This is a genomic window from Mesorhizobium sp. M1006 (genome assembly GCF_040318825.1).
Lineage (GTDB): Bacteria > Pseudomonadota > Alphaproteobacteria > Rhizobiales > Rhizobiaceae > Mesorhizobium.
The window spans coordinates 55,811-151,668 of record NZ_JAMYMZ010000014.1; the positions used below are offsets into that span (position 1 = coordinate 55,811).

Annotated in this window: 90 protein-coding genes (1 of these 90 cut by a window edge); 49 read left to right on the plus strand and 41 right to left on the minus strand. The window is 63.7% G+C overall.

Annotation, left to right across the window (positions count from 1 at the left end; genetic code table 11):
* Positions 1 to 949 carry the 5' portion of an acyl-CoA dehydrogenase family protein gene (locus NKH60_RS15825; protein ID WP_352612384.1) on the minus strand. 815 nt of this gene lie to the left of the window's left edge, so only the first 949 of its 1,764 coding nucleotides appear in the window; it begins with the start codon at positions 947 to 949; the stop codon falls past the left edge of the window.
* 123 nt (positions 950 to 1,072) lie between these two features.
* Between NKH60_RS15825 and NKH60_RS15830 the strand changes: the two genes are divergently transcribed.
* The 3 genes from NKH60_RS15830 (at position 1,073) to NKH60_RS15840 (ending at position 3,249) form a co-directional block, all read left to right on the plus strand.
* Positions 1,073 to 1,453, plus strand: coding sequence for a type II toxin-antitoxin system TacA family antitoxin (locus tag NKH60_RS15830; protein WP_352612382.1), 381 nt, complete (start codon positions 1,073 to 1,075; stop codon positions 1,451 to 1,453).
* Positions 1,450 to 1,953 (plus strand): GNAT family N-acetyltransferase, encoded by a 504-nt coding sequence (locus NKH60_RS15835; RefSeq protein ID WP_352612380.1) that lies wholly within the window; start codon positions 1,450 to 1,452, stop codon positions 1,951 to 1,953. The genes NKH60_RS15830 and NKH60_RS15835 overlap by 4 nt, the downstream gene beginning before the upstream one ends.
* A gap of 138 nt (positions 1,954 to 2,091) precedes the next feature.
* Positions 2,092 to 3,249 (plus strand): glycoside hydrolase family 25 protein, encoded by a 1,158-nt coding sequence (locus tag NKH60_RS15840; protein WP_502906609.1) that lies wholly within the window; start codon positions 2,092 to 2,094, stop codon positions 3,247 to 3,249.
* Positions 3,250 to 3,270: 21 nt separating this feature from the next.
* On the opposite strand, the gene purD is transcribed toward NKH60_RS15840, so the two are convergent.
* Positions 3,271 to 4,548 (minus strand): phosphoribosylamine--glycine ligase, encoded by a 1,278-nt coding sequence (purD, locus tag NKH60_RS15845; RefSeq protein ID WP_352612378.1) that lies wholly within the window; start codon positions 4,546 to 4,548, stop codon positions 3,271 to 3,273.
* A 156-nt stretch (positions 4,549 to 4,704) separates the two neighbouring features.
* Here purD and ubiA point away from each other — a divergent pair, with 156 nt between their 5' ends.
* Complete coding sequence (gene ubiA / locus NKH60_RS15850) at positions 4,705 to 5,688, plus strand: 4-hydroxybenzoate octaprenyltransferase (RefSeq protein ID WP_352872670.1); 984 nt, start codon at positions 4,705 to 4,707, stop codon at positions 5,686 to 5,688.
* Here the strand turns inward: ubiA and NKH60_RS15855 are convergent, their stop codons facing one another.
* The 3 genes from NKH60_RS15855 to NKH60_RS15865 form a co-directional block, all read right to left on the minus strand.
* Positions 5,689 to 6,255: a DUF6101 family protein gene (locus NKH60_RS15855; protein ID WP_023674094.1), complete on the minus strand. Its 567-nt coding sequence runs from the start codon at positions 6,253 to 6,255 to the stop codon at positions 5,689 to 5,691.
* A gap of 186 nt (positions 6,256 to 6,441) precedes the next feature.
* Positions 6,442 to 7,872, minus strand: coding sequence for an FAD-binding oxidoreductase (locus tag NKH60_RS15860; RefSeq protein ID WP_352612374.1), 1,431 nt, complete (start codon positions 7,870 to 7,872; stop codon positions 6,442 to 6,444).
* Between the two features lie 18 nt (positions 7,873 to 7,890).
* Positions 7,891 to 8,871, minus strand: a complete 981-nt coding sequence (locus NKH60_RS15865; protein WP_352612372.1) for an L-threonylcarbamoyladenylate synthase — start codon at positions 8,869 to 8,871, stop codon at positions 7,891 to 7,893.
* Between the two features lie 159 nt (positions 8,872 to 9,030).
* Between NKH60_RS15865 and NKH60_RS15870 the strand changes: the two genes are divergently transcribed.
* A complete protein-coding gene (locus NKH60_RS15870) occupies positions 9,031 to 9,462 on the plus strand; it encodes a hypothetical protein (RefSeq protein ID WP_352612370.1) in 432 nt (143 codons plus the stop codon).
* A 29-nt stretch (positions 9,463 to 9,491) separates the two neighbouring features.
* Here NKH60_RS15870 and glyS read toward each other — a convergent pair whose 3' ends face one another.
* The gene (gene glyS / locus NKH60_RS15875) at positions 9,492 to 12,095 is read right to left on the minus strand and encodes a glycine--tRNA ligase subunit beta (protein ID WP_352612368.1); all 2,604 of its coding nucleotides are present in this window, start codon (positions 12,093 to 12,095) and stop codon (positions 9,492 to 9,494) included.
* A 260-nt stretch (positions 12,096 to 12,355) separates the two neighbouring features.
* Here glyS and NKH60_RS15880 point away from each other — a divergent pair, with 260 nt between their 5' ends.
* Positions 12,356 to 12,529: a hypothetical protein gene (locus tag NKH60_RS15880; protein ID WP_352612366.1), complete on the plus strand. Its 174-nt coding sequence runs from the start codon at positions 12,356 to 12,358 to the stop codon at positions 12,527 to 12,529.
* Here NKH60_RS15880 and NKH60_RS15885 read toward each other — a convergent pair.
* Together NKH60_RS15885 and NKH60_RS15890 are read right to left on the minus strand one after the other, a co-directional pair.
* Positions 12,526 to 13,569, minus strand: coding sequence for a glycine--tRNA ligase subunit alpha (locus tag NKH60_RS15885; RefSeq protein ID WP_352612718.1), 1,044 nt, complete (start codon positions 13,567 to 13,569; stop codon positions 12,526 to 12,528). The two genes, NKH60_RS15880 and NKH60_RS15885, sit on opposite strands and share 4 nt — an antisense overlap.
* A gap of 267 nt (positions 13,570 to 13,836) precedes the next feature.
* Positions 13,837 to 15,612 (minus strand): tetratricopeptide repeat protein, encoded by a 1,776-nt coding sequence (locus NKH60_RS15890; RefSeq protein ID WP_352470709.1) that lies wholly within the window; start codon positions 15,610 to 15,612, stop codon positions 13,837 to 13,839.
* 333 nt (positions 15,613 to 15,945) lie between these two features.
* Here NKH60_RS15890 and NKH60_RS15895 point away from each other — a divergent pair, with 333 nt between their 5' ends.
* From NKH60_RS15895 to NKH60_RS15905, 3 genes are all read left to right on the plus strand, one after another.
* Positions 15,946 to 17,031 carry a helix-turn-helix transcriptional regulator gene (locus NKH60_RS15895; RefSeq protein ID WP_352872675.1) on the plus strand — a complete coding sequence of 362 codons (1,086 nt, stop codon included), beginning with the start codon at positions 15,946 to 15,948 and terminating at the stop codon, positions 17,029 to 17,031.
* A 405-nt stretch (positions 17,032 to 17,436) separates the two neighbouring features.
* Positions 17,437 to 18,504, plus strand: coding sequence for a YadA-like family protein (locus NKH60_RS15900; protein ID WP_352872699.1), 1,068 nt, complete (start codon positions 17,437 to 17,439; stop codon positions 18,502 to 18,504).
* Positions 18,505 to 18,514: 10 nt separating this feature from the next.
* The gene (locus NKH60_RS15905) at positions 18,515 to 19,147 is read left to right on the plus strand and encodes a hypothetical protein (RefSeq protein ID WP_352612360.1); all 633 of its coding nucleotides are present in this window, start codon (positions 18,515 to 18,517) and stop codon (positions 19,145 to 19,147) included.
* Between the two features lie 25 nt (positions 19,148 to 19,172).
* Here NKH60_RS15905 and NKH60_RS15910 read toward each other — a convergent pair whose 3' ends face one another.
* Positions 19,173 to 19,778, minus strand: coding sequence for a TetR/AcrR family transcriptional regulator (locus NKH60_RS15910; RefSeq protein WP_352612358.1), 606 nt, complete (start codon positions 19,776 to 19,778; stop codon positions 19,173 to 19,175).
* Positions 19,779 to 19,882: 104 nt separating this feature from the next.
* Between NKH60_RS15910 and NKH60_RS15915 the strand changes: the two genes are divergently transcribed.
* Positions 19,883 to 21,205: an MFS transporter gene (locus NKH60_RS15915; RefSeq protein WP_352612356.1), complete on the plus strand. Its 1,323-nt coding sequence runs from the start codon at positions 19,883 to 19,885 to the stop codon at positions 21,203 to 21,205.
* A 60-nt stretch (positions 21,206 to 21,265) separates the two neighbouring features.
* Here the strand turns inward: NKH60_RS15915 and NKH60_RS15920 are convergent, their stop codons facing one another.
* The gene (locus NKH60_RS15920) at positions 21,266 to 22,282 is read right to left on the minus strand and encodes a polyprenyl synthetase family protein (protein ID WP_352612355.1); all 1,017 of its coding nucleotides are present in this window, start codon (positions 22,280 to 22,282) and stop codon (positions 21,266 to 21,268) included.
* Between the two features lie 426 nt (positions 22,283 to 22,708).
* On the opposite strand from NKH60_RS15920, the gene NKH60_RS15925 reads away from it, so the two are divergent.
* From NKH60_RS15925 to moaB, 6 genes are all read left to right on the plus strand, one after another.
* Positions 22,709 to 22,933 (plus strand): putative signal transducing protein, encoded by a 225-nt coding sequence (locus NKH60_RS15925; protein ID WP_023674082.1) that lies wholly within the window; start codon positions 22,709 to 22,711, stop codon positions 22,931 to 22,933.
* Positions 22,933 to 23,733, plus strand: coding sequence for a tRNA1(Val) (adenine(37)-N6)-methyltransferase (locus tag NKH60_RS15930; RefSeq protein ID WP_352612351.1), 801 nt, complete (start codon positions 22,933 to 22,935; stop codon positions 23,731 to 23,733). Before NKH60_RS15925 ends, NKH60_RS15930 begins: the two co-directional genes overlap by 1 nt.
* A gap of 87 nt (positions 23,734 to 23,820) precedes the next feature.
* The gene (locus NKH60_RS15935; protein ID WP_352612350.1) at positions 23,821 to 24,678 is read left to right on the plus strand and encodes a S49 family peptidase; all 858 of its coding nucleotides are present in this window, start codon (positions 23,821 to 23,823) and stop codon (positions 24,676 to 24,678) included.
* 81 nt (positions 24,679 to 24,759) lie between these two features.
* Positions 24,760 to 24,945 carry a hypothetical protein gene (locus NKH60_RS15940; RefSeq protein WP_352612348.1) on the plus strand — a complete coding sequence of 62 codons (186 nt, stop codon included), beginning with the start codon at positions 24,760 to 24,762 and terminating at the stop codon, positions 24,943 to 24,945.
* 26 nt (positions 24,946 to 24,971) lie between these two features.
* Positions 24,972 to 25,874 carry a 4-(cytidine 5'-diphospho)-2-C-methyl-D-erythritol kinase gene (locus tag NKH60_RS15945; protein WP_352612716.1) on the plus strand — a complete coding sequence of 301 codons (903 nt, stop codon included), beginning with the start codon at positions 24,972 to 24,974 and terminating at the stop codon, positions 25,872 to 25,874.
* Positions 25,861 to 26,403 carry a molybdenum cofactor biosynthesis protein B gene (gene moaB / locus NKH60_RS15950; RefSeq protein ID WP_352612346.1) on the plus strand — a complete coding sequence of 181 codons (543 nt, stop codon included), beginning with the start codon at positions 25,861 to 25,863 and terminating at the stop codon, positions 26,401 to 26,403. Before NKH60_RS15945 ends, moaB begins: the two co-directional genes overlap by 14 nt.
* Before the next feature lie 33 nt (positions 26,404 to 26,436).
* On the opposite strand, the gene NKH60_RS15955 is transcribed toward moaB, so the two are convergent.
* Both NKH60_RS15955 and NKH60_RS15960 read right to left on the minus strand, forming a co-directional pair.
* Entirely contained in the window at positions 26,437 to 27,411 is a 975-nt protein-coding gene (locus tag NKH60_RS15955; RefSeq protein WP_352612345.1) for a phytanoyl-CoA dioxygenase family protein, read from the minus strand.
* A 188-nt stretch (positions 27,412 to 27,599) separates the two neighbouring features.
* Positions 27,600 to 28,103, minus strand: coding sequence for a glycosyltransferase (locus NKH60_RS15960; RefSeq protein WP_352612343.1), 504 nt, complete (start codon positions 28,101 to 28,103; stop codon positions 27,600 to 27,602).
* A 151-nt stretch (positions 28,104 to 28,254) separates the two neighbouring features.
* On the opposite strand from NKH60_RS15960, the gene NKH60_RS15965 reads away from it, so the two are divergent.
* Complete coding sequence (locus tag NKH60_RS15965) at positions 28,255 to 29,409, plus strand: PA0069 family radical SAM protein (RefSeq protein WP_352540123.1); 1,155 nt, start codon at positions 28,255 to 28,257, stop codon at positions 29,407 to 29,409.
* Between the two features lie 166 nt (positions 29,410 to 29,575).
* Positions 29,576 to 30,271 carry a ribonuclease HII gene (rnhB, locus tag NKH60_RS15970; protein ID WP_352501990.1) on the plus strand — a complete coding sequence of 232 codons (696 nt, stop codon included), beginning with the start codon at positions 29,576 to 29,578 and terminating at the stop codon, positions 30,269 to 30,271.
* A 256-nt stretch (positions 30,272 to 30,527) separates the two neighbouring features.
* Here rnhB and NKH60_RS15975 read toward each other — a convergent pair whose 3' ends face one another.
* From NKH60_RS15975 to NKH60_RS16005, 7 genes are all read right to left on the minus strand, one after another.
* On the minus strand, positions 30,528 to 31,019 hold the full coding sequence (locus NKH60_RS15975; RefSeq protein ID WP_023674071.1) for a F0F1 ATP synthase subunit B: 492 nt from the start codon (positions 31,017 to 31,019) through the stop codon (positions 30,528 to 30,530).
* Between the two features lie 10 nt (positions 31,020 to 31,029).
* Positions 31,030 to 31,605, minus strand: coding sequence for a F0F1 ATP synthase subunit B (locus NKH60_RS15980; RefSeq protein WP_352449932.1), 576 nt, complete (start codon positions 31,603 to 31,605; stop codon positions 31,030 to 31,032).
* A gap of 81 nt (positions 31,606 to 31,686) precedes the next feature.
* Positions 31,687 to 31,911: a F0F1 ATP synthase subunit C gene (locus tag NKH60_RS15985; protein WP_006206606.1), complete on the minus strand. Its 225-nt coding sequence runs from the start codon at positions 31,909 to 31,911 to the stop codon at positions 31,687 to 31,689.
* A 67-nt stretch (positions 31,912 to 31,978) separates the two neighbouring features.
* Positions 31,979 to 32,737, minus strand: a complete 759-nt coding sequence (locus NKH60_RS15990) for a F0F1 ATP synthase subunit A (RefSeq protein WP_352501993.1) — start codon at positions 32,735 to 32,737, stop codon at positions 31,979 to 31,981.
* Positions 32,738 to 32,807: 70 nt separating this feature from the next.
* On the minus strand, positions 32,808 to 33,206 hold the full coding sequence (locus NKH60_RS15995; protein ID WP_352473359.1) for an AtpZ/AtpI family protein: 399 nt from the start codon (positions 33,204 to 33,206) through the stop codon (positions 32,808 to 32,810).
* Between the two features lie 255 nt (positions 33,207 to 33,461).
* Positions 33,462 to 34,646 (minus strand): cell wall hydrolase, encoded by a 1,185-nt coding sequence (locus tag NKH60_RS16000; protein WP_352612340.1) that lies wholly within the window; start codon positions 34,644 to 34,646, stop codon positions 33,462 to 33,464.
* 107 nt (positions 34,647 to 34,753) lie between these two features.
* The gene (locus NKH60_RS16005) at positions 34,754 to 36,073 is read right to left on the minus strand and encodes an MFS transporter (RefSeq protein WP_352540126.1); all 1,320 of its coding nucleotides are present in this window, start codon (positions 36,071 to 36,073) and stop codon (positions 34,754 to 34,756) included.
* Between the two features lie 120 nt (positions 36,074 to 36,193).
* Between NKH60_RS16005 and NKH60_RS16010 the strand changes: the two genes are divergently transcribed.
* Positions 36,194 to 37,111 (plus strand): LysR substrate-binding domain-containing protein, encoded by a 918-nt coding sequence (locus NKH60_RS16010; protein WP_352540127.1) that lies wholly within the window; start codon positions 36,194 to 36,196, stop codon positions 37,109 to 37,111.
* 117 nt (positions 37,112 to 37,228) lie between these two features.
* Here NKH60_RS16010 and der read toward each other — a convergent pair whose 3' ends face one another.
* Together der and NKH60_RS16020 are read right to left on the minus strand one after the other, a co-directional pair.
* Positions 37,229 to 38,662, minus strand: a complete 1,434-nt coding sequence (gene der, locus NKH60_RS16015) for a ribosome biogenesis GTPase Der (protein ID WP_352540128.1) — start codon at positions 38,660 to 38,662, stop codon at positions 37,229 to 37,231.
* A gap of 6 nt (positions 38,663 to 38,668) precedes the next feature.
* Positions 38,669 to 39,334: a tetratricopeptide repeat protein gene (locus NKH60_RS16020; protein ID WP_352540159.1), complete on the minus strand. Its 666-nt coding sequence runs from the start codon at positions 39,332 to 39,334 to the stop codon at positions 38,669 to 38,671.
* A 202-nt stretch (positions 39,335 to 39,536) separates the two neighbouring features.
* On the opposite strand from NKH60_RS16020, the gene NKH60_RS16025 reads away from it, so the two are divergent.
* Complete coding sequence (locus NKH60_RS16025; protein WP_352612714.1) at positions 39,537 to 40,529, plus strand: polysaccharide deacetylase family protein; 993 nt, start codon at positions 39,537 to 39,539, stop codon at positions 40,527 to 40,529.
* Positions 40,530 to 40,554: 25 nt separating this feature from the next.
* On the opposite strand, the gene sbmA is transcribed toward NKH60_RS16025, so the two are convergent.
* The 3 genes from sbmA to NKH60_RS16040 form a co-directional block, all read right to left on the minus strand.
* Entirely contained in the window at positions 40,555 to 41,832 is a 1,278-nt protein-coding gene (gene sbmA, locus NKH60_RS16030; protein ID WP_031211034.1) for a peptide antibiotic transporter SbmA, read from the minus strand.
* Positions 41,833 to 41,947: 115 nt separating this feature from the next.
* Positions 41,948 to 43,102 carry a YbfB/YjiJ family MFS transporter gene (locus NKH60_RS16035; protein ID WP_352612339.1) on the minus strand — a complete coding sequence of 385 codons (1,155 nt, stop codon included), beginning with the start codon at positions 43,100 to 43,102 and terminating at the stop codon, positions 41,948 to 41,950.
* A gap of 103 nt (positions 43,103 to 43,205) precedes the next feature.
* Positions 43,206 to 43,424, minus strand: coding sequence for a hypothetical protein (locus NKH60_RS16040; protein ID WP_352612337.1), 219 nt, complete (start codon positions 43,422 to 43,424; stop codon positions 43,206 to 43,208).
* Between the two features lie 97 nt (positions 43,425 to 43,521).
* On the opposite strand from NKH60_RS16040, the gene NKH60_RS16045 reads away from it, so the two are divergent.
* The 3 genes from NKH60_RS16045 to NKH60_RS16055 all read left to right on the plus strand — a co-directional run bounded on the left by NKH60_RS16045 (position 43,522) and on the right by NKH60_RS16055 (position 46,188).
* On the plus strand, positions 43,522 to 44,436 hold the full coding sequence (locus NKH60_RS16045) for a LysR substrate-binding domain-containing protein (protein ID WP_502907745.1): 915 nt from the start codon (positions 43,522 to 43,524) through the stop codon (positions 44,434 to 44,436).
* A gap of 81 nt (positions 44,437 to 44,517) precedes the next feature.
* Positions 44,518 to 45,774, plus strand: coding sequence for an aminopeptidase (locus NKH60_RS16050; protein ID WP_352540132.1), 1,257 nt, complete (start codon positions 44,518 to 44,520; stop codon positions 45,772 to 45,774).
* A 57-nt stretch (positions 45,775 to 45,831) separates the two neighbouring features.
* On the plus strand, positions 45,832 to 46,188 hold the full coding sequence (locus NKH60_RS16055; protein WP_352612335.1) for a DUF488 domain-containing protein: 357 nt from the start codon (positions 45,832 to 45,834) through the stop codon (positions 46,186 to 46,188).
* Positions 46,189 to 46,379: 191 nt separating this feature from the next.
* On the opposite strand, the gene NKH60_RS16060 is transcribed toward NKH60_RS16055, so the two are convergent.
* Positions 46,380 to 46,733, minus strand: coding sequence for an ArsC family reductase (locus NKH60_RS16060; RefSeq protein WP_352612333.1), 354 nt, complete (start codon positions 46,731 to 46,733; stop codon positions 46,380 to 46,382).
* Between the two features lie 173 nt (positions 46,734 to 46,906).
* Between NKH60_RS16060 and NKH60_RS16065 the strand changes: the two genes are divergently transcribed.
* Complete coding sequence (locus NKH60_RS16065; protein WP_352612331.1) at positions 46,907 to 47,257, plus strand: ArsR/SmtB family transcription factor; 351 nt, start codon at positions 46,907 to 46,909, stop codon at positions 47,255 to 47,257.
* Positions 47,254 to 47,739, plus strand: a complete 486-nt coding sequence (locus NKH60_RS16070) for an SRPBCC family protein (protein ID WP_502907747.1) — start codon at positions 47,254 to 47,256, stop codon at positions 47,737 to 47,739. Before NKH60_RS16065 ends, NKH60_RS16070 begins: the two co-directional genes overlap by 4 nt.
* A 124-nt stretch (positions 47,740 to 47,863) precedes the next feature.
* Here the strand turns inward: NKH60_RS16070 and NKH60_RS16075 are convergent, their stop codons facing one another.
* The 7 genes from NKH60_RS16075 to NKH60_RS16105 form a co-directional block, all read right to left on the minus strand.
* Positions 47,864 to 49,291, minus strand: a complete 1,428-nt coding sequence (locus tag NKH60_RS16075; RefSeq protein WP_352612329.1) for an aldehyde dehydrogenase family protein — start codon at positions 49,289 to 49,291, stop codon at positions 47,864 to 47,866.
* A gap of 34 nt (positions 49,292 to 49,325) precedes the next feature.
* Positions 49,326 to 50,411, minus strand: coding sequence for an ABC transporter ATP-binding protein (locus tag NKH60_RS16080; protein WP_352540135.1), 1,086 nt, complete (start codon positions 50,409 to 50,411; stop codon positions 49,326 to 49,328).
* Entirely contained in the window at positions 50,401 to 51,009 is a 609-nt protein-coding gene (locus NKH60_RS16085; RefSeq protein ID WP_352540136.1) for a cupin domain-containing protein, read from the minus strand. The genes NKH60_RS16080 and NKH60_RS16085 overlap by 11 nt, the downstream gene beginning before the upstream one ends.
* A gap of 179 nt (positions 51,010 to 51,188) precedes the next feature.
* Positions 51,189 to 52,259 carry an ABC transporter substrate-binding protein gene (locus NKH60_RS16090; RefSeq protein WP_352540137.1) on the minus strand — a complete coding sequence of 357 codons (1,071 nt, stop codon included), beginning with the start codon at positions 52,257 to 52,259 and terminating at the stop codon, positions 51,189 to 51,191.
* Positions 52,244 to 53,122 (minus strand): ABC transporter permease, encoded by an 879-nt coding sequence (locus tag NKH60_RS16095; RefSeq protein ID WP_352612327.1) that lies wholly within the window; start codon positions 53,120 to 53,122, stop codon positions 52,244 to 52,246. Before NKH60_RS16095 ends, NKH60_RS16090 begins: the two co-directional genes overlap by 16 nt.
* Positions 53,119 to 54,006, minus strand: coding sequence for an ABC transporter permease (locus NKH60_RS16100; protein ID WP_352612710.1), 888 nt, complete (start codon positions 54,004 to 54,006; stop codon positions 53,119 to 53,121). Before NKH60_RS16100 ends, NKH60_RS16095 begins: the two co-directional genes overlap by 4 nt.
* Positions 54,007 to 54,090: 84 nt before the next feature.
* Positions 54,091 to 55,374, minus strand: a complete 1,284-nt coding sequence (locus NKH60_RS16105; RefSeq protein WP_352502013.1) for an NAD(P)/FAD-dependent oxidoreductase — start codon at positions 55,372 to 55,374, stop codon at positions 54,091 to 54,093.
* A 225-nt stretch (positions 55,375 to 55,599) separates the two neighbouring features.
* Here NKH60_RS16105 and NKH60_RS16110 point away from each other — a divergent pair, with 225 nt between their 5' ends.
* The 6 genes from NKH60_RS16110 to NKH60_RS16135 all read left to right on the plus strand — a co-directional run bounded on the left by NKH60_RS16110 (position 55,600) and on the right by NKH60_RS16135 (position 61,787).
* Positions 55,600 to 56,757, plus strand: a complete 1,158-nt coding sequence (locus tag NKH60_RS16110; RefSeq protein WP_352452558.1) for a fumarylacetoacetate hydrolase family protein — start codon at positions 55,600 to 55,602, stop codon at positions 56,755 to 56,757.
* 78 nt (positions 56,758 to 56,835) lie between these two features.
* Entirely contained in the window at positions 56,836 to 57,630 is a 795-nt protein-coding gene (locus NKH60_RS16115) for an SDR family oxidoreductase (protein WP_352502014.1), read from the plus strand.
* A 250-nt stretch (positions 57,631 to 57,880) separates the two neighbouring features.
* Positions 57,881 to 58,813: a substrate-binding domain-containing protein gene (locus NKH60_RS16120; RefSeq protein ID WP_352455167.1), complete on the plus strand. Its 933-nt coding sequence runs from the start codon at positions 57,881 to 57,883 to the stop codon at positions 58,811 to 58,813.
* A gap of 107 nt (positions 58,814 to 58,920) precedes the next feature.
* Positions 58,921 to 59,907 carry an ABC transporter permease gene (locus tag NKH60_RS16125; protein WP_023674041.1) on the plus strand — a complete coding sequence of 329 codons (987 nt, stop codon included), beginning with the start codon at positions 58,921 to 58,923 and terminating at the stop codon, positions 59,905 to 59,907.
* A 3-nt stretch (positions 59,908 to 59,910) separates the two neighbouring features.
* Positions 59,911 to 60,705 carry an ATP-binding cassette domain-containing protein gene (locus NKH60_RS16130; RefSeq protein ID WP_352502015.1) on the plus strand — a complete coding sequence of 265 codons (795 nt, stop codon included), beginning with the start codon at positions 59,911 to 59,913 and terminating at the stop codon, positions 60,703 to 60,705.
* A 59-nt stretch (positions 60,706 to 60,764) separates the two neighbouring features.
* Positions 60,765 to 61,787 carry a LacI family DNA-binding transcriptional regulator gene (locus NKH60_RS16135; RefSeq protein WP_352473391.1) on the plus strand — a complete coding sequence of 341 codons (1,023 nt, stop codon included), beginning with the start codon at positions 60,765 to 60,767 and terminating at the stop codon, positions 61,785 to 61,787.
* A gap of 547 nt (positions 61,788 to 62,334) precedes the next feature.
* Here the strand turns inward: NKH60_RS16135 and NKH60_RS16140 are convergent.
* On the minus strand, positions 62,335 to 62,916 hold the full coding sequence (locus NKH60_RS16140) for a TetR/AcrR family transcriptional regulator (protein ID WP_031211029.1): 582 nt from the start codon (positions 62,914 to 62,916) through the stop codon (positions 62,335 to 62,337).
* 253 nt (positions 62,917 to 63,169) lie between these two features.
* On the opposite strand from NKH60_RS16140, the gene NKH60_RS16145 reads away from it, so the two are divergent.
* From NKH60_RS16145 to NKH60_RS16175, 7 genes are all read left to right on the plus strand, one after another.
* Positions 63,170 to 63,442: a hypothetical protein gene (locus tag NKH60_RS16145; RefSeq protein WP_031211028.1), complete on the plus strand. Its 273-nt coding sequence runs from the start codon at positions 63,170 to 63,172 to the stop codon at positions 63,440 to 63,442.
* Positions 63,436 to 66,615 (plus strand): efflux RND transporter permease subunit, encoded by a 3,180-nt coding sequence (locus NKH60_RS16150; RefSeq protein ID WP_352473392.1) that lies wholly within the window; start codon positions 63,436 to 63,438, stop codon positions 66,613 to 66,615. Before NKH60_RS16145 ends, NKH60_RS16150 begins: the two co-directional genes overlap by 7 nt.
* Positions 66,616 to 66,631: 16 nt before the next feature.
* A complete protein-coding gene (locus tag NKH60_RS16155; protein WP_352466107.1) occupies positions 66,632 to 67,786 on the plus strand; it encodes an efflux RND transporter periplasmic adaptor subunit in 1,155 nt (384 codons plus the stop codon).
* A 294-nt stretch (positions 67,787 to 68,080) separates the two neighbouring features.
* Entirely contained in the window at positions 68,081 to 68,806 is a 726-nt protein-coding gene (locus NKH60_RS16160; RefSeq protein ID WP_352612325.1) for a GntR family transcriptional regulator, read from the plus strand.
* Between the two features lie 50 nt (positions 68,807 to 68,856).
* On the plus strand, positions 68,857 to 69,963 hold the full coding sequence (locus NKH60_RS16165) for a mandelate racemase/muconate lactonizing enzyme family protein (RefSeq protein ID WP_352612323.1): 1,107 nt from the start codon (positions 68,857 to 68,859) through the stop codon (positions 69,961 to 69,963).
* 203 nt (positions 69,964 to 70,166) lie between these two features.
* The gene (locus tag NKH60_RS16170; RefSeq protein WP_352612322.1) at positions 70,167 to 71,489 is read left to right on the plus strand and encodes an NAD(P)H-dependent oxidoreductase; all 1,323 of its coding nucleotides are present in this window, start codon (positions 70,167 to 70,169) and stop codon (positions 71,487 to 71,489) included.
* 20 nt (positions 71,490 to 71,509) lie between these two features.
* The gene (locus tag NKH60_RS16175; protein WP_352540143.1) at positions 71,510 to 73,003 is read left to right on the plus strand and encodes a xylulokinase; all 1,494 of its coding nucleotides are present in this window, start codon (positions 71,510 to 71,512) and stop codon (positions 73,001 to 73,003) included.
* Here the strand turns inward: NKH60_RS16175 and NKH60_RS16180 are convergent.
* Positions 73,000 to 73,962 (minus strand): sugar-binding transcriptional regulator, encoded by a 963-nt coding sequence (locus NKH60_RS16180; RefSeq protein WP_352473400.1) that lies wholly within the window; start codon positions 73,960 to 73,962, stop codon positions 73,000 to 73,002. The two genes, NKH60_RS16175 and NKH60_RS16180, sit on opposite strands and share 4 nt — an antisense overlap.
* A 308-nt stretch (positions 73,963 to 74,270) precedes the next feature.
* Between NKH60_RS16180 and NKH60_RS16185 the strand changes: the two genes are divergently transcribed.
* The 5 genes from NKH60_RS16185 to NKH60_RS16205 all read left to right on the plus strand — a co-directional run bounded on the left by NKH60_RS16185 (position 74,271) and on the right by NKH60_RS16205 (position 79,569).
* The gene (locus NKH60_RS16185) at positions 74,271 to 75,254 is read left to right on the plus strand and encodes an ABC transporter permease (RefSeq protein WP_502893735.1); all 984 of its coding nucleotides are present in this window, start codon (positions 74,271 to 74,273) and stop codon (positions 75,252 to 75,254) included.
* 150 nt (positions 75,255 to 75,404) lie between these two features.
* Positions 75,405 to 76,343, plus strand: coding sequence for a sugar ABC transporter substrate-binding protein (locus NKH60_RS16190; protein WP_023674026.1), 939 nt, complete (start codon positions 75,405 to 75,407; stop codon positions 76,341 to 76,343).
* A 33-nt stretch (positions 76,344 to 76,376) separates the two neighbouring features.
* Positions 76,377 to 77,885 carry a sugar ABC transporter ATP-binding protein gene (locus NKH60_RS16195; protein WP_352540145.1) on the plus strand — a complete coding sequence of 503 codons (1,509 nt, stop codon included), beginning with the start codon at positions 76,377 to 76,379 and terminating at the stop codon, positions 77,883 to 77,885.
* 125 nt (positions 77,886 to 78,010) lie between these two features.
* Positions 78,011 to 78,775: an SDR family oxidoreductase gene (locus tag NKH60_RS16200; protein WP_352540146.1), complete on the plus strand. Its 765-nt coding sequence runs from the start codon at positions 78,011 to 78,013 to the stop codon at positions 78,773 to 78,775.
* An 8-nt stretch (positions 78,776 to 78,783) separates the two neighbouring features.
* Entirely contained in the window at positions 78,784 to 79,569 is a 786-nt protein-coding gene (locus NKH60_RS16205) for an SDR family oxidoreductase (RefSeq protein ID WP_352473405.1), read from the plus strand.
* A gap of 56 nt (positions 79,570 to 79,625) precedes the next feature.
* On the opposite strand, the gene NKH60_RS16210 is transcribed toward NKH60_RS16205, so the two are convergent.
* A complete protein-coding gene (locus NKH60_RS16210) occupies positions 79,626 to 80,708 on the minus strand; it encodes a D-alanine--D-alanine ligase family protein (RefSeq protein WP_502904277.1) in 1,083 nt (360 codons plus the stop codon).
* A gap of 467 nt (positions 80,709 to 81,175) precedes the next feature.
* On the opposite strand from NKH60_RS16210, the gene NKH60_RS16215 reads away from it, so the two are divergent.
* From NKH60_RS16215 to NKH60_RS16230, 4 genes are all read left to right on the plus strand, one after another.
* Entirely contained in the window at positions 81,176 to 82,147 is a 972-nt protein-coding gene (locus NKH60_RS16215) for an ABC transporter substrate-binding protein (RefSeq protein ID WP_352473408.1), read from the plus strand.
* Positions 82,148 to 82,221: 74 nt separating this feature from the next.
* Positions 82,222 to 83,301, plus strand: coding sequence for a quaternary amine ABC transporter ATP-binding protein (locus tag NKH60_RS16220; protein ID WP_352473409.1), 1,080 nt, complete (start codon positions 82,222 to 82,224; stop codon positions 83,299 to 83,301).
* Entirely contained in the window at positions 83,298 to 85,280 is a 1,983-nt protein-coding gene (locus tag NKH60_RS16225) for an ABC transporter permease (protein WP_352612316.1), read from the plus strand. The genes NKH60_RS16220 and NKH60_RS16225 overlap by 4 nt, the downstream gene beginning before the upstream one ends.
* A 158-nt stretch (positions 85,281 to 85,438) precedes the next feature.
* Complete coding sequence (locus NKH60_RS16230; protein ID WP_352612314.1) at positions 85,439 to 86,986, plus strand: autotransporter outer membrane beta-barrel domain-containing protein; 1,548 nt, start codon at positions 85,439 to 85,441, stop codon at positions 86,984 to 86,986.
* A gap of 123 nt (positions 86,987 to 87,109) precedes the next feature.
* On the opposite strand, the gene NKH60_RS16235 is transcribed toward NKH60_RS16230, so the two are convergent.
* From NKH60_RS16235 to NKH60_RS16255, 5 genes are all read right to left on the minus strand, one after another.
* Positions 87,110 to 88,291: a M20 aminoacylase family protein gene (locus NKH60_RS16235; RefSeq protein ID WP_352455185.1), complete on the minus strand. Its 1,182-nt coding sequence runs from the start codon at positions 88,289 to 88,291 to the stop codon at positions 87,110 to 87,112.
* 46 nt (positions 88,292 to 88,337) lie between these two features.
* A complete protein-coding gene (locus tag NKH60_RS16240) occupies positions 88,338 to 89,111 on the minus strand; it encodes an amino acid ABC transporter ATP-binding protein (RefSeq protein WP_023674014.1) in 774 nt (257 codons plus the stop codon).
* Positions 89,098 to 90,018: an amino acid ABC transporter permease gene (locus NKH60_RS16245; RefSeq protein ID WP_352612313.1), complete on the minus strand. Its 921-nt coding sequence runs from the start codon at positions 90,016 to 90,018 to the stop codon at positions 89,098 to 89,100. Before NKH60_RS16245 ends, NKH60_RS16240 begins: the two co-directional genes overlap by 14 nt.
* An 8-nt stretch (positions 90,019 to 90,026) precedes the next feature.
* Positions 90,027 to 90,857 carry an ABC transporter substrate-binding protein gene (locus NKH60_RS16250; RefSeq protein ID WP_502898545.1) on the minus strand — a complete coding sequence of 277 codons (831 nt, stop codon included), beginning with the start codon at positions 90,855 to 90,857 and terminating at the stop codon, positions 90,027 to 90,029.
* Positions 90,858 to 90,929: 72 nt separating this feature from the next.
* Positions 90,930 to 91,904 (minus strand): substrate-binding domain-containing protein, encoded by a 975-nt coding sequence (locus tag NKH60_RS16255; protein ID WP_352612311.1) that lies wholly within the window; start codon positions 91,902 to 91,904, stop codon positions 90,930 to 90,932.
* A 109-nt stretch (positions 91,905 to 92,013) separates the two neighbouring features.
* Here NKH60_RS16255 and NKH60_RS16260 point away from each other — a divergent pair, with 109 nt between their 5' ends.
* Positions 92,014 to 93,351 (plus strand): aminotransferase-like domain-containing protein, encoded by a 1,338-nt coding sequence (locus NKH60_RS16260; RefSeq protein ID WP_352612309.1) that lies wholly within the window; start codon positions 92,014 to 92,016, stop codon positions 93,349 to 93,351.
* Positions 93,352 to 93,376: 25 nt separating this feature from the next.
* Here NKH60_RS16260 and NKH60_RS16265 read toward each other — a convergent pair whose 3' ends face one another.
* Positions 93,377 to 94,735: a trimethylamine monooxygenase gene (locus NKH60_RS16265; RefSeq protein WP_352473418.1), complete on the minus strand. Its 1,359-nt coding sequence runs from the start codon at positions 94,733 to 94,735 to the stop codon at positions 93,377 to 93,379.
* Between the two features lie 259 nt (positions 94,736 to 94,994).
* On the opposite strand from NKH60_RS16265, the gene NKH60_RS16270 reads away from it, so the two are divergent.
* On the plus strand, positions 94,995 to 95,717 hold the full coding sequence (locus NKH60_RS16270; protein WP_352502037.1) for a helix-turn-helix domain-containing protein: 723 nt from the start codon (positions 94,995 to 94,997) through the stop codon (positions 95,715 to 95,717).
* Positions 95,718 to 95,858 lie beyond the last annotated feature (141 nt).

The following is a 95,858-nucleotide window of genomic DNA, read 5'->3' on the forward strand; positions in this document are numbered from 1 at the left end:
GCGTCGCCGCCTCGGCGACTGCGACGCCCTGAATGCCGACGGCAAGGCGCGCATTGTTCATCATGGTGAACATGCAGGCGAGGCCCTTGTTCTCCCCGCCGACCAGCCAGCCGATCGCGCCGGGCGCGGTGCCTTCGAAGCCATCGCCATAAATCATCGTGCAGGTCGGCGAAGCGTGGATGCCCAGTTTGTGCTCCAGCCCGGAGCAGAAGACGTCGTTGCGTGCGCCCAGCGCGCCATCGTCTCCGACCAGGAATTTCGGCACCAGGAACAACGACAGGCCGCGCGTGCCGGCCGGCGCGTCCGGCAGCCGCGCCAGCACCATATGGATGATGTTGTCGGTGAAATCGTGCTCGCCATAGGTGATGAATATCTTTTGCCCGAAGATGCGGTAGGTGCCGTCGCCGGCCGGTTCGGCGCGGGTTCGCAAGGCATTCAGGTCCGAGCCTGCCTGCGGCTCGGTCAGGTTCATGGTGCCCATCCATTCGCCGGAGACCAGCTTTTCCAGATATTTGGCCTTGAGTGCCTGCGAGCCATGCTTGTCGAGTGCTTCGACCGCGCCCATGGTCAGCGTCGGGGCGATGCCGAACGCCATCGAGGCGGAGTTCCACATTTCGAGCGCGGCGACGCCGAGCATGGCCGGCAGCGCCTGGCCGCCATACGCTTCAGGCGCGGACAGCGCATTCCAGCCGCCGCCGATCCAGCGGCGATAAAGTTCCTTCCAGCCGGGCGGGGTGGTGACGGCAGCGCCGTCGAGCACCGCGCCTTGCTGGTCGCCGATCTTGTAGAGCGGCGCCACCTCCTCACTGGCGAAGCGGCCGGCCTCGGCCAGAATGGCGTCGACGAGGTCCTCGCCGAGTTCGCCAAAGATGCCGGCATCGAGCGCCGGCTTCAAGCCGGCGACATGCTTCAGGGTGAAGGCGATCTCCTCGACCGGTGCCCGATACATGGCGCTCGCTCCTCCTCTGTCCGGCTCTCCTCAGTCCGGCAGGTCAACTCAAGATCCGTGCCGACGCTCCCCGTCCACCTTCGTTTTACGTAAACGTCAAACTTTGTCACGCGGATTTTGCAGTTGCTGGCTCGTCTGCAAAAATATTTAGAGCCGGACGACGCACTTGATTTGTACGGCTATTTCCCGTACAAGGCAGCATCAGGGGTGACGATAATGCCAAACCAACAGACCCGCACCGCCCGTCTCGAAGCCCGTATTTCGCCGGATATGCTGGACGTTGTGAAACGTGCCGCCGAAATCCAGGGCCGCAGCGTCAGCGACTTCGTGGTCGCCGCCGCTCAAGAGGCGGCGCAGCGTACTATCGAGAACACCACCATCATGCGTATCTCCATCGAAGATCAGCGCGCCATGATGGAGGCGATTCTCAATCCGCCCGAGCCTAATGAGGCACTGCGCAAAGCTGCCGACGCCCACAAACGGCTGGTCGTCGAAACCCGGTGACTTTCGCCGTCATTATCGAACCGCTCGGCGGATCGCAGGATCGCAAGGCGTTCAGCTGCGGGGTACCGGCGCTCGACCGCTACATTCGGGAGCAAGCCAGCCAGGATGTCAAACGCCGAGTCGGCAATTGCTTCGTTGCCGTGGATCGCGATGGCGGCGCGATCGCCGGATATTACACTTTGGCGGCGTCGAGCATACCAATCGCGTCCTTGCCTGACGAACAGACAAAACATCTGCCACGCTACCCGGTTCTGCCCGCGATATTGGTCGGCAGGCTGGCCGTCGATGCCCGATACCAGCGGCGGCGGGTCGGGTCGGCGCTGATCGTGGATGCGCTACGACGTAGCGTTAGCGCTGCCCCAGCAGCCTTCGCGTTGATTGTCGATGCCAAGGATGACCAGGCGGTCGCGTATTATCGCAGGCATGGCTTCACCTCGTTTCAGAGCCGCCCGCTATCACTGTTCCTGCCCATAGCAACAGCGTTGAAGCTATTTGGCTGACAATCGCAACCATCGCTTTGCTCTTGAGGAGTACCAAGGATCGCTTCGCCAGCGCTCCAACTCGCCCACTCGGCACCCGAAGCATTTCCTTAACCATGGCGGTTCAGGATTTGGCTTTGGCCAGCAAGGATCTGCTGTTTGAAAACGCCGGCGCGCCCCCTTGTCCGCTCAGCGCTTCTCCTTGTCGCGGCCGCGATGACCCTGGCGCTGACGCCGGCAAAGGCCTCGGATTTCTCCGAACCTTGGAAGGATGCCGACCGGGCGCTGGTCGTCGACGCCTACGAATACAATTCCATCGACTGGACCCGGCTAGCCGCCGACAAGCGTCTTGTCGGCTTCATCAACAAGGCATCCGACGGAATGCCGCCACCCTATTTCTGTTTCGGCGACGAGACCGAGGTGCGGCTGTGCAAGACGCTTTGGAAGCGCCATGCGATGGCACAGGAACTGTTCCAGACGCGCAAGGTTGTGGCCAAGGCGCTTGGCTTGAAATGGGGCGCCTATCACCTCGCCCGCCCCGGCAACCCGGTCGGACAGGCCAATAATTTCATCGAGTTCGCCGAACCCGGACCGGATGACCTGCTTGCCCTCGACATCGAGGACGATGACCCCACCCAATGGATGTCGCTCGAGGATGCCGAGGAATTCGTGCGCCATGTGCATCGGCGGGTTGGCCGCTTTCCAGTGCTCTACACCAACGGCACGACAGCCAGGCATATCGCCGACAACAAGTATAAATACCCGCTCCTGTCCCGGCTGCCGCTGTGGTATGCGCGCTACAAGCCAGACATCGGCGTGCATTTTCCGATGGGCAACTGGCAGGGTTATGCGCTCTGGCAGTTTTCGGCGCGAGCAAACTGCGGCCGGTTCCGCTGCCCTTACAGGGTCGCGGGCACACCCAACGATATAGACGTCAGCGTCGCGCCGATGAACGCCACGGAATTGCGCGCGCAGTGGCCGTTCGGCGGCCTGATCGACGTGCAGCCGGATTATCTCACCTCGATACCGGTGCCGCTCTCACGCGAGGCGGGGCTCGCCGGCGGCACCATCACTTACGCCAGCGTGACGCCAGCAAGCTTCGAGGAGATGGTCGCGGTATTCAGGGCGCGCCTGGCCAGGTTCAGCAGCGGCTTTCAAATGCCTGCGGCGAAAGCGGTGCCGGGCCTTCTGCGCGGGATTGCCGAATATGTCGCCTGGACGCGAAACGAAAAGCGTGCGGCATCGGTGCCAGGATTTGTCTCCACCGCCGATGCGGTCAGCAGCGTCTCGACCGAATTCGACCACGGCTTGCGCTGAGGCCGAAGGCAGCCCGAAGCATCAGTTCGCCTGCTCGCGCGCCACCGCCAGCCAGCCAATGTCGCGGCGGCAAAAGCCTTGCGGCCAGTCGATCCGGTCGAGCGCGGCGTAAGCCTTCTTCTGCGCCTCGCCGACGGTGCGGCCGGTCGCCGTGATGTTGAGCACGCGACCGCCATTGGCGACGAGTGCGCCGCCGTTTATGGCGGTGCCGGCATGAAATATCTCGACGCCCTCACCCGCCGCCGCCTCGACGCCGCGGATGACCGAGCCCCTTTCCGGCGTGCCGGGATAGCCCCTGGCTGCCATCACCACGGTGAGCGCCGCCTCGTCGCGCCAGCGCACCGAAGTATGCGCCAGCTGGCCGTCGGCGGCTGCGTTGAGCAGGACGAGCAGATCGTCCTTCAGCCGCATCATCAGCACCTGGCATTCCGGGTCGCCGAAACGGGTATTGTATTCGATCAGCTTCGGCCCGCTGTCAGTGATCATCAGCCCGGCGAACAGCACGCCGGAAAACGGCGCGCCTGTTTCAGCCATGCCGCGCATGGTCGGCTCGACGATCTCGCGCATGGTTCGGTCGATCATTTCCGGCGTCATCACCGGGGCCGGCGAATAGGCGCCCATGCCGCCGGTGTTCGGGCCGGTGTCGCCGTCACTGAGGCGCTTGTGGTCCTGCGCGGTGCCGAAGGGCAGCGCGGTGGTGCCGTCGCACAGGCAGAAGAAACTTGCTTCTTCGCCGACGAGAAACTCCTCGACCACCACTTCCGCGCCGGCCTGGCCGAAGGAGCCGTCAAAACAGGCGTCGAGCGCGGCCAGCGCCTCGTCAAGCGTCATGGCGACGGTGACGCCCTTGCCGGCAGCGAGGCCGTCGGCCTTGATGACGATCGGCGCACCCGTCTTCTCGACATAGGCCCTGGCCGAAGCCAGATCGCCGAAGCGGCCATAGGCGGCGGTCGGGATGCCGTATCTGGCGCAGAGGTCCTTGGTGAAACCTTTCGAGCCTTCCAGCCGTGCCGCTGCCTTTGACGGTCCGAAGACGCGGATGCCCTCGGCGCGCAGGTCGTCGGCAATGCCGGCGACCAGCGGCCCTTCCGGCCCGACCACCACGAGGCCTATTTCATTCTCGCGGCAGAACCGGGCCACCGCCGTGTGATCCGCAATATCGAGCCTCACCAGCTCGGCTTCGCGGCCGATACCCGGATTGCCGGGCGCCGCGTAGAGTTTGGTCAGCAGCGGCGACGCCGCGATCTTCCAGGTAAGCGCATGCTCTCGTCCGCCGGAGCCGATCAGCAAAACACGCATGCCCAGATTCCTTGCCATTTCACGACCAGGACTGCGCTATTGCGCCGCGCGCGACGGGTCAAGACATTTGGCTGCCGAAGCGCCGATTGCGCGTGGCGAGCGTGCGGGGGCTGCTTGACGCTTGACGGCATTCGCCTCTGCTGCCACTCCAGCAAAATGGAAACCGTCCAGTCGAAAGCGGCCCAGGGCCGCGTCGCCGATGCGCCGAGCGGCCACTGGGTCTATCGCGTGCTGCCGCGGCGGTTGTGGCCCTATGCGCAGCTTGCCCGGTGGGACCGGCCGATCGGCTGGCAATTGCTGCTGTGGCCATGCTGGTGGTCGGCTGCGCTTGCCGCGAGCGCCTATCCGCGTCCGACGGACCCGCTTCTCTCTCTGCTGCCGTCGCCGTGGTATCTGCTGCTGTTTTTTGTTGGCGCGTTCGCCATGCGCGGCGCCGGCTGCACCTACAATGATTTGGTCGACGAGGACATCGACAACCAGGTGGAACGCACGCGCTCGCGGCCGCTGCCGGCCGGCAAGGTCACGCGCCGGCAGGCCTGGATGTTTGTTGTCGTGCAGGCACTGGTCGGCCTTGCCGTGCTTTTGCAGTTCAACAGCTTCGCCATCTTGCTCGGCATCGGCTCGCTGGTCATCGTCGCCGTCTACCCGTTCATGAAGCGGTACACCAATTGGCCGCAACTCGTTCTCGGCCTTGCCTTTTCCTGGGGAGCGCTGATGGGATGGGCGGTCGAGTTCGGCGATCTCGATGAGCCGGCAATCATGCTCTATATCGGCTCGATCCTGTGGGTGATCGGCTATGACACGATCTATGCGCATCAGGACAAGGAAGACGACGCTATTGTCGGCGTGCGCTCGACGGCGCGCCTGTTCGGCGACAATACCAAGGCGTGGCTGGCCGGGCTTTATGGCGGAGCGCTGGTCTGCTTCGCCATCGCCTTTGCCTCGGCACAGGCACCGGTGCCTGCACTGGCCGGGCTGATCGCCGCCGGCGCGCATCTGGCGCGGCAGATCGGCGTGCTCGACATCGACGACCCGGACCAGTGCCTGAGGCTGTTCAGATCGAACAACCAGGTCGGCTGGCTGATCTTCCTCGGCCTGATCGGCGGCGCGGCCTGGGTGGCGCTGAAGCCGCTGGTTTAGCTACTCCCGCGAAATGAGCTCCTCGCCGCCGATGACCAGCCTGAGGCCGAGGTCGCCGGCGCGGCGGCGGGCGAGGAAGCGCGGGCGGCGCATGGTCGAGACGCGACCCTTGCGGCGGTCCTGCGCCGGCAGCGCCTTGATGGCGGCGCCGAGCGATTCTTCCAGCGTGCGGGCAATGCCGTCGGCCTCGATCAGCAGCATCGGCAGGCGGTAGGCGTCGGCCCAGGCGCGCCAGTCGGCGGCGACGTCGTCGAGATCGTCGGCGACCAGCAGCGGCACCGACAGCATCGGGTCATTGTGCAGAAGCTCAAGCGTCACTGTGACATTGCCATCCGGATCCTCCATCGCGCGGGCGGCGACGCCGCGAAACGCGTTGGCGGGCAGAGCGATGATCGCCGGCACGCCGCTCATCTCCAGCGTGCGGCGGATAACCGCGCCGCGCTGGTCGATGGTGAAGGTAACGTCGCCATAGTCGTCGCGGGTGGCGTAGCTCACCACCTGCGGCAGGCGAAATGGGTCGAGGCGCATATTGCGGCCGGCCCAGACTGGCTTCAGTCCAGTGTTCATATCGTGCCTTTCCTGTTTCTCCTGAGAGCCGGTGTTTCCGGTTCTCCGGGCCGGTTTTCCCAGCCTCGTTTGTGGAGAAACATTAGCGCGGGCTTCTTATCCTCGCGCTTAAGAAAGTCGGTTAAATTTTGCTGATCCGGGGCGGATGGTTATCGGAATGCCAACCGGCGCAGGCCGGCGAAAGGATCAGATAACCTTACCCGGATTCATGATGCCGGCCGGATCGAAGGCGGCCTTCACCCTGCGCATCAGCTCGATCGCCATCGGCGGCGCCGTCGCGATCAATTCGTCCCGCTTCAACTGGCCGATGCCGTGCTCGGCCGAGATCGAGCCATGAAACGCGCGCACGACGTCGTGCACGGCCTTGTTCATGATGTGGTAAAGGCCGAGAAACGCCTCGTCATCGCCGTCGGCCGGCCGGGAGATGTTATAGTGCAGGTTCCCGTCGCCCATGTGGCCGAAGCAGACGACGCGTGCGCCGGGACTGACCGATTGCACGGCGCCGGCGGCCTTTTCAATGAAGGGCGGGATTGACGCCACCGGCACCGAGATGTCGTGCTTGATCGAGGCACCTTCCGGTTTCTGCGCCTCGGGCAGCACCTCGCGGAAATTCCAGAACGCATCGCCCTGGGCCATGCTTGCCGCGATCACCGCATCGCCGACGATGCCTTGCTCGAGGCCTGCCTGCAGCACCTCCTCGATCAGCGCCCTTGCGTCGTCGGCCGAACGGCCCGACGAGATCTGCATCAGCACATACCACGGCCAATCGCCGGCAAGCGGCCGCACCACGCCTTGTGCGTGGGCAAGCGTGAAGTCGTAGGGCCTCTGGCCGATCAGCTCGAAGGCGGTGAGCGCTGCCCCTGCACGGTCCATCGCCAGGCTGAACAGCGACAATGCCGCCTCCGGCGATGACAGGCCGGCAAACGCCACCTCGCGCCCCTTGGGCTTGGGGAACAGCTTGAGCACGGCGGCGGTAATGATGCCGAGCGTGCCCTCGGCGCCGACGAACAGGTTCTTCAGATCGTAGCCGGTATTGTCTTTTTTCAGCTTGCGCAGATCGTCGAATACTTCGCCGGTCGGCAGCACCACTTCGACGCCGAGGCAGAGCTCGCGCGCATTGCCGTAGGCAAGCACGCCGGTGCCGCCGGCGTTGGACGAGAGATTGCCGCCGATCTGGCAGGAGCCTTGCGCGGCAAGCGACAGCGGAAACAGCCGGTCGGCGGCATCGGCCGCTTCCTGCAGCGTCTGCAGGATGACGCCGGTTTCGACCGTCACCGTGTTGGACAGCGTATCGATCTCGCGGATGCGGTTCAGCCGCGACAGCGACAGCACGATCTCGCGGCCGGATGCGTCCGGCACCTGGGCGCCGACCAGCCCTGTGTTGCCGCTTTGCGGCACGATGGGCGTGCCGGTTTCGGTCGCCAGCCGCATGATGCTGCTGACCTCCTCGACGCTCCCCGGCCTCAGCACCAAAGCCGTCCTGCCGTGCCAAAGTCCGCGCCGCTCGGTGAGGAAAGGCGCGATGTCCCGCTGATCGCGCAGCGCATATTTATCGCCGACGATTGTCGCAAAGCGGGCGACGACGGCGGGGTCGAGATCGGGGGAAATGTCGTTCATGGGTGGAAACTATGGTGCTCAATCCATCTTGTCACGCGGGGCGATCTTGTCACGCGGGGCGGCGGCGCGCGAAAGCCGGTCGTTGATCGCCTCGCCCAGCCCTTCGAACGGGATCGGCTCGACGGCGATGGTTTTGGCGCCACTGTCATCGAGATCCTGCAGATGGGCGAAGAGATTGCTTGCCGCCTCGCGCAGGTCGCCGGTCTCCGACAAGTTGCGCAGGGCGGCTGCATCGCGCCAGCCTTCGGCACGGCGGCGGCCGAAGGCCAGCAAGGCTTCCCCCGGTGCGACCTCCGCAGCATTGAGCCGCACCGCCGCACCTGGCGCATAGTGCGAGGCGAGCATGCCGGGCGCCTCGACGACCGAAGCGCCGCGCAGCAACTTTGACCCGGCCACCGCTTCGATCTCTTCGGCGGCAATGCCGCCCGGCCGCAGCAGCCGCAGCTTTCCAGCTTCAACCTTGACAATGGTCGATTCCAGCCCGACCGGCGTCGCGCCGCCATCGACCACAAGCTTGATCCGGGGACCGAGATCGGCGGCCACGGCCTCGGCCGTCGTGGCGCTGATCCTGCCCGAGGAATTGGCGCTTGGCGCCGCCAGCGCGCGGCCGAACCTGGCGATCAGCTCGCCGCCAAAGCCTTTCGGCATGCGCAGCGCGATCGTTTCCAGACCGGCGGTGACCAGCGGATGAATGCCGTTGCCGGGCCGTTGCGGCAGCACCAGCGTCAGCGGCCCCGGCCAGAATGCCTGCGCCAATCTTTCCGACAGCGGATCGAACAGCGCGATGCGCTCGGCCATCGCCGGGTCGGCTATATGGGCGATCAGCGGGTTGAAGCGAGGGCGGCCCTTGGCTTCGAAGATGCGGGCCACGGCAACGCCGTTGGTCGCGTCGCCGGCCAGCCCATAGACGGTCTCGGTCGGGATGGCGACGACATCGCCGCTCTCGAGCAGCGCCAACGCCCTTTCCATCGCCTCGCCGACGGCACGAATTTCAGCCACTGTCGTCACCTCACGGATGCGGGTGCCTAATACGCTGACGCCGACGGAGCAAGTCCGGGCGTAGGCGAATCGCAAATCGCTAAAATGCTCTGTTTCTCCGCAAGCCGGCATCAACTGCCCTCGGCTACGGTGCCGTCTTGTTGGGCAAGGGGAATTATCATGTTTTCGATGCGTATCCTTGGAGCGCTTGGTCTGGCGTTTATGGCCGGCACGGCACAGGCCTCATCGCTGGTTTTTCTCGGGCAAACGACGGCGACGCCTTCGGTTGTAAGTGCCGGCGCGCTCGAACGGGCGAAAACACCGTCGATCGTCGCGCTCGGCGAGAAGTTGCCTGACGTCAATGAAAACGTCACCGATGAAAAGGTCGCGGCAATCCCGAGCCAGCCGAACCATGGCTTCACCGGAACCCCGATGATCATTCGCGGCGGTATCGTCGGCGATGCCTTTGCAACGCCCGCGCCCAAAGCCGCGCCGGCCACCGCTGCCGCGCCCGCCGCGGACAGCAAGGCCGACCCAAAGGTCGCCAGCAAAACCCCTGAACCAGCTGCGCCGCAGCCTGCGCCGCTAGCAGCTCCCGACCAGCCGAAATAGCGCCACAAGCGATGATTTTTTCCCGGACGTCAGCCGGCTATCTTGGAGAAATCCGCGACCCGGTCGGTCGCCGCGCGGATGCGGGCGAGCAACGCCAGGCGATTGGCGCGCACCGCCTGGTCCTCGTCGTTTACGAGGACTTTCTCAAAGAATGAATCAACCGGCTCGCGCAACACGCTAAGCGCCAGCATGGCGGCGGAAAAGTCTTCGTTTTGAATTGCTTCGCCGGCTTGCTTCTCGGCTTGATTGACCGCGGCGTACAAGGCTTTTTCGGCGTCCTCCCGGAACAGCGCCGGCTCAACACGGTCGGCGATCGTCGTGTTCTTCTTCTCCTCGGCAGCCACGATGTTGGCAGCGCGCTTGGTGCCGGCAAGCAGGTTCCTGCCGTCCTCGCTGTCGAGGAAGGAGCCAAGCGCTTCGACGCGGCGGACGATTTGCAGGAGGTCGTCGTTGGACGATTGGCCGATCTCCCCCCTAGAGGGGGAGATGCCCGGCAGGGCAGAGGGGGGCGCGACAGAATGAGAGGCTGGCGGGACAGCGCCCCCCTCTGTCGGCTTCGCCGACATCTCCCCCTCTAGGGGGGAGATTGGGCGCGAGCCCGCCGCCAGTACGGCGTCGATCAGATCGTGCCGCGCGCCCTGGTCGCGGAGATAGACTTTCAGGCGGTCGTGGAAGAAGGACAGGAGATCGGCAATTATGTCAGACGCGGAACGGTCCGGTAATTCGACGCCGCGTATTTCCGAGGACAGCAAACCTGCCCGTTCACTGATCAAATCGTCGGCTGATCCCACACCGGTCGTGAAATCACCCCCATCGTCCGCTCGCCAGACCACCGAAAACCGATTGCCGCGATTGAAGGTAAGCCCGAATAGCGAGTTTAAAAACTGGCGCTGGAGTGGCAGTCTTACCCCATTCTCGACCAAAATCCTCACAACGCCCAGCGCCGCTCTTCTGAGCGCATAGGGGTCCTTCGATCCGGTCGGCTTTTCATCAATAGCCCAGAACCCGACCAGCGTGTCGAGCTTGTCGGCAAGCGCCACGGCCACCGAAACCGGATCAGTTGGCACGCGATCGGACGGTCCCTGCGGCTTGTAGTGTTCCTCGATCGCCGCGGCAACGGAAGGATGCTCGCCCTGCAGCAGTGCGTATTTGCGGCCCATGGCGCCTTGCAGTTCCGGGAACTCGCCAACCACTTCGGTGGTGAGGTCGGCCTTGGCGAGCACGGCGGCGCGGCGCGCCAGCGCGGTAATCTCCCCCCTCGAGGGGGAGATGTCGCCGAAGGCGACAGAGGGGGTCATCTCGCGTGGAGCGCCAACTTCCTCTTGCTTCGAAACGTCAGGTCGCGTCGCGCCAGCCGAGGCGACCCCCTCTGGCCTGCCGGCCATCTCCCCCTCAAGGGGGGAGATCGACTGCGCCACGATCGGCGCCAGTTCTTCCGCCAAACGCGCAATCCGCTCCACCCGCTCGCCTTGCGTGCCGAGCTTGGCATGAAACGTTACATTGAGGTGGTCGAGGCGGGCCATGCGCTGGTCGAGCGGTTTTTTTAGATCAAGCCCGAACTTTTCCGCCGATGCCTGCAGCTGGTCGAGATCCGGCAGGTCGCTCTGGTCGGTTCTCCAGAAATAGAGCGCGTCGGACAGGCGCGCGCGCACCACCTTGCCATTGCCGTGGGCGATCTCCTTGCCGCCGTCCTTGGCCTCGATGTTGGCAGTCAGGATGAAGCGGTTGGAGAGCTCTTCGCCCGCGCCGTGCGGCCGTGTCACAAAACACTTCTGGTTGGCGCGGATGGTGAGCCGGATCACCTCGGCCGGAATGGCGAGAAAATCCTGTTCGAATTCGCCCATCAGCACGACAGGCCATTCGACCAGGCCCGACACTTCCTCCAGCAGCCCCTCGTCCTCGACGAGATCGAGCCCGCTGGCGAAAGCAAGATTCCTGGCATCGGCGAGAATGATCTCTTTGCGTCTGTCGGCATCGAGCACGACCTTGGCCGCCTCAAGCTTGGCGACATAATCGTCGAAGCGGCGCACCGTGATGGCGCCAGGCGCATGGAAACGGTGGCCGTAAGTGATATTGCCTGAGCGGATGCCGTCGATCTCGAAATCGACGACCACCGGCTCCTCGGTTTCGGGGCCGAAGGTGCACAGGATCGATTGCAGCGGCCGCACCCAGCGCAGCGAGCCGGGCTTGGCCGAAGCCGGCCCCCAGCGCATCGATTTCGGCCAGGGGAAGTTGCGGATGATGCCCGGCACCAGCTCGGCGATGATTTGCTCCGCCGCCCTGCCGGGCTTCGCAATATGAGCGACATAGAAGTCGCCCTTCTTCGGATCGGAATGAACATGCGCCTCGGCAATCGAGGCAAGGCCGGCCTTGCGCAGAAAACCCTGCACCGCCGGCTCGGGCGCCTTGGTCGAGGGCCCCTTGATCTCCTCGCTGATGTCCTTCGAGCGGGCGGTCAGGCCGCGAATGTCGAGCGTCAACCGGCGCGGCGTCCAATATTCGCGCGCCGCCTCATAGGTCAGCCCGGCCTCGACCAGCCCGTCGGTCAAAAGCTTCCTGAGATCGCCGGCAGCCTTGCGCTGCATGCGGGCGGGGATCTCTTCCGAGCGAAGTTCTAGAAGCAGGTCGGGCATCGAAGGAACTCATGGACAAAAATAGCCGCCGCTTCGCGGCGACCTCCCCATCAAGGGGAGGTAAGCGGGGGCATAGCAACTCGGCTGACCGCTGTCACCCTTCCCAGCACGATCAAGGCGTCCAACGGCGAATTCCGAAAAACTTCAGCCGCCTGTCGGACACGCGCCGGTCCGCCCGTCCTTGGATCAAAGATTTCCCTGAACCGAACGCAGCGCTGAAGCGACCAACGCTCAGGCAGAGAGCTATTGGCTGAACGACCATGACAACGGCATCGACATTCCTGCAGATCCTCGCGCTCAGCGCCTGCTTCACGGCGCAAGTTCATGGCACGTTCTCGATGCCCGGCGTCAGGCAGGCGCTGCGGACAATAGCCGGTGCAAGCGGCCAAGGCACGTTGCCAATCAGCGCCCCTGCCGAAATCGCCTGGAGCTAAGCCGCCAAGCCGCCCGCCTGCGTCAGCAAAAACGCCTCGCCGCAGGCCTTGGCCAGATTGCGAACGCGCAGGATGTAACTCTGGCGCTCGGTGACCGAAATGACGCCGCGTGCGTCGAGCAGATTGAAGACGTGGCTGGCCTTGATGCACTGGTCGTAGGCGGGGAATACAAGGCGGTGGTATCCCTCCCCCTTGAGCGGAAGGTGGCCAGACAAGGTCTGGCCGGGAGGGGTCGCCCGTGCAGTGCTCGACGTTTTACTTGTGGTGCCTTCTGAGGTGACCCCCTCGACCCGCTTCGCGGGCATCTCCCCCTCAAGGGGGGAGACAGGCGCGCCGGCTTCGAGCAGCGCCTTGCACTCGGCTTCGGCGTCCTCGAAATGCCTGAGCAGCATTGCGGTGTTGGCAAATTCGAAATTATGGCGCGAATATTCCTGCTCGGCCTGCAGGAAGACGTCGCCATAGGTCACCTTGTCGGCGCCTTCGCGGCCGTTGAAGTTGAGGTCGTAGACATTGTCGACGCCCTGCACATACATGGCCAGCCGTTCCAGCCCGTAAGTGAGCTCGCCCGCCACCGGGGAGCATTCGATGCCGCAGACCTGCTGGAAATAGGTGAACTGCGAGACCTCCATGCCGTCGCACCAGCACTCCCAGCCCAGCCCCCAGGCGCCCAGCGTCGGGCTTTCCCAGTCGTCCTCGACGAAGCGGATGTCATGCAGCAGCGGATCGATGCCGATCGCGGCCAGCGAGCCGAGATAAAGCTCCTGCAGATTGGGCGGATTGGGCTTCAGGATCACCTGGTATTGGTAATAGTGCTGCAGCCGGTTCGGGTTCTCGCCATAGCGGCCGTCCTTGGGGCGGCGCGAGGGCTGGACATAGGCCGCGTTCCAGCGTTTTGGGCCGAGCGCGCGCAATGTCGTTGCCGGATGGAATGTGCCGGCGCCGACTTCCATGTCGTAAGGCTGGAGGACGACGCAGCCATAGTCCGCCCAATAATTATGCAACGTCAGGATCAGCCCCTGGAACGAGCGGCTGGGGTGCATGTGGGCAGGAATGGTCACGGCGGCCTCGGCGGGAAAGGCGGGATGCCGGCACGTCCTAGATGCCTGGCCAGCAAGCGTCAAGGCAGAGGGGGTCAGGCCTTTGAAGGTGTTCCCTTCTCCCCTTGTGGGAGAAGGTGGCCGAGCGAAGCTCGGTCGGATGAGGGGTGTTCCAGCTTGGCACCGACGGCAATCCGTCCGACACCCCTCAACCGTCTCGGCGCTGCGCGCCGATCCACCTTCTCCCACAAGGGGAGAAGGAAATAAGGGTCACCCCTTAGGGGCGGGCGCCGGCAAGGGCTTTACGTTCGGGGTTTCCTGCGCCGTGTTGGATTCGATCGGCGGCAGGCCTTTCATCAGCTTTTGCTGCAAGGCGGCAAGCACATCCGGGTCCGGCTTCAGGTCGCGGGCCTGGTTCCACTGGAAGGTGGCTTCCAGCTTGCGGCCGACGCGCCAGTAAGCGTCGCCGAGGTGATCGTTGAGCACCGGATCCTCCGGCTTCAACGAAACGGCGCGTTCCATTTCGCGCACTGCATCGTCGAACTGGCCAAGGCGGTAATAGGCCCAGCCCAGCGAATCGACGATGTAGCCGTCGCTCGGCCTCAGGTCGACGGCCTTCTGGATCATCGCGAGGCCTTCCTTGAGGTTCATGTTCTTGTCGACCCAGGAATAGCCGAGATAGTTCAGAACCTGCGGCTGGTCGGGGTAGAGCTCCAGCGCCTTGCGGAAATTCGGCTCGGCCTTCGGCCATTCCTTCAGCCGCTCATAGGCGATGCCGCGCTGGTAGAAGATGTTCCAGTTGGCGGCGGTCGGCGTCTTCAGCACCTCGACCGCCTTGTCGTAAAGATTGGCGGCGGAGCGGAAATCCTCCTTCGAGGAATAGACGCCGCCGAGCGCCAGATAGGCGCGCATGTCGTCTGGATGCGCATCGACGATGGCCTTGAGGTGAGTGATCGCCTCGTCGTTGCGGTCGAGATCGGCAAGGTTGAGGCCAAGCTGCAGGTCCGAAAGCTGCTTCAGCGGCGAGCCGGCGGGAATGCGGCGATAGAGCGCGATGGCGCCCTCGCCGTCTTTCAACTGCTCGGCAACGGCGGCAAGCTGAACGAGCGCCGCGTCGTTGTCGGGCCGCAGCGCCAGGGCATATTGCAGATAAAGCCGCACGAACGGCTCGCCGCCGCCGCGGTTGAGCGCGGTGGCGAGATCGAGCAGGATTTCCGAGGCGCCGTCCGACGGACCGGCAACGAAGGGCTCGATCTTTTCGCCCTTGTTGATCTTGTCGCGAAGGGCTGCAATCTCGACCTTGCCGGGCGCAAACGCCTCGGCCTTGTCGAGCACCGACAGCGCCTTGGCCTTGTCGCCTTTGCGGGCGAGGAAAGAGGCGTAGGCCTGCGCGTTGCGCATCCATGTTTCGGGGGCCGCACCGCCGGCGGCCGTGTCCTGCACGGTGGCGGTGTAGAGCGCATCCGCCCTGTCGGGCAGGCCGGAGGCGTCGGCAATCAAGGCGCGGTGGAAGGACTTGAACAGGCTGAACCAGTCGGGGCCTTGCAGCTTGTCGATGGAAGCCATGGCCTCGCCGGCGTCACCCGCACCCTGCTTGGCCCAGCCGGTCATGACGCCGGAGATCAGCCGGTCGAGATCGGATTCGAGCGACAGCTTGAGCCAGTATTCGGCCTTGGAGAAATCCTTCTTGTGGAAGGAATCGATGGCCAGCGCCAGGCGCGAGAAGCGCTCGACATCGGGAACCGCCTTGAGCTTGTCGGCATAGACCAGGGATTCGTCGAAGCGCCCCTGCGCGATCAGCGACAGCATCAGGCTCTGCTGCAGTCCCGTATCGTTCGGATCGAACGCAAGCGCCTGCTTGTAATAGGAAATGGCGCTGTCGAGGTCGTTGTCGCCGTCGGCAATCCTGGCGGCAAGATAGGCCCCCGAGAAGGATGTGATCCTGACCGGCTCGGCGGTCTGTTTGGCATGCGCCGGCAAAGCCGAGATCGCCATGCCCGTCGCGATTGCCAGCCCCGTCAGCCAGCGCGCATATCCTTGCCGCATCATATCCCTTTCAGCCAAACGCCATCTCCGCGTCAGCGGGATCGCCGTAGACTCGATCTTTACAGGTAAAGCATGGCCTTTTTGGGGTCGTGCTTCAACCCGGCCCGAATTCACAATCGGGTCAAGCAATTAATAAACCATGCCGAAAGGGCCTGAACTGCGACTCTTGACCGCGTGGCGTCCGCTTTGGCGCTGCCTGCACGGCGCTATTTCCCGACGCCGTAAGCGATCCATAATGGCCAGCGGTTGAAAGCTTCCGCCATGCAACTTTGCGTGGCAGGATGTGCCCTCAGTTCTTGCCTCGCCAGCCGTCAGGGGGTGCCGATGCTGGAAATGCCGCGAAACGAAGAAGCCTTCGCCATCGTCGACCGTATCTATGAAGCCGCATTCGCAGCCGAGCTGTGGCCGGATGCCTTGGAAGCGACCAGTGCGATCACGCGCTCGGCAAGCGGCTCGATTTTCATGATCAGCGATCATTCCCCGCTTCGCGCCATCGGCGAGGCGCAGGCCGAGCCCTTGATCGACGCTTTCATGGCAGATTGGAAATTTTCCGAGAGCGTGCAGCGCATGTGCAGCACTCAGCCGGCAAGCTTTGTGCGGGTCGACGACATCATGACCGGCGATGAGATCGAGCGGGACCCGATCTACGCATGGGCAAGAAATTTCGGCGTCGGATCGCCCGTCTGTACGTCGATTCCCATGCCGAGCGGGGAGCTTGTGCTGTTCGTCTTCCAGCGCTGGCTGAAGGACGGCAAGTACGATCAAGCCGCGATCGACCTGCTGAACGGACTGCGTCCGCATCTGGCGCGGGCCGGCCTTGTCGCCGGGCGGCTCGGTCTGGAGCGGGCCAGGACCGCCGTGTCCATTCTGAGCGAGATCGAGCTGCCAGCGGCAGTCATGAGCAGATCGGGCCGCGTGCTGACGGTCAACCGCCTGCTGGAAGATATGAAGGACGTCTTCATCCCCCAGGCCGGCGGCGGCATGGTGCTTGCGGACCTGTCTGCAAACGCGCTTTTCCAGCAAGCCATCATGCACAACGCCGACCATCGCGTTGTGCGGTCCATCCCTGTCCCAGCCGTCGAGGGGCGGCCTGCGCTGATCGTTCACCTTTTGCCGTTGCGCCGTGCCGCACATGACATCTTTTCGGGCGCGGATATCCTTGTCGCGGCAACTGCCGTCAGCATCAGCGCGACGGTGCCGTCGCCCGATATCCTTTCGGGCCTGTTCGACTTGACGCCGGCGGAAGCCCGGCTCGCCGTCGTGCTTGCCTCAGGCCGTTCCGTACAGGAAGCCGCCCTCGAAATCGGCATCGCCGTCAAATCGGCCCGTACTTATCTCGAGCGAATTTTTCGGAAAACCGGAACCAGTCGCCAAAGCCAGCTCGTGGCGCTGCTGACGAGCGCGCGGCCGTTTTCGTGATTTCGGTCAGTCAACCGGCCCGACGTTGCAAGATTGCAACAGCCAGGACTGAAAACGCTGCAAGAACAGGGGGAATGCCGCGAAGTGTAGGCATTTGCCGACTGTCCGGCCGTTGCCGGCTTCATGCATGGTCCATCTCATCGGGAGCTTTGCGATCGGCCGGCGCCGTTCTGGAAAGAAGGGGATAATTCGATGAAGAGCCGTGTTGTAGAAGGCTTTGAGTGGTCGGCTGCATTGGGGGCTGCCGGCATCCTGATGTCGTCCCGCGTGCCGGTTCGCGGGGCCGGAGCTTTGGTGATAGCCGCGGCAGCCGGCCTGGTGGCCCTCGCGCCGACTCCGGCGGCTGCGTTTGTGTGTGAAGATATAAATTATGGCGCAGATGGCGCCGGGGCTTCGCCCACCGGTATGGCATGCGGAACTATCGCCCAAGCTGCGGGCGGATCCTCGACGGCGGTCGGCGGTAGAGCCGTTTCTGATGGAGACCTCAGTACCGCTCTTGGCGATGATGCGTGGGCCGGGGGAATCTCGGGTCCCATCAACCATAACAATGCAAGCACGACGGCTATCGGCGCCCGTGCTCAGGCTGGTGCGGGAGGCCCTAACCAGGCCAACGCTACCGCTCTTGGCGCCTCGGCCAAGGCGAATGCGGTGAATGCCACCGCCCTCGGCACCGGTGCGACGGCCAATTTTGCCGATTCAGTCGCCGTAGGCCAAGGTGTGACCACGACACGCGCCAATCAGGTGGCTATCGGCAACAGCAGCGCCACCTACACTCTGTCGGGCATCAACAGCGCAGCCAGCAGGGAGGCCCAGAGCGGACCGAAATACCTGGTGACGTCCGACGCCGCGGGCAATCTGGCGACCGCTTCCGTGAACATCGACGAACTCGAAGGACTGGCCGACGACGTTGCAGCCCATACCACCCAGATCGCCTCGCTCAACACCACGGTAAGCAGCCACACCATGCAGCTTGCCGATCACGAGACGCGCATTGTCAACAACACCAACCAGATCAACGCGCTCAACACGACGGTCGGCGATCATACGATCCAGCTTGCCGATCACGAGGCGCGTATCACCAACAATACCAACACGCTCAACCTGCACACCGCGCAGATTTTCAGCCTCGACAGTCGCACCACGATCAACGAGGCTAACATCGCCCTGCTCGACGGCCGCGTCAGCGCGCTGGAGGGCGGGTTGCAGAACCTTGGCGAGCAGGTCAGCGAAAACCGCTCGGAAGCCCGCGCCGGAACGGCGCTTGCGCTGGCGACGGCGGGATTGCGTTACGACGACAGGCCCGGCAAATTGTCGCTGGCCGGCGGCTTTGGCCATTTCAAGGGCCAGTCGGGCCTGGCGCTCGGCCTCGGCTATAGCACGAGCCTGGATTTCCGCCTCAACGCCGCCGTGTCGGCCTCCACCAACCGTGGCGATGTCGGCGTCAGCGTCGGCGCATCGTGGACACTCAACTGATGCAGCGGGCATGACCTCAATCTTGCCGGGATCGGTGCGGCCGACGGGCAGAATGTTGCTGGCCGCCTTGGTGCTGACGGCAGCCGTTCCGCAGCTTGTCCAGCCTGCCCTGGCGCAAACGTCGAAAACCCAGAAATCGGCCAAGCCGCAGGCGCCGAAGCCGGCCAACATCGACCGCAACGGCGTGCTGATCCTGGTGCGCGGCTCGCTGCTGGCGCTCGACCATGCCAACAAGACAGGGAATTACACGGTGCTGCGCGATCTCGGCGCGCCGGGCTTCCAGACCAACAATGCGGCCAAGCTTGCCGAGATCTTCGCCGGCCACCGCAATGACGGCATCGACCTCGGCGGCGTCGCGGTGCTTGAGCCGCAATTGACGCTGCTGCCGCAGATCGAGCCCAACGGCATGTTGCATATGGCCGGTTTCTTTCCCTCGGTGCCGATGCAGGTCAATTTCGAGCTGTTGTTTGCGCCGGTCGAACGGCAATGGAAGGTGTTCGGCATCTCGGTCGCGCTCAGCAAGGCCGGCCCCGAGGCGCCGGCAACCGAGCCGGAACCGCCGAAAGCTGTCGCTGCCGAACCACCCGAGCCGCCGACGGCGGCGGTCAATCCCAAGAAGGCCGCCGAGAAATCCGGCAAGTGAGGGCCAAGCGTCACGGCCCTGAAACTCAGGACGTTTGCGAAAGGCTTGCGTCGAGCGCCTGCATGGCGACGGTGACAAGATCGTGCAGCCGCTTTTTCGGCACGCCGTCGCGTGCCTGCACCGAAAGGCCGTGCATCAGCGTGGCGTAATAATCCCCCAACGTCTCGGCATCGGTGTCCGGCTTCAATTCGCCATCGCGCACCGCCTGCTTCAACCGCTCGACGATCGATGCGGTAAGCGCCAGCCGATGCTCCACCAGCCATTGCAGCACGGCGTCATTTTCGACGGCGCAATTGGTCGCGGCCGTCACCACCATGCAGCCCTGCGGCTGCCCCGGCCGCGTATAGATTTCGACGGCGTCGCGAAGCATGCGCTCGATGACGCGCCGGACATTTGGTTCTTCCTGCAGTGCGCGTGTGGCGAAGCCGCCCTCATTGGCCTCGTAAAGTGCCACCGCTTCGCGAAACAGATCCTCCTTCGAGCCGAAGGCGGCATAGATGCGCGCCGATGCGAGACCAAGCGCCGATACGAGATCGGCCATCGAGGTGCCCTCGTAGCCGCGTCTCCAGAAAGCGTCGCGGGCTTTCTCCAGCGCCTGGTCGCGGTCGAACTCCCTTGGCCTTCCCGCCATGGCGGTCTCCAATTTTTGTCGATCAACAAATAATCCGCTTGACTTCGGATTGCAAATCTCAATTCTTTGTCGATCATTAAATAATTGTCGACAAGGAGACCGGCATGAGTTCACTGGATCAAGGCGCGCCGCTCGGGGCGATAACGCAGGGAGCAAGCAGGGCGAAACATGGCGCAACGCTGGCGCTGCTCGCCTTCGCGCAGCTCATCATCTCGCTCGACCTCAACATAGTCTTCGTGGCGTTGCCGGAGATCGGCGCCGGCCTCGGATTTTCAGGCCAGACCCTGCAGTGGGTGGTCAGCGCCTACACCGTCTTCACCGGCGGCTTCCTGCTGTTCGGCGGCCGGGCCGCCGACCTGATCGGCCAGCGCCGCGTCTTCATCTTCGCGCTCTGGCTCTACGCGCTCTCATCTCTGGTCGGCGGCCTCGCCTGGTCGCCGGAAATCATCATCGCGGCCCGCGCCGTGCAAGGCATCGGCGCCGCGTTCCTGTTTCCTGCGACGTTGTCGCTGATCAACCGCCTGTTCGCCGAGGGACCGGAACGCAACCGGGCGCTCGCCGTCTGGGGAGGCGCGGGCGCCAGCGGCCTGACGCTCGGTTCGCTTGCCGGCGGGTTTCTGACCAGCGCCTTCGGCTGGCCGTCGGTCTTCTACGTCAACGTGCTGTTGGCCGGGATCGCCATCATCGCGGCTTTCGCCATCATCCCGCGCGATCGCAAGCGGCACGAGCAGTGCAGCTTCGATCTGCCGGGCGCGCTGACCGTCACCGCCGGCGCGACGCTGCTTGTCTTCACCCTGGTTCAGGGGCCCGAATATGGCTGGGGCTCTGGCGCAATCATCGTCAGCGCAGCACTGGCGGCATTTTTCCTGATCGCCTTCACCGTGATCGAGGCCAACAGCGCCGACCCGCTGATGCCGCTGCGCGTGTTCCACAACCGCAGCCTCGTCGCCGGCATGACGATAACCTTCCTCTACATGGCTACTTTCGGCGCGCTGCCCTACTTCCTCACCGTGCTGCTGCAGAACGTGCACGGCTTCACTGCCTTGCAGACGGGCCTCGCCTTTCTCGTGCCGTCGGTCGCCATCGCCACCGGCACGCAACTCGGCGAGCGTCTGGCAACGCGCTTTTCGACGCGCAGCACCCTGGTCGGCGGCATGATCGTCGGCGCGGTCGGCACAGCATTGATGGTATCAGGCGCGACTGCCGACAGCAGCTATCTGCCCCTCGTACCCGGCCTGATCGTCTCCGGCGTCGGACAAGGCATCGTCTGGACCGCAATGTGGATTGCCGCCGCTTCCGGCGTTGCCCATGACCAGCAAGGCGTCGCCTCGGGGATGGCTTCGACGACGCTCAATGTCGGCAACGCATCCAGGTTGCCTTCCGGCTCGCGGCGGCGGGCATCGTCGTCAGTTTGCTGGCAGCAATAGTGCTTCCGGCAAAGGCTCGATGAGAACAGGCGGCGTCCCGGCCTCGCGCCGCGACGCCTGTCAATTCACCCGGCTGATGCAGAAATCGATGACGTCGATCAGTGCAGACTTCTGCGGCGTCGCCTCGAGCGGCGCCAGCGCGTCGCGGGCTATCTCGCCGAAATGGCGGGCGCGCCCGATGGTGTCGGCAATCGCCCCGTGGCGGAGCATCAGGCCGATGGCCTTTTCCAGCCCGGCATCGTCGGCGGCATTGTCCTCGATGGCGCGTTTCCAGAAGCTGCGCTCGGCCTTGGTGCCGCGCCGATAGGCGAGGATCACCGGCAGCGTCACCTTGCCCTCGCGGAAATCGTCGCCGACATTCTTGCCGAGATCCTTGCTGGTGCCGCCGTAATCCAGCGCGTCATCGATCAGCTGGAAGGCAAGGCCGAGATTCATGCCGTAGGAGCGAAGTGCTGCGCGATCATTGCGCGTCGCCTGGGCGATGACCGGGCCGACCTCGGCGGCAGCGGAGAACAGCGCCGCGGTCTTGGCCTTGATCACCGCGAAATGCTCGTCCTCGGTGGTCTCGAGGTTTTTGGCGGCGGCAAGCTGCATCACCTCGCCTTCGGCGATGATCGAAGCAGCGCTCGACAGGATATCGAGCGCTTCAAGCGAGCCGACATCGACCATCATCCGGAACGCCTGGCCGAGCAGGAAATCGCCGACCAGAACACTGGCCTGGTTGCCCCAGATCATGCGCGCCGTCTTCTTGCCGCGCCGCATGCCGCTTTCGTCGACGACGTCGTCGTGGAGAAGTGTCGCGGTATGCATGAATTCGACCGATGTGGCGAGCTTGACATGGCCGTCGCCGGAATAGCCGAACATCTGGGCCGCGGCGAGCGTCAGCATCGGCCGCAGCCGTTTGCCGCCCGACGAGATCAGATGGTTGGCTATCTCCGGAATCATCTCGACATCGGAGCCGGCCTTCGACAGGATCAATTTGTTGACGCGCCCCATGTCGGCCACGGTCAGGTCGATGAGGTCCTTTATCGAGGCGGCTTCGCGCTTCCCGTTTTCAATGTTGAGAACGACACCCACGGCAAAACTCCCAACCTCGATATGCACGACGGCAACATGGTCCCTGGACAGACTCTAGGGTGTCACCCACCGGCGCGGCAAGAGGCGAATTGGCGCGCCGGCTCTGGTACATGATCACGCCTACGTTTACATCAACGCCGCAAACTGCGAGTTTAGGGCCATGATCTATCGATATGATCGAAATGGTGTGAGGCCATCTGTCCGGATACGCGGAGCGAAGGCGCAGGAAGCCATTCGGCTTTCAAGTCCTTCGCGACAAAGTAGCCGGGCAGATGGACCACATCCTCCGGACGCCGAAACGGCTGCAAGCTGCGTCGTCGAACCGCTCGGCCGGGGGAAAGACCCCGACCTTCACGCTTCTCCTCGCATCTTCTTGCCGTTTCAGGCGCCATTTCGACCATATCGATAGATCATGGCCCTAATCCGATGATAGAGCTCATCCGCACCAACGACGCCGTCATCATTTCGTTTGTCGAATCGCTCATGCGCGATGCCGGCATCGGCTGTTTCGTCGCCGACCAGAACATGAGCGTCCTCGACGGCTCGATCGGCATCCTGCCCCGCCGTGTCATGGTGGACGCCGACAAGGCCGATGCGGCGCGGCGCATCCTGACGGATGCCGGCATCGCTAACGAGATCCGCCAAAAATAATGTCCGCGTCGCCCGCTGCCCTTGTCCCGGACATGCCGGCTCATACGGTCGATGCCTTTCATCGCGGTCGCTTCTGGCTGGTGCAGCCGAGAAAGGCGGGCCACCGCGCCGGCATGGATGCGATGATGCTGGCGGCTGCCGTGCCGTCCTCCTTCGCCGAGCGGCTTGCCGATTTTGGCGCGGGCGCTGGTGCGGCCGGCCTGGCGGTCCTGTCGCGCTGCCCCGGTGCCGCGGCCGTGCTCATCGAGCGTTCCCCGGAAATGGCGGCCTTCGCCACCACCACGCTTGCCCACCCCGGCAATGCGCATCTCAGCGACCGCGCCTCGGTGCTCGTCGCCGATGTCGCGCTGTCGGGCCGGGCGCGAACGGCCGCCGGACTTGAGGACAACAGCTTCGATTTCGTCATCATGAACCCGCCGTTCAATGCCGCCGAGGATCGCGCGACGCCCGATCCGCTGAGAAAGGCCGCGCATGTCTCGGAGGATGGGCTGTTCGACAGCTGGATCCGCAGCGCGGCCGCGGTGGTCAGACCGGGCGGCGGGCTGGCCGTCATCGCCCGGCCGGAACAGCTCGGCGCCATCCTCGATGCCATCGCCGGCCGCTTCGGCGATGCCGAGATGCTGGCCGTCCATCCTCGCCCCGAAGCGGCGGCGATCCGCATCGTCGTCCGGGCAGCACTCGGCGCACGCGGCAAACTGTCGATCCAACCACCGCTGATGCTGCATGCCTATTCAGGCAATGGCCCTTCGGAGCGGGCAGAGCTGATCAATAACGGGCTGGCGTCGCTTTTCGGAGACTGATCCATTCTGATTGCCGGGGTGACGGCATTGCCGTTGGCCGGCGAATTCCTACATGCCTCAAGCAAATCGACCGGAGACCGCCCCCTCGTGAAACGCCTTTTCAACCGCCTGCTGCCGAAATCCTGGCGCTCCGCCGTCGTCACCATTCCGGTCATCCGGCTGCACGGCACGATCATGCCCGGCGGCGGCCAGTTCCGGCCGAGCCTGTCGCTCGCTTCCACCGCCGGCCTTCTCGAAAAGCTGTTTTCCTTCGACGCGCCGGCGGTCGCCATCTCGATCAACTCGCCAGGCGGCTCGCCGGTGCAGTCGCGGCTGATCTTCAGGCGCATCCGCGACCTGGCGAGCGAGAAGAACAAGAAGGTCCTGGTTTTCGTCGAGGACGTGGCGGCATCGGGCGGCTACATGATCGCGGTCGCCGGCGACGAGATCTTTGCCGACCCGTCCTCCATCGTCGGCTCGATCGGCGTGGTGTCGGCCTCGTTCGGCTTTCCGGAGCTGTTGAAGAAGATCGGCATCGAGCGCCGCGTCCACACCGCCGGCCAGAACAAGGCGGTGCTCGACCCGTTCAAGCCGGAAAGGAAGGAGGACGTGGAGCGCCTGAAGGCGCTGCAGCTGGAGGTCCACGAGACCTTCATCGACCTCGTCAAGGACAGGCGCGGCAGCAAGCTCAAGGACGATCCCGACCTGTTCACCGGCCTGTTCTGGACGGCCAAGAAGGGGCTTGAACTCGGACTGGTCGATGCGCTCGGCGACATGCGCAGCGTGCTGAAGAGCCGTTTCGGGCCGAAAACCCAGCTCAAGCTGATCACCGCGCCGCGCGGCCTGTTCGGCCGCTTCGGCCTGTTCGGCTCGAGCTTTTCGGCGCCCGATATCGCCGCCGCCGCGGCAAGCGGCGTCATCGATGCGGCGGAAGAGAGCGCGCTGTGGGCGCGCTTCGGGCTTTGAAAAGCCGGTGAAAGCGTCTAGCATAAATCATCAACCGACCCGACCGGCGGCCTTGCCGGCCTTGCGAGGGAGGAGTTTGACATGCCGCAGATCATTTTCTTCGCCGTCGTCGGCATTGCCGCCTATTTCGGCTACCGCTCCTTCGTCAGGGAAGCCGAGCGTGTGACCGCCAGGGTGCGGCGTACCGAAAAGCAGGCCGCCAACGGTACGATGGGAACATTGGTCAAGGACCCGAAGACCGGCGAATACCGTCTGGCCAAGGATTGACCGTCGTACCCCTCGCGGCCGAGCCAGTGAACGCCGAGGCCAGCATCCGGGTGTCGCATGCGCACGCCAAGATAAATCTCGCGCTGCACGTCACCGGCCAGCGTGCCGACGGCTATCACACGATCGAAAGCCTGGCTGTGTTCACGCGCTTCGGCGACCGCATCGAAACGGAACTTGCCGACAGCGATGGGTTTTCCGTGTCCGGCAAATACGCCTCCGCGGTGCCGGTCGACGACAATAATCTGGTGGTGAGAGCGCGCGATGCACTGCGGCGCGAGGCCGGTCCCAAGCACGCACCGGCTGTCGCCATCAGGCTCGAAAAGAACCTGCCGGTCGCGTCCGGTGTCGGCGGCGGGTCGAGCGATGCGGCGGCTGTGCTGCGCGCCCTGGTCCAGACCTGGAGGCTCGACATCGGCGATGCCGAACTGGCGCGGATCGGCCTGTCGCTCGGCGCCGACGTGCCGATGTGCCTCGCAGCCAGACCGCTGATAGCCCGCGGCATCGGCGACGAGCTGACGCTCGTGCCGGGTTTCCCGGCGCTGGGTCTGGTGCTCGTCAATCCCGGCACTGCCGTCTCGACGGCCGACGTGTTCGAGGCGCTTGGCCGCCGCGACAATGCGGGACTGCCGCCGCTGCCGCGCAGCCTCGACTTCCACAGTATCCGCAACTGGCTGGAGATCACCCGCAACGATCTCGAGCCTGCGGCGCGCGCAATCCAGCCCGCCATCGGCAAGGCGCTTTCCGTGCTCAACAAGGCCGGAGCCGGTTTTGCCAGGATGTCCGGCTCCGGCGCCACCTGCTTCGGGCTGTTCGAGACCGGCAATGTGGCCAAGCGCGCGGCCGTCGATATCCGCGGCCGCCATCCCGACTGGTTTGTCGCGGCGACGCGAAGCGTGACATCGGAGGCTGACGCCCATGGCCAGGATTGACGAGAGCCGCCCCTTCGTTCCCGTGCGCATCGCGGTACTGACCGTTTCCGATACGCGCAGCCTCGCCGACGACAAATCCGGGCAGACGCTGGCCGACCGCATTGCCGAGGCCGGCCATGTCCTGGCCGCCCGCGACATCGTTACCGACGACCGCGACAAGATCCGCGACAAGGTCCTGGGCTGGTCGAAGGACGATGCGATCGATGTCGTCATCACCACCGGCGGCACCGGCTTCACCGGCCGCGACGTGACGCCGGAAGCGCTGGAGCCGATCTTCGAAAAGCGCATGAACGGCTTTTCCGAAGTGTTCCACCGCATCTCCTACGACAAGATCGGCACTTCGACGATCCAGAGCCGGGCAACCGGCGGCGTCGTCAATGCCACCTTCGTCTTCGTGCTGCCGGGCTCGCCCGGCGCCTGCAAGGACGCCTGGGACGGCATCTTGAAGCCGCAGCTCGACTACCGGCACATGCCCTGCAACTTCGTCGAGATCATGCCGCGGCTGGACGAGCATTTGCGGCGCGGCTGAGACGAACCGGGGTATCAGCCAAGCGACCTTGGTTTAGCGAATGACCGGCTCGCCGTGAAAACGCCGGCGCGACGGCGGCGAGACGCCGAAGCCGACTTCCATCATCAGCCGCGGCGTGCGCGTCGGCACGGTGCCCATATGGAAGCCGAACGGATCCTCGACAAAGCCGAGGCCGGCCGGCCCGGTCAGCGTGACCGGGCTCTGCTCGCCGTAGACGCCCAGCACCTCTTCCGCCGAATGGCCTACCAGCAGCGTCAGCTGATGCTTCAGGATGCGGCGGTTGTGGGAGCCGCGGACATAGACATGCGGCCCAGTGTCGGCGTCGACCGGCACCAGGTAGAAAAAGAACTTCAGCATGCGCCAGTCGTCGAGGTCGAAATGGTATTTGCCGAGCGAGGCCATGTTCTTGTCGGCGTCCGAGACGCCACCGGTCGGAAAGCTCCACCAGACGCGGGTGGTGATCAGCTTGGCCTGGCTGCCGAGATAGTGCGCTGCGATATCGAGAAGCAGCGGATCGCGCTGCACGGCGACCGCAGCGTTGCAGTCGAGGACCCGTTCGAAATAGTGACCGCTGAGCAGCGGGCGGCCGAAATGCTTTTCGGCATCGGCGTGTTTTTCGGGCAGGAATTCCAGCCGACGGTCGAAATTGCCGAAGCATGGCGTGCGCTCGGCGAAGCGGACAATCTCCTCATGGATGGCGGCCGGCAGCATCAGGCCCGAATAGAGCCCCTCCGTCCGCAGCGCGCCGACGACGGCATCGCGATCGACGCCGGCGAACATCGTTTCACCGACATTGCGCGCCGGCGGAACGGGCTTTGCACCGCGCCAGTGCAGGCGCCGCGCCGGCATGGTGCGGGCCAGCATGAACATCGGCAGCCATGCCGGATTCTCACGAAGGTCGGAAAGATAGGTCGGGATGCGGGCGGCGATGCGGCGCAGCGTGCCGCCGTTTCGTGCGATCGCCTCGAGGCTTGCAGCGCCGGACTTGTCAGGGCTTGAAAGGGTCATCGGGGTCCTCAAAATGTCGAGGGAACAGCATCGACGTTAGTCGTCGCCGCTCCGGCACACCCCAAACCCTATTCGCCCATATCGCCGGGAATGGTAACCCCCGGCCAGATTTTGTGCAATGCACAATAAACGACGACCCGCCAGAAAATGTGCTTGGGCGGAGTTCCCATAACCGGGACGGTAAGCCGTCACTTCCGCGGCGCGACCCAGATCTCGGCGTGGAGCCTCCTGGTCGCCAGGCCGCGGGCGATCGCTTCGGCGCTGCGGGCGTTCTTCGACAGCGCCGCGGCCTGACGCTTGCTGATCACCAAGCCTTCGGCGAGAGCGCGATTTCCGGCAAAGACGCGCGACAGGAATGGCGTGCGGCTGCCGCGTGCCCGCGAGAACCGCGCCGCCATGGTTTGCCTGGCGGTATGGGCGACGACCTCGTCGATCCAGCCCTCTCCCAGCCGCGCGCCCGGTTCCAGCAAGAGCAGCCAGTCGCCCTTGGCCTGCCTGATGCCGGCGGCGATGCCGCCGCTGACATAGTGGCAGCCGGCATGTTCGGCGACGCGGTGCGTCTGATCGGTCGAGCCGGTGTCGCAGACGAGAACGTCGCGCACCACGCCTTCGACCGCGCCGCCGATCAGCGAGGCGAGCGTGCGGGCAAGGCCCTCCTCGTCATTCAGGGTTTCGATCAGGACGCTGAGCATGTTTAGCCGAATAGCGGAAAGCGGTGGGCAGCGCCAGTTTTTGCGGCGCACCGCGAGAAAGTTCTTGCTTTGTTCTCATCGATGCGATAGGAATACATTCATGAGCAGAGCGATTCGACAGCGGGCGGACAGTCCCTGGGAAAGGGCCAAGATGGAACAGATCGTGCGTGCCGATATTGCAGCCTTCGGCGCTGGCAGGGCCGAGATGGCGAATGCGATGATCGAGCAGAGCGGCATGCGCGTCCGTCCCGACCGCAATCGCGGCAGGTCGGCGGGCATCAATCCGTCCGGCCGTTTCGAGCCGGTCAGCAGGCATGTGTTCGACGATGGCTGGAATTCGCTGGAGGAGCTGCCGCCGTTCAGGACCGAGGTACAGGTCGAGAAGCCGCGCACCATCATCACGCGCAACGAATCGCCCGACATCTCCTTCGACCGCTCGATCAATCCCTATCGCGGCTGCGAACATGGCTGCGTCTATTGTTTCGCGCGGCCGACGCACAGCTTCATGGGCCTGTCGCCGGGGCTGGATTTCGAATCGAAGCTGTTTGCCAAGCCGGATGCGGCGCGGCTGCTCGACAAGGAATTGTCCAGGGATAATTACCAGCCGCGCACCATCGCCATCGGCACCAATACCGATCCTTATCAGCCGATCGAGAAGCAATACCGGATCATGCGCGAGATCCTCGAAGTGCTGGAGGCGCGCGGGCATCCGGTCGGCATCGTCACCAAATCGGCGCTGGTGACACGCGATATCGACATTCTGTCACGCATGGCCGAACGCGGGCTGGCCAAGGTGGCATTGTCGGTGACGACATTGGACAGGATGCTGGCCAGAACGATGGAGCCGCGAGCGTCGACGCCGACCAAGCGGCTGGAGGCGATCAGGCAGCTTTCGGACGCCGGCATTCCGGCCTCGGTGATGGTCGCGCCGATCATCCCCGGACTGACCGACCCGGAGATGGAGCGCATCCTCGATTCGGCGCAGGCAGCGGGCGCGCGCGAGGCCGGCTATGTGCTGCTGCGCCTGCCGCTGGAGGTCGCGCCGATCTTCAAGGACTGGCTGCTGCGCCACTATCCCGACCGCTATCGCCACGTCATGTCGCTGATCCGTTCGATGCGCGACGGCAAGGACTACGATTCGGAATGGGGCAAGCGCATGAAAGGCTCCGGTCCCTATGCCTGGCAGATCGGCCGGCGTTTCGAGATAGCTGCCAAACGGCTCGGCCTCAACGCCGAGCGGCGCTCGCTCAGGACCGACCAGTTCGTCCCCGCCGCCAAGGCTACCGAGCAGCTGATGCTGCTGTGACAAAGCGTCTCGCGCCAGCCGGTTGAAACGGCCGGCAACGGGCAAAAAATCCCGTCCGGCCTGTCCTGTCCCCGGGCTTGCAGACGGTAGCCCCTCCTGGTCCGGTGCCCCGCCCGACCCGGAGGGACTTGCGGAGAATCGGAGCCGATGCGAACCTCGCCGCACCATGGCTCGCCCACGTTCCGATTCTCCGCTTCTCTTCGAAATCGTCGAGAAACCCGACTTCTCGTTCGAGACGAGGGCGATGGCCGAAGGCCTTTGGCCGGTGGCGGGGATGGACGAGGCCGGCCGCGGCCCGCTCGCCGGGCCGGTGGTGGCGGCAGCGGTGGTGCTCGATCCCGCCAACATCCCCGACGGCCTCGACGATTCCAAGCGGCTGACGCATTTGCAGCGTGAGGCGCTGTTCCTGAAAATCCTCGGCTCCGCACTCGCCGTATCGATGGCCTCGGTCAGCGCCGAAGGCATCGATGCCTCCAACATCCTCAAGGCCAGCCTGGAGGCGATGCGCCGTGCCGTGGCCGGCCTGTCAATCCGGCCGAAGCTGGCACTGGCCGACGGCCGCGACGTGCCGCCCGGCCTGCCCTGCGAGGGCAAAGCACTGATCAAGGGCGACCAGCGCTCGCAATCGATCGCCGCAGCCTCGATCGTCGCCAAGGTGATGCGCGACCGCATGATGTGCGGCTGCGGCAGCCATCATGCGCGTTACGGCTTCGAACTGCATATGGGCTACGCCACTGTGCGCCATCGCACGGCGATCGATCTGCACGGGCCAGTGGCACGGCTGCACCGCGCCTCCTTCGCACCGTTCCGGTTCGGCGGCACCGAGGTGCTGGAGGAAGAGGGTTTTTCGGGTTTGGATTGACATTTGCGAAGGCGGCTAGGCGCGGATCTCCCCCCTCGAGGGGGAGATGGCCGGCAGGCCAGAGGGGGTCGCCTCGCGTGAAGCGCCAACGTTCTCTTTCGTTCCATAGGGCGTCGCGCCAGGACGTACCGACCCCCTCTGTCGCCTTTGGCGACATCTCCCCCTCGAGGGGGGAGATTACGCGCTCAGTCGCTTTCGCCAACAAAAAAGCCGCCAAGTTTCCCGGGCGGCTTCGATGACTTGTTCATGCAGCCGTTCAGTTCAGCTTCGACTTCAAATCCTGCAGCGAGGCGTTGAACAGGTCGGCGCCGGCCTTGGCGTCGATCTTGCCGGCCAGCAGCGCCCGCGCGGCTTCGACCGCGATGTCGACAGCGCTGGCACGCACTTCGCCGATCGCTTCGCGCTCGGCCTGGCCGATCTTCTGCTCGGCCAAGGCGGTGCGCCGAGCGACATAGTCCTCGGTTTTCTTGTGCGCCTCGGCGGCAAGCATGTCGGCTTCGCGCTTGGCGGCGGCGACGATGGCCGCGGCCTCCTGCTCGGCTTCCTTGCGCTTGCGCTGGTATTGGCCAAGCAGCTGCTGGGCTTCTTCGCGCAACCGGCGCGCTTCCTCGAGCTCGGAGCTGATCTTGTCGGCACGCGCATCGAGCGCCTTGGCGATCATGCCCGGCACCTTGATGTAGATGGCGATGCCGAGGAAGATTACGAGGGCAACAGTTGCCCAAAGCGTCGCGAGAGATGTGGCGTCCATGATGCGCTCCTCACCCGGCCACGGATTTGACCGCGGCCGCGATTTCGGCCTTGCTGGCCTTGCCGCCGACAAGCGCCTCGACGATGGCCGAAGCGGTGTCCTCGGCGATCGTGCCGACTTCCTTCATGGCATTGGCCTTGATGGAAGATATACGCGCCTCGGCCTCGCCAAGCTTCTGGTCAAGCGCTGCCTCGATCGTCTTGCGGGCAGCCTCGGCTTCCGCCTTGGCCGCATCGTTGGCCTGCTGGCCGATCGCATTGGCCTTGCCCTTGGCTTCCGCCAATTCCTGCTCATAGGCGGCAACGGCGGCATCGGCCTCGCTTTTCAGCCGGGCAGCATGGTCGAGATCCTGGGTAATGCGGTCGTTGCGCACGTCGATGATGCCGCCAACGCGCGGCATCACCACCCGTTTCAAGAAGAGATAAAACAGCCCGAAGGTGATTGCCAGCCATAGAAGCTGCGAGGGGTACGTCGCCGGATTGAATGGCGGGAACGTGCCGTGCGCCTCGGCAGGCACGCCGGTGCCAGCGCTGCCGCCTTCGACGGCGGGCGCGGACTCTTGCGCAAAGGCAGATGTCACGAACATGGACTATCCCCGAAATTCAGGCCCGCCGCAGGATCGCGGCCGGCCTGTTCAATTCTTCCCAATGTTCAGCCGAACAAGCATTCAGCCGAACAAAGCGAGAAGCGCGATGAGAAGCGAGAAAATACCCAGCGCTTCGGTCACGGCGAAGCCGAAGATCAGGCGGCCGAACTGGCCGTCGGCTGCCGACGGGTTGCGCAGCGCGCCCGCCAGATAGCTGCCGAAAATGTTGCCGAGGCCAATGCCCGCGCCGCCCATGCCGAGGCATGCGATGCCGGCACCGATGTACTTTGCTGCTTCTGCGTCCATTTGTTCAACTCCTTTGGATCTAAAATTCCGTTGCAAAATCGATCCGGCGGCAATGCCGGAAACCTTGTCAGTGCCCGGGATGCAGGGCGTCGTTGAGATACATGCAGGTCAGCACCGCAAAGACGTAGGCCTGCAGGAACGCGACCAGCAGCTCCAGCGCCGTCAGCGCCACGGCCATCGCCAGCGGCAGAACCGAACCAGCCACGCCGACCGCGCCGAGCGCGCTCAGGCTGACGACAAACCCCGAGAACACCTTCAGCGTGATGTGACCGGCGAGCATGTTGGCGAACAGACGAACCGACAGGCTGACCGGACGCGAGACGAAGGAAATCACCTCGATCAGCACCACCAGCGGCAGCAGGTAGACCGGCACGCCATGCGGGACGAACAGCTTCAGGAAGCCAAGGCCGTGCTTGGTGAAGCCGTAGACGAGGACCGTTCCGATCACCAGCGCAGCGAGGCCGAAAGTGACGATGATGTGGCTGGTGATGGTGAAGAAATACGGGAACAGGCCAAGCAGGTTGGCGACAAGCACGAACATAAACAGCGAGAACACGAAGGGGAAGAACTTCATGCCTTGCGTGCCCGCGGCGTCCCTCAGCATATTGCCGACAAATTCATAGGCCATTTCCGAGACCGACTGAAGGCGGCCCGGAACCAGGCTGCGGCTCGACGTGCTGAGGTAGAGAAACGCCGATGCGACAGCGACCGTCGCAAGCATGAACAGAGCCGAATTGGTGAAGGACAGGTCGTAGCCGCCGATGTGAATCGGAATGATCGGATGGATCTGGAACTGGTGGATCGGATCGACCTTGTCAGCAGCCACTTTAAATCCCCATCAAAGCCGCAGACGGCTTCAGCATTCTGTTCAATGCGCCGGCATGCGGCGCCTCAATTCATTCTTTCGGATCGCGCGGTTTGTCGCCCGTTCCGAATTCCGACACAAGCCCGGCTGAACGCAGGACGTTGAGCACGCCGGCGACAAAACCCAGCAGCAGCCCGACTATCAGACCCCATGGCGATGTCCCCGCCACGCGATCGATAAACCAGCCGAGAGCCGCACCGACCACTATCCCGGCGATGAACTCGCTGGACAGCTTGAGCGCCTGGCCGTACCCGGCCACACTGCCCGTTTTCCCGTCGTCTTTCCCCTCGAGCCGGTCCGGCCGCCTTGTCGCAAGCGATGCTTCAAGGTCGCGCCGGCGGCGCTCAAGATCGTCGTCGCGGATGTCGGCTTCATGCTGCTTGCCGCGGCCGGTTTTGCCGGTTCCGTCTGGCCCATTCTTGTCGGCCACGCAACCCCCCTGCCCGGTCAGACCGTCACCGTCCGTCCGCTTCTTAAAGTCGCCGGCAACATAGTTAGAGGGTCCGCGCCCGTCAAGCCACGGGCGGACGTTCAAGCTCAAGTATTTTTTCGTTATAAATCAGCCACTTGCTCGGGTGCGACATCGTGCCCGACGCGGTCTCTGGCGGGCTGCGGCCGAATCCCCGCGGCGATGCGTCTTCGATCGGCCGCTCTCGCGCGAAAGACGCAAGGGCTGCCCGAGCGCTCAGCTCCAGCCGCCACCATAGGTGCGGTAGAAGATGTGCAGGCCGATCCTGGTCATTTTCTGCATCGTCCGCGCCCAGCCCGGATGGACGTAGTTGGCGTAATAATGGGTCGACGAGCCGACTTCCGGAATGAAGATCTTGCCGGCTGTGACGGCCATGGCGACATCCTGGGCGGTCTTGTAGGCAGCGGGGTTGTCGATGCGCTTCTTCCTGCCGTCGCAGGCGAAGGAAAACTGGCAGCGGTTGAACCAGTTGTCGTTCTGATAGACGACGCCGCAGATCGAGTTCGGATAGGCGGGGTTGCGGACGCGGTTGAGGATGACCTGGGCGACGGCGGCCTGGCCGCGCACGGATTCGCCGCGCGCTTCGAAATAGATGCCGTTGGCGAGACAGGCCTGCTCCTGCTTGGAAAAAACGCTCGCCGGCAGCGGCGTCTGCATCCAGGAATGGTCGCCCTTGCTCAGCGGCGGAATGAAGCGGCCGTCGTTCGGGTCCTCGTCCTGCAGCAAGGCCTCGAAGGGCGACGCCTGTGCATAGTCGGGAGCGGACGAGGCGTAGGCGGTCGCCAGCACGTCAGGATGATCATTGTTGACCAGCGCGGCAAGCATCGCCGGTACGCCGGGATCCGGCTTCTTGTCGATGCGCGTGTGGAAGGCGGCGGCGATCTGGATTTCCTTGCCTTTGATCTCGGGCTTGGCGAAAGCCATCCTCAGGCCGCTGTCCATGCTTGGGCGGAGCAGCGAAGAGGTGCGCTCGAAGATCGAGCCGGCATTGAAGTTCTTCGGCGGCGAGACGGGCGAGACCTGGATGATGCGGCCCTTCTTGTCGGCACGCGTGATGCGGTTCTCGTCCGGCGTCGTGCCGGCGATGCTGCCCTTGCCGCGAAACGAAACGGCGCCGATGCCGGGTAGTTGGACACCGGAGCCGGAGAGCGAGCCGGTGCTGCTGGAATCGAGGAAGGGCATTTCGGCGGCGTGAACGGAGCCGGCGACGGATTTCTCGACATAGGCGTTCCAGCGGACGCTCGGCGCCTCAAGACCGGAGACCAGGCTTGTCATGTCCTGATAGGCCGCGACCGTCGGAAAGCCGATCCAGATGCCAAGGCCAATAACGAGGGGAGACAGGAAGGAACGCTTTTTCTCACCGGCGGCGGCGACAAGCCGCGTCAAAACACGTCGATGCACGGAACTCTCCAGAAACGCAACGGACCCCACTGGAGAGCTACAATGATGCATTAACCTTGATGGGGCGTTAACAGCTTAGAACGTTGTTTTCCCATCTCGTGTCGAAGTCAGGCGCTTTTGCGGCCGTCGCTTGACGGAAGAAAGATCGGCCAGGCGATCAGCGCGCAAATAGCCGCACCCAGCCAGACGCCTGCCCACGAGCAGAGCACGAGAAGCCCGGGAATGGCGATCGGCACCAGGAAGAAGGCGATGAAGACCAGACTGTTGGCGAGGCCGAGCGCCGTCCCGGCCTGGCTGGCGCCGGCCAGCGTCGCAAGCTCGGTGTAGGCAACGCCGTGCCAGGAGGAGACGCAGATACCGGCCACGACCAGCACCGCAACGATCGCCGGCGACAGCATCGGCGCTTGGCCTGACAAGAATTGGGCCGAAAACAAGACGAGCGCCGCAAGCACGGTGAAGGCGGCCACGCTCAGCATGCTGCACAGACGCAGGAACGACCGGCGGTTGCCGTGACGGTCGGTGTAGCGGCCGCTCCAGACGCGCATGACCATGGCGCCGACCTGCACGGCAGCCAGGCTGGCGCTGATCACGGCTGTTCCCATGCCGGCGAAATCATGCAGGAACACGGAAGCAAATGTAAGCACCGCCACCTGCGGAAAGCAAAGCAGGCCGATGGCTGTTGCGATGCGCCAGACGGCCGGGTTGCGCAGCGGCGCCGGGCCGGCCGACAATGCCATGCTGCCCGAATTGGCATCGTCATGCGCCGGCGGCTGATGCAGCCAGCGCCAGGCGAGCGAGGTCGAGACCGCGGATGCAGCCGCCAGAAGTCCGAAGACTGCCGTGAAGCCATGGGCTGAAGCGAGCGCTGGCAGCACGAGCGCGCCAAGCCCGCCGCCAAGCGGCACCGCCGTCTGCCTGATGCTCATGGCAAAGCCGCGCTCGCCTTCGCCGAACCAGGCCATGATGGCGCGGCCGCTGGAGCCGTTGACGCTGCCGCCGAGCAATCCGGTGACCAGCAGGGCAGCGGCGAGAAGCGCGATGCCGGGAATATGGGCCGGTGACGGCACGACCAGCGCGGCCATGACAAGCAGCCAAACCGCGGTTGCGCCGAGCCCGGTCAGCAGCACGCGGCGGTCGCCCCAGCGATCGGTCAGCAGCCCCCACGGCAATTCGCTCAGCGCCACGCCCAGGCCGAGAAGGCCAAGCGCCAGGCCGAGTTCGCCATTGGAGAGATGATAGCCCGAGCGCAGGAACACCGCCGTCGCCGGAATGCCGGAGAAGGTCGCGGAAAAGCAGGCATTGGCGGCGACGCCGATGCCCAGCACCTTCCAGCGATGATTGGCTCGAAGTGCCGCCGCTTCTGACGGGGCGGCAACGGCGGCCGGGCGAAGCGGTTTGCAATCTGCTCGTGTGGCGACAGCGGACATGGTTCAGCTCCTGCATGGGTCGGCTGCATTCGGTCTTGACGCGCTGTCTCTACCGCCATAGCTTCGTACTGAATATCAGGAAGTTTTTGACGTAATGTCCCGAATATCAGGATTATTGGCATGCGACGCGTGACGTTCGATCTCGACGTTCTGCGCAGCTTCGTTACCGGCATGGAGCTGGGCAGCTTCGCCAAGGCCGCCGACCGGCTCGGCCGCTCGACCTCGGCAATCAGTGCGCAATTGAAGAAGCTGGAGGAGCAGGCGGCGACGCCGATTTTCCGCAAATCTGGGCGTGGCCTGGCGCTGACGGACGCGGGCGAGACCATGCTCGGCTACGCGCGGCGGCTGATCGAGCTCAATGACGAGGCCGCCTCCGCCATCCACGATGTCGAGCTGGAGGGTTGGGTGCGGCTTGGACTACAGGAGGATTTCGGCGAGGCGGTGCTGCCGGAGGTGCTCGGGCGCTTCGCCCGCGCCCATCCCAAGGTCAAGATCGAGGCCAGGATCGCACGTAGCCATGAGCTTGCCGAACGGATCATTTCGGGCAGCCTCGATATCGCGCTTGCCTGGCACAATGGCGCGACGCTGCCCTACAGCCGGCATGTCGCCGACGTCCAGATGCGCTGGATCGGCCCGGCAAAACAGATCGAGACCAGCCTGCGCGATGGCGAGGCGTTGCCGCTGGTGGCGCTCGAAGCGCCGTGCCTGCTGCGCAGCGTGGCGACCGAAACGCTCGACCGCGCCGGCCTGGCATGGCGGATGGCCTTCTCCAGCCCGAGCCTTGGCGGCATCTGGGCAGCCGTCGCCGCCGGGCTCGGACTGACGATCCGCACCGATATCGGCCTGCCGGCCACCGTCAGGGCGATGACGCCGGAGATCGCCGGGCTGCCCGCCTTGCCCAAGATGGCGCTGTTCCTGCATCGCAAGGAGGCCGAGCCCGACGCGGTCGCGGCGCGGCTTGGCGACATCCTGCTGCAGGCAGCGTTGGCGGCGCTGCCCGGAACCGGCGATGCGAATGGTCTGAGGAAGGTGGCTTAAGGCCGATGAGCCGAAATGACGGCAAGCCTCGTAGCTTCGTCAGTTGAAGAATCCAGAAACGCAGAACGAGCGCCGCGATCCTTCGCCGACGTCTCGCAAGGTTCCGCCAATGATGATCTAGCGGCGCTTCTTTGCCTTGCCGGCGAAAGGATTGTCCGAGGTGCGCAAGGCGATGCGGATCGGCACGCCGGGCATGTCGAAAGCCTCGCGCAGGCTGTTCGAGAGATAGCGGACGTAGGATTGCGGCATCGCATCCGGCCGTGAGCAGGAGACGACGAAGCCCGGCGGCCGCGTCTTGGCCTGCGTGACATATTTGATCTTCAGCCGACGCCCGGCGACAGCGGGCGGCGGATGATGCGCCAGGATGCCTTCCAGCCAGCGGTTGAGCTTGCCGGTCGACACACGGCTGTTCCAAACTCGATGCGTCCGGATGACGGCATCCATCAGCTTGTCGAGGCCACGCCCGGTCTCGGCCGACACCGGCACCGCCTGCATGCCGCGCGCCTGCGGCAGCAGCCGCTCGGTTTTTTCGCGCAGCTCGGCCAGCAGCTCCTGGGGATGGTCGACAAGATCCCATTTGTTGAAGGCGATCACCGGGGCACGGCCCTCGCGGATGATCAGATCGGCGATCTGCAGATCCTGCTTCTCGAAGGGAATGGTGGCGTCGAGCACGATGATGACGATCTCGGCAAAGCGGATGGCGCGCAAGCCGTCCTGCACCGACATCACTTCGAGCTTTTCGTGGATCCTGGCCTTGCGGCGCATGCCGGCGGTGTCGAACAATTTTAAGCGGCGGCCATGCCAGTCCCAGTCGACCGAGATGGAATCGCGAGTGATGCCGGCCTCAGGGCCGGTCAACAGCCGCTCCTCGCCGATTAGTGCGTTGATCAGCGTTGACTTGCCGGCGTTGGGGCGGCCGACGACGGCGATGCGCATCGGCTTGGTGTCGTCATAGCTCGGCTCGGCGTCCGGGTCGGTGATGTCCTCGCCGATCAGCACCTCGCTGGCGGCGACCTCATCCTCGCCGGCCTCTTCGTCCTCGCCGAAGGCGCGCGCCTCGCCAAGTGCCGCGATCACCGCGTCGCGCAAATCGGGCAGGCCCTGGCCGTGTTCGGCCGAGACCGGGACCGGTTCGCCAAGGCCGAGCTCCCAGGCCTCCAGCATGCCGCCCTGGGCGCCACGCGCCTCGGCCTTGTTGGCAACGACGACAACCGGCTTGCCGGACTTGCGCACGATCTCGGCGAACGTCTTGTCGTCGGGCATCAGCCCGGACTTGGCATCGATCGTAAAAAAGATCAGGTCGGCCTCGCGGATGGCGATCTCGGTCTGGGCGCGCATGCGGCCGGGCAGCGTCGAGGCGGCCGCATCCTCGAAGCCGGCGGTGTCGATGACGTCGAAATGCAGATCGTAGAGTTTTGCGGCATGGACGCGGCGATCGCGAGTGACGCCGGGGGTATCATCGACAAGCGCCAGCTTCCTTCCCACCAGCCGATTGAAAAGGGTCGATTTGCCGACGTTAGGCCGGCCGATGATGGCGACTTTGAAGGTCATGGACTATCACGACACGCCGCCCGAGCCGCGGATCAGCTCGGACATCAATGTCGCCCGCTCGCGCGTGTTGCGCGGGGCGCCGTCGTCCGCGGCGATCTGGTCGAACAGCTTCAATGCATCCGCCGCCTTGCCTTCCTTCCAGGCGGCAAGGCCAAGCGCCTCGCGCGCCGTATGGCGCAGCGTGTTGGTGTCGGCGGTGAGCGCCTCGACGCGGCTGGAGACATCGGCGAAAGAGCCGTGATCGACCAGAAGCAGCGCTGCCCTGAGGCGCGCCATGTCGCGAATGCCGGAGGGGATCTTGGTGTCGGCGGCGACCTCGTCGAAATCCTTGATGGCGGCGTCGACGTCGCCCTTGTCCGCCTTGACGGTTGCCGCGCGCATGCGGGCGAGCAGCGGATAGGCACCGTAGCCGTCCTTCTCCAACGCCTCCAGAGCGGCAAGCGCCTCGTCGTTCTTGCCGTCATTGGCGAGCTTCAGCGCCTGCGAGAAGGCATCGCCCGAGCGGTTGGCGCGGGTTTCGTCCCAATAGCGGTAGCCGACGACAGCGGCAGTGCCGAGCACCACCAGCACGGCCAGCACGAGCAAGGCGGGACCGAAACGGTCCCACAGCGCATGCGCCTGGTCGCGACGAATCTCTTCGTTGACTTCGCGGATAAAACTGTCGTCCGACATGATCAAAACCATTCATGCCCCGGGCGGGGCGGTTGATGAGCCCGCGTTTTAGCGAAATTTTGCCGGCATGGAAGGGGTTCGGCGGGAAAATCGCCTATTCACGAGGCAGTCGCCGCCAACGGCGGCCGACAGGTCGATCGTACCCGTGCCATATTTCACCGGTAGGCGTCGCTTCTACATTCCTTGACCCGGTCAGATGCCTTTGCCCTGTTTGTCCCGCGTTGTTACGTTTTCCATTGCCGTGTTTGCTGCCGGCGCGGCTTGCGCCGACCCGCCGGCGCCGCCGGCAAAACCGAAGCAGATCGTCATCATCTCATTCGACAGCGCCCGCGACATTTCGCAGTGGCAGCGCAGCCGGGCGCTGGCCGCACGCACGGGTGCGCATTTCACCTATTTCGTCTCCTGCGTATTCCTGCTGTCGCCCGAGACGCGCAAGGAATACACCGCGCCCGGCAAGACAGAAGGCAAATCGAACATCGGCTTTGCCGCCTCCAAACAGGAAGTCGCCGACCGGCTCGAGCAGATCAATCTTGCCGCCTCGGAAGGCCACGATATCGGCAGCCATGGCTGCGGCCATTTCGACGGCAAGGACTGGAGCAAGGCCGACTGGCTGAGCGAGTTCGGCTCGTTCAAGCATATTCTCCAAAACGCCTATTCGATCAACGGCATTGCTCCTGAACCGAAGGGCTGGCGCGATTTTGCCCGCAAGTCGGTGGTCGGGTTTCGCGCGCCTTATCTGTCGGCAAACAAGGCGCTCTACGAGGCGCTGCCCGCGGCCGGTTTCCTGCTCGACGCAAGCGGCGTTTCGCGTGGGCCGGTTGAGCCACCGACCGTCAACGGCATCACGCGCTTTTCGCTGCCGCAGATCCCGGAAGGGCCGAGCTCAAGGCGGGTGATCGCCATGGATTACAATCTCTATGTCAGACATTCCGGCGGCTTCGAGCGGCCGAGCATGGCGGAAGAGTTCGCTGACCGGACCTATAACGCATTCCGCGCCGCCTTCGATGCGCAATACCAGGGCAAGCGCATTCCGCTTGAGCTCGGCTTCCACTTCACGCTGATGAATGACGGCGCCTACTGGAACGCGCTGGAACGCTTTGCCGGCGAGGTCTGTATCAAAGCGGACGTCGAGTGCATCAGTTTTCACGATTATGTTTCGCGGCGAGGCGAAAGGCAGGCGGCGGTGGGCGGCTGAGCCCAGTGCTCGCCGCTGCCCCATCTCAGCTTGCCGGCTGATCCTCCGGACGCAAGCCGGCTTGCTCACGTTCGAGATAACGCTGGTCGATTTCGGGCAATGGCTCGCCCTCGAGCGTCGCCTCGAAGGCGCGCAGGCGCTTGTAGATCGAGATCAGTTCCACGACCGTCGGCCAGGCATTGACCAGATACTGAAATGAAGATCGGACCTGCTCAAAGGAGTTGAGAATCTGGTTCAGAGCGCCGAGCTTGATCTTTCCCGCGACCATCGTAGGAACAAGAACAATATATGGAAATATATTGTCGATCTGTAGATAGAATATTCTAGCAACGTTAAAATATAAGTAGTGGAAATATTTCCGAAAATAGATGCTTCTTACGCTTCTAAAAAGGTCAGCGACAGTTGGCGGTTGGGCGCGATCTGCATCGTCCTCACCATAGACCAATTCTTTGCGGTAGGCTGCCTCGACACGTTGGGTGCGGAATTCGAGACCCGGCAGTTTGATTCCTACCGCAGCTAAGAAAGTAGTTCCGAAGGCCGACCAAAGGATTGCTACAACGACCAGGGAGTAAGGCACCGTGCCGACAATCGGCAGTTCCGTGACGTTTTCAGAGAGATGCAGCAGCACGGGAAGGAATGCTATCAGTGTCATGATGGACCCGACTAAGCTTACGCCCAGATCCTCCATCGTGCTGGAGAAGCGCATCGTGTCTTCTTGAACACGCTGGGACGCACCTTCGATGCGCCTCAATCTTTCCCAGTTGGTCATGTAGTATTCGTTCATTGCGGTGCGCCAACGAAATATCCAATGACTTACAAAAAACCGGTTGAGGGCGCCAACGGTCACAGCCAGAAGCGCAATCCACATAATTGTCAGCAGTTGGATATAGAAGTCCCACGGCGTCGTAGAGTACGGTGTGCCTAAAGCCTTCTGAATAAGATCGTAGAAAGGGCCATACCAGTCATTGAAGGCGACATTTACCTGCACCTGGTAATAGATCACAAAGAGAATCAGTGAGGTGCCAAGGATCGACCAATTCCGCCATGGATGAGGTCGGTACCAGGCCCAAAAGCCGTAGAAGATGAGGACGACAGCCGCAAAATATATATAGAACCAGAGAAATGGCTTCGACCAAAAGAGCGACACGCCAATGATCTTGTCGACGCCGGCGGCCATCGGGGGCAGTCCAAAAACTGCTCCAAGTTGCTCTCCTCCAAAAAACCAAAACAGAACGGCCGCGAGGCTCCAGACGGCTACCGAAGAGAAGAAAAGCTTCGGCTGCGGGAAGAAGGATACGAACACTGTGGGGAAATCCTCGGTCGATGCGCAAATCAGCGGGGTTCAGCGGGCATAAAGTCACACATTAGTGGGAAAGAAAATGCCCGTGCCCGATGCCCGCAACCGAGCAAGACCATAATCATGGCGATTTTGGCGCAGCCGACCAGGCGATCGCGCCGGAAGCGAGCAGGACGGCGGCGGCCACGATCGAGGCAAGGAAAAAGTTGCCCGAGGCCTGCGCAAGCAGCCCGGCGACGATCGGGCCGATGATCTGGCCGAGGCCGAAGGCGGCCGTCATCACCGCCAGCATCCGGCGTGGTGCTTGCGGAGCAAGCTGCCTGCCGGCCTGCAGGCCAAGCGCGGTGATGGCGATGAAGGTGCCGCCGACAAGAAGGCCGCCGAGCAGCGGCCCGGTGCGCCCGCCCATGGCGACGCTGGCGCTGACGCCGACCACCTCGACCAGGCACCCCAGTGCGTAGGTGGCATAGAGCCCGATCCTGGCCGTAAGCTTCTGCCACAGCCAGACCGAGGGGAAACCGGCAAGGCCGGTGACCATCCAGACCACGGCCTCGAAGACGCGGCCGCCGCCGCCCTGGCGGACGATGGCGACCAGGAACGTTGCCGTGACGATGTAGCCGAAGCCGAACAGGCCGTAGGCGACAATGACCTTCACCAGCGACCGGTCTTTCGGCAGTGCCGGCTCGCTCCCGGTGGTGCTGTTCGCGGCCGAGGTGCCGCCGGCCAGCAAGGCGACGGCGGCAAAGCCGCAGGCCGAAATCACCGCCGACCACAGCCAGCCCGCCGCCCAGCCGGCATGTTCGGTGACGAGGAGCGCCAACAGCGCCGAGGATGCCGCGATGCCGAGGCCGACACCGCCGAAATACAGCGCCTGCAGGTCGTTTCGCCCGGCCGCGGCGAGATGACCGAAAACGATGCTGGTCATGAAGACCAGCACGAAGGCACTGGCGAGGCCGGCAAGAAAGCGGATGAGGAGAAACCCGGGCATGGTGCCGCTCAGGCCCATCAGGCCGGCGAGGATCGCGGTGGCGGCAAGGCCGGCCAGCATCAGCTGGCGCTCGCGGCCTTGCGCCCAGCCGCCGGTGGCGGCAAGCGCGCCGACGAGATAGCCGAGATAATTGGCCGATGCGATCCAGCCGGCATCGGCCGGCGACAGGCCGAGCTCTTCCATCATGCCGGGCAGGATCGGCGTATAGACGAAGCGGCCGATGCCCATGGCGACGGCCAGGGCGATCATGCCGGCGATTGCCAGGCGCAAGGGCGAAGCGATGTTCATCGCGGTGCACCATAGGTGCGCCTGCCGGCGAGACAATCCGCCTTTTATTGGGCCAGAAGGGCTGCGCAGCCGCGTCGGCGGCCGGCTCGCCGGGGTGCTTCGTTCAGGAGACTCTGCCGCAGCAGGTCCCCGTCGAGGCCGTCTCGTAGCGAGTGCGACGCGCGGTCAGCCTGAATGGCATGTCGGCGAGTTCGCGCTCCGACATGTTATCGAGGAGCGGATGCGCCAGCGGATCGGTCACCCAGCTGGTGGCCTCACTGTCATGCCGGTGTGGCTGCGTTCCGATCGGGGAAAACGCGCCGAGCCATGACAAAATCTTCATCGGATTTGCCTCCTCACTCTGCGTAATCCACTTAGAATCCGCCGTTCGGCAGCGTCTGGCAATTGAGATTTCCGCCGCTCCAGTTTAGAAAAACTGTATGGCTATGCTGAACCGCGTCCATCTCAACGGCTTGCGCGCCGTCGAGGCCGTCGCCCGCCTGGGCTCGCTTGCGGCGGCGGCCGGCGAGCTCAACGTCTCGGTCAGCGCCGTCAGCCAGCAGATCAACCGGACCGAAAAGCAGCTCGGCCGGGCGCTGTTCGACCGAACGCCAGCTGGCCTGGTGGCGACGGAATTCGGCACCGTCTTTACCGCGCGGCTCAGCGCAGGCTTCCGCGAACTCGCACAGGCGATAGCGCTTGCCGACGAAAGCTCGGAGTGCACGCTGGTGGTTTCGGTGGCGCCGGCTTTCGCCTCGAAATGGCTGCTGCCGCGGCTGTCGCGGCATTTCGCCCGCCATCCGAACGTGCTCCTGCGCATCGATGCCTCGGTGCGGCTTGCCGATCTCGATCGTTCGGGCATCGACGTCGCCATTCGGCTCGGCGACGGCAAATGGCCGGGCGGGCGCGCCGAATTGCTGCTGGCGCAGGAGGTGTTTCCGGTCTGTGCACCGGTGATCGCCAGCAAGCTGAAATCGATCGGGGACCTTGCTTTGACCTGTGCGATCACGGACGAAAGATCGATGATCAGTTGGGAGAGCTGGTTCGAAGCGGCCGGGGTGAAGCCGGTCACCTTCATGAAGGGCGCGCGCTTCACCGATCCGATGCTGTGCCTGGAATCGGCGATTGCCGGTCACGGCGTCATGCTCGGCTGGCAGTTGCTGGCCGCCGACGCACTGGCCGACGGACGTCTCGTCGCGCCGTTCGGCATACGCGCCCAGAGCGGCCTCGGCTATTGGCTGGTAACTTCGGCCAGCAAGGGCGAAAGCCGCAAGGTCAGGGATTTCAAGACCTGGATCCGCGAAGAGATCGAGGCGACGATGGCGCAGTTCAGGTCGCTCGAGAGCGTCAGCTAGACCTGCCGGCGTCATCAGAGTGGAAAGGTCGGCAGCGCCGGTCTATGTAAGAAACAGTCCCCAATCACGGCAGGCAGGATCATGACCACACATTCGCGCGGCGTTTCCGCAAGCATCGACCCGGTGAAGCTCGACAGGCTGGCGGAGGTCGCCGTCAAGGTCGGGCTGCAATTGCAGCCGGGGCAGGATCTGGTGCTGACCTCGTCTATCGCCGCGCTGCCTCTGACGCGGCGGATCATCGAGCACGCCTACAAGGCAGGCGCGGGCCTGGTGACGCCGATCTTCAACGACGATGAGATCACTCTCGCGCGCTTCCGCTACGGCGCCGACGCCGGTTTCGACCGCGCCGCCGGCTGGCTCTACGAAGGCATGGCAAAAGCCTTCGCAAACAATGCGGCTAGGCTCGCCGTGCGCGGCGAGGATCCGTCGCTGCTTTCGGCGCAGGACCCGGCAAAGGTGGCGCGTGCCAACAAGGCGAATTCGATGGCCTACAAGCCGGCGCTGGAGAAGATCACCGGCTTCGACATCAACTGGAACATCGTCGCCTATCCCGATCAGGCCTGGGCCAAGCAGGTATTCCCGGACGACGCCGACGACGTCGCCGTGGCCAAGCTCGCCGACGCTATCTTTGCCGCCTCGCGGGTGGATGTCGAAGACCCGATCGGCAATTGGACGGCGCACAATGCGGCGTTGAAGAGCCGCACCGAATGGCTGAACGGCCACAATTTCCACGCGCTGCATTTCACCGGCCCCGGCACCGACCTGACCGTCGGGCTGGCCGACGGCCACGAGTGGATGGGCGGCGCCTCGACCGCCAAGAACGGCATCACCTGCAACCCCAACATCCCGACCGAAGAGGTTTTCACCACGCCGCATGCAAGGCGAGTCGAAGGCCATGTCACCAGCACCAAGCCGCTGTCCTATCAGGGTACCCTGATCGACGGCATTGCGGTGCGTTTCGAGGCGGGCCGCATTGTCGAGGCCAAGGCGACGAAGGGCGAGGATGTGCTGCAGAAGGTGCTCGACACCGACGAAGGCTCGCGCCGTCTCGGCGAGGTGGCGCTGGTGCCGCATTCCTCGCCGATCGCCAAGAGCGGGCTGCTGTTTTTCAACACGCTGTTCGACGAGAACGCCGCCTGCCACATCGCGCTCGGCCAGTGCTATTCGAAGTGCTTCGTCGACGGCGCCTCGCTCGGCCAGGACGAGATCGCGGCGCGCGGCGGCAACAAGAGTTTCATCCACATCGACTGGATGATCGGCTCGGACAAGATCGACATAGACGGCGTCCATAAGGACGGCAGCCGCGTGCCGGTGATGCGCAAGGGCGAGTGGGTTTAGGCCCGGGATCTCTAAACGAAGGGCAGCAAGCAGCGGCGCCTGCTGGCCCATGCGGAATTGGCAATGGAGCTCGCGGTAAAGCGCATCTATGAGCCGCCGGCGCCCGATGACGGGCAGCGGGTGCTCGTCGACCGCATATGGCCTCGCGGCGTCCGCAAAGAGGAAGCGGCGCTGACGCTATGGCTAAAGGACATCGCGCCAAGCGATGGGTTGCGCAAATGGTTCGGCCATGAGCCGGCGCGCTGGGCGGAGTTCCAGCGGCGATACCGCGATGAGCTCGACCGGAACGGCGAGGCGGTCGGCCAGCTGTGCGCTCTGCTCGACAAAGGCCGGGTGACGCTGCTCTACGGCGCGCATGACGAGGCGCACAACAATGCGGTGGCACTGGCGAGCTATTTGCGTGAGATCAATTAGTCACGCCGGCGGGACAGCGCCCCCCCTCTGGCCTGCCGGCCATGTCCCCCTCAAGGGGGGGATTGGCAGCTTCGCCGAAAGCGCCCTTCTTTGGAGACTAGCGAAAGCCGAAGTGACATCCAATCTCCCCCCCAGAGGGGGAGCTGTCCGGCAGGACAGAGGGGGGCGCGACGGATCGCGGCGGGTCGGTTCTACTTCCCACTCACCGCCTCTTGATAAACATCAGGCTTGAAGCCAACGAGAACCCTGTCGCCGAGTTCCAGCACCGGACGCTTGATCATTGTCGGGTTGGCCAGCATCAGCGCCTTGGCCTTGTTCTCGTCCAAGCCCAGTCTGTCCTCCTCCGACAGTTCACGGAACGTTGTGCTCGCCTTGTTGAGCAGGATTTCCCAGCCGACCTTGCCTGACCAGCCGTTCAGCCGATCCGCATCCAGCCCTTCGACCCTGTAGTCATGAAAGCGATAGGCAACATCATGGCTCGCCAGCCAGGAACGCGCCTTCTTGACCGTATCGCAATTGGTAATGCCGTACATGGTGATCGTCAAAACGGATCCTCGGACCGGTCGAATCTAGCGGCACCCTAAAACCGCGCCTCTGACTTTTCCAGCGGCCTCGCCGGGCATCCGTGATTTTCGCGCTGGCCAATAGTAAGGAATTTCCCTAATTGTTTCCCGAGGAAACTTTGGTCATGCGGAATGGCCGACGCAAGGAGATGACCATGACGGGCCTGCAGACCGAAAGCCCCCCGCCCATTGACGGCATTTTCCGGGCGCTCGCCGACCCGACCCGGCGACGCGTGGTCGAGCGACTGAACCGAAGCCCCGCCTCGGTCAGCGAGCTTGCCCAGCCGTTCGAGATGGCCCTGCCATCCTTCATCGAGCATCTCAGGGTTCTGGAAGGCTGCGGGCTGGTGCATTCGGAAAAAGCCGGCCGCGTCAGGACCTACCGGCTCGCGCCGGAGCCGTTGAAGCTCGCGGAAAACTGGCTGGCCGAGCAGCGTGCGCTGTGGGAGCGCCGTCTCGACCAGTTCGACGATTACGTGCTGAAACTCAGGGAGAAAGACAGATGAATATGGTGCCGTTGTTCCAACCCGATCCGAAGCTCGACCTCGTGCTCGAACGGACGATCGAGGCGCCGCGAAAACTGCTGTGGATGGGCTTGACGGAGCCCGAGCATGTCCGCCAATGGTTCACGCCGAAGCCGTGGATTATCACCGATTGCGAGATCGACCTGCGGCCCGGCGGTCTGTTCCGGACCCGCATGCAGTCGCCCGACGGCAAGGAGGTCAACGACAGGCGTTGCTGCTACCTCGAGATCGTCCAGGACGAGCGGCTGGTGTGGACCGATGCGCTGCTGCCAGGCTACCGGCCGTCAGGCGACCCATTCATCACAGCCGTCATAGCGCTGCAATCGCATGGTGAGACGACGCGCTACACCGCCACCGCCATCCACCGCGACGAAGCCACGCGCAACAGCCACGAGGACATGGGCTTTCACGACGGCTGGGGCACGGTGGCGGATCAGTTGGCCGGCTATCTCAAGACGATCTGAGGCGACCCTGCTTCGCACTCACATTGCGGCCACGAAGCCGTCGTGGCCGTTCAACCGAACGCCGGTGCCGAGGCACCAACGCTCGCAACAAACTTGACGTTGGCGTAATGCCAATGTTGAACGCTCAGGCGCCGTAGCCGATGATGCCCTTGATCTCGAGGAAGTCGTGGATCGCCCAGTCGGCGTATTCGCGGCCGTTGCCGGACTGCTTGTAGCCGCCGAAGGGCGCGAGCGTATCCCATTCCGGATAGTTGATCGACACCTGCCCGGCGCGCAGCCGGCTGGCAATCTTGCGGGCGTGGTCGATATCCCCGGACTGCACATAGGCAGCCAGGCCATAGACGGTGTCGTTGGCGATCTTCACCGCATCATCATCGTCATCGTAGGAGATGACCGACAGGACCGGCCCGAAAATCTCCTCCTTCTCGATGGTCATGCCAGGCCTGACGTGGCCGAAAACGGTCGGTCGCACATAATAGCCACGGTTGAGGTGTTCCGGCCGGCCGGGGCCGCCGGTGACCAGCGTCGCACCCTCGGCGATACCTGCCTCGATCAACCGCTGGATCTTGTCGAACTGGATGTTGCTGACCACCGGCCCGAGCTTGGTCTGCTCCGAGCGCGGGTCGCCGACCTTGTGCCGTTCGGCGGCCTTCCTGGCGATCGTCAGCGCCTCGTCGTGACGGGCGGCCGGTACCAGCATGCGGGTCGGCGCATCGCAAGACTGGCCGCTATTGCCGAAGCAGGCGTTGACACCCTTGCGCACCGCCGTCTCGAAGTCAGCGTCGGGCAGCACGATGTTGGCCGATTTGCCGCCGAGCTCCTGCGCCACGCGCTTGACCGTCTCGGCCGCCGTCTTGGCGACAATGATGCCGGCCCGGGTCGACCCGGTGAACGAGACCATGTCGACGTCGGGATGGCCAGCCATGACCTGGCCGACATCCGGACCAGTGCCATTCACCATATTGTAGACGCCCTTCGGCGTGCCGGCGGCGTCCATCACCTCGGAAAAGATGATGCCGCTGATCGGCGCGATTTCGGAAGGCTTTAAAATGACGGTGCAGCCGGCAGCGATGGCCGGCGCCACCTTGCAGACTATCTGGTTGAGCGGCCAGTTCCACGGTGTAATCAGCGCGCAGACGCCGATCGGCTCCTTGACCACCATGGTGGTGCCGCGCTTCTCGCTGAATTCGTAATCCTCCAGCGCCTTGATGGTAGCTTCCATGTGCGCCCTGCCCGCCCAGGCCTGCGCCTCGCGCGCCCACCTGATCGGCGCGCCCATTTCCTGGCTGACCGCCTGGGCGATGTCCTCGTAGCGCTCATTGTAGACGTCGAGGATACGCTTCAGCAGCTTCAGGCGCTCGGCCTTGGTCGTTTGCGAAAAGGCCGGGAATGCCGCCTTGGCTGCAGCCACGGCCTTGTCGACATCGGCTTTCGAGCCGACCGAGATTTTGGTGTAGGCCTCTTCAGTGGACGGATCGATCACATCCAGCGTTGCCGGAACCACGGGGCCGACCCATTTGCCGCCGATGAAAAAATTGAGATGATTGCTCATGGGTCGTGCTCCGGTTTTCTGGAAATGAGTGAGACTAGCTAGGCAGCATAGGGCAGTTGGCGCCACGGCGCAGGCTGATATGCGCCACGTCGCCGACGCTGAATTGAAAACCCTCTGTCCGGCGCGGCGCGTCGATCACCACCTGTGTCCCCTGCCCCAACTCTGCATGAAGGCGCAAGGTGCGGCCGTGAAAGACGATGCTGTTCACCCGCACCGGTACAGTGCCGGCCGTGGCCTCGGTCGTCGCCAAAAGATCCTCCGGACGCACGCCGATGGTGCGCACCGTGCCCTCGCCAGGCAGTTCGCCCGTCTCCGAAACCGCTTCCAGCGGCAGGGCGCCGGCGGCGAACCGCAAGCGCTCGCCATCGCGGCCGACAAAGCGCGACTGCAGAAGGTTCATCGTGCCGATGAAGCTGGCGACGAATTTGGTGGCGGGCCGGTCGTAAAGGGTCGCCGGCGGCGCAATCTGCTCTATGCGGCCCTTGTTCATGACGACGATGCGGTCTGAGATCGACAGCGCCTCGGTCTGGTCGTGCGTGACCATGACGAAAGTGGTGCCAAGCCGCGACTGCAGCCGCTTCAGTTCGACCTGCATCTGCTCGCGCAGATGCGCATCGAGCGCCGACAGCGGCTCGTCGAGCAGCAGCACACGCGGCTCGCAGACGATGGCGCGGGCAAGTGCGACGCGCTGGCGCTGGCCACCCGACAATTCGGACACGCGGGCGCCGGGCTTCTCGGCAAGGCCGACCATGTCGAGCGCTGCGCCGACGCGCTTTGCCTGTTCGGCACCGGAGAGCTTGCGCAGCGACAGGCCGAAGCCGACATTTTCGGCAACGTTCATGTGTGGGAACAGCGCGTAGTCCTGGAACACGGTATTGACAGGACGGGCGAAGGGCCTGAGCGCCGTGATGTCGCGGCCTTCGAGCAGGACCTTGCCGTTCGACGGGCTCTCGAAGCCGGCGATGACACGCAGGCTGGTGGTCTTGCCGCAGCCGGACGGTCCGAGCAAGGTCAGGAACTCGCCGCGGGCAATGTCAAGATCGACGGCGTCGAGCCCGACGATGCCGCCGGGGAAAATCTTGGAGACCTTGTCCAGCCGGACGAGAGGATCAGGCGCCATCGCGAACCTCGGACGGCTTGGTGGTGTTGACCCACAGGATCTGGCAGCGCTCGCTGCCCGGATTGCGGAAGGCATGTAGCAACGTGCTCCTGAAGGCGAAGCTGTCGCCGGCCTTCAGCCCGTATCTGGTCGAATCGACCACCAGCTCGACCTCGCCCGACAGGACGAAGCCGAATTCATGGCCGGCATGGGCGTAAGCTTCGGCGGTGCCGCCACCGGCGTCAACGGTCACCAGCATGCCGGTCAGCGTGGCGGCCGGCGGCGACAGCAGCGCCTTGGCGATGCCTTCCGATTTGACCGGGATCTGACGCCGGCTGTTGGCGCGCACACAATAGAGATCGTTGCCGACATCCTTGCCGTCAGCGATCAGCGCTGACGGCTCTATATCGAGGGCGGCGGCAAGCGGCCAGATCACGCGGACCCGCAATGACGACATGCCGCGCTCGATCTGGCTTAGCGCACCTATCGAGACACCTGCCTTGGCGGCAAGTTCGGCCAGCGAGAGATTGCGCTCCAGCCTGAGCGCTCGCACGCGCCGGCCGACCCTGACGTCGGCGTCGTCCTTCGGCTTCTCAGCCGCTTCGTCCAGCATGTCCATTCGTTGGTCCTTGTTTGGTTAGGTTTTCCCTTCTCCCCTTGTGGGAGAAGGTGGATCGGCGCGAAGCGCCGAGACGGATGAGGGTGTTGGCCGGAGTGCTGTCGGTGCCATCTGGAACACCCCTCATCCGTCGCCTTCGGCGACACCTCCTCCCGCAAGGGGAGAAGGAAGAACCAGGCTCAGCCGCCTGCCTTGACCTTCTCGAACATCTTGGCGAGTTCGTCATTCTGCTTCATCGGCCCGGTGAAGATCGTGGTCTTCAGCATCACCTCGGGATCGGAAGGCAGCTGCAGTTTCTCCAACTCCTCCTTTGGCACGGCGGCGAAAGCCGAGCTGGTCGAGCTGCCATAGCCGTAAGCCTGGATCAGATACTTTCCGGAATCCGTTTCCAGCCGGCTGTTGATGAAGTCATAAGCAAGATCGACGTTCTTGGCGTCCTTGAGCATGACGAAGCCGCAAGCCCAGGTCAGCATGCCTTCCTTCGGCTTCATGAACTCTACAGGCACGCCCTGCTTCTTCAGCGAGGTGGCCGAAGCGTTCCAGGTCATGGCCGCGACCAGCTGGCCGCTCGCCAGTGCCTGTTCGACCGAGGTCATGTCGGTGGTGTAGTTCGAGAGCAGCGGGCGCTGCTCGCGCAGTTTTTCCGCCACCTTGTCCATCTGTTCCGGTGTCATGTCGAATGGATTGACGCCGGCCAGAAGGGCCGCCACCACCGGTGTGTCGTGGACGGCATCGATGGTCGCCATGCGCCCGGCATATTGTTTGTCCCACAGCAGGTTCCAACTGGCTTCCGGGTTCTTCACCAGATCGGTGCGGTAGAGGATCGAGGTATTGCCCCAGTCCCACGGCACCATCCAGACCTTGCCGTCGCCGGCCTGCAGGTCGGGCAGGTTCTTGAAGACCGGGAAGATCGAATCCCAGTTTTTGATGCGCTTGGTGTCGATCGGCTGCAGCAGGCCTTCCTTGTTCCAGCGCGCCACCTTGTCATAGCAAGGGTGCGCGACATCGGGGCGGAAGCCGGCCTTGACCTTGGTGAAGGCGTCATCGTCGTCGCCGAACATCGAGGCTTCGACACCATCGGGGTGCGCGGCGAGGAAGCTCTTGTTGAAGTCGGGCAGTTCATAGCCCGACCAGGTGAAATATTGCAGCTTGTCGCCGGCAAAGGCGGCAGTCGATGCAAGCGCCAGCGCGAAGGCAGCCAGTCCGGTTTTCGCTGTCTTTGCCGTTATCGATTTCAAGTCGAATGCCATTGCAGTTCTCCTCTTTCGGTCTCTTCTGGTTTTGACAGGCTGGCGGGCGCTGGCCGCCGGGTGGCGGCAAGCCCGCGATGGCGCAGGATTTCGGCGAGTGCGGCGATGACGAACGACACGGCCAGGATCGCCGTGCCGAGCGCCATGACGGTCGGCAGCGATTTCGGGAAGCGCAGCTGGCTCCAGATATAAAGCGGCAGCGTCGGCTCGGTGCCGGCAAGGAAGAAGGCGACGATAAACTCGTCGAACGAGGTCAGGAAGGCCAGCATGAACGCCGAAATGATGGCGGGCAGGCTGAGCGGCAGCATCACCCGTCTGAAGGTCGTCCAGTCCGAGGCGCCCAGGTCGAGCGCTGCCTCGCGGATGGTCTTCGGGATGGCGGCGAAGCGGCTGCGCATGACCACCACCGTCGTCGGCAGCGCCACCAATACATGGCCGAGCACAATGGCAATGCGCGACGGCCCGAAACCGGCGAGATTGACCAGGATCAACAGCGAGATGCCGACGATGACGCCGGGGATCAGGATCGGCAGCCGCGCAATGGCACTGATCGTGGCGGCCAGCGGCGAGCGACCGTAGAGGTCCATATAGGACACGGTGATGCCGCAGAGTGTTGCGCCGCTGGCGGCAATGGCGCCGATGACGAGGCTGGTGGCAAGCGCACCGGACAGCGCCGAATTGCCGTAAAGTGTGCCGTACCACTCCAGCGTGAAGCCTTGCAGCGGAAATGCCGCCTGGATCGAATTGTTGAAGGAAAACAGCGGGATCAGCAGTATCGGCAGATACAGGAACACCAGATAGGCAAGGACGTAGGCTCCGAGCCAGCCGCCGCCCTGTTTTGCATCGACACGCGCCGTGTTCATGTGCGGCTGCCGTACCGGCGGTCGGCGAAGCGCACCACCAGCACCACGGCGAGAATGACCAGCATGACGGCGACGGCGAGTGCGGCGCCGAACGGCCAGTCATTGGCCTTGCCGAACTCGGCCTGGATCAGTGTGCCGATCATTGTACTGGCAGGGCCGCCGACCAGCGCCGGCGTCACATAATCGCCGACGGTCGGCACGAAGACGACGAGAGCGGCCGCCAGCACGCCCGGCATCGAATTGGGCAGCACGATGCGGCGGAAGCTGGTGAATGGTTTTGCGCCGAGATCGGAAGCGGCCTCGAGCAACGATTTCGGGATGGTGTCCAGCGCCACATAGATGGGCAGGATGGCGAACGGCGCATAAGCGTGGGCGAGCGTGACGACGACCGCTGCCGGCGTATTAAGGAAGGCCAATGTCGGCTCCGACCAGATGCCGCTTTCGATCAGCGCCGAGTTCAGCACGCCATTATAGGCAAGCACGATCTTCCAGGCGAAGACGCGCAGCAGATAGCTGGTCCAGAACGGCAGGGTCAGCAGGAACAACAGCAGCCCGCGCCGCCGCCCGCTGTGAAAGGCCAGATAGTAGGCAACGGGATAGGCGGTGACGACGGTTGCCAGCGCCACCAGGCCGGCGATGCCCAGCGAGCGCAGCGTCACCGTCCAGTACAGCGGATCGGTGGCCACGGTGACGAAATTCGCAAGGGTGAAACCAGCCCCCAGCAGCGAGCCGTCATTGCCGCGGAAGGCGAGGAAAAGCACGAGGCCAAGGGCGAAAAGGATCAGCAAGAAGGTGACCAACCCGCCGGGCAGCAGCATGGCGAAGCGAAAACCCGGCGAAGACCGGGTTTCCGGCAGCGGCTGCGTTGCGGCGAGGGTCGACATCGACTGCCCATCATAACTTGAAATCGACCAAGCTTTTTTCATATTCATGAAGCTGTCAAGCTGTTTCACGCTTGGGCATGAACGTCAGCGTTCGAAGGCGTCCAGCATCCGGTACCAGGCGATGGTCGCGGCAACGCCGACCTGCCGAAACGCATGAAACGGAATCGGCCGGATCGGCGAGACCGGGAACGGCAATTGCCTGGTGTCGCCGCTCGACAGGTAGGAGGCGATGCGCTCGCCAAGCGCGGTCATCAGGCCGATGCCGCGGCCCTGGCAACCGACGACCGCCAGCAGACCCTTCTCTGGCTCGTGGATATGCGGGAGATGGTCCGGCGTCATTGCCACCCGGCCGAACCACCGCTTTTCAATGGCCACATCGGACAGCGCCGGGTAGAGCCGCAGCAGCGCGCGTTCCAGATGCGCCCAGTCGGCCGGGCCGTTCGGCAAGGCCATGCGGCCGCGTCCGCCGAGCACCAGCCGACCATCGGAACTCTTGCGGTAATAGACGAGGATGCGGCGCGAATCCGACACTGCCTGCCCTTCCGGCAGGATCGCCGCCGCGAGATTGGACGATAGCGGCGCTGTCGCGATCTGGAAGGAATGCAGCGGGACGATCGTCTCGGCGAGGCCGGGAAGCAGGCCGCCGGTATAGGCGTTGGTCGCCAGGACAATCGCCTTGGCCTTGAGTTCGGCGCCGCTTTCCGTAGAAACATGCCAAATGCCGGCATTCTTGCTGATCTGCATCACGTTCTGGCGCTCGGCGATCTTTACGCCCGCCGCTGCAGCGACGCGCGCCAGTTCCGACGTGTAGGCGAGCGGATCGATGGCACCGGCGCGGCGATCGAGCCAGCCGCCGAGATAGCCTTGCGCGCCGGTCATCGTCGCGATCTCCGTCCCGCTCAGCAGCCGGACATCGGCGCCGCGCGCCCGCCACTGCCGATCCCGGTTCGCCGACGCTTTCAGCGCGGTCTCGGTATGCGCGGCCTGGATCCAGCCATTGCGGACGAACGGCACCGCCAGTCTTTCGTCGCGGATCAATTCGAAGACGGTGTCAGCGGTCGAGGCGGCAAAGTTGACGAGCGCTTCGCCGCGTTCGAGACCAAAATGCTCCAGCAGCCAGTCCGGATCGTATTTCAGGCCGGGAATGACCTGACCGCCGTTCAGGCCGGATGCGCCATTGCCAATTTCGCCGGCCTCCAGCACCTGGACGGCAAGGCCGAACCGGGCAGCGTGCAAGGCTGTCGACAGCCCCATGATACCGCCGCCGACGATAACGACATCGACGCATCGGCCGGCTGGAAAAAGCGACTGGAACGCGGTGGCCGTCCGCGGCTTCTGCCAGATTGGATCGGAAAACCGTACGGGCAAGCGTCACCTGGAGATTTCAGTAGGTGAAAACCCTAGCGACGGTTTCATTATTTTGAAAGAGCGTTTTCCGTCGCCGTTGGCGCACGTCAGGCTCGATCAAGGTCCAGCGATGCGAAGACCGCTTGAAAGAATTGACAAAGCTCGTCCTGCAGGCGGGATAGACCTTTGGCGGGAATTTGTTGAAAGTGCCGCAGCCGAAGGACAAGCCAACAGGAAATGTAAGCCATGACGAACGCCACACATTTGCCCGCCGAAGGCCTGTTCGTGGGCCGCGCCCGGGCGAGCGATGCTTCCCATCCGCTGGTGGTCACGGTGCGTGACGGCACGGTCTTCGACATCACGTCAAATGTGGCACCGACCGTGCGCGACGTTTGCGAATTGCCGGATCCGGCGGGGCACGTCCGCTCGGCCAAGGGGCGGCCGATCGGCCCGCTCGATGCCATTGCCGCCAACAGTTTCGAGACAGCGCGCGATCCGGGGAAACCGTACCTGCTGTCTCCTGTCGACCTGCAGGCGATCAAAGCGTCTGGCGTCACCTTTGTCGTCAGTCTGCTCGAACGGGTGATCGAGGAGCAGGCGCGCGGTTCGGCGGAAAAGGCCGACGCCATTCGCGCCGACATCGCCGGGCTGATCGGCCACGATCTGTCGAAGCTCAAACCCGGCTCGCCGGAAGCGATGGAGATCAAGGCCAAGCTGATAGCGCGCGGCGCCTGGTCGCAATATCTGGAAGTCGGCATCGGCCCCGACGCCGAGATCTTCACCAAGTGCCAGCCGATGGCCTCGGTCGGCTTCGGCGCCGATGTCGGCCTGCATCCGGTTTCGACATGGAACAATCCGGAGCCGGAGATCGCCATGATTGCCGCCAGCAGCGGCAGGATTGTCGGGGCGACGATCGGCAACGACGTCAATCTGCGCGACGTCGAGGGGCGCTCGGCGCTGCTGCTCGGCAAAGCCAAGGACAACAACGCTTCGGCAGCACTTGGCCCCTTTATCCGGCTGTTCGATGAGACATTTTCAATTGGCGACGTGAAGCAGGCGATCGTACGCCTGAAGGTCGAGGGCGAGGATGGGTTCTCGCTGGAGGGCGCCAGTTCGATGGCCGAGATCAGCCGCTCGCCGGAAGAGTTGGTCGCCGCCGCCATGGGGCCGCATCATCAATACCCCGACGGGCTGGCACTTTATCTCGGCACCATGTTCGTGCCGTCGAAGGATCGGGGCGAAACAGGCAAGGGCTTTACCCACAAAGTCGGCGACATCGTCACCATCTCGTCGGAGAAATTCGGCGCCTTGGTCAACCGCGTGCGGCTGTCGCCCGACTGCCCACACTGGACCTACGGCGCCAGCCACCTGATGCGCGACCTCGCCAGGGCCGACCTCATCTAGTCCCGCAGCCTAACATCCGATAGATTCTAGAATTCTCTGATTGGAAATTACCTGCTCGTCGGCATTCGGGAGAGTCCATTGATCGTCGCTCTTGAGGGCAAGACCCTTGTCGTTACCGGCGGAACGCAAGGGCTTGGCGAGACCATCGCCCGGCTGGCCTCAGCCGACGGCGGCGAAGGGATCGCCATTGTCGGCCGCAATGCCGAGCGTGGCAGACGCATCGCCGAAGAGCTTTCACGACCAAGCCGGCCCGTCGTCTTCATCCAGGCCGATCTTGGAGATCCGGCCGCGCCTGCAGCTGTCATGGCGGAAGCGATCAAAAGACTCGGCCGCATCGATTGTCTGGTGAACGCCGCGGCCCTCACCGACCGGGCCTCGCTGGAAACTGGCACAATCAACGACTGGGACAGGTTATTTTCCGTTAATGCGCGCGCGCCGTTCTTCCTCATGCAGGCGGCCGTAGCCGACATGAAGACACGGCGGGCGGCGGGGGCCATCGTCAACATACTGTCGGTGAATGCGCATTGCGGTGCGCCGGACCTTGCCATCTATTCCGCAACCAAGGGCGCGCTTTCGACGCTGACCAGAAACATTGCCAACGCGCATCTTTCCGATCGCATCCGCGTCAACGGCATCAACATGGGCTGGGTAGCGACGCCGGCCGAACAAGAGATGCAGGCGCGCACGCTGGGCAAGGGCGAAAACTGGGCAAAGATTGCCGCCGCCGGCCTGCCGCTTGGTCGATTGCTGACCATGGACGAAGTCGCCCAGCTAACGCTGTTCCTGCTCAGCGACGCCTCCGGGCTGATGACCGGGACGCTTATCGACCTAGAGCAATACGTGCTCGGCGCGCCGCCGCGCAGCATTGCATGACGGTCGCAAGGCCGATCGTCGGCCGCCTGGAAAATATCAGCCAAACTGATGCAATCTGATGGGATTGCTGATGGCGTGGTGCCTTGCGCCAACGTCCATTGGCAATCGAGGCTTGCCATCGATCGAAAAAGGGAATGCTCTAATGCGCCCAGGTCGACGCTGGCAAATGCGATCACGGCTTTGGCCGCGCACGGTTTTTGGCCGCGATCGTCGTCGGAGGAGGAGTTCGGTTCAAATGGGAGGAAATCAAATGCTGACGAGGCTAAGACTGCTTGTACTTGGCTTGATGGTGGCGCTGGCCATTCCGGCCGCGGCACAGGCCAAGACGTTCTACTGGATTTCGCATGGCGGCCCGGCCGATCCGGTCTGGACATACTTCCTTGCCGGCGCCAAGCAATGGGCGGCGGACACCGGCAACACCGTCAACACGTCGTTCCACAATGGCGACGTGGCGTCGCAGCAGGAGGCTGTTCGCGCCGCGATTTCCGCCAAGGCCGACGGCATCACCACGACCAGCCCTGATCCGGGCAGCCTTGTCGAGATCGCCAAGGAAGCGCGGGCGGCGAACATCCCGATCATCAACTTCAACACGCCCGACCCTAAGGCGGACTTCAACGCCTATGTCGGCGGCGACAACGTCACCTTCGGCAAACATTGGGCGCAGTATCTGGTCGACAAGGGCCTTGTGAAGAAGGGCGACTTCGTCTGGATGCCGGTCGAAATTCCCGGTGCCACCTATGGCGTCCAGGAAGAGGAAGGCATCAAGAGCGTGTTCGAGCCGCTCGGCATCACCTACGAAATCACCGAAGCGACGCTCGACCAGGCCGAAGTGATCAACCGCATGGTCGATTACCTCACCGCCAACAGGGCCAAGGTCAAGGCGGTTATCGGCCTCGGCGACCTTGTCACCGGTTCGATCAAGCGGGTGTTCGACCAGGTCGGCGTCAAGCCGGGCGAAATCCCGGTCGTCGGCTGGGGCAACTCGCTCGACACCACCCAGGAAGTGCTGAACGGCTACGTCAATGCCGCGCAGTGGCAGGATCCGCAGGCGACCAGCTACGTCGCGCTCTCGCTCGCCAACATGGCGGCGAGCGGTATTCCGCCCGGCTTCGACGTGATCACCGGCGCGCTCTACGAGAAGGACACCGCGGCAGTCTACGACAAGATCCTGTCCGGCAAATAAATCCGCGATCGAGTTGGTCACGGCCGCTTCGGCGGCCGTGACTGTCTCATCATTCCGCCGAAGCCGGTTGCGGTCGCGGCCAAATCCAATCCTATCGCGGGTCCAAGGTGGAAAATCGTTCTCTTATCCAACGCTCGATCGCGCGGCCCGAGTTCGGGCCGTTTGTGCTGCTCGTCGTCGAGATCGCCGTGTTCTGGGGCATCAACCACGACTTCCTGTCGCCGCAAAACATCTCGAACACGCTGGCCTTTACGGTCGAGCTCGGGCTGATCGCGCTGGCGATGACGCTGTTGATGACATCAGGCGAATTCGATCTCTCGGTCGGCTCGGTGTTCGGCTTCTCGCCGGTCCTGATGTGGACGTTGTTCAACAGCGGCGTCGCCTCGCTGGAAGCCGCCTTCGTCATTGCGCTGGTGGTCGCTGCGTTCATTGGACTGGTCAATGGCTGGTTCGTGACGCAGCTCAAGATCCCGTCCTTCCTGGTGACGCTGGGCATGCTGCTGGTGGTGCGCGGCACCGCTTTGTTCGTCACCAACGGGTTTCCGCAGCGGACCTGGAGCGCCGAGGGCAGCTGGCTGGCGGAAGCGCTGGTCGGCGATTTCTTCATCGGGCCGTTCCGTATCTACATGTCGCTGTTCTGGTTCATCGCCGCCGCAATCGCGCTCGGTTACGTGCTGACGCAGAGCCGGACAGGCAACTGGATCCAGGCAGCCGGCGGCAACCCGAGTGCTGCAAGGGCGCGCGGCGTCAATGTCAGCGGTGTCAAGATCGGCCTGTTCATCCTGTCGTCGATCCTGGCCTCGCTTGCCGGGGTCATCTCCTCGCTGCGCACCTCGGCGGCCAACCCCAACAGCGGCACCGGCTACGAGCTCGAAGTCATCGCCATGGTGGTGATCGGCGGCACGGCGCTGACAGGCGGGCGCGGCACAATCATCGGCACGGTGCTCGGTATCCTGATCCTGCGCGTGATGCGCAACGGCATCGTGCTGATCGGTGTGCCTGGCCTTGCCTATAATATTTTCATCGGCGCCATCATCCTCGGCATGATGGCGCTCCATTCATGGCTGGAACGCCGGCATCAGGCAGGGACTTGAACCATGGCCGAACCGCTTGTCCGCATGGAAAATATCCGCAAGTCCTATGGCCGCGTGCAGGCGCTGGTTGATGCCACTTTCCATGTCAACGAAAGGGAGATCGTCGGCCTGCTCGGCGACAACGGCGCCGGCAAGTCGACGCTGATCAAAGTGCTGTCGGGCGCGGTCCCGCTGACCAGCGGCGATATCTTCATCCGCGGCAAGAAGGTGAATTTGCGCACTACCAGCGACGCCATCGCGCATGGCATCGAGACGATCTACCAGGACTCGGCGCTGGTGACGCAGCTGTCGATCGCCCGCAACCTGTTTCTCGGGCGCGAGCCGATCAAGCCGCCGCGCTTCCTCAATCGGATGGACCAGGAGGCAATGAACGTGGTTGCCCGCGACCTGCTCAAGCAGGTCGGCATCTCGAAGAACATCCCGCCGACGACGCCGATCGGCTCGCTCTCCGGTGGCGAGCGGCAGGCGGTGGCGATTGCGCGCGCCATGCATTTCGACAGCGACCTCATCATCCTCGACGAGCCGACCAACAATCTCGGCGTCGCCGAAACGCAAGGCGTGCTGAGCTTCGTGCGCAGCGCCCGCGATTCCGGCCATTCCTGCATCTTCATCGCCCACAACATCCATCATGTCTTCCAGGTGGTCGACCGCATCGTCGTCATGCGCCGCGGTAAGGTGGTCGCCGACGATATTGACCCGAAGAAGACCAGCGTCGCCGAAGTCGAACGCGTCATCACCGGCATGTCGGACAAGGAGATCCATGACGCGCTGGTCGAGGGCACGCAACGGCCCGGCTGAGCAGCCGGGGGTCGGGCTGATCGTCGAGGCACTGGATCGCATCGCCACATGGTTGCGACATGAAAGCCACCGTTTCGGATATTGCCAGGAGCTGCGGCCTGTCGACGGCGACGGTCGACCGCGTGCTCAACAACCGGCCGGGGGCCAGTGCCGCCAACCGGCAGCGCGTCATGGAGGCGGCCAAGCAGCTCGGCTATCTGCCGGTTGTCGACCAGGTCGCGTTGCCCTCGCGGCCGGCGCATCTCGAATTCTTCCTGCCGATCGGCAGCAATGCCTTCATGGCCGATCTGGCCAGGCACATCGAGGATTATGCGGCGCGCCTGCCGCTGGTCGCCTCCTGCCGCATCCACAAGCTCGCCGGCATCTCGCCGAGCGCCTTGCAGGCGGCCGTCGAAAACCTCTCGCTCAAGGCGAACGGCGTCGGCGTCATCGCCATCGATCATCCGAGAACGCGCAACATCTTGCGCGAGATCGTCGAGGCCGGCATCCGCCTGGTCACGCTGGTGTCCGATGTTCCGGGTGCGCCCCGCTCGGCCTATGTCGGCATCGACAACCGGGTGGCTGGCCGCACCGCGGCGCTGCTGATGGGACGGTTCCTCGGCGGCCGCCAGGGCCATCTGGCGATGGTCGTCGGCTCACGCTCCTACCGCGGCCATGAGGAACGCGAGATGGGCTTTCGCTCCGTGCTCGGCGAGGAGTTCCCCAATCTGACGGTCACAAGCGCCGTTGAGATCAACGATGAGCCGGAGGCCAGTTATACCGCGACCATGAAGGCGCTGCACAGCGAGCCGGAGCTGCTCGGCATCTACTGTATCGGCGCCGGGCGCTCGGGCGTGGCAAAAGCATTGCTCGAAGTCAGGCCGCAGACGAAGCCGGTGTTCATCTGCCATGATCTGACGCGCGAGACGCGCGGCTATCTCGTCGACGATCTGCTCGACGTCGTCATCGACCAGAATGCGCGGCTGATTGCCGAACAGTCGGTCATTCGCCTGCTCGGCTCGATCGCCTCGTCGGCGCCCTATCTGACGCGAAAATTTATCGAGCCGCGCCTGATCTTCAAGGAAAATGTCCCGGTGCAGTGATGTCGCGCGAGGCGATGGTCGCTCGGGCCTCGATGGTTAAAATTCGGTTGATACCGCAAATCTGCACATCACCTATGCAACTTTTGTGGTTGCCGAATCATTGGGCAATCGATAATTTCGCAGGTGTCGGCCATCTACTCCTCCCAGATGCGATGCCGACGCTGAGTGCGGTACACCTCCTCCCGTGCCGTATTCGAAATCGAGCCCGCTGCCACCTCCTCCCGGCAGCGGGCTTTTTTTGTTCCAGCTCCGGGATAGCGGCCAATGCTTGCGGTCGGGACAGCACCGGACACGTTTGCTGATCCGCGGATCGATGAGCTTCGCTGCGACCGCCGCGGCTTATCGGGCGGAATCCTGTCACACTTGTCACTCTCACCGGTTCGCCGGCGGCCCTATCCTGCCTTACGACCAGCAATCAACGCCGCGCCGGCCATGGTGCGGAGGATCGGCACAGGAGACGCGAGATGGCACATCGCGATGGGACAGACATCACCCGGCGGCGCGGCCCGCAATCGAAACGCCACGGGTCGTTTCGCCGCTTACGAGATTATCTTGCCCTGAAAGACGTGATCAGGCCTTCCGCCATGCGGACGAACTGCGCGCTCGGGCCCTCGGCGCCGACGCTTTGCAGGCTGACGCGGGCGCCCTCGAGCAACAGCGACAGCGTGTCCGCAAGAAGCTCGGCCTGTCCGATGCCGGCATCGCGACACAGCGAGACCAGCCGCTCGCGCTGCGCTTCCTTGAGTTCCTTGATCACTTGCCTTGCCGGATGATCGGCCTCGCTCAGCTCGATGGCGGCGTTGGCCATGTCGCAACCGCGACGGTCCGACATCAGGCAATCGGCCGCCATCCGGACCCAGGCATGCAACTGCGCCAGTTTGTCGCCCGGATTCTCGGCCTCGAACTTTTCCCACATCGCGTTGGCGCTGCAGGCGGTCGCCCGCAGACATTCGATGATCAGGTCGTCCTTGGACTCGAAATGCCGGTAGAGCGTCATCTTGTTGGTGCCGGCGGCCTCGGTGATGGCGTCGATGCCGACGCCGCGAATGCCATGCTTGTGAAACATGTCCCGTGCCGTCTCCAGGATCCTGTCCCGGGGGCGAACACGCTCCACAACACCGTCTGTCATCAAAACCTCCGTGATTGCGTTTCCCGAAATTCCCTCGGTGCACCTCTTGACTAGGGTGTTACCGGTCTGTAACGTTAGAGATGTTACTTACCTGTAACACCCGCATTGCATCATGTCAAACTCGCAAGTGCCGGCCACCAGCCGCGCCCCGATCGGCAAGGGGACGAACCGCACCTTACGGCCTCGGCCGGCGAGCAAGAAAACACCCGATCCGCGGCTTGCCGCGGATCACCAAAAACCAGGAGCCGCTTCGATGTCGCAGCGCAATGATCTGACGATCGATGAAGTCGTGAGGGATCCGATGATCCGCATGCTGATGAAGGCCGACCGCGTCGACCCGCGGTCTTTCGAGGCGATGCTGCGTGCGCTGGCGGATGAGCAGGCCGAGCGCCGCAATGCGCCGCGCCGCCTTGAAGATTTCGGCTTTCTCGAAGATTCCGGCTCAACACGCAGCCGGCGGCTGTCCAGGGTAGCCAGGGCGTTTGGCCGGGCCAGAGCATCGGGCGAGGCTTGCATCTCATGGTAAACTTCTTCATTCATCGTCCGATCTTTGCGTCGGCGATCGCCATCATCATGGTGCTCGCCGGAGCGATCTGTTATTTCCTCCTGCCCGTCTCGCAGTTTCCCGACATCACGCCGCCCCAGGTCGTGGTCAGCGCCCATTACCCGGGCGCCAGCGCGCAGGTCGTCGCCGACACGGTGACGACGCCGCTCGAACAGCAGATCAACGGCGTCCAGGGGATGACCTATATGTCGTCGTCGAGCTCCAATGACGGCTCCTCGACGATCACCATCACCTTCGACGTCGGCTACGATCTGAGCACGGCGGCCGTCGACGTCCAGAACCGCGTTTCGCAGGCGGCTTCCTCGTTGCCGGCCATCGTCAACCAGGGCGGCGTGACGATCAAGAAGCAGAACCCGAACTTCGTCCTGATCGTCGACCTCACCTCGCCGGACGGTTCCGTCAACCCGGTCGCGCTGAGCAATCTCGCCTATCTGCAGGTGGTCGATCCGCTGAAGCGCCTGCCCGGCGTCGGCGACGTGCAGATCTTCGGCGAGCGGCGCTATTCGATGCGCATCTGGCTCGACCCCGACAAGCTCGCCAATCTCGGCATTACTGCCGTCGACGTGCAGAACGCCGTCGCCGAGCAGAACGTCCAGGTGGCGGCCGGCAAGATCGGGCAATCACCGGCTCCCGCCGGCACCGCCTTCGAGATGCAGGTCAACGCCGTCGGCAGGCTGAGCGATCCCAAGGAGTTCGGCGACATCGTCGTGCGGGCCAATACCGCCAACGGCTCGCTGGTCAGGCTGCGCGACGTTGCGCGCATCGAGCTCGGTGCGCTGCAATATTCGTCGTCGGCCTTCTTCGGCAAGGACCCGACGGTGGTGCTCGCGGTCTACCAGATGCCGGGCTCCAACGCGCTCGATCTGCAGCAGCGTGTCAAGGACAAGATGCAGGAGCTGTCGGCCCGTTTCCCGAAGGGCGTCAGCTACGCCATGCATTACGATACGACACGTTTCGTTTCGGCCTCAATGCACGACGTGCTGATCACGCTCGGCGAAGCGCTGGTCCTGGTCGTCGCCGTGGTGTTCATCTTCCTGCAAAGCTGGCGCACCACGATCATCCCGACGATCGCAATTCCGGTGTCGCTGGTGGCGACGCTGGCCGTCATGCATATGCTTGGCTTCTCACTGAACATGCTCAGCCTGCTCGGCATGGTGCTGGCGATCGGCCTCGTCGTCGACGACGCCATCGTCGTCGTCGAGAATGTCGAACGCCAACTTGAGGCCGGCCTCAAACCGCTGGCTGCCACGCGTACCGCGATGGCAGAGGTTACCGGCCCGATCATCGCCACGACCGCCGTGCTGATGGCTGTGTTCGTGCCGGTTGCCTTCATTCCCGGCGTGTCCGGCCGGCTCTACAACCAGTTCGCCCTGACTGTGGCGATCTCCTTCGGCATCTCGGCCTTCGTCTCGCTGACGCTTACCCCGTCGCTCAGCGCTGCCTTCCTGCGCCACCGGCCGGAAACACAGTTCGTGCTGTTCCGCTGGTTCAACATGGGCTTCGAACGGCTGGCGCATGCCTATGCGAATGGCGTACGCATTCTCATCCGCCTGCGCTGGATCATGCTCGGCGTATTCGCAGCCGGACTTGTCGCGACCTATTTCGTCTGGCAGCGCCTGCCCTCGACCTTCCTTCCGGTCGAGGACCAGGGCTATTTCTTCGTCGTCATCCAGCTCCCCGACGGGGCCTCGCTGGAACGCACCGACGCGGTGGCGCAAAAGGCACGCGACATCCTGCAGAACACGCCCGGCGTCGACATCGTCGGCTCGATCAGCGGCTTGAACTTCCTGACCAGCGCCGCGCAGTCGAACTCGGCGGTCGAATTCGCGATCCTGAAGCCATGGGACGAACGCGGCCCCGACCAGAGCGCCTCTAAGCTCGTCGCCGACGTGCGCAACAAGCTGCTGCAAATTCCGGAGGCTTTTGCGCTGAGTTTCGACCCGCCGTCGATCCCGGGCATCGGCACCACCGGTGGCTTCGAGTTCCAGGTCGAGGACCTGACCGGCCGCGGCAGCGTGGCGCTCAACGATGCGACGCAAGCCGTGATTGCCGAGGCGCGCAAGCAGCCCGAGCTCAACCCGCAGCAATTGTTCTCGTCGTTCTCGACCTCGACGCCGCAGTTCAACTACGATCTCGATCGCGCCAAGGCGAAGCTGCTCGGGCTCAACCTGCCGGACGTGTTCAATACGCTGCAGATCTATCTCGGCTCGCTCTATGTGAACGATTTCAACCTGTTCGGCCGCACCTTCCGGGTGACGATCCAGGCCGACAAGGATTCTCGTGCCGGTCCGGCCGACATATCGCGGCTCTATGTCCGCAATGCCTCGGGTGGGATGGTGCCGCTGAGCACGCTGGGCAAGCTTGTGCCGATCGTCGGCCCCGAGACCGTGCCGCATTACAACAACAATGCGTCGGCCCTGATCAATGGCGGCGCCGCGCCCGGCTTTTCGTCCGGCCAGGCGGTGGCGGCGATGGAACGTGCCGCTGCCACGGCGTTGCCGAGAGATTTCGGTTACGAATGGACCGGCATCACCTATCAGGAGCTCAAGGCGGGATCGATCGCATCCGTGGTCTTTGGTCTCGCGATCGTCTTCGTCTTCCTGATCCTCGCCGCGCAATATGAGAGCTGGGCGATGCCGTTCATGGTGCTGCTGGCGGTGCCGCTCGCACTTTTCGGTGCGTTCGTCGTGCTGTGGCTGCGTGGCATGCAGATCGATGTCTATTCGCAGATCGGCTTCGTCATGCTGATCGGACTGGCGGCCAAGAACGCGATTCTGATCGTCGAGTTTGCCCGGCGCCGGCGCGAAGAAGGCCTCAGCATCGTCGACGCCGCGATGGAAGCGGCGCGGCTTCGGCTGCGACCGATCCTGATGACCGCCTTCGCCTTCATCCTCGGCGTGCTGCCGCTGATGTTCGCTACAGGTGCAGGTGCCGCAAGCCGGCAGTCGATCGGCACCACCGTCTTTGGCGGCATGGTCGCGGCGACGATCCTGTCGCTGGTGTTCGTGCCGGTCTTCTATGCGGTGATCGAGCAGCTGCGCGAGCGCCGCAGCGAGAGCGAACCGGTTTCCGAAGCGACCGAACAACCAACTGCCGAACCCGCCTTCGAGCCATTGGCCGAAGCCGCCGAATAGGACTGGAGAATTGATCATGCGTAAATGGAAAATCGCGCTGGGAACGGCCGTCGCCCTTGGGGCGATTTCGGTGGCGAGCGTTCACCTGCTCGACATGGGCAGCCTCAGCCTCAACGCGGGCACAGCCGGGGCGGCGACACCCAAGCCGGAAGCCTTTGTCATGCCGGTGCCGGTGGTGAGCGTCGTCAAGAAGACGATCCCGATCTATCTCGACTACGCCGCCCGGGTGGAGCCGATCCGCAGCATCACGCTGCAGGCGCGCGTGCCGGGTTATCTGCAGGAGCAGGTCGCCACCGACGGCAGCGACGTGGCGAAGGGCGACCTTCTCTACAAGATCGCGCCGGAGGATTTTCAGGCTGCCCTCGAGCAGGCGAAGGCGCTTATCCAGCGCGACACGGCGACGCTCGACTATGCGCGCTCCAATCTCGGGCGCGGCAGCGAACTCGCCAAGAGCGGCTATCTCGCCAAGGACGTGTTCGACCAGCGCACCAGCACCTTGCGTGAGGCTCAGGCCTCGCTCGCCGTGAACCAGGCCGCCTTGCGGACCGCCGAGCTCAATTTGAGCTATACCGAAATCCGTGCCCCGTTCGCGGGACGCATCGGACGCAGCCAGGCTTCCGTTGGAACGCTGGTCAGCGTTGCCGGCACCGTGCTCAATTCGCTGGTGCAGCTCGATCCGATCTACGTCACCTTCAATCCGAGCGAAACGGACCTGACACAGATCGAGGAAGCCCGGGCCGCGGGACCGATCAGTGTCGACGTCCTGCTTCCCGGTGAAACGGAACCGCGCCAGAAGGGCGATCTTACCTTCATAGACAACACGATCGATCGCTCGACCGGCACGATCACGGCACGGGCGACGATCGGCAACGGCAAGTTCACGCTGCTGCCCGGCCAATATGTCCGCGTCCGGCTGCACGTCAAAGAGCAGCCCGATGCGCTGATGGTACCGCAGACGGCACTCGGCTCAGGCCAGCTCGGCAAATACCTCTATGTCGTCGGCAAGGACAACACGGTCGACCAGCGTATCGTTTCGCTCGGACCGACCAATGGCGATCAGGTCGCCATCTTGAGCGGTGTGGCCGAAGGCGACCGGGTGATTACCGGCAATCTGCAGAAGATCGGCCCGGGAATGCCGGTCTCGCCGCTGCCCGAGAAACCGGCCACCTGATAACCCCCATCAGGTCCGGTTCCGCGGCGCCCTCGGCTCCCACGCCAAGGGCGCCGTTTTGCTATGTTTCGTTCTACGCAATTCCTTGGGGAAAGCGCTACATACGCCGGCTTCGAGAAGCCGGTGTGATGTTCAGCGATGAAAGACGGGTCGGTTTTTGCGGCCGTGCGGCCTGACGGCCTTGCCGGCGCCGCAAGCCAGCCGGCCAAGCGGAAGTCAAGAAATCCACAACCCGCCTCTTGTTAGATTGTCGACAACCTGCTTGTCTTGCTTTCGGTTCCCTTGAGCAGCCGAATGGCAAAGCTGGATTTCAGTCCGATCGGCGATACGACACGCAGGGCCGAGATCGTGGGGCTGCTCCGGCAGGCGATCCTGACCGGCCAGCTGGAACCGGGACAGAAGCTCAACGAACTCAGGATTTCCGAGCAGATGCGGGTGAGCCGCGCGCCGCTGCGCGAGGCGATGCGCGAGCTGGTGCAGGAAGGCATCCTGACCAGCATCCCCTACGCCGGAACCTTCGTCATCAACGTCACCGCCAAGGACATCGACGATGCCTATTCGCTCAACAAGGTGCTCGACGAATTCGCCATCGCGCGGACCTGGCCGCTTCGCGACCAGCGCTTCTTCGACGAACTCGACCGGCGCCATGCGGCGGTGAAGCAGGCGACGCGCGACCTGGACACCACGCGGCAGATCGAAACAGCGCTGCAACTGCATGGCCTGATCCATGAATGGGCCGACAATTCGGTGCTCCTGGAAACCTGGCAGCGGCTGACTAGCCGGCTGCAGATGTATTTCGCCCTGCACCAGCGGGCGCGCAACGAGCCGGTGCCTGCCGAAGACGTCCACGGGACCTATGTGCGGCTGCTCAAGGGCACCGACATGCCCGCCGCCCAGCGCCACGCCAAGGACCATATCGACCTGGATTTCGAAGAACTGCTCGCCTATGCGCGCGGGCTGGAACAGCGCGGCTCAAAGGGCGCCGGCGCCGATCGTGCCGGCCGACCTGGAGGCGACTGAGCCCGACAAATTTGACGGACATCACGGAACACAGACAACGGACAGAACACGTGCAGATCAAAACCATCAAGGCCTACCGTGTCGTGCAGCCTTTTGTGGACGGGCCTTACCGGATGTCGAAGGGGCGCGTCGCCGATGCGTTCGACGCGGTGATCGTCGCCGTCACCGCCGATAGCGGGCTCACCGGCTGGGGCGAGATGGCGCCGCTTGGCAATTTCTATTCGCCTGCCTTCGCTGCGGGTACTCGCGCCGGTGTCGTCGAGATCGCGCCGCATCTCATTGGCCATGACCCACGCGGGCTTGCCAGTATCAACAGGCTGATGGACACGGTGTTCAAGGGCCATCCCTACGTCAAGTCGGCGCTCGACATGGCGTGCTCGGATCTTGCGGCGCGCGCCGCCGACGTGCCGCTGGTCACCCTGCTCGGCGGACGCGAGAGCGTGACGGCCGAACTCTACAAAGTCGTCACCCACGGCACGGTCGACGCGATGGCCGCACTCGCCAAGCGCATCGTCAAGGACGGCTTTCATCGGCTGCAGGTCAAGGTCGGCGGCAACGTCCATGACGACATCGAACGCGTCACAGCCGTTGCCGCCGCGGTGCCGAAGGGCACCGTCATCTTCTGCGACGCCAATGCCGGCTGGACCCCTTACCAGGCGCGCCAGTTCGTGGATGCGACGCGCACCATCGACTACACGTTCGAGCAGCCCTGCACGACGATCGACGAATGCCTGTCGGTGCGCCACTCGCTCGACAAGCCGATGGTGCTCGATGAATCCGTCGCCTCGCTTGATGATATGCTCGATATCCATCGCAAGGGCGCGGCCGACGGGCTGACGCTGAAGATATCACGCCTCGGCGGCGTCACCAAAACGCGCCAGATCCGCGACCTTGCCGTCGACCTCGGCTTCATGATCACGGTCGAGGACACTGGCGGCGCCGAGATCGACACATCGGCCATGGCGCATCTGTCGCTGTCGACGCCGGAGGAGCGCCGGCTGCACGCCATCGCCTTTCACGAATGGGTGACGGTGCGCACCGCATCCAACATGCCGCCGGTTTCGGGAAGCCGTATGGGCATTCCGGATGGGCCGGGCCTCGGCATCGATGTCGTTCCCGGCCTGCTTGGTGCGCCCTTCTTCGAAATCGGCAGCTGAGCTGCAACAAGGCTGCACCCAATCAAGCTGAATATGCCGCGTCCTTCTGACTGCCGTGCGGATTGACCGCTCATCCAATCGTCTTCGGCCGATTGCAGAGCGACAATGCCCAATTGCCGGTTGAAATATTTTTCATTTGCAAATAGAAATGTTCAAAACGTTGATTTGGACGCTGCGGCGCGTCAGGAACTGGAGGAAGCGACATGTCCCATCCGCAATTTGCAGCGGAACTTCTGCAGCGCGCTGAACAGCAGGGGCCGATCACCATCGGGCTTGCCGGCGCCGGACAGATGGGCACCGACATCGTCGTCCAGGTCGCGCTGATGCCGGGCATGCGGATCGGCGCCATTTCCGAAGTCAGGCCGCAGGCAGCGATCGACGCGGCGCTGCTCGCTGGCCATAACCGTTCCGACATCGTCCAGGCCGGCAATGCGGCCGCGATCGACCGCGCCATCGAGGCCGGCAAGATCGCGGTGACCGAAGATTTGCATGCGCTGGCGGCGGCCGACCGGATCGACGTCATCATCGACGCGACGGGCAATCCCAATATCGGCACGCTGTTCGCGCTGGAAGTGATGAAGAACGGCAAGCACATCGTCATGCTCAATGTCGAGGCCGATATCACCATCGGCCGCTTCCTCAAGGACGAAGCGCGTAAGGCCGGCGTCGTATATACCGGTGCGGCCGGCGACGAGCCGGCCTGCACACTGGAGATCATCGGCTTTGCCAAGAGCCTCGGCTTCAACATCATCGCCGCCGGCAAGGGCAAGAACAATCCGCTGAAGATCGACGCCATGCCGGCCGACTACGAGAAGGAGGCGGCCGAGCGCAACATGAATGCGCGCATGCTGGTCGAATTCGTCGACGGCTCGAAGACGGCGATCGAGATGGTGGCGATCGCCAATGCGACCGGGCTGGTGCCCGATGTGCCAGGAATGCACGGCCCGACCGCGACACTGGAGGAGCTCGCAAGCGTGCTTTGCCCACGCGAGGATGGCGGCGTGCTGCACCGCAAGGGCGTTGTCGATTACTCGATCGGCAAGGGTGTGGCGCCCGGCGTGTTCTGCATCATCGAGACCCGGCACCCGCGTGTGCTGGAGCGCATGATCGACCTCAAGGTCGGCAAGGGCCCCTATTTCACGATCTTCCGGCCCTATCATCTGACCAGCCTGGAAGTGCCGCTGTCGGCGGCGCGCGCCGTGGTCTACAAGCGGGCCGACATGGAGCCGCTCGACCATCCGGTCGCCGAGGCGGTGGCGGTTGCCAAGAGCGATCTTGGTGTGGGCCAATCTCTCGGCATGATCGGCGAGAACGACTATCGCGGCTTCGCCATGACCTGGGGGGATGCGCGCGCCCGCGGCGCCCTGCCGCTCGGCCTTGCCGAACGCGCCAAGGTGGTCAAGCCGCTCAAGACCGGCGACTTCCTGACCTATGAAAATTGTGTACCCGACGATTCGATGGTGATAACCCAGATCCGCCGCCGTCTCGACCAGTCGGACGGACGGTTCGTTACAAACGCAGCCTGACCCCGCCGGATCTCCGCCTGATGGACGATGTCGTAATCGGGATCGACGCCTCGACCACGGCCGTGAAGGCGATTGCCTTCACCCGCGCCGGCGAGGAGCTGTTCCAGGCGCGCGAGCCGTACCCGCTTTCAAATCCGAAGCCCGGCCATTTCGAGCAGGAGGCCGAACAGTGGTGGACGGCGCTGCTTGGCGCATTGAAGCAGGTCACCGAGGCGGTCGGCGCTGCGCGGGTGGCGGCGGTTTGCATCGCTCACCAGCGAGAGACCTTCACGCTGGTGGACAGCGCCGGCAAAGCACTCATGCCGGCAATCCTGTGGCTGGACGAACGCGCCCGGCCGCAAGTTATCAGGCTTTCGGCCGAACTCGGCCGCGAGGCGATCCGCGACTGGAGCGGCAAGCCGCCGGACCCGACGCCGGCGCTCTACGCCATTGCCTGGCTTGCCGAGCACCAGCCGCAAGTGCTTCGCCAGGCAGCGGCACTGGTCGACGTGCACGGTTTCTTCGTCCAGCGGCTGACCGGGCGATTGGTCACCAGCACCGCAAGTGCGGATCCGCTCGGGCTGCTCGACGTCGAGAAAGGTACCTGGCATCCCCGCCTCGTTGCGGCCGCCGGACTGCAGATGGAGCAATTGCCCGAGCTGGTCGCGCCAGGCGTGGTCTGCGGCAGTCTTTCCGCAAGCATAGCGCAGCTGACCGGCCTGAGGGCCGGCACGCCGGTCGTTGCCGGCGCTGGGGACGGCCAGGCGATGGGCCTCGGCATGGGCGTCTACGGCGAGGGCAAGAGCTATCTCTCGCTCGGCTCCGGCGTGGTCAGCGGCTGCTATTCCGGCAAGGTGAAAACCTCGGACGCGTTTCGCACGCTGGTTTCGCCGACCGGCTCCGGTTTCATGCTGGAGACCGTGCTGCGCTCGGGCATGCAGCTGGTCGACTGGATCGTGCGAACCACCGGTTCGCCCTCGGCGGCAGCGCTGGAGAAAGTGGCGCTGGATGTTGCCGCGGGCAGCGAGGGCCTGCTCATCATGCCCTATTGGGCCGGCGTCATGAGCCCGTATTGGGACGGTGCCGCGCGCGGCGCCATTGTCGGCCTGTCGCTCGATCACCGGCCGGAGCATCTCTTCCGCGCTGTCCTGGAAGGCATCGCCTTCGAGCAGGCCGTCGCCACCGAGGCCATGGAAGCCCAGGCCGGCGGACCGGCGGCGATGATTGCCGCCGGCGGCGGCACCAATTGCGCGCTGCTCATGCAGATCATGGCAAGCGTGCTCGAGCGGCCGCTCTCGGTTTCGCCGGTCAACGAAGCCGCCGCACTCGGCGCTGCCATGCTGGCGGCAGCGGCTGTCGGCTGGTTTGCCTCGCCGGAAGCCGCCGCGCAGGCAATGGCTGCCGCTCCCACCAGGCATGTCGATCCGGTCGACGGGCTTGTCGCCGCCTATCGCAGCCGCAAGGAAATCTACCGCGACCTTTATCAGGCGACGCGCGACATCCACACCCGCCTCAGCGCTCTCGGCGAAATCTAGCGGTTGAGCAGGCCCTTGGCCGCGTCTTCGTCGGTGATCAGAACCGATACCTTGGTGTTGGCGAGCGCAGCCCGCATTACCGCTACCTTCTCGCTGCCTCCCGACACCAGGATGATGCTCGGGATATCCGACAGATCCTGCAGCGGATAGGCGCAGACGCGGCGGTTGACCTCGTGGTCGACCGGGCGGCCCTCGGCGTCGATGAAATGACACAGAATATCGCCGACGGCACCGGCCGCCTGCAATTCCTCGAGTTCGCTTGGCTTGATGAAGCCGTAATTGGCGATCGGGCTGTCGTTGGAAAACGAGCCGACGCTGAGCACGGCGATGTTTGCCCGGCGTGCACGGAAGACGACGTCCTGAACGCTGCGCTGGCTCATGAAAGCGTCGCGCTGCTCCGGCCTGTCGGCATAGACCGGCACCGGCAGCAGGAAGCACTCCGCACCGATCTTTTCGGCGAAATCCCAGGCGCTTTCTGTCGGGTTAAGCGGCTGGGCATGGGTGAGGCCGCCAAGCATCGAAACCACCGTCGTCCTGGCGATGGGCCGCCGCGGCAATTCATTGATGGCAAATTTCAGTGTCCGCCCCCAGCCCAGTGCGATGACATCGCCGGCATTCACATGGTCGGCCAGGTAGGCGGCGGCGGCGTGGCCGATCATCAGCGGCGCGTTGCTTCGGTCTGCCGCCGACGGCACGACAACAGCCTGGCTGAGCCCGAACCGCTGCTTGAGGCTTTCCTCCAAAATCACGCATTCGACGACGCTGTCGCGGATGCGAAACTGGACGACACCCTCTTCGCGGGCGGCGGAGAGAATGCGATGCACTTTGATGCGGCCGACGCCGAGAATTTCGGAAATCCGCTCCTGTGTAAGACCCTCGACATAATAGTGCCAGGCGGCGCGGGCCTTGAGTTCGGCGTCGGGGAAGCGCGGGGCTCTTTCGTTCTCTACGATCGTCATCTGTTTGCCTTGCCGCAGCCGCCGGCTCTGCTCATGATATTCCAATCCGGCGACTTCGAAATGCCCAAGATTTCGGAGACCTTGCGTAAGGCAAACCGGCGGACAGCGCAAACCCGTCGTCGAATGAAGCGGCAGGCCTTGACAATTTTCCGACGAACAGTTTAGCTGAACAAAATTGCATGTTAAAGATAAATTGTTCACAGGGAGGGGCCTGGTGGACAAAGTGGCCCGGTGATGCAGCGCCGGATTGCTGTGGAGGAGACAAAGTGGCTGTGAGCAACGACGCAAGCAATTTAAAGGCAGGCGAGTTGAAGGCAGGCTCTGGCGCGCAGGCTACGGCGGGCGCAAGGTTTTCGGCTGTCTTTGCCGGAACCATGGGTCCGCTGATCGGGCTGGCGCTGCTGTGCCTGGCGCTCTCGCTGACCACCGACACCTTCCTGACCATCCGCAACATCCTAAACGTGCTCGACCAGGTCACCGTGCTCGGCATCATGGCGATCGGCATGACGCTGGTCATCCTGATCGGCGGCATCGACCTGTCCGTCGGCTCGGTGCTGGCGCTGGCTTCCATGGTGATGGGCTTCGTCGCCCATCCGGACTATCTCAATCTCGGCCTGCCCGCTGGCATCGCCGCGGCCCTCGTCGTCGCCGGTCTTTGCGGCCTGGTTTCGGGCCTGCTGGTGACGGTCACCAGGCTGCCGCCCTTCATCGCCACGTTGGCGATGATGTCGGTGGCGCGCGGCCTCGCCAACATGATCACCGACGGCTCGCAGATCGTCGGCTTTCCCGACTGGTTCACCAGCCTGTCGATAATCCGCCATTTCGGCTTCCTCTCGGTCACCGTCGGGCTGATGATCGTGCTTGCCGTCATTTTCGCGATCTTCCTGAATTATCGCGCTACCGGCCGTAGCCTGTACGCAATCGGCGGCAGCGCCGAAGTCGCCCGGCTGTCCGGCATACCAGTCAAGTCGCTGACAAACTGGGTCTATGCGATCTGCGCCGTGCTGGCCGGTCTCGCAGGCATCGTGCTTGCCGCCCGGCTCGACTCCGTCCAGCCGAGCTCCGGCCTTGGCTACGAACTCGACACCATCGCGGCGGTGGTGATCGGCGGCGCCAGCCTGTCGGGCGGCGTCGGTTCGATCGGCGGCACAGCCATCGGCGTCCTCATCATCGGCGTGCTGCGCAACGGGCTGAACCTGCTCGGTGTCTCGCCCTTCATCCAGCAAGTGGTTATCGGCGTGGTGATCGCACTGGCGGTGGCCACCGACACGTGGCGGCGCCGAGCACAATGAAGAATGGAGCACAATGAAGAATTGGGCTCAATGAGATTCGCCCCGATATTCGGGCGAAAACGGATCGGTGATCCGAAACTGGGAGTTGTTCGGCCAAGGGGCGCCGCGATGCGCGGGCAGGACAGATTGAACATCAACGGAGGAATAAACATGCTGACCAAACGTTCATTGCTGCTTGCCGCCGCGGCCGTCATCCCGCTGCTTGGCCTGTCCGACATGGCCTCGGCCAAGGAGGCCAAAAAGCTCGGCCTCGCCGTCGCCAATCTGCAGGCCGACTTCTTCAACCAGATCAAGCAGTCCGTCGAAGCCTACGGCAAGGAAAAGGGCATCGAGGTCGTTACCGTCGACGCCAAGGGCGATTCGGCGACCCAGGTCAGCCAGGTGCAGGACCTGATCACGCAGAACATCGATGCGCTGATCTATATTCCAGCCGGCGCCACCGCCGCCACCGTGCCGACCAAGACCGCCAAGGCTGCCGGCATCCCAGTCGTCAATGTCGACCGCAACGCCGACGGCGCGCCCGGCGATACCTTCATCGCAACCAACAGCGTGGCATCGGCCAAGGCGGTTTGCGACTACATCGCCAAGCAGGCCGGCGGCAAGGGCGAGCTGATCATCATCCACGGCCAGAAGGGCACGACGCCCGAAGTCGACCGCTCGAAGGGCTGCGGCGAAGCGCTGAAAGGCTATCCCGACATCAAGGTTGTCGGAGAATTGTGGAGCGAAGGCTGGCACCAGGACGAAGGTTTCAAGCTGACGCAGGATCTGTTGCAGTCGCACCCCGACGTGTCGATCGTCATCGGCCAGGCCGACGCGCTGGCGCTCGGTGCGGCGCAGGCCGTCAAGGTCGCCAATCCCGGCCACAAGGTCTGGGTTGCCGGCTTCGACGGCGACGTGGCGGCGCTCAAGGCACTGAAGGACGGCGTCTTCGACGTGACCGCGACGCAGCAGACCCAGGGCATGGGCCGGCTCGCCGTCGATGCAGCAATCAAGCTGGTGGCCGGCGAGACCATTCCCGCCGAACAGCTGCAGGATGCGACGCTGACCACCAAGGACAATGTCGAGCAGTTCATCGCCAAGCATCCCTGATTGAGACCAGTCCGGCAATCGACGAGCGCAACGATGTCCACCGATCCTCGCCACACGCACAGCCCCCATAACGGGCTCGTCGTCAGCGGCCTCTGCAAAAGCTACGGGCCGGTGCAGGTCCTGGCCGATGCGAGCTTCGAGGTGCAGCCGGGCGAGGTCGTGGCGCTGCTTGGCGAAAACGGCGCCGGCAAGTCGACTGTCTCGAACATCATCGCCGGGTCGACGAAACCCGATGCCGGCACCATCACCTGGCGGGGGAACGCTTATTCCCCCGCCAATCCTGCCGCGGCGATCGACGCCGGCATCGGCATGATCCACCAGGAGCTGAAGCTCTTGCCCGATCTGTCGGTCGCCGAAAACGTCTATGTCGGGCGCCTGCCGATGCGTGGCGGCCGCATCGACCGCGCGGCAATGAATGCACGGGCATCGGCCCAGTTGAAGCGCCTCGGCCTCGATGTCTCGCCGGAGCGCAAGGTGCGCACGCTGCGTATCGCCGCCCAGCAGCAGGTCGAGATCGCCAAGGCGCTGACGCTCAATGCCGAGCTGCTGATCTTCGACGAACCGACGGCAGCCCTTGGCGGCGAGGAAACGGAGCTCCTGTTCCAGCAGATCCGCAAGCTCAAGGCGGAAGGCATGTCCTTCATCTATATCAGCCACCGGCTGGACGAGATCGCCCAGATCGCCGATCGCGTGGTGGTGATGCGCGACGGGCGCATCGTCGCCCGGCACGAGCGCGCCGACATTCCGGTGCGCACTGTCGTCGAGCAAATGGTCGGCCGCAGCGTCGAGCGGATGTTCCCTACGGTATCGGCGCCGGGCAACGACACGCTGCTCGAGGTCGAGAACCTGTCCTCGCCGGAACGCAGCTTTCAAAATGTCAGCTTTTCAGTGCGGGCCGGCGAAATCCTCGGCATTGCCGGGCTGATCGGCGCCGGACGCACGGAGCTGGTGCGGGCGATCGCCGGTGCCGATCCGATCTCATCGGGATCGGTGCGCGTCGCCGGCAAGCCGGTGCATCTCCATGGCCCGGCGGCGGCGATCAAGGCCGGCGTCGTTCTGGTACCGGAAGACCGCAAGGCGCAAGGCGTGGTGCTCGACCAGACGATCGGCGAGAACCTGGCGATCGGCAATTTCGACCATGTCGCGCCGAATGGCTGGGTGTTCCCGAAGGCGGTGCAGAAATTCGCCGAGGCCGGCATTCGCCGGCTCGGCGTCAAGGGCCGGCCGAACCAGGCGGTCAGCAAGCTCTCCGGCGGCAACCAGCAGAAAGTGATCATCGCCAAATGGGTGTCGCGCCCGCCCAAGGTATTCATCCTGGACGAGCCGACGCGCGGCATCGACGTCGGTGCACGCGCCGCGATCTATGATGTCATCGCCGACCTTGCCCGCTCCGGCATGGCGGTGGTGGTGGTGAGCTCCGACCTCGAGGAAGTTCTCGGCCTGTCGCATCGCGTGCTGGTGCTGAGCCGCGGCCGGCAACGCGGCATTCTCGACCGCAGCGAAGCAAGCAATATCGCCGTGATGGAACTAGCCACGAGCTAGGACGCCCATCGAAACAAAGCGCAGCAGGTGGTATCCTCCCGGGCACCAGACCGCGCGGGGCGCCAGCAACAGAGTTGGCGCCCCTTTATTTCCGGAGGACGGCGGTTGGAGCAGAGGGACCGACGATGAAATTATTCGACCTTCATGGTGACGTGGCACTTGTGACAGGCGCCGGCAGCGGCATCGGGCAAGCAATCGCCATTGGGCTGGCCGAAGCCGGCGCCGACATAGCCTGCTTCGGCCACGCCTCGAAAGGCGGGCTGGAGGAGACCGCGCACCGGATCACGGCACTCGGCCGCAAGGCGCTGGTGCTGAACGGCACAGTAACTTCAGAGACCGATCTCGCGGCCGCGATAGAGCGTACGGAGATGGAACTCGGCGCGTTGACCATCGCCGTCAACAATGCCGGCGTCGCCGGAGCTGAGCCGGCAGAGACGCTGTCGCTGGAGGAATGGCAGAAGCTCTATGACGTCAATGTCAGCGGCGTGTTCCTGTCCTGCCAGGCCGAGGCCCGCGCCATGCTGACGCGGCGCAAGGGCTCGATCATCAACATCGCGTCGATGTCGGGCTCGATCGTCAATCGCGGCCTGACCCAGGCGCATTACAATTCGTCGAAGGCCGCGGTGATCCACATGTCGAAGAGCCTCGCCATGGAATGGGCCGATCGCGGCCTGCGCGTCAATGTCGTCAGCCCCGGCTACACGCTGACGCCGATGAACAAGCGGCCGGAGGTCGCCGACCAGGTCAGGATCTTTGAGCGCGACACGCCGATGGGCCGCATGGCGGCGCCGGAAGAGATGGTCGGCCCGACCGTGTTCCTGGCCAGCCGCGCCGCGAGTTTCGTCACCGGCATCGACCTGATCGTCGATGGCGGCTTTGTCTGCTGGTAGGAGAAAACATGCAGAAGCGATTCCTAGGAAAAACGGCGGTCATCACCGGCGCCAGCGGCGGCATTGGTGCGGCAATGGCCAGGCGCTTCGCGGCGGAAGGTGCCGCGGTCGTCGTCAGCGCCATCGACGCGCGCGTCGAAGAGGTCGCCGCCGATCTCAAGGCTATGGGCGCCAGGGTCGCATCGCTGCGCATGGACGTGACGAAGAAGGACGAAGTCATCGCCCTCTATGACCTGGCCGAGCAACAGTTCGGCCGCGTCGACATCTCCGTACAGAATGCCGGTGTCATCACAATCGCCAGGATAGAGGCTATGACCGAGGCCGAATGGGACAAGGTGATGGCGGTCAACACCAAGGGCGTGTTCCTGTGCTGCCAGGAGGCGATCGCGCGCATCCGCAAGCATGGCGATGGCGGCCGGCTGATCAACACCGCATCCGGCCAGGCGCGGCAGGGCTTTATCTACACGCCACATTATGCGGCGTCGAAATTCGGCGTCGTCGGCATCACCCAGAGCCTGGCCAAGGAAGTGGCGAAGGAGAAGATCACCGTCAACGCGATCTGCCCCGGGATCATCGACACCGATATGTGGGCCTATAACGACGCCGCATGGGGAAAGTTGATGGGCGAGTACAAGCCCGGCGAGCTGATGGCCGAATGGGTGAAGAACATCCCGATGGGCCGCGCCGGCAGCGGCGAGGACGTCTCCGGCCTGGTCAGCTTTCTCGCCAGCGACGATGCGGCCTACATCACCGGCCAGACCATCAATGTCGATGGCGGCCTGATCATGTCGTGAGAAACGACGCACGCCAACGCACCATCCGCTGGGATATGAAAGCCCCGTCGCTGCGTTCAGGCTGCTCGGGCGGCCCGAGCCAATCCATGCTCCACGAGCCGGTCGATGATTTCGGAATAGCTGACGCCGCTCGCCGCCATTGCCTTGGAATACATGCTGATATCGGTGAAGCCGGGGATGGTGTTGATTTCATTGACCAGGAATTGCATGTCCGGCGTCAGGAAAAAGTCGACGCGGGCCATCCCGTCACAGCCGACGGCTCTGAAAGCCCTTGCGGCCACGGCCCGCATGGCTGCCTCGACCTCCGGCGGCAGTTCGGCCGGCACTGTTAGCGCCGCGCCGTTCTCGTCGATGTATTTGGCATCGTAGCTATAGAAATCGTGGCTTTCAGCCGGCACGATCTCGCCCGGCCGCGAGACGAACAGGTCGCCTGCCGGATACTCCAGCACGCTACACTCGATCTCGCGCCCACGAACGAATTCCTCGGCCAACAGCTTGCAATCGTGCCGGAAGGCTTCAGCAAGCGCTCCATCGAATTCCTGGCTGGCATGGACTTTTCCGACGCCGACAGACGATCCCTGACGCGCCGGTTTGATGAAGAACGGCAGGCCGAGCTCGCCTTCCAGTGTGGCGAGGGCGGGCGCCGCACCTTCATGGATCGTCACTGAGCGCGCGATTGGCAGCCCCGCCGCTTCCAGGAGCCGTTTGGCGATGTCCTTGTCCAGCGCGGTTGCCGAACCCAGGATGCCGCAGCCGGCGAGCGGCACCCGAGCCACCTCGGCCACCCCCTGTACCGAGCCGTCTTCGCCATGAGGGCCGTGCAGTACGGGAAACAGGATGTCGATCTTCGGCAGGTCATAGGGCGTGCCGTCGGCCGGGATCGCCATCATCCGTCCGTGCCCGCCCGGAACCAGGCAAACTTCCAAACCGCCCGCAGGCTTTGCGAGCGTACCATCCTGGAAGCTGCTCAGCAGCCACTGTCCTTCGCGCGTGACGAAGATTGGGACGGCATCGTATTTGGCGGGCAGCAGCGCACGCATGACATTGGTTGCTGAAAGCGCCGAAACGTCATGCTCGGCGGAACGTCCGCCAAAGAGCACGGCGATGCGCAGTCTGTTCAAGGAAGAGGTCTGCTGCATTGTATCGGTACCCTATCTTGCGGCTCGCATACGGGATGATCGGCAACCTTGGCTTTTTTCGAACCGATCTGCGGGTCCATGTAAAAAGACGGGCCGTGAAATTGGCACCGGCGTTATTCGTTGCGCGACATGACCGTTGGTATATATAATTTCATCTCATGAAAGTGGCTCTGGGCGAGTTGCGGAGCCAACAGCCGAGATCATGGGACTTTGATGGTTTGCCCCTCAAGACCGGCGATCGATCCGTGGATGACTGCTTTGGCAGCAATCCTTCGGCAGTCATGACGCGGCCGGTCCCGCCACATCTTCACCAATTTGGGCACCACCCCGTTTGCGCCGGCATCCGCTTCGGCAGCATTGTGGCGCCTACGGCCTTGCGCAACGACCAGCTTTTCCAACACAATCAAAAAAAGACGCAAGAAGGGAACTAACGATAATTTCCACCAGAGCTTGACAGGAGAACAAGCATGTCACTTCGGAGCATGATTTCGAATTTCTCAATGGGAGCCTTAACACTTGCCGCAGCCGCACTGACATCTTCGGCCTATGCGGCGGCGCCGGAATCCAACGACCCGATCAAGATCGCGCTGTTCGATTGGACCAGCGTCAATCTGAACGCCAAGATCCTCGGCGGCATCCTCGAAAAGCTCGGCTATACCGTCGAGTATCCGACCGCCGACTATCTCTCCAGCCTGACCACCGGCCTGACCAATGGCGACATCGATGTCGGCCTGGAATTCTGGGACACGACGGCCGGCGAGGCGATGAAGGCCTCGGACGCGACGGGCCAGACCGAACGCCTCGGCAAGCTCGGACCAAAGGCCAAGGAAGAATGGTGGTTTCCCGAATATATGAAAGAGAAATGCCCCGGCCTGCCGAACTGGGAAGCGCTGAAAGACCCGAAATGCGCCGAGGCCTTCTCGACGGCCGAAACCGCGCCGAAGGGGCGTTATCTCGGCGGACCCGTGACATGGGAAGGTTTTGACGACGAACGCGTCGAGGCGCTGAAACTGCCCTTCACCGTCATCCATGCCGGCACCGACGCGGCGATGTTCGCCGAACTGGACTCGGCCTATCAGCGCAAGGCGCCGATCATGCTGTGGATCTATTCGCCGCATTGGGCGCCGGCCAAATACAAGGGCGAATGGGTCGAATTCCCCGACTATACGACCGAGTGCTACACCGACCCGAAATGGGGTGTGAACCCCGACGCGAAATATGACTGCGGCAAGCCGCACGGCGAGATCTGGAAATATTCCTGGGCCGGCATGAAGGACAAATGGCCGGTCGCCTACAAGGTCGCGAAAAACTACACGGTCGATACCGACGAGCTCAACAAGATGAGCGGCGAGATCGATCTCGAAGGCAAGACGCCGGAAGACGTCGCCGCCGCCTGGATCGCCGCCCACGAAGCCGACTGGAAAGCCTGGGCCGAGTGACCGTCTGACTGGAAACGCGACGACCCGGCCAGTCAGGGCCGGGTCTCGATCCCCTATTCCAGAAGGACGATTGCATGAGCGATACGATTGAACAGGCGGTGAAAGCAACGGGCAAGGATGCCCGCCCGATAAAGCTTGGCTGTCGCAATGTCTGGAAGCTGTTCGGGGCGGACGCGGCCAATTTCATCCGCCGGCGCGACGGCAAGGCCAGCCTGGCGGACATCGCCGCGGCCGGACTGGTTGGCGCGGTGCGCGCCGTCGATCTCGAAATCCGCCAGGGCGAGATCTTCATCATCATGGGACTTTCGGGGTCAGGCAAGTCGACGCTGGTGCGCTGCATGTCACGGCTGATCGAGCCGACCCACGGCAAGGTCGAGTTTGAAGGCAAGGACCTGCTCAAGATTTCCGATGCCGCGCTGATCGAGCTGCGACGCCATCGCATGGGCATGGTGTTCCAGAATTTTGCCTTGCTGCCGCATCTCAACGTACTGGAGAACATCGCCTTTCCCTTGGGCATCCAGGGGCAGGACCGGCCGACGCGCGAGAAGCGGGCCCGTGAAGTCATCGAGCTGGTTGGCTTGCGCGGCCGCGAGCATTTCTATCCGCGCGAGCTTTCCGGCGGACAGCAGCAGCGTGTCGGCATCGCCCGCAGCCTCGCCACGAAGCCGGAAATCTGGTTCCTCGACGAGCCGTTCTCGGCTCTCGATCCGCTGATCCGCCGTGAGATGCAGGACGAGCTGATGCGGCTGCAGACCATGCTGCACAAGACCATCGTCTTCATCACCCATGATTTCGACGAGGCCATCCGGCTGGCCGACCGGATCGCCATCATGAAGGACGGCGAGGTCATCCAGATCGGCACGCCGGAAGAGCTGGTGGTCAACCCGGCGACCGACTATGTCGCCGAATTCACCCGCGATGTCGATCGCGCCAAGGTGATCTCGGCGCGCCGCCTGATGCGCGCCTGCGACGGCGCCGAGTACGGCGGCACGGTCGCGCCGGATGCCAAGATATCAAGTTTTTCGGCAGATATCGTCTCTGCCGGCAAGCCCTTCGCGGTGGTCAACGGCACCGGCAAGCCGATCGGCGAAGTCACGCCGCAGGCGGTGATCGATCTTCTCGCCGGCATCGAGCGTCGTGGGGCCGGCGGATGACCGTCACGGCAAGCGCCAGCGCAGCGAGGCCCCGGCCGGTTCAAACCTGGCTGGCGATCTGGGCCTGTGCGCTCGCCGCCGTGCTTATTGTCTTCCTGCTGCAGGAAAGCCTGCCTTGGGCGGTCAATTACCCGGCCGGCGCGATCGTTCCTGTCGCTGACTGGGTCGGTGCGCTGATGAACTGGGTGAAGTCGAACTTCTCCTGGCTGACCCGCTCGATCACCGCGGTGCTTGGCGTGCCGCTCGATTTCGCGCTCGGTCTTCTGGCCAAGAATTTCAAGATCGGCCATGGTGCGGATATGATCGTCTTGCCGCGCCTGTCCTGGGTCGGCGTGTGCGCTGCCGCCTACCTTGCCGGACGCGCCGCCGGCGGCTGGAAGCTGGGTGCGCTGGCCGGCGGCTGTTTTCTCTACATCGCGCTGTTCGGGCAGTGGACCAGCGCCATGCTGACGCTGGGCTTGATCTCGATCGCCGTGCCGTTTTGCATTGTCACCGGGCTGTTCGCCGGCATCTGGGCATGGCGCAAGCCTTGGGCGGAGAGGTTGTTGATCTCCCCTGCCCTCGATCTGATGCAGACGATCCCGACCTTCGCCTATCTGATCCCGATGCTGCTTCTGTTCGGCAACAGCCCGGTCTCGGCAATGATCGCGACGGCAATTTTCGCGACGCCGCCAATGGTGCGGGCGACGATGCTCGGCCTGTCGCGGGTGCCGTCGGAGATCGACGATTTCAGCGAGATGGCCGGCTGCACGGCACGGCAGAAGCTGTGGCGGGTGCTGTTGCCGTCGGCGCGGCCGACATTGATGGTCGGCGTCAACCAGGTCATCATGCTGGCGCTCAATATGGTGATCATCGCCTCGATGATCGGTGCCGGTGGGCTCGGCTATGACGTGCTTTTGGCGTTGCGCGCGCTCAAGGTCGGCGAGGCGATGGAAGCTGGCCTCGCGATCGTCGCACTGGCAATTGCACTCGACCGGCTGAGCCAGGCGATCGCGCACAATCACGCCAAGGGCAATGTCCGCCACCAGGCCAGCACCAGTTTCTGGCGGCGCTATCCCAATCTGACGCTGGCCGTTGCCATCCTCGCCGTCGCCACGCTGCTCGGCCTGTTCGTGCCGGCGTTCGCCACGGTGCCGAAGGCGATCACCTTCACCACCGCGCCTTTGTGGAAGGCGGCGGTGAACTGGATCACCATCAACTTCTTCGACACGATCGAAGCGTTCCGCGTGGCGCTTATCCTCAACGTGCTGAACCCGGTGCGCGCCTTCTGCGAGGGCTTTCCGTGGCTGGGCGCGGTGTGTCTCCTCGGCCTTGCCGGCTACCAGCTCGGCGGCTTGCGCCTCGCCGCCCTGGTCGCGGCTTTGACAGCGTTCTGCGCCGTCACCGGACTTTGGGAAAAGACCATGGCGACGGTCTATTTGTGCGGCATCTCCGCCTTTATCGCCTGCCTGATCGGCATCCCGATCGGGCTGATGGCATCGCGCAGCGACCGCTTCGAAAAGACCGTCACGCCGGTCATCGACACGCTGCAGGTGCTGCCGTCGTTCTGCTTCATCATTCCGGTGGTGATGCTGTTCAGGGTCGGCGACGTCACCGCGATGATCGCCACCGTCGCGTTCGCCGTGGTGCCGGCGATCCGCTACACCAATCACGGGATCCGGCAGGTGCCGCCGGCGCTGATCGAGGCGGCGAAGGTTTCGGGCTGCACCAGGCGCCAGACCTTCTTTCGCGTGCAGCTGCCGCTGGCGTTGCCCGAGATCATGCTCGGCGTCAACCAGACCATCCTGATGGCGCTGGCGATGATCATCATCTGCGCCATGGTCGGCACGCGCGATCTCGGCCAGGAGGTGTTCATCGCCCTGTCCAAGGCCGATTCCGGTCGCGGCATCGTCGCCGGCCTAGCCATCGCCTTCATCGGCATCGTCGCAGACCGGCTGTTCAACGCCTGGACGGCGAAGGCTCGGGCAAGGCTGGGATAGTCCGGAATAGGACGGCCTCAGGAAGCTGCCGCCAAGCGCGCCGTTAACGAGGCACCGATCCCTACGTCTAAAGACATAGCCATTCGGGATTATTGCTCGTTTTTGCCTCACATCGTACGGCTGTTATGGGACGGGCAGGCTCAACAGGAGAGCGGATAATGTCTACACGCGTTCCCTTTACTACCGGTGATCTAGCAGATCATCAGTGGGGTATCGATGACGCCTTCACAGGCGATCCGAATACGAATATCTTGACCGGCGACGCTGGCGGCAGCCTGCTCGATTTCTCAAGAGGCGGCAACGACACTTTTACGGAAACCGCACCGTCGACTTACACCTTCTACGGCGACGCGGCTCGGAGCTTGTTCAATTTTGCTCGGGGCGGTGACGACACCTTCACGGTGTCGAGCTCCTCCACCACCACTGCTTACGGTGACGCGGGCGACGATATGTCGGACCACAGCAAGGGCGGCAACGACACTTTCACGGGCGCCGCGCAAGCCAGCAACATTTTCTTCGGCGACGCCGGCGGCAACATGATCGGCCATGCTCAGGGCGGCGACGACCGTTTCACGGCCTTTCCCAACTCCTTCAACACTTTCTACGGTGACGCCGGCGTCGATATGTCCGACCACAGCAAGGGTGGCAATGACACCTTCGAGGGCACCAGCGTGGCCGTCAACATTTTCTTTGGCGACGCCGGGAACAACATGTCTGGCCATGCTCAAGGTGGCGACGACCGTTTCACGGCCAGGAGCGACTCCAGCAACGCTTTCTACGGGGACACCAGCGGCGATATGTCGGACTACAGCAAGGGCGGCAACGACACTTTCAATGGCGCTAGTGACGCCAACACTATTTTCTACGGTGATGCCGGTCGCAGCATGTCTGGCCATGCTCAGGGTGGCGACGACCATTACACAGACTTTGGTGGCACGATTCAGACCAAAACCTTCTTTGGCGACGCGAGCCTACATATGTCCGACTTTGCTAAGGGCGGCGACGACACCTTCACGAGCGTGGGTGGGTTCGTGATAAGTTTCTATGGTGACGCGGCCGGCATCATGTCCGACTCTGCTAGCGGGGGCGATGACGTGGCCGTGCTGCAAGGCACCCATAATTTCGCCTATGGCGACGCTGGCGCGATGGCCGGCAATGCTGTGGGCGGCAATGATATCCTAACCGGCGGCAATAAGAGCTCTGGTCCTGATGTTCAAAGCGAGTTGTATGGCGACACATTCGCTATGTCCGGGTCCGCCGCGGGCGGCAACGATATTCTTACCGGTGGCCTCAACAGCGGAAGCGGCCAGGTCCGTAATTTCCTGTGCGGCGACGCTCTGCAGATGTCCGGTTCGGCCAGGGGCGGAAACGATACCCTGTACGCCGGGACCGCGGCACCCGGCTGCACCGTCATCAACGACATGTGGGGTGACGGGCAACTGAGCGAACTGGCTCAGGGCGGCAGAGATCAATTCATATTCAAGGACGATGGTTCAATGACGGTCGGAACCCAAAACACCATCTACGATTTCAGCCAGACCCAAGACGACACCATTGTATTTAGTGGCGTGGAGGGCGTGCAATCGTTCGATGATCTCACAATTGCGCAAAGTGGAACCGACATCATCATTACCGCAGGAGTCGATCAAGTTACTCTCGCAAACTTTACAAGCCCGCTGACGACGAGTGACTTTTTGTTTGTCTGAAAGCGAAGCTCTTATCGCATTCGAAGAGGGGGAATGCGTGAGAATTCGTTGAGCATCGTCGCGCGGCCGGTCGCCCCAATAATGCTCGACCGGCCGATCGACAATCCCAGCCGCAGTCATGGATCAGGCGGCCAGGAATCTCTCGGTCAAACGAGCCCAGAGCGCTGCGCCGACGGTCAGATTGCCGTCGTTGAAATCATATTTCGAGCTGTGCAGGATGGCTGAATCCTCGCCGTTTCCGAGGCGCAGAAAGCAACCGGGTTTGTGTTCGAGGAAATAAGAAAAGTCTTCGCTGCCGGGGATCAACGGGCAGACGGACACCTTGTCCTGACCGACGAGTTCGACAGCGATGTCTGTCGCAAAGGACGTCTCGCGCTCGGAATTGACCACCACCGGGTAGCCGCGCTCGTAATCGATCTCGACCGTTGCGCCATGCGCCTGCGCCACAAGTGCTGCGATATTGCGAATACGCTGCTCGAGCGTGTCGCGGATCTCGGCCGAGAAGGAGCGGACGCTCAACGTGATTTCGGCGTGTTCCGGAATGACGTTGGAGGCCGTGCCTCCGTGAATCGTGCCGACGGTGACGACAGCGGTCTCGATCGGGTTGACGTTGCGCGACACAACCGTCTGCAGGGTCATGACGATGTTGGCGGCAGCGACGATCGGGTCGACCGTCAGGTGCGGACGCGAAGCGTGGCCGCCACGCCCGGCGATCCTGATGGTGACGGTATCGCTCGCCGCCATCAGCGGCCCGGCGCGCATCAGGAACGAACCCGTCGGCGCGCCCGGGTGGTTGTGCAGCCCGAATATCGCATCGCAGGGAAAGCGCTCGAACAGGCCGTCGGCGATCATCGCCTGCGCCCCGCTTCCCTTGCCGGCTTCCTCGGCCGGCTGGAAGATGAGGTTCACCGTGCCGTTGAAATGCCGTGTGCGCGCCAGGTATTCGGCGGCGCCGAGCAGCATCGTAGTGTGGCCGTCATGACCGCAGGCGTGCATCTTGCCGCTGGCCTGGCTGGCATAAGGGAGATTGGTAGCTTCGGTGATCGGCAGGGCGTCCATGTCGGCACGGATGGCGATGCTGCGGCCGCTGCCCTGGCGCAGGCGACCGACGACGCCGAGCCCGCCGACATTTCGCGTCACCTCATAGCCCCAGCTTTCGAGCCGTTCGGCAACGTATGCAGCCGTTTCGTGCTCCTGGAATGAAAGCTCGGGATGCGCGTGCAGGTGCTGGCGGGCCGCTGCAAGCTCGGCGGCCTTGTCGGCGAAGTCGGAAATGTCGGCGAACTGGTTGGAGGTCTTTGGCATGGGAGGTCCTTTGCCGGCCGAGCAGGTGCCGCGCCGGCTTTGCTTTTTAGATGAAACGGCTTAAGAAAGCCCGCGTGCGCGGGTGCCTGGGTTTAGCGAGAACCTCGTCCGGAGGCCCGGCCTCGATCACATTACCGTCGTCCATGAACACCACCCGATCCGCCGCTTCGCGGGCGAAGCCGATCTCATGCGTGACCACGATCATGGTCAAGCCCTGCCTGGCGAGATCGCGCATGGTGGCGAGCACCTCGCCGACCAGCTCCGGATCGAGCGCCGAGGTCGGCTCGTCGAAGAGCATCAATTTCGGGCGGATGGCGAGCGCACGGGCGATGGCGACGCGCTGCTGCTGGCCGCCTGAAAGCTGGCGCGGATAGGCGTCGATCTTGTCGGCAAGACCGACACGGGTCAGCAGTTCGCGGGCGTAGCCGATCGCCTCCTTGCGGTTCTCTCGGTGAACGCCGACCGGAGCCTCGATGACGTTCTGCAGGGTCGTCATGTGCGGATAGAGATTGAACTGCTGGAACACCATGCCGATCTTGCGCCGCTGCGCGGCGATCGCGCGGTCGGAAAGTTTGTCGAGGCGGCCGTCGTGCAACCGGTAACCGATCTGCTCGCCGTCCACCTCGATCGACCCCTGGTCGATCGCCTCGAGATGATTGATGCATCGCAGGAAGGTCGACTTTCCGGAGCCGGACGGTCCGAGAATGACCACCACCTCGCCAGGCGCGACGTCCAGATCAATGCCCTTCAGCACCTCGAGCGGGCCGAAGGCCTTGTGAACGTTGCGCGCCCGGACCAGGGGCGTGTCATGCGCGCTCATTGGCGGCCTCCAGGGTGGCGGTCGCCGTCTTCTCGCGCGCACCGCGATCGCCGCGGCTGTAGTGGCGTTCGATCGCGCCTTGCGCGACATTGAGGACCGAGGTGATCAGCAGGTACCACAGCACTGCAACCATCAGCAGCGGAATGATTTCGAAGGTGCGGTTGTAGATCGACTGCACCGAGTAGAGCAGGTCGGCCATGGCGATGACGCTGACAAGCGACGTTGCCTTGATCATGCTGATCAGCTGATTGCCGGTCGGCGGCACGATCGACCGCATCGCCTGCGGGATGATGATGCGCCGCAAGGCCCGCGCGCGGGTCATGCCGAAGGCTTCAGCCGTTTCGGCCTGTCCCTTGTCCACCGACAGCAGCCCGCCACGGATGATCTCGGCCATGTAGGCGGCCTCGTTCAGCGCCAGACCAAGAACGGCGGCGGTCAACGGCGTGATCAGGTCGTTGGTGTTCCAACTGGCGAAGCCGATGGAAATGCGCGGAAACAGCGTCGAAAGGTTGTACCACAGGATCAATTGCACCAGCAGCGGCGTTCCCCGGAAGAACCAGATGAACAGGCCGGAGAGAAGGGATGCCAGCCTGTCGCTCGACATGCGCGCGATGGCGAGCAGCAGGCCGAGCACGATGCCCAGGATCATTGCCACGACCGTCAGGCCGAGCGTCACCGAAAGCCCCTGCATGACCGTCGGATCGAAGAAATACTGGGCGACCACCGGCCAGCCGAAATTCGGGTTGACTGCAACGATATAGGCGAAGCCGGCTGCCACGGCGACGGTGAACGCCCAGAGCGCCAGCCGGGCGAGCGGAAACGGCCGGTGGGCTCGTTTGACGTCGCGCAGCGCGTCGTCGGGACGTCGCGGCAGCCCGGCCGCGTAGGCAGCGGTGGCATCGGTCATGGCAGCCTCTACTGGCCCTGGTTGATGCCTGGCGCATCGATCATGTTCTTCTCGAGGCCCCACTTCTTCATGACCGCGGCGTAGGTGCCGTTCTTCATCAGGATCTTGAACGCGTCGAGCAGCACGCCGCCCAGCGGCGAGCCCTTCTTGACGACGGCGCCTTGATAGATGTCCTTGAAGCCGTTGGCCTGGCCGACCCCGGCGAGTTCCAGCTGGCCCTTCGCCTGCTCGACGAAATAGGTCAGCGGCGCCTGCGAGGAGAAGAATGCGTCGGAGCGTTTCGACCGGACGGCCAGTATCGAGCTCGGCTGGTCGGTGAAGGATTGCACCTCGACGGCCGGCTTGTCGCCCTCGGTGCATTTCTGCGCCTGCTGCTTGATGACCTTCTCGGCCGAGCCACCCGACATGACGGCGATGCGCTTGCCGCACGCGGTGTCGAGCGAGGTGATGCCTTGCGGGTTGCCCTTCTCGACGGCGAAGACGACGTATTCACGCACCCAATCGATGAAGTCGTTGGATTTCTGGCGATCGGGATAGTCGCCGACAGGACCCATCGCGAACTGATAACGGCCGGCATTGATGCCGCTCAGCAAAGCCGGCAGGCCGGCGACCGAGGCATGATCGATCTCGACGCCGAGCAGCTGGCCGATGGCGTCGGAAATGTCCCTGGTCGCCCCCGACAGTTCGGTGCCGGTGACGATCTCATAGGGCGGGAACGAGCCGTTGTTGACGGCTGTGATCTTTCCCGCCGTTCGGATCTCTTCCGGCAGCCGGGCCCGCAAATCCTCGTTCACCGATTGCTTCTGGATATCCTGGGCAAAGCTGGCCTGCGCCAGCATGGTGACGAGCGAGGCGAATATGAAGCTGATTGTCCGCATGGCATTCTCCTTCGTGTTCTTCGTTGTGCGTTGTCAGGCCGCGGTGGCCCGCGATCTGGCCTCGAAAGGAAACAAGGCTTCGGCGGAAATCGGTTCCGCCAGGATGCCCTGGGCATGGAGCTCGGTGACGAAATCCTCGATCATGCGCCGGTTGGCCGGCAGGCCGCTGGCGTTCCAGGAGGCAGGCAGGTCGCGCCCCGCATGAAGCAGCTCCTCGAGGATCCAGGGCGAGGTATCGGCATATTTTCGGCGCTTTGCCGTCCAGACGCGCTGGCTTTCGTTGATCAGCCTGGCGAGTTCCTGCGGCAGCCAGGGGTGCTCCCTGGCCACTGCCGCCTTGACGGCGACCAGATGCATGCCCGGGACATAACCGACGTCGGCGAAATAGGCGCGTTCGGCCGCGCGAAAATCGCGCAGCACTTGCCGGAAGCCGGAAACCGGGCCGAAAAAGCCGTCCGGCATGAAGGGCGTGAAAACGGCGTCGAGCTCGCCTTGCGACAGCAGCTCCATCATCGGGCGCTCGCCTGGTGCTGCTTCGATGCGCCCCGGCCTGCCGAATCCGTCGAGGCGGTCGGCGATCGGGTGCTCCGATGTCAGCCTGCCGGCGAACCAATAGGCATCCTCGACGCCGACGCCTTCCCGGCGAAGCGCCGCGCGCGTCCATGTGTTGCCGGAATCGCGCCAGCCGGTCACGCCGATGCGTTTGCCGGCAAGGTCGGAAAGCCGTTCCAACGGGCTGGCCTCGACCGTTATGATGCAGCGATGGCGAAAGCCGCGCATGATGAAGCACGGTATTCCAACCACCGTATCCCTGCCGGAAGCCATGGCCGACACATAACGGCTGAACGAGACCTCCGCCGCATCGTAGTTCGGATCGGTGCCGAGATCCGGAATGAGCGTGGCGACGCGGTCAACCTTCACCGACAAGCGGCTCGAAGTGACGTCACCCAGCACCAAAGGGGTGAGATAGTCCCAATCGCGGGTGGCTATAGTGATGGAGACGGGCATCGGCATGAACTTCAAAGCTATGTTTGACCGGCGATTGGTAAATGTTTATTTTTGGCCGATCAAATGTTATTATGTTATTGAACATTAGCTTTAATGGTCGCGGGTGCCGATGGATTTCGATGCAGGATGGTTCGCCGATCGCCTTGGCGACCGCACGATGCGCGGCATCGCGCGCGAGACCAGTGCGCTGATCAGAAGCGGCGCGCTGCCTGTCGGCGCAAAGCTTCCGCCGGTGCGCGATCTGGCCTATGTGCTTGGCGTCAGCCCGGCGACGGTCTCGCAGGCGTGGAGCGAGTTGCGGCGCTACAAGATCATCGGCGGCCGCGGACGCAACGGCACCTGGATCATGGGCAACCGCTTTGCCGCCCGGCCCGAGCGCCACATGAGCGGCGGCAATTACGGACAGGATGTTCTGAACCTGGCGATCGCGGAGCCCGATGTGAGGCTCTTGCCGCCGCTCGACATCGCGCTGGCGCATGGTGCGCGCGCCGAAAAGCTCAACAGCTACGAGCGGGTGCGCATCCTGCCCGAGCTGGAGGCGGCAGTGCGCCCGTCATGGCCGTACGATCCCGGCGCGTTCCTGGCCACCAATGGCGGTTACAACGCCATCTACACCTTGCTGCATGCGCTGGTCCCGCCGGGAGCGCCGGTGGCCATCGAGAACCCGACGGCGCTTCGCCTGCTCGACATCCTCGAGGATCTCGATGTGCCGATCATCCCGGTAGACTGCGACAGCGACGGTCCCTTGCCGGATGCACTTGCCAACGCTCTGCGGCAGCGGCCCGTCGCGTTCCTGTTCCAGCCGCGCGTCCATTCGGTGACCGGCGCCTGCATGTCGTCGGCGCGGCTGGAAGTCATCGGCGACCTGCTCGCCGGCACCGACGTGCTGATTGTCGAAGATGACGGCGTCGGCGATATTGCCTCGGCGCCGCGCATTTCGCTTGGCCGGCGTTTTCCCGATCGCGTCGTCCATATCCTGTCCTATTCCAAGACCCACGGCCCGGATTTGCGGCTCGCCGTGCTGTCCGGATCGGCGACGATCGTCGAGCAGATCCAGTCCTACCGCAGCTTCAGCTCGGGATGGACCAGCCGCATCCTGCAGGCGGCCACCGCCTGGCTGCTGCAAGACCCGGCCACGGCCGCCCTGGTGGAGCAGGCGAAGGAGGTATACCGCGGCCGTCGCGAACGGCTCGCCGGCGAACTGGCCAAACGCAATGTCGATATCGACGCCGGACACGGTCTCAGCGTCCTCATTCCGGTTGCTTCGGAACCTTACGCGATGGTCACGCTGGCCGCCCACGGCATCGCGGTCCATGCCGGGGCGAAGTTTTCGACCGGAAAAACGAACGCTGTCCGCGTCGCGACCAGCATTCTGGACGAGGAGCACCTCGAGCACGTCGCAAATTCCCTGGCGCTGGCGGCCGACCCGGCGCGGGAAGTTGTCTGAGGCAAGTCAATCGCCGTTCGGACTGCTACTCCGCCGCCACGCCCTTCATCTCGAGATAGCTTTCCATCGAATCGTCCATCGCCTGCAGCCAGGGCGTATGATGCAGCGGCGCCATCGTGCCGGTCATCAGCGAGCGGTAGGCATGGTCGCGGAAGCCCATAATGTCTTGCGCCTTGTGGTGCTCCCACTCCATGAAGGTCTGATTGACAGCCTCGACATCGAAGCCGGGATAGTCGGTCTGCTCCATCAGCTCCCTGGTGTAGTCGCCCTGGAACCAGATCATCTGCTCGGCGTCTTCAAGCGTTTCCTCGCGTGCCCGCCATTTCCGGCCGTGCTCGGCCATGGCTTCGGCCGAGGGCAGATTGATGCGGCCCATGATGACGTCGCGGGCGAACCAGGCCTGCGCGTCGAACATGTTGAAGGTGTAGAACTGGTCCTGCATGCCGATATAGGACAGCTTCGGGTTTTTCTCCCAGACGACGCCCTCGTAGAGCCCGTCCGGCCACATGCGGTTGGCGGTCTTCAGCTTCAAATCCTCGGTGAGGAACGGGAAGGAATGGAGGTAGCCGGTGCACAGGATGATGGCGTCGACGTCTTTGGTGCTGCCGTCCTTGAAATGCGCCGTCTTGCCGACGACCTTCTGCAGAAGCGGCACTTCCTTCCAGTTCTCCGGCCATTTGAAGCCCATCGGCTTCGAGCGGTAGCTGGAGGTGATCGATCTGGCGCCGTATTTGTAGCATTGCGAGCCGATGTCCTCGGCTGAATAGGAGCGGCCGATTATCAAAATGTCCTTGCCCTTGAATTCCATGGCGTCGCGGAAATCGTGGCTGTGCAGGATACGGCCGTTGAAGGTCGAAAAGCCCTCGAAATAGGGAACGTTGGGCACGGAGAAATGGCCCGAGGCGACGACGACATGGTCGAACTCTTCCGAGTAGGTGACGTCGCTGGTGCGGTCATGCGCGGTGACGGTGAATTTTTTTGTCGTTTCGGAGAAGGTGACCATGCGCACCGGGCTGTTGAAGCGCACCCATTGGCGCACGCCGGATTTTTCGACGCGGCCCTTGATGTAGTCCCACAGCACGGCGCGCGGCGGATAGGAGCCGATCGGCCGGCCGAAATGCTCCTCGAAGGTGTAGTCGGCGAATTCGAGGCATTCCTTCGGGCCGTTCGACCAGAGGTAACGGTACATCGAGCCGTGCACCGGGTCGCCGTGCTCGTCGAGGCCGGTGCGCCAGGTGTAGTTCCACAGGCCGCCCCAGTCGGACTGCTTTTCGAAGCAGACGATCTCGGGAATGTCGGCGCCCTTGTCGGCAGCCGACTTGAAGGCCCTGAGCTGAGCCATGCCGGACGGCCCGGCTCCGATGACGGCAACACGATCTTTCATTGCGGGCCTCCCGATCTCATTTCCCTAACGAAACAAATTTCACTGACAGGACAGTAATTGCCCCTTCGATGCTGTCAACAGGGCTTGTCGCGAAACCGCGTTTCGCCCAGCTGGATTTCCAAGCGACGCAGTAGCTCGGGCGAAATCCAGACATTGCGCAATTCGACACGGGTGGCTTGCCGTGGCAGTTGCGCTTCTGTATCGGCACCGAATATGTTCACCGTGAGTGAAATGAATCGGCAAGGTCCGGGGTGGCAACATGGCGAAAAAAGCATCCAGTCTAAAGCCCGCTGCGGCCGTCGTCGCCGCCAAGGCCAAGCCGTCGGTCGCTGCAGTCGATCCGCGCAAGATACGCGCGCCGCTCACCCAGAACCCGCACGCCATTCGCGACACCCGCGAAAAAGTCCTGGAGGTCGCGATCGGCCGCGAGGTGCGGGCCTTCCGCAAGAAGCTCGGTATCACCGTCGCCGATCTGGCTGCCGCCACCGACATTTCGCTTGGCATGCTGTCGAAGATCGAGAACGGCATCACCTCGCCATCGCTGACCACGTTGCAGGCGCTGTCGCGGGCGCTCGGCGTTCCCGTCACCGCCTTCTTCCGCCGCTTCGAGGAAGAGCGCAGTGCCGTCTTCGTCAAGGCCGGCGAAGGCCTCGACGTCGAACGCCGCGGCACGCGCGCCGGCCACCAGTACAATCTGCTCGGCCATATCGGCTCCAACACCAGCGGCGTCGTCGTCGAACCCTATCTGATCACGCTGACCGAGGATTCCGACGTGTTCCCGACCTTCCAGCATGAAGGCATGGAATTCCTCTATATGCTCGAGGGCGAGGTGGTTTACCGGCACGGCAGCAATCTCTACCCGATGAGGCCTGGCGACAGCCTGTTCTTCGACGCCGATGCGCCGCACGGACCGGAAGTGCTGAGCGTCCTGCCGATGCGGTATTTGTCGATCATCTGTTATCCGCAGAGCAGCGCGGGGTGAGCCGGAGATGAGGGCGCGCAAGCAATCCTGGATCGCTGCACTCCACGGCCACGGTAACGGCATGATGGGGTGGACGGCGCCCGACGGCATCGGATGTGCCAGAATGAGTTCGTTGAGATCTCAAACAAGGGAGCCGTCCGT

What these genes read in the sequence shown, in the direction of transcription:
- purD (WP_352612378.1), bottom strand. Translation starts at nt 4,548, where the DNA reads ATGCGTGTTTTGCTGATCGGCTCCGGCGGACGAGAGCATGCGCTTACC.
- ubiA (WP_352872670.1), top strand. Translation starts at nt 4,705, where the DNA reads ATGGAAACCGTCCAGTCGAAAGCGGCCCAGGGCCGCGTCGCCGATGCG.
- NKH60_RS15855 (WP_023674094.1), bottom strand. Translation starts at nt 6,255, where the DNA reads ATGAACACTGGACTGAAGCCAGTCTGGGCCGGCCGCAATATGCGCCTC.
- NKH60_RS15860 (WP_352612374.1), bottom strand. Translation starts at nt 7,872, where the DNA reads ATGAACGACATTTCCCCCGATCTCGACCCCGCCGTCGTCGCCCGCTTT.
- NKH60_RS15870 (WP_352612370.1), top strand. Translation starts at nt 9,031, where the DNA reads ATGTTTTCGATGCGTATCCTTGGAGCGCTTGGTCTGGCGTTTATGGCC.
- glyS (WP_352612368.1), bottom strand. Translation starts at nt 12,095, where the DNA reads ATGCCCGACCTGCTTCTAGAACTTCGCTCGGAAGAGATCCCCGCCCGC.
- NKH60_RS15880 (WP_352612366.1), top strand. Translation starts at nt 12,356, where the DNA reads ATGACAACGGCATCGACATTCCTGCAGATCCTCGCGCTCAGCGCCTGC.
- NKH60_RS15885 (WP_352612718.1), bottom strand. Translation starts at nt 13,569, where the DNA reads ATGCACCCCAGCCGCTCGTTCCAGGGGCTGATCCTGACGTTGCATAAT.
- NKH60_RS15890 (WP_352470709.1), bottom strand. Translation starts at nt 15,612, where the DNA reads ATGCGGCAAGGATATGCGCGCTGGCTGACGGGGCTGGCAATCGCGACG.
- NKH60_RS15895 (WP_352872675.1), top strand. Translation starts at nt 15,946, where the DNA reads ATGCCGCGAAACGAAGAAGCCTTCGCCATCGTCGACCGTATCTATGAA.
- NKH60_RS15900 (WP_352872699.1), top strand. Translation starts at nt 17,437, where the DNA reads ATGGCATGCGGAACTATCGCCCAAGCTGCGGGCGGATCCTCGACGGCG.
- NKH60_RS15905 (WP_352612360.1), top strand. Translation starts at nt 18,515, where the DNA reads ATGACCTCAATCTTGCCGGGATCGGTGCGGCCGACGGGCAGAATGTTG.
- NKH60_RS15910 (WP_352612358.1), bottom strand. Translation starts at nt 19,778, where the DNA reads ATGGCGGGAAGGCCAAGGGAGTTCGACCGCGACCAGGCGCTGGAGAAA.
- NKH60_RS15915 (WP_352612356.1), top strand. Translation starts at nt 19,883, where the DNA reads ATGAGTTCACTGGATCAAGGCGCGCCGCTCGGGGCGATAACGCAGGGA.
- NKH60_RS15925 (WP_023674082.1), top strand. Translation starts at nt 22,709, where the DNA reads ATGATAGAGCTCATCCGCACCAACGACGCCGTCATCATTTCGTTTGTC.
- NKH60_RS15930 (WP_352612351.1), top strand. Translation starts at nt 22,933, where the DNA reads ATGTCCGCGTCGCCCGCTGCCCTTGTCCCGGACATGCCGGCTCATACG.
- NKH60_RS15940 (WP_352612348.1), top strand. Translation starts at nt 24,760, where the DNA reads ATGCCGCAGATCATTTTCTTCGCCGTCGTCGGCATTGCCGCCTATTTC.
- moaB (WP_352612346.1), top strand. Translation starts at nt 25,861, where the DNA reads ATGGCCAGGATTGACGAGAGCCGCCCCTTCGTTCCCGTGCGCATCGCG.
- NKH60_RS15955 (WP_352612345.1), bottom strand. Translation starts at nt 27,411, where the DNA reads ATGACCCTTTCAAGCCCTGACAAGTCCGGCGCTGCAAGCCTCGAGGCG.
- NKH60_RS15960 (WP_352612343.1), bottom strand. Translation starts at nt 28,103, where the DNA reads ATGCTCAGCGTCCTGATCGAAACCCTGAATGACGAGGAGGGCCTTGCC.
- NKH60_RS15965 (WP_352540123.1), top strand. Translation starts at nt 28,255, where the DNA reads ATGGAACAGATCGTGCGTGCCGATATTGCAGCCTTCGGCGCTGGCAGG.
- rnhB (WP_352501990.1), top strand. Translation starts at nt 29,576, where the DNA reads ATGGCTCGCCCACGTTCCGATTCTCCGCTTCTCTTCGAAATCGTCGAG.
- NKH60_RS15975 (WP_023674071.1), bottom strand. Translation starts at nt 31,019, where the DNA reads ATGGACGCCACATCTCTCGCGACGCTTTGGGCAACTGTTGCCCTCGTA.
- NKH60_RS15980 (WP_352449932.1), bottom strand. Translation starts at nt 31,605, where the DNA reads ATGTTCGTGACATCTGCCTTTGCGCAAGAGTCCGCGCCCGCCGTCGAA.
- NKH60_RS15985 (WP_006206606.1), bottom strand. Translation starts at nt 31,911, where the DNA reads ATGGACGCAGAAGCAGCAAAGTACATCGGTGCCGGCATCGCATGCCTC.
- NKH60_RS16005 (WP_352540126.1), bottom strand. Translation starts at nt 36,073, where the DNA reads ATGTCCGCTGTCGCCACACGAGCAGATTGCAAACCGCTTCGCCCGGCC.
- NKH60_RS16010 (WP_352540127.1), top strand. Translation starts at nt 36,194, where the DNA reads ATGCGACGCGTGACGTTCGATCTCGACGTTCTGCGCAGCTTCGTTACC.
- der (WP_352540128.1), bottom strand. Translation starts at nt 38,662, where the DNA reads ATGACCTTCAAAGTCGCCATCATCGGCCGGCCTAACGTCGGCAAATCG.
- NKH60_RS16020 (WP_352540159.1), bottom strand. Translation starts at nt 39,334, where the DNA reads ATGTCGGACGACAGTTTTATCCGCGAAGTCAACGAAGAGATTCGTCGC.
- NKH60_RS16035 (WP_352612339.1), bottom strand. Translation starts at nt 43,102, where the DNA reads ATGAACATCGCTTCGCCCTTGCGCCTGGCAATCGCCGGCATGATCGCC.
- NKH60_RS16040 (WP_352612337.1), bottom strand. Translation starts at nt 43,424, where the DNA reads ATGAAGATTTTGTCATGGCTCGGCGCGTTTTCCCCGATCGGAACGCAG.
- NKH60_RS16045 (WP_502907745.1), top strand. Translation starts at nt 43,522, where the DNA reads ATGGCTATGCTGAACCGCGTCCATCTCAACGGCTTGCGCGCCGTCGAG.
- NKH60_RS16050 (WP_352540132.1), top strand. Translation starts at nt 44,518, where the DNA reads ATGACCACACATTCGCGCGGCGTTTCCGCAAGCATCGACCCGGTGAAG.
- NKH60_RS16065 (WP_352612331.1), top strand. Translation starts at nt 46,907, where the DNA reads ATGACGGGCCTGCAGACCGAAAGCCCCCCGCCCATTGACGGCATTTTC.
- NKH60_RS16070 (WP_502907747.1), top strand. Translation starts at nt 47,254, where the DNA reads ATGAATATGGTGCCGTTGTTCCAACCCGATCCGAAGCTCGACCTCGTG.
- NKH60_RS16075 (WP_352612329.1), bottom strand. Translation starts at nt 49,291, where the DNA reads ATGAGCAATCATCTCAATTTTTTCATCGGCGGCAAATGGGTCGGCCCC.
- NKH60_RS16080 (WP_352540135.1), bottom strand. Translation starts at nt 50,411, where the DNA reads ATGGCGCCTGATCCTCTCGTCCGGCTGGACAAGGTCTCCAAGATTTTC.
- NKH60_RS16085 (WP_352540136.1), bottom strand. Translation starts at nt 51,009, where the DNA reads ATGGACATGCTGGACGAAGCGGCTGAGAAGCCGAAGGACGACGCCGAC.
- NKH60_RS16090 (WP_352540137.1), bottom strand. Translation starts at nt 52,259, where the DNA reads ATGGCATTCGACTTGAAATCGATAACGGCAAAGACAGCGAAAACCGGA.
- NKH60_RS16095 (WP_352612327.1), bottom strand. Translation starts at nt 53,122, where the DNA reads ATGAACACGGCGCGTGTCGATGCAAAACAGGGCGGCGGCTGGCTCGGA.
- NKH60_RS16100 (WP_352612710.1), bottom strand. Translation starts at nt 54,006, where the DNA reads ATGTCGACCCTCGCCGCAACGCAGCCGCTGCCGGAAACCCGGTCTTCG.
- NKH60_RS16110 (WP_352452558.1), top strand. Translation starts at nt 55,600, where the DNA reads ATGACGAACGCCACACATTTGCCCGCCGAAGGCCTGTTCGTGGGCCGC.
- NKH60_RS16120 (WP_352455167.1), top strand. Translation starts at nt 57,881, where the DNA reads ATGCTGACGAGGCTAAGACTGCTTGTACTTGGCTTGATGGTGGCGCTG.
- NKH60_RS16130 (WP_352502015.1), top strand. Translation starts at nt 59,911, where the DNA reads ATGGCCGAACCGCTTGTCCGCATGGAAAATATCCGCAAGTCCTATGGC.
- NKH60_RS16135 (WP_352473391.1), top strand. Translation starts at nt 60,765, where the DNA reads ATGAAAGCCACCGTTTCGGATATTGCCAGGAGCTGCGGCCTGTCGACG.
- NKH60_RS16140 (WP_031211029.1), bottom strand. Translation starts at nt 62,916, where the DNA reads ATGACAGACGGTGTTGTGGAGCGTGTTCGCCCCCGGGACAGGATCCTG.
- NKH60_RS16145 (WP_031211028.1), top strand. Translation starts at nt 63,170, where the DNA reads ATGTCGCAGCGCAATGATCTGACGATCGATGAAGTCGTGAGGGATCCG.
- NKH60_RS16150 (WP_352473392.1), top strand. Translation starts at nt 63,436, where the DNA reads ATGGTAAACTTCTTCATTCATCGTCCGATCTTTGCGTCGGCGATCGCC.
- NKH60_RS16155 (WP_352466107.1), top strand. Translation starts at nt 66,632, where the DNA reads ATGCGTAAATGGAAAATCGCGCTGGGAACGGCCGTCGCCCTTGGGGCG.
- NKH60_RS16160 (WP_352612325.1), top strand. Translation starts at nt 68,081, where the DNA reads ATGGCAAAGCTGGATTTCAGTCCGATCGGCGATACGACACGCAGGGCC.
- NKH60_RS16170 (WP_352612322.1), top strand. Translation starts at nt 70,167, where the DNA reads ATGTCCCATCCGCAATTTGCAGCGGAACTTCTGCAGCGCGCTGAACAG.
- NKH60_RS16175 (WP_352540143.1), top strand. Translation starts at nt 71,510, where the DNA reads ATGGACGATGTCGTAATCGGGATCGACGCCTCGACCACGGCCGTGAAG.
- NKH60_RS16180 (WP_352473400.1), bottom strand. Translation starts at nt 73,962, where the DNA reads ATGACGATCGTAGAGAACGAAAGAGCCCCGCGCTTCCCCGACGCCGAA.
- NKH60_RS16190 (WP_023674026.1), top strand. Translation starts at nt 75,405, where the DNA reads ATGCTGACCAAACGTTCATTGCTGCTTGCCGCCGCGGCCGTCATCCCG.
- NKH60_RS16195 (WP_352540145.1), top strand. Translation starts at nt 76,377, where the DNA reads ATGTCCACCGATCCTCGCCACACGCACAGCCCCCATAACGGGCTCGTC.
- NKH60_RS16200 (WP_352540146.1), top strand. Translation starts at nt 78,011, where the DNA reads ATGAAATTATTCGACCTTCATGGTGACGTGGCACTTGTGACAGGCGCC.
- NKH60_RS16205 (WP_352473405.1), top strand. Translation starts at nt 78,784, where the DNA reads ATGCAGAAGCGATTCCTAGGAAAAACGGCGGTCATCACCGGCGCCAGC.
- NKH60_RS16210 (WP_502904277.1), bottom strand. Translation starts at nt 80,708, where the DNA reads ATGCAGCAGACCTCTTCCTTGAACAGACTGCGCATCGCCGTGCTCTTT.
- NKH60_RS16215 (WP_352473408.1), top strand. Translation starts at nt 81,176, where the DNA reads ATGTCACTTCGGAGCATGATTTCGAATTTCTCAATGGGAGCCTTAACA.
- NKH60_RS16220 (WP_352473409.1), top strand. Translation starts at nt 82,222, where the DNA reads ATGAGCGATACGATTGAACAGGCGGTGAAAGCAACGGGCAAGGATGCC.
- NKH60_RS16225 (WP_352612316.1), top strand. Translation starts at nt 83,298, where the DNA reads ATGACCGTCACGGCAAGCGCCAGCGCAGCGAGGCCCCGGCCGGTTCAA.
- NKH60_RS16230 (WP_352612314.1), top strand. Translation starts at nt 85,439, where the DNA reads ATGTCTACACGCGTTCCCTTTACTACCGGTGATCTAGCAGATCATCAG.
- NKH60_RS16235 (WP_352455185.1), bottom strand. Translation starts at nt 88,291, where the DNA reads ATGCCAAAGACCTCCAACCAGTTCGCCGACATTTCCGACTTCGCCGAC.
- NKH60_RS16240 (WP_023674014.1), bottom strand. Translation starts at nt 89,111, where the DNA reads ATGAGCGCGCATGACACGCCCCTGGTCCGGGCGCGCAACGTTCACAAG.
- NKH60_RS16245 (WP_352612313.1), bottom strand. Translation starts at nt 90,018, where the DNA reads ATGACCGATGCCACCGCTGCCTACGCGGCCGGGCTGCCGCGACGTCCC.
- NKH60_RS16250 (WP_502898545.1), bottom strand. Translation starts at nt 90,857, where the DNA reads ATGCTGGCGCAGGCCAGCTTTGCCCAGGATATCCAGAAGCAATCGGTG.
- NKH60_RS16255 (WP_352612311.1), bottom strand. Translation starts at nt 91,904, where the DNA reads ATGCCCGTCTCCATCACTATAGCCACCCGCGATTGGGACTATCTCACC.
- NKH60_RS16260 (WP_352612309.1), top strand. Translation starts at nt 92,014, where the DNA reads ATGGATTTCGATGCAGGATGGTTCGCCGATCGCCTTGGCGACCGCACG.
- NKH60_RS16265 (WP_352473418.1), bottom strand. Translation starts at nt 94,735, where the DNA reads ATGAAAGATCGTGTTGCCGTCATCGGAGCCGGGCCGTCCGGCATGGCT.
- NKH60_RS16270 (WP_352502037.1), top strand. Translation starts at nt 94,995, where the DNA reads ATGGCGAAAAAAGCATCCAGTCTAAAGCCCGCTGCGGCCGTCGTCGCC.